Origin of the sequence: Desulfosporosinus fructosivorans (assembly GCF_004766045.1) — a bacterium.
GTDB lineage: Bacteria > Bacillota > Desulfitobacteriia > Desulfitobacteriales > Desulfitobacteriaceae > Desulfosporosinus > Desulfosporosinus fructosivorans.
This window is the reverse complement of the sequence record NZ_SPQQ01000002.1, coordinates 346,029-461,371: the sequence shown is the minus strand read 5'-3', so window position 1 is coordinate 461,371 and position 115,343 is coordinate 346,029. Positions and strand designations below refer to the sequence as shown.

At 41.7% G+C, this 115,343-nt stretch carries 95 protein-coding genes and 2 riboswitches (2 of these 97 cut by a window edge); of the genes, 84 read left to right on the top strand and 11 right to left on the bottom strand.

Annotated elements, in window-relative coordinates:
- Both E4K67_RS06360 and E4K67_RS06355 read right to left on the bottom strand, forming a co-directional pair.
- A protein-coding gene (locus tag E4K67_RS06360; protein ID WP_135545579.1) for a phosphatase PAP2 family protein crosses the window boundary here: on the bottom strand, window positions 1–221 show its start. 676 nt of this gene lie to the left of the window's left edge; the window shows 221 of its 897 coding nt (coding positions 1–221); the start codon lies at window positions 219–221; the stop codon falls past the left edge of the window.
- 4 nt (window positions 222–225) lie between these two features.
- Complete coding sequence (locus tag E4K67_RS06355; protein ID WP_243454347.1) at window positions 226–1,386, bottom strand: heparan-alpha-glucosaminide N-acetyltransferase domain-containing protein; 1,161 nt, start codon at window positions 1,384–1,386, stop codon at window positions 226–228.
- A 363-nt stretch (window positions 1,387–1,749) separates the two neighbouring features.
- Between E4K67_RS06355 and E4K67_RS06350 the strand changes: the two genes are divergently transcribed.
- From E4K67_RS06350 to E4K67_RS06260, 19 genes are all read left to right on the top strand, one after another.
- A complete protein-coding gene (locus tag E4K67_RS06350; protein ID WP_135545578.1) occupies window positions 1,750–3,816 on the top strand; it encodes a PocR ligand-binding domain-containing protein in 2,067 nt (688 codons plus the stop codon).
- A gap of 334 nt (window positions 3,817–4,150) precedes the next feature.
- A complete protein-coding gene (locus tag E4K67_RS06345) occupies window positions 4,151–4,759 on the top strand; it encodes a TetR/AcrR family transcriptional regulator (RefSeq protein ID WP_243454346.1) in 609 nt (202 codons plus the stop codon).
- Between the two features lie 18 nt (window positions 4,760–4,777).
- A complete protein-coding gene (locus E4K67_RS06340; RefSeq protein ID WP_135545576.1) occupies window positions 4,778–5,140 on the top strand; it encodes a response regulator in 363 nt (120 codons plus the stop codon).
- Between the two features lie 31 nt (window positions 5,141–5,171).
- A complete protein-coding gene (locus tag E4K67_RS06335; protein WP_135545575.1) occupies window positions 5,172–7,259 on the top strand; it encodes a chemotaxis protein CheA in 2,088 nt (695 codons plus the stop codon).
- Between the two features lie 104 nt (window positions 7,260–7,363).
- Window positions 7,364–10,030: a methyl-accepting chemotaxis protein gene (locus E4K67_RS06330; protein ID WP_135545574.1), complete on the top strand. Its 2,667-nt coding sequence runs from the start codon at window positions 7,364–7,366 to the stop codon at window positions 10,028–10,030.
- Window positions 10,031–10,105: 75 nt separating this feature from the next.
- Complete coding sequence (locus E4K67_RS06325) at window positions 10,106–10,597, top strand: chemotaxis protein CheW (protein WP_135545573.1); 492 nt, start codon at window positions 10,106–10,108, stop codon at window positions 10,595–10,597.
- Between the two features lie 25 nt (window positions 10,598–10,622).
- Window positions 10,623–12,347, top strand: coding sequence for a methyl-accepting chemotaxis protein (locus tag E4K67_RS06320; RefSeq protein ID WP_135545572.1), 1,725 nt, complete (start codon window positions 10,623–10,625; stop codon window positions 12,345–12,347).
- 89 nt (window positions 12,348–12,436) lie between these two features.
- The gene (locus E4K67_RS06315) at window positions 12,437–13,255 is read left to right on the top strand and encodes a CheR family methyltransferase (RefSeq protein WP_135545571.1); all 819 of its coding nucleotides are present in this window, start codon (window positions 12,437–12,439) and stop codon (window positions 13,253–13,255) included.
- Between the two features lie 2 nt (window positions 13,256–13,257).
- Window positions 13,258–14,283: a protein-glutamate methylesterase/protein-glutamine glutaminase gene (locus E4K67_RS06310; RefSeq protein WP_199242476.1), complete on the top strand. Its 1,026-nt coding sequence runs from the start codon at window positions 13,258–13,260 to the stop codon at window positions 14,281–14,283.
- Complete coding sequence (locus tag E4K67_RS06305) at window positions 14,276–14,746, top strand: chemotaxis protein CheD (RefSeq protein ID WP_135545569.1); 471 nt, start codon at window positions 14,276–14,278, stop codon at window positions 14,744–14,746. The genes E4K67_RS06310 and E4K67_RS06305 overlap by 8 nt, the downstream gene beginning before the upstream one ends.
- Before the next feature lie 14 nt (window positions 14,747–14,760).
- A complete protein-coding gene (locus E4K67_RS06300; protein ID WP_135545568.1) occupies window positions 14,761–17,163 on the top strand; it encodes a hybrid sensor histidine kinase/response regulator in 2,403 nt (800 codons plus the stop codon).
- Window positions 17,163–17,558 carry a response regulator gene (locus E4K67_RS06295; protein ID WP_135545567.1) on the top strand — a complete coding sequence of 132 codons (396 nt, stop codon included), beginning with the start codon at window positions 17,163–17,165 and terminating at the stop codon, window positions 17,556–17,558. The genes E4K67_RS06300 and E4K67_RS06295 overlap by 1 nt, the downstream gene beginning before the upstream one ends.
- Window positions 17,559–17,699: 141 nt before the next feature.
- Window positions 17,700–18,041 (top strand): MazG-like family protein, encoded by a 342-nt coding sequence (locus E4K67_RS06290; RefSeq protein ID WP_135545566.1) that lies wholly within the window; start codon window positions 17,700–17,702, stop codon window positions 18,039–18,041.
- A 62-nt stretch (window positions 18,042–18,103) separates the two neighbouring features.
- Window positions 18,104–20,002, top strand: a complete 1,899-nt coding sequence (gene abc-f / locus E4K67_RS06285; RefSeq protein WP_135545565.1) for a ribosomal protection-like ABC-F family protein — start codon at window positions 18,104–18,106, stop codon at window positions 20,000–20,002.
- A 114-nt stretch (window positions 20,003–20,116) separates the two neighbouring features.
- Window positions 20,117–20,205, top strand: a riboswitch (cyclic di-GMP riboswitch).
- A gap of 110 nt (window positions 20,206–20,315) precedes the next feature.
- Complete coding sequence (locus E4K67_RS06280) at window positions 20,316–22,346, top strand: methyl-accepting chemotaxis protein (protein ID WP_135545564.1); 2,031 nt, start codon at window positions 20,316–20,318, stop codon at window positions 22,344–22,346.
- 264 nt (window positions 22,347–22,610) lie between these two features.
- On the top strand, window positions 22,611–23,024 hold the full coding sequence (locus tag E4K67_RS06275; protein WP_135545563.1) for a DUF2089 domain-containing protein: 414 nt from the start codon (window positions 22,611–22,613) through the stop codon (window positions 23,022–23,024).
- 31 nt (window positions 23,025–23,055) lie between these two features.
- Complete coding sequence (locus tag E4K67_RS06270; protein ID WP_135545562.1) at window positions 23,056–23,505, top strand: SHOCT-like domain-containing protein; 450 nt, start codon at window positions 23,056–23,058, stop codon at window positions 23,503–23,505.
- Window positions 23,495–23,821 carry a hypothetical protein gene (locus tag E4K67_RS06265; RefSeq protein WP_135545561.1) on the top strand — a complete coding sequence of 109 codons (327 nt, stop codon included), beginning with the start codon at window positions 23,495–23,497 and terminating at the stop codon, window positions 23,819–23,821. Before E4K67_RS06270 ends, E4K67_RS06265 begins: the two co-directional genes overlap by 11 nt.
- A 14-nt stretch (window positions 23,822–23,835) precedes the next feature.
- Window positions 23,836–24,168: a phage holin family protein gene (locus tag E4K67_RS06260; protein ID WP_135545560.1), complete on the top strand. Its 333-nt coding sequence runs from the start codon at window positions 23,836–23,838 to the stop codon at window positions 24,166–24,168.
- Window positions 24,169–24,247: 79 nt separating this feature from the next.
- Here E4K67_RS06260 and E4K67_RS06255 read toward each other — a convergent pair whose 3' ends face one another.
- The gene (locus tag E4K67_RS06255) at window positions 24,248–24,460 is read right to left on the bottom strand and encodes a hypothetical protein (RefSeq protein ID WP_135545559.1); all 213 of its coding nucleotides are present in this window, start codon (window positions 24,458–24,460) and stop codon (window positions 24,248–24,250) included.
- A gap of 170 nt (window positions 24,461–24,630) precedes the next feature.
- Between E4K67_RS06255 and E4K67_RS06250 the strand changes: the two genes are divergently transcribed.
- From E4K67_RS06250 to E4K67_RS06240, 3 genes are all read left to right on the top strand, one after another.
- A complete protein-coding gene (locus E4K67_RS06250; RefSeq protein ID WP_135545558.1) occupies window positions 24,631–25,992 on the top strand; it encodes an ABC1 kinase family protein in 1,362 nt (453 codons plus the stop codon).
- A 139-nt stretch (window positions 25,993–26,131) separates the two neighbouring features.
- On the top strand, window positions 26,132–27,007 hold the full coding sequence (locus tag E4K67_RS06245) for an ABC transporter ATP-binding protein (RefSeq protein ID WP_135545557.1): 876 nt from the start codon (window positions 26,132–26,134) through the stop codon (window positions 27,005–27,007).
- Between the two features lie 50 nt (window positions 27,008–27,057).
- Window positions 27,058–27,864 (top strand): ABC transporter permease subunit, encoded by an 807-nt coding sequence (locus E4K67_RS06240; protein WP_135545556.1) that lies wholly within the window; start codon window positions 27,058–27,060, stop codon window positions 27,862–27,864.
- Window positions 27,865–28,189: 325 nt separating this feature from the next.
- On the opposite strand, the gene E4K67_RS06235 is transcribed toward E4K67_RS06240, so the two are convergent.
- Entirely contained in the window at window positions 28,190–29,194 is a 1,005-nt protein-coding gene (locus E4K67_RS06235) for an AI-2E family transporter (protein WP_135545555.1), read from the bottom strand.
- 261 nt (window positions 29,195–29,455) lie between these two features.
- Here E4K67_RS06235 and acs point away from each other — a divergent pair, with 261 nt between their 5' ends.
- The 6 genes from acs (at window position 29,456) to E4K67_RS06205 (ending at window position 37,911) form a co-directional block, all read left to right on the top strand.
- Window positions 29,456–31,777, top strand: a complete 2,322-nt coding sequence (gene acs / locus E4K67_RS06230; protein ID WP_135545554.1) for an acetate--CoA ligase — start codon at window positions 29,456–29,458, stop codon at window positions 31,775–31,777.
- Window positions 31,728–32,183 (top strand): hypothetical protein, encoded by a 456-nt coding sequence (locus tag E4K67_RS06225; RefSeq protein WP_135545553.1) that lies wholly within the window; start codon window positions 31,728–31,730, stop codon window positions 32,181–32,183. Before acs ends, E4K67_RS06225 begins: the two co-directional genes overlap by 50 nt.
- A 117-nt stretch (window positions 32,184–32,300) precedes the next feature.
- Complete coding sequence (ilvB, locus tag E4K67_RS06220) at window positions 32,301–33,998, top strand: biosynthetic-type acetolactate synthase large subunit (RefSeq protein ID WP_135545552.1); 1,698 nt, start codon at window positions 32,301–32,303, stop codon at window positions 33,996–33,998.
- Entirely contained in the window at window positions 33,995–34,492 is a 498-nt protein-coding gene (gene ilvN / locus E4K67_RS06215; protein ID WP_135545551.1) for an acetolactate synthase small subunit, read from the top strand. The genes ilvB and ilvN overlap by 4 nt, the downstream gene beginning before the upstream one ends.
- Window positions 34,493–34,594: 102 nt before the next feature.
- On the top strand, window positions 34,595–35,581 hold the full coding sequence (gene mch / locus E4K67_RS06210; RefSeq protein ID WP_135545550.1) for a methenyltetrahydromethanopterin cyclohydrolase: 987 nt from the start codon (window positions 34,595–34,597) through the stop codon (window positions 35,579–35,581).
- A gap of 335 nt (window positions 35,582–35,916) precedes the next feature.
- On the top strand, window positions 35,917–37,911 hold the full coding sequence (locus E4K67_RS06205) for a hybrid sensor histidine kinase/response regulator (protein WP_135545549.1): 1,995 nt from the start codon (window positions 35,917–35,919) through the stop codon (window positions 37,909–37,911).
- A 192-nt stretch (window positions 37,912–38,103) separates the two neighbouring features.
- Here the strand turns inward: E4K67_RS06205 and E4K67_RS06200 are convergent, their stop codons facing one another.
- Window positions 38,104–40,161 (bottom strand): N-acetylmuramoyl-L-alanine amidase, encoded by a 2,058-nt coding sequence (locus tag E4K67_RS06200; RefSeq protein ID WP_199242475.1) that lies wholly within the window; start codon window positions 40,159–40,161, stop codon window positions 38,104–38,106.
- Between the two features lie 133 nt (window positions 40,162–40,294).
- Between E4K67_RS06200 and E4K67_RS06195 the strand changes: the two genes are divergently transcribed.
- The 11 genes from E4K67_RS06195 to E4K67_RS06145 all read left to right on the top strand — a co-directional run bounded on the left by E4K67_RS06195 (window position 40,295) and on the right by E4K67_RS06145 (window position 50,653).
- Window positions 40,295–40,633, top strand: a complete 339-nt coding sequence (locus E4K67_RS06195; RefSeq protein ID WP_135545547.1) for a glutaredoxin domain-containing protein — start codon at window positions 40,295–40,297, stop codon at window positions 40,631–40,633.
- A gap of 101 nt (window positions 40,634–40,734) precedes the next feature.
- Complete coding sequence (locus E4K67_RS06190; RefSeq protein WP_135545546.1) at window positions 40,735–41,022, top strand: hypothetical protein; 288 nt, start codon at window positions 40,735–40,737, stop codon at window positions 41,020–41,022.
- 293 nt (window positions 41,023–41,315) lie between these two features.
- Entirely contained in the window at window positions 41,316–42,368 is a 1,053-nt protein-coding gene (locus E4K67_RS06185) for a class I fructose-bisphosphate aldolase (RefSeq protein WP_135545545.1), read from the top strand.
- Window positions 42,369–42,452: 84 nt separating this feature from the next.
- Window positions 42,453–43,493 (top strand): agmatine deiminase family protein, encoded by a 1,041-nt coding sequence (locus E4K67_RS06180; protein ID WP_135545544.1) that lies wholly within the window; start codon window positions 42,453–42,455, stop codon window positions 43,491–43,493.
- On the top strand, window positions 43,490–44,374 hold the full coding sequence (aguB, locus tag E4K67_RS06175; RefSeq protein WP_135545543.1) for an N-carbamoylputrescine amidase: 885 nt from the start codon (window positions 43,490–43,492) through the stop codon (window positions 44,372–44,374). The genes E4K67_RS06180 and aguB overlap by 4 nt, the downstream gene beginning before the upstream one ends.
- Window positions 44,375–44,703: 329 nt before the next feature.
- On the top strand, window positions 44,704–46,440 hold the full coding sequence (locus tag E4K67_RS06170; RefSeq protein WP_135545542.1) for a HAMP domain-containing methyl-accepting chemotaxis protein: 1,737 nt from the start codon (window positions 44,704–44,706) through the stop codon (window positions 46,438–46,440).
- Window positions 46,441–46,733: 293 nt separating this feature from the next.
- Window positions 46,734–47,204, top strand: a complete 471-nt coding sequence (locus E4K67_RS06165; protein ID WP_243454345.1) for a hypothetical protein — start codon at window positions 46,734–46,736, stop codon at window positions 47,202–47,204.
- A 156-nt stretch (window positions 47,205–47,360) separates the two neighbouring features.
- The gene (locus tag E4K67_RS06160) at window positions 47,361–47,846 is read left to right on the top strand and encodes a hypothetical protein (protein ID WP_243454344.1); all 486 of its coding nucleotides are present in this window, start codon (window positions 47,361–47,363) and stop codon (window positions 47,844–47,846) included.
- Window positions 47,847–48,440, top strand: coding sequence for an accessory gene regulator ArgB-like protein (locus E4K67_RS06155; RefSeq protein ID WP_135545540.1), 594 nt, complete (start codon window positions 47,847–47,849; stop codon window positions 48,438–48,440).
- Window positions 48,437–48,559, top strand: coding sequence for a cyclic lactone autoinducer peptide (locus tag E4K67_RS06150; protein ID WP_135545539.1), 123 nt, complete (start codon window positions 48,437–48,439; stop codon window positions 48,557–48,559). The genes E4K67_RS06155 and E4K67_RS06150 overlap by 4 nt, the downstream gene beginning before the upstream one ends.
- Window positions 48,560–48,841: 282 nt before the next feature.
- Entirely contained in the window at window positions 48,842–50,653 is a 1,812-nt protein-coding gene (locus E4K67_RS06145; protein WP_135545538.1) for a two-component system sensor histidine kinase NtrB, read from the top strand.
- 87 nt (window positions 50,654–50,740) lie between these two features.
- Here E4K67_RS06145 and E4K67_RS06140 read toward each other — a convergent pair whose 3' ends face one another.
- A complete protein-coding gene (locus tag E4K67_RS06140; protein WP_135545537.1) occupies window positions 50,741–53,986 on the bottom strand; it encodes a DEAD/DEAH box helicase in 3,246 nt (1,081 codons plus the stop codon).
- 238 nt (window positions 53,987–54,224) lie between these two features.
- Here E4K67_RS06140 and E4K67_RS06135 point away from each other — a divergent pair, with 238 nt between their 5' ends.
- From E4K67_RS06135 to E4K67_RS06045, 19 genes are all read left to right on the top strand, one after another.
- Complete coding sequence (locus E4K67_RS06135) at window positions 54,225–54,812, top strand: hypothetical protein (protein WP_135545536.1); 588 nt, start codon at window positions 54,225–54,227, stop codon at window positions 54,810–54,812.
- Between the two features lie 234 nt (window positions 54,813–55,046).
- On the top strand, window positions 55,047–56,441 hold the full coding sequence (locus tag E4K67_RS06130; RefSeq protein ID WP_135545535.1) for an aspartate kinase: 1,395 nt from the start codon (window positions 55,047–55,049) through the stop codon (window positions 56,439–56,441).
- Window positions 56,442–56,482: 41 nt separating this feature from the next.
- Window positions 56,483–56,950 carry a YbaK/EbsC family protein gene (locus E4K67_RS06125; RefSeq protein ID WP_135545534.1) on the top strand — a complete coding sequence of 156 codons (468 nt, stop codon included), beginning with the start codon at window positions 56,483–56,485 and terminating at the stop codon, window positions 56,948–56,950.
- Between the two features lie 200 nt (window positions 56,951–57,150).
- Window positions 57,151–58,134, top strand: a complete 984-nt coding sequence (locus tag E4K67_RS06120; RefSeq protein WP_135545533.1) for a DMT family transporter — start codon at window positions 57,151–57,153, stop codon at window positions 58,132–58,134.
- 25 nt (window positions 58,135–58,159) lie between these two features.
- Window positions 58,160–60,334: a DNA topoisomerase III gene (locus tag E4K67_RS06115; protein WP_135545532.1), complete on the top strand. Its 2,175-nt coding sequence runs from the start codon at window positions 58,160–58,162 to the stop codon at window positions 60,332–60,334.
- A gap of 446 nt (window positions 60,335–60,780) precedes the next feature.
- The gene (locus E4K67_RS06110; protein ID WP_135545531.1) at window positions 60,781–61,971 is read left to right on the top strand and encodes an ABC transporter substrate-binding protein; all 1,191 of its coding nucleotides are present in this window, start codon (window positions 60,781–60,783) and stop codon (window positions 61,969–61,971) included.
- A 148-nt stretch (window positions 61,972–62,119) separates the two neighbouring features.
- Window positions 62,120–63,001, top strand: a complete 882-nt coding sequence (locus E4K67_RS06105) for a branched-chain amino acid ABC transporter permease (RefSeq protein ID WP_135545530.1) — start codon at window positions 62,120–62,122, stop codon at window positions 62,999–63,001.
- Window positions 63,002–63,014: 13 nt separating this feature from the next.
- Window positions 63,015–63,983, top strand: a complete 969-nt coding sequence (locus E4K67_RS06100; RefSeq protein ID WP_135545529.1) for a branched-chain amino acid ABC transporter permease — start codon at window positions 63,015–63,017, stop codon at window positions 63,981–63,983.
- 2 nt (window positions 63,984–63,985) lie between these two features.
- Window positions 63,986–64,771 (top strand): ABC transporter ATP-binding protein, encoded by a 786-nt coding sequence (locus E4K67_RS06095; RefSeq protein WP_135545528.1) that lies wholly within the window; start codon window positions 63,986–63,988, stop codon window positions 64,769–64,771.
- Between the two features lie 15 nt (window positions 64,772–64,786).
- Window positions 64,787–65,524 carry an ABC transporter ATP-binding protein gene (locus E4K67_RS06090; protein WP_135545527.1) on the top strand — a complete coding sequence of 246 codons (738 nt, stop codon included), beginning with the start codon at window positions 64,787–64,789 and terminating at the stop codon, window positions 65,522–65,524.
- A 265-nt stretch (window positions 65,525–65,789) separates the two neighbouring features.
- Window positions 65,790–67,742 carry a PAS domain S-box protein gene (locus E4K67_RS06085; protein ID WP_135545526.1) on the top strand — a complete coding sequence of 651 codons (1,953 nt, stop codon included), beginning with the start codon at window positions 65,790–65,792 and terminating at the stop codon, window positions 67,740–67,742.
- Between the two features lie 263 nt (window positions 67,743–68,005).
- A complete protein-coding gene (locus E4K67_RS06080; RefSeq protein WP_135545525.1) occupies window positions 68,006–68,449 on the top strand; it encodes a response regulator in 444 nt (147 codons plus the stop codon).
- 113 nt (window positions 68,450–68,562) lie between these two features.
- On the top strand, window positions 68,563–70,560 hold the full coding sequence (locus E4K67_RS06075) for a methyl-accepting chemotaxis protein (protein WP_135545524.1): 1,998 nt from the start codon (window positions 68,563–68,565) through the stop codon (window positions 70,558–70,560).
- Window positions 70,561–70,768: 208 nt separating this feature from the next.
- Complete coding sequence (locus E4K67_RS06070; protein WP_135545523.1) at window positions 70,769–71,674, top strand: glycyl-radical enzyme activating protein; 906 nt, start codon at window positions 70,769–70,771, stop codon at window positions 71,672–71,674.
- A gap of 220 nt (window positions 71,675–71,894) precedes the next feature.
- Entirely contained in the window at window positions 71,895–74,252 is a 2,358-nt protein-coding gene (gene hypD, locus E4K67_RS06065; protein WP_135545522.1) for a trans-4-hydroxy-L-proline dehydratase, read from the top strand.
- Window positions 74,253–74,346: 94 nt separating this feature from the next.
- On the top strand, window positions 74,347–74,964 hold the full coding sequence (locus E4K67_RS06060) for a hypothetical protein (protein ID WP_243454377.1): 618 nt from the start codon (window positions 74,347–74,349) through the stop codon (window positions 74,962–74,964).
- A gap of 146 nt (window positions 74,965–75,110) precedes the next feature.
- Complete coding sequence (locus tag E4K67_RS06055) at window positions 75,111–76,178, top strand: DUF2157 domain-containing protein (protein ID WP_135545521.1); 1,068 nt, start codon at window positions 75,111–75,113, stop codon at window positions 76,176–76,178.
- Complete coding sequence (locus tag E4K67_RS06050) at window positions 76,175–76,687, top strand: GDYXXLXY domain-containing protein (protein ID WP_135545520.1); 513 nt, start codon at window positions 76,175–76,177, stop codon at window positions 76,685–76,687. The genes E4K67_RS06055 and E4K67_RS06050 overlap by 4 nt, the downstream gene beginning before the upstream one ends.
- A 219-nt stretch (window positions 76,688–76,906) precedes the next feature.
- Window positions 76,907–77,992, top strand: coding sequence for an HD-GYP domain-containing protein (locus E4K67_RS06045; protein ID WP_243454343.1), 1,086 nt, complete (start codon window positions 76,907–76,909; stop codon window positions 77,990–77,992).
- A gap of 122 nt (window positions 77,993–78,114) precedes the next feature.
- On the opposite strand, the gene E4K67_RS06040 is transcribed toward E4K67_RS06045, so the two are convergent.
- Window positions 78,115–79,254 (bottom strand): acyl-CoA dehydrogenase family protein, encoded by a 1,140-nt coding sequence (locus E4K67_RS06040; RefSeq protein ID WP_135545518.1) that lies wholly within the window; start codon window positions 79,252–79,254, stop codon window positions 78,115–78,117.
- 299 nt (window positions 79,255–79,553) lie between these two features.
- Between E4K67_RS06040 and E4K67_RS06035 the strand changes: the two genes are divergently transcribed.
- The 3 genes from E4K67_RS06035 to E4K67_RS06025 all read left to right on the top strand — a co-directional run bounded on the left by E4K67_RS06035 (window position 79,554) and on the right by E4K67_RS06025 (window position 83,839).
- A complete protein-coding gene (locus E4K67_RS06035; RefSeq protein WP_135545905.1) occupies window positions 79,554–80,705 on the top strand; it encodes a thiolase family protein in 1,152 nt (383 codons plus the stop codon).
- 312 nt (window positions 80,706–81,017) lie between these two features.
- The gene (locus E4K67_RS06030) at window positions 81,018–83,096 is read left to right on the top strand and encodes a sigma-54-dependent Fis family transcriptional regulator (RefSeq protein ID WP_135545517.1); all 2,079 of its coding nucleotides are present in this window, start codon (window positions 81,018–81,020) and stop codon (window positions 83,094–83,096) included.
- Window positions 83,097–83,242: 146 nt separating this feature from the next.
- Entirely contained in the window at window positions 83,243–83,839 is a 597-nt protein-coding gene (locus tag E4K67_RS06025; RefSeq protein ID WP_135545516.1) for a DUF2680 domain-containing protein, read from the top strand.
- A gap of 109 nt (window positions 83,840–83,948) precedes the next feature.
- Here the strand turns inward: E4K67_RS06025 and E4K67_RS06020 are convergent, their stop codons facing one another.
- The 3 genes from E4K67_RS06020 to E4K67_RS06010 form a co-directional block, all read right to left on the bottom strand.
- Window positions 83,949–84,260, bottom strand: a complete 312-nt coding sequence (locus E4K67_RS06020; RefSeq protein WP_135545515.1) for a zinc-ribbon domain containing protein — start codon at window positions 84,258–84,260, stop codon at window positions 83,949–83,951.
- A gap of 151 nt (window positions 84,261–84,411) precedes the next feature.
- A complete protein-coding gene (locus E4K67_RS06015; protein WP_135545514.1) occupies window positions 84,412–86,025 on the bottom strand; it encodes an ABC-F family ATP-binding cassette domain-containing protein in 1,614 nt (537 codons plus the stop codon).
- Window positions 86,026–86,382: 357 nt separating this feature from the next.
- Window positions 86,383–86,739 (bottom strand): carboxymuconolactone decarboxylase family protein, encoded by a 357-nt coding sequence (locus tag E4K67_RS06010; RefSeq protein ID WP_135545513.1) that lies wholly within the window; start codon window positions 86,737–86,739, stop codon window positions 86,383–86,385.
- Window positions 86,740–87,008: 269 nt separating this feature from the next.
- On the opposite strand from E4K67_RS06010, the gene E4K67_RS06005 reads away from it, so the two are divergent.
- Entirely contained in the window at window positions 87,009–87,239 is a 231-nt protein-coding gene (locus E4K67_RS06005; RefSeq protein ID WP_243454376.1) for a DUF2164 domain-containing protein, read from the top strand.
- Between the two features lie 12 nt (window positions 87,240–87,251).
- On the top strand, window positions 87,252–87,794 hold the full coding sequence (locus E4K67_RS06000) for a DNA-deoxyinosine glycosylase (RefSeq protein ID WP_199242474.1): 543 nt from the start codon (window positions 87,252–87,254) through the stop codon (window positions 87,792–87,794).
- Between the two features lie 53 nt (window positions 87,795–87,847).
- Here E4K67_RS06000 and E4K67_RS05995 read toward each other — a convergent pair whose 3' ends face one another.
- Window positions 87,848–89,200, bottom strand: coding sequence for an ATP-binding protein (locus tag E4K67_RS05995; protein WP_135545510.1), 1,353 nt, complete (start codon window positions 89,198–89,200; stop codon window positions 87,848–87,850).
- 286 nt (window positions 89,201–89,486) lie between these two features.
- On the opposite strand from E4K67_RS05995, the gene E4K67_RS05990 reads away from it, so the two are divergent.
- From E4K67_RS05990 to nifV, 21 genes are all read left to right on the top strand, one after another.
- Complete coding sequence (locus E4K67_RS05990; protein WP_243454342.1) at window positions 89,487–91,301, top strand: MutS family DNA mismatch repair protein; 1,815 nt, start codon at window positions 89,487–89,489, stop codon at window positions 91,299–91,301.
- 118 nt (window positions 91,302–91,419) lie between these two features.
- Window positions 91,420–91,710: a hypothetical protein gene (locus tag E4K67_RS05985; RefSeq protein WP_135545508.1), complete on the top strand. Its 291-nt coding sequence runs from the start codon at window positions 91,420–91,422 to the stop codon at window positions 91,708–91,710.
- A 99-nt stretch (window positions 91,711–91,809) separates the two neighbouring features.
- Window positions 91,810–92,298 (top strand): 2-thiouracil desulfurase family protein, encoded by a 489-nt coding sequence (locus E4K67_RS05980; RefSeq protein WP_135545507.1) that lies wholly within the window; start codon window positions 91,810–91,812, stop codon window positions 92,296–92,298.
- 266 nt (window positions 92,299–92,564) lie between these two features.
- Window positions 92,565–92,657, top strand: a riboswitch (cyclic di-GMP riboswitch).
- A 159-nt stretch (window positions 92,658–92,816) separates the two neighbouring features.
- Window positions 92,817–94,835 carry a methyl-accepting chemotaxis protein gene (locus tag E4K67_RS05975; RefSeq protein WP_135545506.1) on the top strand — a complete coding sequence of 673 codons (2,019 nt, stop codon included), beginning with the start codon at window positions 92,817–92,819 and terminating at the stop codon, window positions 94,833–94,835.
- 77 nt (window positions 94,836–94,912) lie between these two features.
- Window positions 94,913–96,304: an asparagine--tRNA ligase gene (gene asnS, locus E4K67_RS05970; RefSeq protein ID WP_135545505.1), complete on the top strand. Its 1,392-nt coding sequence runs from the start codon at window positions 94,913–94,915 to the stop codon at window positions 96,302–96,304.
- A 320-nt stretch (window positions 96,305–96,624) separates the two neighbouring features.
- Window positions 96,625–97,365 (top strand): GntR family transcriptional regulator, encoded by a 741-nt coding sequence (locus E4K67_RS05965; RefSeq protein ID WP_420841527.1) that lies wholly within the window; start codon window positions 96,625–96,627, stop codon window positions 97,363–97,365.
- 20 nt (window positions 97,366–97,385) lie between these two features.
- Complete coding sequence (locus E4K67_RS05960; RefSeq protein ID WP_135545504.1) at window positions 97,386–98,015, top strand: cobalamin B12-binding domain-containing protein; 630 nt, start codon at window positions 97,386–97,388, stop codon at window positions 98,013–98,015.
- A gap of 395 nt (window positions 98,016–98,410) precedes the next feature.
- A complete protein-coding gene (locus E4K67_RS05955; protein WP_135545503.1) occupies window positions 98,411–99,208 on the top strand; it encodes a dihydropteroate synthase in 798 nt (265 codons plus the stop codon).
- A gap of 64 nt (window positions 99,209–99,272) precedes the next feature.
- Complete coding sequence (locus E4K67_RS05950; protein ID WP_135545502.1) at window positions 99,273–100,445, top strand: uroporphyrinogen decarboxylase family protein; 1,173 nt, start codon at window positions 99,273–99,275, stop codon at window positions 100,443–100,445.
- Between the two features lie 19 nt (window positions 100,446–100,464).
- Window positions 100,465–100,635, top strand: a complete 171-nt coding sequence (locus E4K67_RS30075) for a hypothetical protein (RefSeq protein WP_199242473.1) — start codon at window positions 100,465–100,467, stop codon at window positions 100,633–100,635.
- A gap of 63 nt (window positions 100,636–100,698) precedes the next feature.
- A complete protein-coding gene (locus E4K67_RS05945) occupies window positions 100,699–101,325 on the top strand; it encodes a cobalamin B12-binding domain-containing protein (RefSeq protein WP_243454341.1) in 627 nt (208 codons plus the stop codon).
- 179 nt (window positions 101,326–101,504) lie between these two features.
- Window positions 101,505–102,734: a multidrug effflux MFS transporter gene (locus E4K67_RS05940; protein WP_135545501.1), complete on the top strand. Its 1,230-nt coding sequence runs from the start codon at window positions 101,505–101,507 to the stop codon at window positions 102,732–102,734.
- A gap of 83 nt (window positions 102,735–102,817) precedes the next feature.
- The gene (locus E4K67_RS05935; RefSeq protein ID WP_243454375.1) at window positions 102,818–103,483 is read left to right on the top strand and encodes a DUF1638 domain-containing protein; all 666 of its coding nucleotides are present in this window, start codon (window positions 102,818–102,820) and stop codon (window positions 103,481–103,483) included.
- 20 nt (window positions 103,484–103,503) lie between these two features.
- Window positions 103,504–105,345, top strand: a complete 1,842-nt coding sequence (locus tag E4K67_RS05930) for an ASKHA domain-containing protein (protein WP_135545499.1) — start codon at window positions 103,504–103,506, stop codon at window positions 105,343–105,345.
- A gap of 448 nt (window positions 105,346–105,793) precedes the next feature.
- Window positions 105,794–108,064 (top strand): DNA helicase PcrA, encoded by a 2,271-nt coding sequence (gene pcrA / locus E4K67_RS05925; protein WP_135545498.1) that lies wholly within the window; start codon window positions 105,794–105,796, stop codon window positions 108,062–108,064.
- A gap of 60 nt (window positions 108,065–108,124) precedes the next feature.
- On the top strand, window positions 108,125–109,057 hold the full coding sequence (locus E4K67_RS05920; protein ID WP_135545497.1) for a manganese-dependent inorganic pyrophosphatase: 933 nt from the start codon (window positions 108,125–108,127) through the stop codon (window positions 109,055–109,057).
- Window positions 109,058–109,125: 68 nt separating this feature from the next.
- Window positions 109,126–111,114 (top strand): NAD-dependent DNA ligase LigA, encoded by a 1,989-nt coding sequence (gene ligA, locus E4K67_RS05915; RefSeq protein WP_135545496.1) that lies wholly within the window; start codon window positions 109,126–109,128, stop codon window positions 111,112–111,114.
- Window positions 111,115–111,783: 669 nt separating this feature from the next.
- The gene (gatC, locus tag E4K67_RS05905) at window positions 111,784–112,074 is read left to right on the top strand and encodes an Asp-tRNA(Asn)/Glu-tRNA(Gln) amidotransferase subunit GatC (RefSeq protein WP_135545494.1); all 291 of its coding nucleotides are present in this window, start codon (window positions 111,784–111,786) and stop codon (window positions 112,072–112,074) included.
- A 16-nt stretch (window positions 112,075–112,090) separates the two neighbouring features.
- Window positions 112,091–113,581 (top strand): Asp-tRNA(Asn)/Glu-tRNA(Gln) amidotransferase subunit GatA, encoded by a 1,491-nt coding sequence (gene gatA, locus E4K67_RS05900; RefSeq protein WP_135545493.1) that lies wholly within the window; start codon window positions 112,091–112,093, stop codon window positions 113,579–113,581.
- Window positions 113,568–115,016 (top strand): Asp-tRNA(Asn)/Glu-tRNA(Gln) amidotransferase subunit GatB, encoded by a 1,449-nt coding sequence (gatB, locus tag E4K67_RS05895; protein ID WP_135545492.1) that lies wholly within the window; start codon window positions 113,568–113,570, stop codon window positions 115,014–115,016. The genes gatA and gatB overlap by 14 nt, the downstream gene beginning before the upstream one ends.
- A gap of 194 nt (window positions 115,017–115,210) precedes the next feature.
- Window positions 115,211–115,343, top strand: the 5' portion of a protein-coding gene (gene nifV / locus E4K67_RS05890) for a homocitrate synthase (RefSeq protein WP_135545491.1). It continues 1,004 nt past the right edge of the window; only the first 133 of its 1,137 coding nucleotides appear in the window; the start codon lies at window positions 115,211–115,213; its stop codon lies beyond the right edge, outside the window.

The window sequence follows — 115,343 nt, the reverse complement described above, 5'->3', positions numbered from 1 at the left end:
CCGAGCGGTATTCCAAGGCGGAGGAAACGTCTCCAAGAAATCGGCACACGATCATATTGGACTCCCCAACAGGTTACAGCTAGTAAAAAATAGGAGTAATGGGTAGAACGGTCCGGTGCAACAATTAAGGACACAATAATAGCAATTATGCAGAGTTGAAAAGAATATCGCTTGGGCCAGTCAATATATCCTATTGCTTTAAAGTACATAGAAGAGATCATTATTCTATCTCAATCCTTTCCATACCAAATAACCATGACAGAGGGGATATAGGATTATCAAACCAAAGGCCCAGACTGCAACTCCAAAGGATAGAGAATACCCATTAAAATTAGAAAGTAGTGCTGGAAGCGCAGCGTAAAGCCAAAGGTGAATATTGTAAAAGAAAAGTGGGACCTTACCAAAGTCTTCTAATACTCCGGCTAGTCTGGAGGCTTCTGGTAGCTTGTAAAATAGAAAAAGTAATATAAAAAATAGACCTAGATAAAGCAGATAATAGTCTGGACTTGGGGGGTATTTTGAAAGACCGAAAAAGCCCTGAAACGTGCCATCCGGAAGAAGGTAATCACCTAATCCAGCAAAACGCAAGAGCAAGAAAAGGGTTAAACAGCTAAAACCTGAGACTGCAAACCGTCCGGCTTCGTAGGCAATTCCCTGCGCCGCATAAGTATTTCCGTACAGCCAACCAAGGGTCATCGGTAATAGCCAAGGGATGACGGGGAAGTTATTATTCACTAAGGACTCTGGCGAAAAGGAAACAGGTAGAACTAGAATTGCTTGTCCAGCTTGTACTATAGACAGATGGGATGGATAGCTTAAGGTGATGGTGGGAAGAAATAATTGGCTCAATAAATAGAGGAATCCGGATATTCCGAAAAGGTTCCAAGGGGAAATATGCCGGCCTAGGGAAATGAAAAAGAAGCCGATACCAATCGTCGATAATACGCTCATCGAAAAAAAAGTCCCCCATGTAACACTGGAGAGTGATTTTGTTTGAAGGAGCATCTGAAGATTGAAGGCGGGAGAGGCGATGAACAGTTGAAGCGCTATTAGAAGCATACCTCTGCGCCATAAATGATGGTTGATATTGGAATTCGAAAGTCCTTTAAATTCACGTCTTTTGATGGATAGGGCTAATGCATAACCGGCAAGGAAGAGAAAACCAGGTGCGCAGATACTGGATAAGAGCATGACAATGAAGGCTAAAGAACTGAAGTCGCCAAGCGGGTTGAAGGTTACCGTACCATTCAGCAAAAGAGGTAACCCTTCATTATTGATACGACCGCTACTCCAAAAAAACAAGGCATGGTCTAGTGCCATAAAAACCATAATCAAACCTCGGGTTCGGTCTAAGAATGGAAGCCTGGCCATAAAGCCTAAACTCAACTTATAATCATCCCTTTTTTAAAGTTCTTGTCGTTCTAATCTATACTGTCCAAAATTGTAAAAAATTTGCATAGAAAAGCTCCACAATCCGCAAAAATACAGGATGTTAAGCTCATCATTTTTATTTATTTCCCCTGAAATCTATAACTAATAATCCCAGCTTGTTCTCCTAAACTGAGATAGTTTAATAACTGAAGATTATATTCTGACAGAATAGAGGGAATACGATGAATTTTGACGAATTGCGAAAACATAAGGAAAGTGAAAATATTGTTGAATTAGGTGAAAAAATCATTTTAGCTATACACATTGAATTATTTCAAAATATATGCCGAAAAATGACTAACAGAAAGAGTGATAGGTATGGAAGAAAAGCTCAATACCATAGAAAGCTCTGACCTTTCTCATTATAAGTTTTCGGAAATCTTCGATTTACAAGTTATTCAAAAACTTCAGGATCTGTTTTCTGCTGCGACTGGTGTCGCCTCACTCATAACGGACCCTGATGGAACTCCCCTAACTAACCCAAGTGGATTTAGCAGCTTATGCAGCGAAATTAGAAAAACAACGATAGGTCTGAGTAATTGCATGAAATCGGATTGCATTATAGGCAACTCCAAAATCGATGGGCCCACAATCCAACGTTGCTTAAGTGGAGGACTGATTGATGGAGGGGTAAGTATCATTTTCGATGGTAAGCATATTGCTAACTGGTTAGTCGGACAAATTTTGGATGAAGATTATGAACTAGAAGATTTGTTGTCTTACGCTGATTTAATTGGAATGAAACGTGACATATATATAAAGGAATTAATGAAGATCAAACGCATGTCGAATTTGCAATTTGAAAATGTCTGTAATTTTCTATTTTTGAATGCCCAACAACTCTCAAAGAGTGCAATGAAAAATATTTCGCTTACTCATGAAATCGGTCAAAGAATGATTAATGAGTTAGAAATCAATCAACTGAATAGTGAACTTGAAAAGAGAGTAGTGGAAAGAACCACACAACTTGAGGAGAGTAATTGTGAACTCGAAGAAACTAATGCTGTGCTCGAGGAAGAAGTTCATGAACGTCAAAAGGTTGAAGAAGAAATTTTGAAATTAAATGATGAACTTGAAACGAGGGTAGCGGAAAGAACGAAACAACTTGAGGAAAGTAATGGTGTGCTAGAAGAAACGAATGCTGTACTTGAGGAAGAAATTTATGAACGTCAAAAAGCAGAGGAAGAAATTATAAGTGCTAAAGAGCAAGCCGAAGCAGCAAACGCCGCGAAAAGTCAATTCCTCGCCAACATGTCCCATGAAATACGAACGCCTATGAATGGAATTATTGGGATGACAGATTTGTGCCTAATGACTGAATTAAAGGATGATCAAAGAGAATATTTGTCGATTGTGAAATCTTCAACTGTAGCTCTCTTAGGAGTGCTCAATGATATCTTGGATTATTCGAAAATCGAGGCAGGTATAATTAATTTAGTAAATCTGCCTTTCGATCTCCAAAAGATACTCAATGAAGTTATCGATTTGTTTAATATCAGCGCAATGCAAAAAGGTTTAAGGTTAAAATCAAATTTTGATCGAACAATTCCCAAGCTTATCATCGGTGATTTCGTTAGATTGCGACAAGTGCTCTCTAATTTACTGGGTAATGGAATTAAATTTACTGCGCAAGGTGAAATACATATCAAGGTTGATGTTGAACAGCAGGATGATCATATAATCAAATTGCGGTTTGTGATATCAGATACAGGAATTGGCATATCTAAAGACAAAATTGATAAGTTATTTAAACGATTTAGTCAAGTAGATGAATCTAATACCCGACAATTTGGAGGGACGGGACTTGGCTTGGCGATTTCCAAGAATTTGGTTGAAATGATGGGCGGAGAAATTGGAGTAGAGAGTCAAGAAGAGGTGGGAAGTAGCTTCTTTTTCTCAGCAGTCTTTGGACATCACGAAGAGTATTCGAAATCATCTAACATCATGGAAACTGATTTTTCGCACAACGATACTACACAGGAAGAAAAATCTGAACGGAAAAAGGTGTTAGTGGCAGAAGATGATCTTGTAAGTAGGAAGCTGGTAACTATCTTCTTAGAAAAGAATGGATTCGAGGTGATTGCAGTTGATAACGGAAAAGATGCTGTTTTAGCTTTTGAAAGGGAGAAATTCAACTTAATTTTGATGGATATTAATATGCCTTATTTGGACGGATACACAGCAACGTCCATCATTCGTTTGAAGGAGCAGGATCGAAGATACCACACGCCGATTATCGCGATGACAGCCTATGCTCTTAAGGGAGACCGAGAAAAATGTATAGATTCCGGGATGGATGATTATATAACGAAACCGATTGAGTTCAGTAAGGTTTTGGAGAAGATTGGAAAATATGTAAAAAGTGAGACCAAGGCACGAAACTGAGCTGGTTAGAGCCTGAAGAAACTATGAGTGTTGGAATGCGCTAGGGGGTGGATCACTTCAAATTGCCAATGGCAATTTGAAGTGATCCACCCCCTAAACCATCGGCTCTTGGAGAGTGGACGATTAATTGGGAATAATTAAAAGATAATAGTCAGAAAACAATAATGAAGGAAATGAATAATCAATGCACATTGATTTGTCGAATATAATAATAAAATATATAAAAAACAAGTTATATGTAGGAAAACAAAGCTGGTAAATTGAAGAGAAAACTCGTATTATGTAAATATAATAAAGGAGAGTAAATGATTACTCTCCAATGGAGGAAAGGTTATTGTCAAAATTATTACACACTAAAGAAAGTTTGATTTTATCGACGATTGAGGTTTTTAGTGAACAGGGTTTGCAGGGACTAACGACTCGGGAGGTGGCGAAAAGGCAGGGTATCTCTGAATCAGCTATCTTTAAGCATTATAAATCGAAGAACGAACTGATTTTAGCTGTACTCGAATATTTCTCTCAATATGACCAAGCGATTAGTGAATCATTAAGTATGAAAGAGTTTAAACCGATCGAGGCCATTACTTATTTTGTAGAGGCCTACGTCACGTATTATGAAAATTATCCAGAATTAACGGCAATTACCCTGTCCTATGAGGGACTAATGCATGAAGTTGAGCTCTGTGAGGTGGTCAAAAGAATTTTTGATAAAAGGGTCAATACTATTCAATCCTTAGTTGAGGATGCTAAACGTCAGAATGAAATCTCTAAGGATGTCGATACTGAAAGTTTGGCAGATCTTATTATAGGTTTAGAAAGTATTGTTGTCCTAAGATGGCGCCTATACAGTTGTAATTTTTCTTTAAAGGAACATACTTTAACGGCATTAAAAATGTTATTAGATGCTTTCAAAATAAAGCCTGGGACGAGTAGCCCCAGTTGATAGAGGAGTGTAGTTTAAGTGAAGAAATTGCTTATTGTGGATGATGCGGCTTTCATGCGACTTTCCATTCGAAGTATGCTGCTAAAACATGAAATAGAAATTGTTGGAGAAGCAGCAAACGGAGTTATAGCCGTTGCAATGTATAAAGAATTACGTCCCGATGTTGTCACGATGGATATTACGATGCCAGAGATGTCTGGGCTTGAAGCCCTCAAAGCTATCAGGGATTTCGACCCTCAGGCTAAAGTGATTATGGTATCAGCCATGGGACAGGAAGGGATGGTGAAAGAGGCCATAATTAGTGGTGCTAAAACATTCATCGTTAAACCATTTAAGGAAGAATTCTTTTACCAAACACTCGCTAAGGTATTAGGTATTTAAAGATGACTCCAAGTTAGAGGAGGTGAACGAATTGTCTGAGCAGTATGTCAACGAACCTATGCTGGATCTCTTCATTTTTGAGTCAATGCAATTGCTTGAGCAAATGGAACTTTTAATCATTGCTAATGAAAAGTCAAGTTCTTATGCACCAGAGGCCATCAACGAAATTTTTCGGATTATGCATACTATCAAGGGTTCCTCAGCAATGATGCTATTTAATAATATTACAACTCTGGCCCATTCTATGGAAGATTTGTTTTTTGTTCTACGCGAGGATAATCCTCAGAATGTAGACTTTTCGGAGTTATCAGATTTAATGCTTGAGGGCTTGGATTTTATCAAAGTGGAAATCTATAAAATTAGAACAGGAGAAGAAGCTAATGGCAATGCTTCGGCATTGATTAAGAGTCTGCAGATCTTTCACGCAACAATAAAAGGTCAGGATTCCAGCACTCTAGATCGTAAAAATGCGAATGTAACACCTTCTCATGGAAATGACACCATCAAGCAGCAACAATACTACATAAGTAAAGTGAGGACAGAGACGACTGCACTTAGGAACACATTTCAAGCTAACCTTCGTTTTGAACAAGATTGTGGCATGGAAAACCTGCGAGCGTTCGGGGTGGTTAACGATCTAGGAGATCTTGCCGAAGAATTTTATCATATACCGAAAGATCTCGATCATGAGGATAGTGCTAGAGTTATTTGTGAACAGGGCTTTACTCTTTTGCTAAAAACGGATCGCTCTTTGGAGGACATTCATAAAGTTCTGATTCAGACAATCTCTTTAAAGGACCTTCAATTAACCCAGGTAGAAAACAGTGAACTATTTAATGATCTCCCCATAGAACGAAGAATCTTACTGGAAGATAGCCCTATGAAAGTTTCTAAAACAAGCGATCGAGACCTTGTTGCCAACGAAAATGAAGTTCATGCTTCAGCATCTCAGCAAAGCATTATTAGTGTTAGTGTAGCAAAGTTAGATCAGCTCATGGATTTAGTGGGAGAAATGGTGATCGCTGAAGCTATGGTGACTCAAAATCCAGATCTCAATGGCCTGGAACTAAATAATTTTGCCAAGGCCGCCCGACAGCTAAGAAAAATCACCAGTGAACTACAGGATACTGTCATGTCTGTGAGGATGGTGCCCTTAGCGGGGACGTTCCAAAAGATGAACAGGACACTGCGTGATATGTGTAAAAAACTCAATAAGGAAGTTCAGCTTCAATTAATTGGACAAGAGACCGAGGTTGACAAGAATATCATTGAACATATTTCTGATCCCTTAATGCATCTTATTCGCAATTCAATCGATCATGGCATAGAAATGCCCTCTAAACGAGAAACCAAAGGCAAACCTCGTTTAGGAACGATTACTTTAGAAGCGAAAAATGCCGGAGGGGATGTTTTAATCATCATTCGCGATGATGGTGAAGGTTTTAATAAAGATAGGATTTTGGCCAAAGCACGTGAAAAAGGATTACTTCAAGTGTCAGAAGACGAAATCACGGATAAAGAAATCTATAACTTGGTCTTTCTACCTGGGTTTTCGACGAACGAGAACGTTACGGAATTTTCCGGGCGTGGTGTCGGAATGGATGTCGTTTTGAAAAATATTGAAGCCGTCGGAGGAGCAATAACGGCAGATAGTGTAGCTGGAAAGGGCACGACCATTACTCTCAAAATCCCACTCACTTTAGCTATCATCGATGGGATGAACATTAAGGTGGGGGATTCACGCTATACCATACCGACAACTGCAATTAAGGAGTCCTTTAGACCCAAACTGACAGATGTGATTGTCGACCCAGATAATAACGAAATGATGATGGTCAGGGGACAATGTTATCCCATTCTGCGTTTGCACGATATTTATCGTGTTCAGACAGAGGTAACCCATCTTACAGATGGAATCATCGTTATGGTGGAACAAGACGACAAAACACTTTGTATCTTTGCAGATGGGTTGATCGGTCAGCAGCAGGTTGTTGTGAAAGCCCTTCCAGAATATATTCGAAACACGAAAAAAGTTAGGGGTCTGGCTGGGTGTACCTTATTGGGCGATGGAAGTATAAGCCTCATTCTGGATATCGCAGGACTCATTGCTTTTGGATAATCTGCGTAACTTGATGAGACCGAGAAATAAGATGGCAGAGTATTTCTGAAACCGATTTGGAAAATTTGAGAAGTCTTTAAGATCACAATTGGAGGTTTTGGTAAATGAAATGGTTCATGGATCTGAAAATTTCAGCAAAATTGATAACCGGATTTATGATTGTCGCAATTATTACAGCAACTGTAGGTGTAGTAGGTATCATAAATATTAGAGCTATAGAAAAGTCGGATACGGAGCTTTATGAAAATATGACAGTGCCGATCTCAGAACTAGCAGATATTTCGACACAATTCCAACGCTCTAGGGTCAATGTCCGGGATATGATCTTAACGAGTGATCCACTCATGGTAAAAGAGCACTCAGACAAAATAGCTCAGAGACAGGCGGACATAGCTAAGGGTTTAGAGACCTATAATAAAACCTTAGTATCAGCCAGTATGAGAGGACTGTATGATGACCTAGTTAAGAAGAATGCTATATATGGACAACAGATAGCTAAGGTTAGCGAACTGGAAAAACAAGGTAAAGATGCAGAGGCTATAGCGTTAATGAGTGAAACTGGTTCCACTGGTATCGCTTCAAGAGAACTACAGGATGCACTTGCCAATATAATCACCGTAAAATTAGAGGATGCAAAAATAAAGTCCGCGGATAATACAAAAAGAGCAAATAGCACAACAGTTATCATGATGATTGTCATACTCGTCGGTATATTCATCGCAATAGGTCTAGGTGTGTTTCTGAGCTCAATTATCAGCAAACCGATCAAGCTCCTTACAGAAGTTGCGAATAAGTTAGCTTCTGGGGAGGTTGATGTCGATGACAGTGTAAAACGAAAAACTAAGGATGAAATAGGTTCATTGATGGGATCCTTTGAAAGAATGGTTGAAAATGTTCGCGATCAAGTCAATGTGACGGAGAAAATTGCAGCAGGAGATCTATCGGTTCTGGTTAATGTGAAGTCGGACAAAGACATCTTGGGTAAAAAGCTTGTAGAGATGCAGAACACGATCAAAGCATTGATGAATGAAACCGACCAGTTGGAAATAGCAACTCGGGAAGGTAAATTAAATACTCGAGCTAATGCTAGTGCTTTTTCGGGCGGGTGGGGCACTTTAGTTGGTGGTATCAATAACCTCATGGATACATTGGGTGGGCATATTGATTCAATGCCTAGTCCGGTGATGTTAATTGACAAGGACTTCACCATTCTTTATATGAACAAGAATGGTACAGACTTATTGTCAACCACTCAGAAGCAGATTGTTGGGACTAAATGTTATGACAGCTTCAAAACATCGGATTGCAAAACTGCAAATTGCGCCTGTGCTATGGCGATGCAGCAAGGACAAAGAATCAGCCGTGAAACAGATGCGCACCCCCTTGGAATGAATCTTGATATTATGTATACTGCCATTCCACTGAAGGATGATAAAAATCAAGTAATAGGGGCGATGGAACTCGTTGTAGACCAGACTGCTATTATGAATGCTGCCAGAGTCGCTGCAAAACAGGCGAGGTACCAAGATAAAGAGACTGTAAAACTTCTCGATAATATTGAGAATCTGGCCCAAGGAAAATTGCAGTGTAACTCTAAGATTGAAGCAACGGATGAAGACACGAAGGCAATTGGAGAAATGTTTAGCAATATCTATAAAAGTTTTGAAGAAAGTTTATATGCTATGTCTGCTTATGTTACCGAAACAGCAAAAGTACTTACGGAAATGTCCAAGGGCAATCTGGATTTAGAGATCAAAGGAGATTACAAAGGGGATTTTGTAGAAATTAAGAGCTCAGTGAACTTAATTATTGATTCTTTAAACGAAGTATTAGGTGATATGAATAACGCTTCGGGACAAGTTGCTGCTGGGTCAAGACAGGTTTCTGATTCTGCCCAAGCGCTTTCCCAGGGGTCCACAGAACAAGCGAGTGCTATCGAAGAGTTGACTGCCTCGATGGAGGAAATCTCGACTCAGACCAGACTAAATGCTACTAATGCCACTCAGGCTAATGAGCTAGCCCTAGCAGCCAAGGAAGGCGCCACCAAGGGTAATGAACATATGAAGGGTATGCTTAAAGCCATGGATGATATTAATGAAGGATCAACTAATATATTTAAGATTATTAAAGTCATCGATGAAATCGCTTTCCAGACGAATATCTTAGCCCTTAATGCCGCAGTCGAGGCTGCGAGAGCAGGACAGCATGGTAAAGGGTTTGCTGTTGTCGCGGAAGAAGTGCGTAATCTAGCGGCTAGAAGCGCAAACGCCGCCAAAGAGACGACCGGACTTATAGAGGGCTCCATGAAAAAGGTTGAAGGCGGTACAAAAATTGCGAACGAGACTGCCATTGCACTAAGCCAAATCGTCGAAGGAGTCACTAAAGTAACAAACCTCGTAGGAGAAATCGCGACTGCATCCAATGAACAAGCGTTAGGGATCAACCAAGCGAATCAAGGGATTTTACAAGTCTCGGATGTCGTTCAGACGAATTCAGCGACGGCGGAAGAAAGTGCCGCAGCGAGTGAGGAACTTTCGAGCCAAGCAGAACTGTTAAGAGAACAAGTCAGTCGGTTTAAACTTAAGAAAACCACGGGGTCGTCTTATAAAGGGTTTGAAAATCTGAATCCAGAGGTTTTAAGGATGATTGAAGATTTGACCCAAAAGAATAAGTCGAGCTTCAGTTCCATCCGCCATGGGTATGCTGAAGTTGCAGCAACGAGTAATAAGCCGAAAATCTCATTAAGTGATGGAGAGTATGGGAAATATTAGATAAATACTAGGGGGGCGCCGCAAGGCTTCCTAAGAATAAAGGGGCTATTTTTCAGAGAGGAAAGGAGAGGCAACATGGCAGACAATGGGGAACTAGAGAGCCAAGATCAAGTAGAAGATACTCAAAAGGGTAAGTTTTTCACCTTTTCTTTGGGGACAGAGTTTTACGGCATCGAGATTAAGTATGTGACCGAAATCATTGGTCTTCAGCCTATCACTGAAATTCCGGAAATGCCTGAATACATTAAGGGAATCATCAATTTGCGGGGTAAGATTATTCCTTTAATGGATGTGAGACTGAGATTTAAGAAGCCTTTTAGAGAATACAACGATCGGACGTGCATCGTGGTCATTGAAATTAGGGGAATCACGATAGGTCTTATTGTTGACAGTGTTTCTGAGGTGATCTCAATCCAGGATGAAGAAATCGTAGCCCCGCCTAACCTGAATAAAGACGGGAATAAATATATCAAAGGGATAGGTAAAGTTGGAAATGATGTGAAACTTCTTCTAGATTCTGATAAGCTTTTGAACGATGTGGACGTCGAAGAGTTCGGGAATATCTAAGCGAATAAGAGGGAGGTAAGGATCAATGAAGTGGTTTTATAACATGAAAATAAGCGCAAAACTAATTAGTTCATTCATACTAATAGCTATCTTAGCTGGTGTTGTTGGGGTTGTTGGAATCATCAGCTTGCAGAGTACTTCGAAGAATTTTGGTACCCTATTTGAGGTGTATGGTATAGCAACTGCAGATGTTGCGGAGATCGGGTTAGCCTTCCAAGAAGAACGGAGTGTAATTAGAGACGTGCTTTTCCACAATGCTGATTATCAGAAAAGCCTTGACACGTTGAAGGAAAAGGACGCTATTATCGACGCTGGGTTAGTAAAAATCGAAAAAAACATGCAGACTGCTCAGGGTCGTGAAGTCTATAATGTGCTGTCCGATAATTTGTTGAAATATAAGGACAACAAAAGTACGGTTTTTCAATTAGTCGCAACTAATCAGAAAGAGCAAGCAATCACGCTGTTTTACGGAGTGGGTTCAGCCCCGACTGTAGCAGTAGCGGATGCTATAAATACGCTATTTAAGTTAAAGATTGAAGGCGGTTTGAGCAAAACTACAGAATATGATTCGGCAGCCACTAATGCGATTCAAGTGATGATGGCTGTTTTGGTATTTGCTGTTTTGATCGCGATCGCTTTAGGAATATTTATTTCTAAAATCATCAGCAAGCCCATTGTTGAGCTTGTTAGCATTGCAGAGAAGATTGCAGATGGCGATCTAGATGTAGCAATTGAGGCTAAGACAAGAGACGAAATAGGTACGCTTTCTTCAGCCTTTAAGCGTATGGCGGATAATCTCAATGAGGTGATGACAAACTTCAACTCGGCATCTGAACAAGTGGCATCTGGATCTAGACAGGTATCTGCTTCGAGCATGGCTCTATCACAAGGTGCGACAGAACAGGCTAGTTCAATCGAAGAACTAACGGCCTCCATTGAAGAGATATCCACGCAAACCATGCTTAATGCCCAAAATGCTAGCCAAGCAAATGAGTTGGCTGAAGCAGCAAGAGAGAACGCCATTCAGGGTAATCAGCAGATGAAAGAAATGCTCCAAGCTATGGAGGAGATCAATGATGCTTCTGGAAATATCTTTAAGATAATTAAAGTGATTGATGAGATCGCTTTCCAGACAAACATTTTGGCTCTTAATGCCGCAGTAGAAGCTGCTAGGGCTGGTCAACATGGCAAAGGTTTTGCAGTAGTCGCCGAAGAAGTAAGAAATCTCGCGGCCCGTTCAGCCAATGCTGCTAAAGAAACAACGGCCTTGATTGAAGGCTCAACGAAGAAGGTGGAGGGCGGTACTAAGATAGCTAACGACACGGCCCTAGCTCTGAATAAAATTGTTGAAGGTGTTAGTAAAGCTACTAGCCTTGTAGCACAAATCGCAACTGCTTCCAATGAACAAGCCTTGGGACTTAATCAAGTGAATCAAGGAATTATTCAGGTTTCGAGCGTAGTTCAGACTAATTCAGCTACTTCCGAAGAAAGTGCTGCTGCAAGCGAGGAACTATCAAGTCAGGCAGAACTCCTAAGAGAACAGGTAAGAAAGTTCAAACTGAGGAAGACCACTGTGTCATCCTTCAGAGGATTAGATGATCTGAACCCAGAAGTCTTACAAATGCTTGAAGAGATGTCCCGAAGGAAAAAGGGCAATAAGAACTTTGACAACCAAGGGTATGCTGAGGCTGCGGCAGCAAGTAATAAACCCAAGATTTATTTAAGTGACAACGAATTTGGTAAGTATTAGTGCGAATAATGTTCTCATAAACGGGAGAGCCGAAGGGCTCTCCTAAAAAAAAAAAATGGAGAAATTATGGTAAAGAGGGAGGTGTACTTATGCTTAGGATTTCGGATAAAGAATTTGTGCAACTGGCTAATTACATTAAAGCTAATTACGGTATCTATTTAAAAAAAGAGAAGCAAACCTTAGTACTTGGAAGGCTTAGTAATGTTTTAACAGAAAATAATTTTACTAGTTTTAATGATTACTTTAATTATCTTATAGCGGATAAAACAGGGGATGCAATTGGCACACTTGTTGATAAAATAACGACCAATCATACCTTTTTTATGCGAGAGATTGATCACTTTAACTTTTTCAGAGACAAGATACTGCCCCATCTCGTCAATACATCGAAGGATAAAGACTTACGGATATGGAGTGCTGGTTGTTCAAGTGGGGAAGAACCGTATACTATAGCGATGATCATTGACGAGTTCCTTGGTGCGGATAAAAAATGGTGGGATGCAAAGGTTTTGGCTACAGACATTTCTAGTAAAGTCTTGGATATCGCCCTTAAAGGAGTCTATGACAATGAGGGAATTGCGACAATACCGCCCTTTTGGAAACTCAACTATTTCGAGAAATTAAATAATGATAGATCTGTCCTAGTTAATAAGATTAAGAATGAAGTTATATATAGGAAATTCAATCTTATGGATGGGGTTTTCCCCTTCAGGAAGAAATTTCAGGTAATTTTTTGCCGAAATGTGATGATTTATTTTGACAACCAAACAAAACTTGATTTAGTCAAGAAGTTTTATGATATAACTGAACCAGGGGGATATTTATTTATTGGACACTCAGAATCACTGAATCGAAACGAGACGGAGTATAAATACATCATGCCCGCCGTTTACCGAAAGGAATCTTAAGCATGAGAAAAATAAAAGTGCTGATTGTCGATGATTCTTTAATCTTTCGTGAAGTGTTAGCGAGAGGGATCGCTAGCGACCCGTACATCGAGGTCGTGGCCAAAGCTGTTGATCCCTTCGATGCCAGAGATAAAATCTTAGAATATTCGCCAGATGTGATGACCTGTGATATTGAAATGCCAAAAATGAATGGAATTGAATTTATTAAGAGGCTTTTACCCCAATATCCATTGCCCGTTGTCGTTGTCAGTTCTGTAAGTGAGTCCGTCTTTGAAGCGATGAAAGCTGGAGCTGTGGATTTCGTGACGAAGCCTAAGGTTCAGTCCGTTGAAGATGTTGAGGGGTTTATTCACGAATTAATCCAGAAAATAAAGATAGCGGCTAACGCCAAGATTCCGAAATTCGTAGGGCGGAGCATAGCTAATGTGGTTGAGGAAGGCACTTCAGTAGAAGGGCGGGTCATCGCCATAGGAGCCTCGACCGGAGGAACTGAGGCTATTTTCAATATTTTGAAAGTATTACCGTCTCGAATACCCGGTATTGTAGTTGCTCAACACATTCCTCCTATTTTTTCCAAGATGTTTGCCGATAGGCTCAATGACTTAACTCGGTTGAGGGTTAAGGAAGCTCAGACGGGGGACTATGTGGAACAAGGAAGTGTCCTGATCGCCCCAGGTGGACAGCATATGCGGCTCAAGAAGGTCGGGGAACGATATCGAGTGGAGTGTTTCGTGGGGGAAAAAGTGAATGGACACTGTCCTTCGATCGATGTCCTCTTTGAGTCCGTGGCTAAAGAAGTAGGAATGGGTGCGATAGGAGTCATACTCACAGGTATGGGATATGACGGGGCAAAAGGTTTACTTAGCATGAGAAGAAAGGGTGCCAGGACCTTAGGACAAGACGAGAAATCTTCCGTTGTCTATGGCATGCCCAAAGTTGCTTTTGAAATCGGGGCGGTGGAACGACAGATTCCACTGGAAACTCTGGCTGAAGCCCTTGTAACCCTCTTTAGGAGAGGAAATGGATAAAATTGTGGGTATTGGAGAATATGTCGTCTCAAATGCCCCCGACAGCTTTATCAAGACCTTTGCGCTCGCTTCTTGTGTCGCTGTAACAGCGTATAATCCATTACTTCATCTGGCAGGGATGATTCACATTGCTCTACCGAAACCCGCGGAGCTAGAGGAGGCCAAGCTCCGACCAGGCTACTATGCTACTTCGGGCATCCCCATCTTGATCCAAAAACTGTGCGGAGAATACGGATGTAAGCGTGAGGATCTACAAGTCAAGTTATTTGGTGGAGCCGTTTCATTAAGGTCGGATGACTATTTTCAGATTGGACTCAAAAATATTAAGGCAGTACGAGATACCCTCTTTGGTATGGAATTAAAGATAGTGGATGCTCAGATTGGTGGAACGATAATTCGAAGTATAGCAATGAACGTATTGACAGGGGGAATTGAGATTGTTGCACTTCCTATTAATTTTTAAGGCGGGTGCTGGGTATGACCATTAACAAAGAAAACACAGAGACTAGTAATTTTGAAATAATTTTTGAAACTAGTCCCATTGGGATGTTCTTATTAAATGAATATTCCTTAGTGAAAAAAATTAACAATGCTGCTTTAGAGTTTCTGAATCAAAATCGAAAGGATGCGTTGAATCAACGTTTCGGTAACGAGATTCATTGTCAAGGGAGCACTGAAGATATTCAGGGCTGTGGTTTCGGACTTCAATGTCAATCATGCAAGCTGCAATTGGCAATAAATTCAGTTCTTAAAACAGGACAAGCTATAACAGGGGTGGAATATGCTAAAGTATTGATTCATAACGGTGAGACAAGGAAGTATTGGTTTAGGGCTAGCGTTACCCCAATTATGATTAGTGAAAAATGCAATGTGGTCGTAGCGTTAGACAATATTACGGATAGTAAAGCAGTGGAGGATTCAACTAAAAAATCAGAGACAGAATTACTTCGAAGCGAGGAAAAACAACGAGTTCTGTATGAAAGATATCGTTCGTTGATTATGAATATGCCGGATAGCTTTACTTACAACAAAGTCATCTATGATGAAGATGGAACCCCAGTTGATTATGAGGTTCTTGAGATAAATGAAGCCTATGAAAAAACATTTAATGTGTCGCGCGCAGAAATTATTGGCAAAAGACATTCAGAACTTTTTTTTGGTGACGATCCTGAAATCTTTCGCCAAGGAATGGTAGAATACGGAGAGGTGGCATCAACAGGGGTAGGACTTATCTTGCCCGTATACTATTCTGAGTGGAGTGAACGCTGGTTTTCTATGAAACTATATAGTCCTGAGCCTAGTTTTTTCGTCTCTATTATTACTGATATGACTAAGCGCATACAGGTGGAAAATGAACTCCATCTAGCCAAGGAAAAGGCTGAGGCTGTCAATCGAGCGAAAAGTGAATTTCTGGCAAATATGAGTCATGAAATTCGAACCCCTATTAATGGCATTGTGGGGATGATTGATTTAACCTTATTAAAGGTAATAAACCAAGAACAGCGAGAAAACTTGGAGATTGCTAAAGCTTGCGCAGATTCTCTGTTGAAAATCATTAATGATATTTTAGATTTCTCTAAAATTGAAGCAGGGAAATTAGTGATCGAAAAGATAGGCTTTAACATGGGAGATCTTCTGGATTCAACAATAAAAACTCATTCGCCATTAGCGATGAAAAAGAAATTAGAATTAAAGTGCGATTTTTCTTCTTCCATTCCGCAAACAATGCAAGGGGATCCCAACAGGTTGAAGCAAATTTTAAATAATCTTTTAAATAATGCCTTAAAATTTACGGAACATGGGAGTGTCACTCTATCTGTTAAGGAACTGTCTATAATGGATGAAATGGTAGAGGTTATGTTTGCAATATGTGATTCGGGTATTGGTATATCTGAGCAAGACCAAGAAAAACTATTTAGAAATTTTAGTCAAGTAGATGGTTCTATCACTAGGAAATATGGCGGGACGGGTTTGGGCCTGGCGATTTCTAAGCAACTTGTGCAGATGATGGGAGGAACGATAACGGTCGAAAGCCAAAAGGGAAAGGGAAGTACGTTCAGCTTTAGCCTAAAGTTTTTGTTATCTGAAAAACTAAGCTATCCAACTCAAGATACCTTCACCCCCAACCATACCACGAAACCCTTAAGAATTCTTATTGTCGAAGATGATAAGGTGAATTTAATGGTCTTGACTTTAATGCTCAAAGAAAAAGGTCATTTCATTGAATCAGCTTCAAACGGGTTTGAAGCTTTGTCTTTACATGAGAAAAATGTATATGATGTAATTTTTATGGATATTCAGATGCCGATCATGGACGGGATAGAGGCAACCGCCAAAATTCGAGAACGTGAGGGGGAGCGGCGGCATACTCCGATCATTGCCTTGACAGCTTATGCGCTTGTCGGAGATCGAGAAAAATTCCTGTCCTATGGCTTGGATGAGTATATACCTAAACCCATTAAGATGTCTGAATTATCTCAGCTCTTAGAAGTGGTGGTGAACCGAGGTATTGCAGCAAAAAAAAGTGTCGATGAATCTGAGCAAGAGGTCAAGATTAGTGATTCTGGGAAAGTATTAAATTTAAGTTATGATGTGCCGCTGGGGGTTGATAGAGATGTAACTCTTCAAGAAATTTCCCAAGATATTGAAGAAATTAGTCGTCCCTTAACCTACGAAGATATGAATCTTATCGAAGAAATTGCTCATAAAATCAAAAATAACTGTAACCTGATTGAAGCGGATGAACTAAAAACGTTAGCTTTTAAAATTGAACTAGCTGCTAGGCGTGAAAACCAAGAGCAAGCAATTGACTACATCCTAAGCCTCAAAAAAGAATTTGAGATTTATTTGTTCTTAGACAATACGAAGGAGGAAAGATAATGAAAATTTTAATCGCGGAGGATGATCTCGCCAGTCGGAGGTTCTTGTCAAAATTTCTTAATCAATATGGTGAAGTGGATTTGGTGGTTGACGGACTTGAAGCACTGGACGCTTATTTAATGGCTATCAAAGAAAAAGCCCCGTATGATTTAATCTGTCTGGATATTATGATGCCCAAAGTGGATGGGGTTAAAGTATTAAAGGCTATCCGAGAATTTGAGACCAAGCAAGGGGTTGTATCTGAACAGCGGGTTAAGGTGATTATGACCACGGCTTTGGCAGAAACGGACTATGTCAATAAAGCGTTTGAAATTGGGTGTGAAGCTTACGCCGCTAAGCCAATTGATACTAATAAACTGCTCGAGGTCATTAGGAAACTTGGACTTATTGTATAGGTGATTTTCCAAATAGAGAGCAATGGATCGTTTGTCGAAGGTATATCGTAAGAAAGGCTAAGCTGGCGCTATGCCAAAAATGAGCAGGAATGTTATAATGACTAAACTTAGTAATGGGATGAGAATGTGGGAGGGTGCGTTATGACTTTAGATCCTATAATCAAGGAAGGGCTGCTCGTTTCCAAGACCGTGACACTTCCGCGCTTGAACCGCCTAAGTCCTTCCTTGGAAAGCACAGCACTGAAGATCATGGAAGAATCCGGAGAGTTAGCGCAGGCTATTGGCAAACTAAGGGGACTTAGTGGGGAACGACAACGCCTGGAAGAGGCAGAAGCCATGCAGATGGTAGCCAGAGAATTGGTCGACGTGGCTCAGACGGCTGTCACAATGATGTTTGTCCTTGAAGAGCAATATGGCATCGATTTAGAAGCCATCTTAAAAGAACATATAACAAAATTACGTCTTAAAGGATATTGTGATTAGTAATCGCTATTTGGAAGGTCACAGTAAACTCTACGTCTTGTCGTTAGGAGCGGACGATAAAAATGATCGAGTGCAGTATTAATAATTTAAGCAAATATTATGGAGCCCATAAAATATTCCAGGAGATTTCTTTCGACTTGAAAACAGGAGAAAGAATTGGGTTGATCGGTCAAAATGGGTGTGGCAAAACGACTATATTAAACACGATTATGGGGCTAGAGGATTACCAAGAGGGTAGTATTTCTATTCGCAAAGATGCAAGAGTTGGCTATCTTAATCAAATGCCTATTTTTGAGGCAAGGGCGACCGCTATGGAAGTTGTAGAGCTTGCCTTTGTGAGCGTATTCAAGCTTAAGCAGGAGATGAAGGCCCAAGAAGAAAGACTCAGCAATCTTCAAGGCGAGGCTTTAGATAAAGCAGTTCAAAGCTACGGGAGTTTGACAGAACAATATGAAACTCTTGGTGGGTATGACATAGAAACTAAAATCAGTAAAATCACAGAAGGTCTTCAAATTACTAACTTACTAAAAGGAATGCTGTTTGAGCAACTGAGTGGTGGAGAAAAAACAAGGGTCATGCTCGCGAAAATCCTTTTGGAACAACCGGATGTTTTATTACTGGATGAACCCTCCAATCATTTGGATTTAGAAGCTATTGAATGGTTAGAAGGATTTTTGAAAGATTACAAGGGTTCTGTTATTGTCGTATCTCACGATCGATATTTTTTAGACAGCGTTGTCACTAAGATCGTGGAGTTGGAATTTAACCGTGCTGTGCCCTACCTTGGCAATTACAGTTATTATATTGTAGAGAAGGAACGCCGCTTCTTAATAGACTATAAAATGTATCAAAATCAGCAAAGAAAGATCGATAATATGGAACGGCAAATTGAACGTTATCGTATTTGGGGGGTCATGAGAGACAGCGATAAAATGTTCAGGCGGGCTAAAGAATTAGAGAAGCGACTCGAAAAAATAGAAACGCTGGATCGACCTGTTTTTGAAAAGAGAAAAGTTCGCTTGGATGCACAGGCAATCAGTAGGACCGGAAAACTGGTCCTTGAAACAGAGGGGCTTGCTAAGCACTTCGATGATAATAGATTACTTCAAGGAGTTAAACTCACTATTTATTATCAAGATAGTGTGTGTATAGTAGGGAGTAATGGCAGTGGTAAAACAACGTTGTTGAAGATGATACTTAGAGAAATCGAACCAGATTCTGGTTCGATTAAAATAGGTTCACGAGTGAAAATAGGTTATCTACCTCAAAACGTGGTCTATGAAAATGAGGAACTGACGATTTTAGAGTACTTTACTCAGTTGCATGATTTGACCATGGGCGAAGCAAGAACTCAATTAGCGAAAGCCTTATTTATGAAGGAAGATGTTAATAAGAAAATCAAATCTTTGTCAGGAGGAGAAAAAAGTAGGTTGAAGCTTTGTTCACTGACGTTTGATAACGTGAATTTTATGATTCTGGATGAGCCAACCAATCATTTGGACATTGATTCTAGGGAAGTATTAGAAGAAACCTTAATTCAATTTGATGGGACACTACTCTTTGTTTCCCATGATCGTTATTTTATCAATAAAGTGGCGGATAAGATGATGGCAATTGAAAATAAAGGGGTAAAAGTCTATCTTGGCGATTACAGCTATTATCTAGAGGAATGCAAAAAAGGAACGGAAAGAATAAGTGTTTCATCACCCAGAATGCCCTCAAAAGAGATTGAAAAAAAGGTGGTCTCCCATCAACCGAAGAGAAAAAATCTAACTAAAAGACTAGAACTTCTTGAACAGGAGATCGACCAATATGAACATAAAATTAAACAAATTGATGAAGAGATGGTTGAATATGCCTTAGATGCCAGTCGCTTAAACGAGCTATTTCAAGAAAAGGAAGTTTTAGAGAAAACACTCGAAAAATGCTTAGAGCAATGGGAAGAATATCAAGAAGAATGAGTAGTTATATAGATTTAATGATGTGTTGAATTTTAGATATAAATAGTGTAAAATTATGTCTTCAGTTTATTCATAGAGTTTTTATCAGAGCCTTTAAATACGATGATTAAATAACAATGACAAAAGTAAACTTACTGAAAAGTAGGGGCACAAAGCCATGAGTCTAAGGTGTTTCATTACACTATGATAGTCAGGTTGCCAAACTAGAATATCGTGAAATACACGATTTTTAAGCTGTGGCTATATGCCACAGTTTTTTATTATACAAAATGTCGAATATTGTAAAAATGTACATAAAGGAGGAGTCTATATTATGAAAGTCAAAAACATTCAAACCAAGTTACTATTGATCCTGTTGCCCCTTTTTATCTTGGTTTTAAGCGTGCTAACCGGGGTTAGCTATTATCTTTCCAAGCAATCTTTGACACAGAGTGTTGATCAGACAGCCATGGCGGTGGGAACGGACTATAGTAATCGTGTTCAAGCCGATCTAAATGTAATGCTATCTCGACTGGAAGATTTGGGAAATCTCCAGGAAATTCGCACGGGTACTGACAAGGTGAAGATCGCTCAAGTCCTAGCGGAGGCCAAAACACGATTCGGCACTTTTGATGCAGTCGTTTTGATTGCACCTGATGGGTCTGGGCTTACCAATACAGGAGCATCTGCTCCCTACGGAGACCGCGACTATTTCAAGAAAGTTATAGAAACTAAGAAAGCAGTTGTATCAGACCCGCTGGTGTCTAAGTCGACTGGGAAGTTGGCAGTTGTCTTAGCAGTACCAGTTACGCATGACGATCAGTCGACTGGGGTATTGGTCGGAACATTTTCGGTGGAAAGATTGTCAGAACTGATAAAGAATGTTGAATTTCTAGAGACTGGCGACGGTCAAATCGCCGATGATTCAGGCGTGGTCATAGCTGACCCCAAACAACCCGAAGTCATTGGTAAACTCAACCTTCTCGAAAAGAACATTAATCCAGAACTTAAGTTATCACAAGCTGAACTGGACGACCATTTGATCAACCTGTTTAAAACGACAGTGGAGTCCGGGAAACAGTTAAGTGGGACATATTCCTTTGGTATTGTTCCAAGTGTCGCGGTATTCACGCCAATCGAGTTGCCAGGCAGTCAACGTTGGGTCATGATGGTGGAAGCGCCCGAAGCCGAGGCCAGCAGAGAAACTAACAGTTTGGCTCGAATGATGATAATAATTGCCATAGTGTGTTTAGTCATCACTGCCCTAGCAATTGTATTGATTGCCAAAAGGTTTACAAAACCTATCTTGTTGATTCGAGACGAATGCCTGCTCTTGGCCCATGGAGACTTCAGAGAGCGTGAGACACGGGATTTTTCTGAAGATGAGATTGGACAACTGGCTAATGGTTTCCAGGATATGAGGACAAATTTGCGTGAACTGGTCACTAAGGTTTACTCACAATCTGAGCAGTTAGCTGCTGCAAGTGAAGAGCTCACGGCCAGTGTTGAACAATCAGCTCAGGCCTCGATCATGGTAGCAACGTCAATCACCGAAGTGGCGACAAGTGCGGAAGAACAATTAAGCGCAGTGGATGAAGCCTCGGCCGCGGTAGAGCAGATGTCTGCCAGCATCCAACAGGTCTCGGCAACAACTAGTGAGGTTGCAGGGCAATCGGTACAGGCTACCGAAAAGGCCAATGAGGGGAACAGCTCGGTGACTAAAGCAGTACATCAAATGGCTCAGATCGAACAAACTGTTACAACCTCCGCCAAAGCGGTCGCTGAATTGGGTGAACGTTCGAAGGAAATTGGGCAGATTGTTGTGACCATCTCAAGTATTGCTGAGCAAACCAATTTATTGGCCCTCAACGCGGCTATTGAGGCGGCAAGGGCAGGTGAACAAGGGCGCGGATTTGCTGTTGTGGCTGAAGAAGTGCGCAAATTGGCAGAGCAGTCACAGGAAGCGACCAAAGAAATCTCCGCCCTGATTGCTGAAATTCAGGGAGACACCGATCAAGCTGTTCTGGCCATGGGAAATGGCACCCGAGAAGTTAGGCTGGGAGCAGAAGTGGTTAACGCAGCTGGTCAAGCTTTTCAAGAAATCGCAGGATTAGTAACCCAAGTATCTGATCAGGTCAAAGAAATATCTTTGACTATAGATCAGATGGCTAGTGGTAGCCAACAATTTGTAGGTTCCATGAACCGGATTGATAGCTTGAGCAAAAAGGTGACTGGAGAAGCTCAGACAGTATCGGCGGCTACTGAGGAACAATCGGCGTCTATGGAAGAAATCGCTTCCTCGAGCCAGAGCCTTGCTATGTTGGCCCAGAATCTGCAGGAAGCCGTAAGCAAGTTTCGGGTTTAGAGAAGTAAAGAAACCTTGTAGCTACGCTCGCAATTATAGGAAACATGAGAACCATCCCCTTGCTTACCAAGTTTCGATAACTACCAGCTAAGAAAAGGCAGGAAGCGTCATAATCGCTTCCTGCCTTTTGAAGTATTAGTAAATAGCTAATAATATTCAGCATAACATTAAATATATTAAATAATATATTGACATTATTAATACATACGTTTATTATATTAATCAATATAAGCGTATTAGCAACTGAATGTAGAGGTGATGGTCTTGGATTATAAGATGCCCCATCGGTGTCCGGTTTGCGATCAGGAAATGAAGATTAGTAAGTTAACTTGTACCTTCTGTCCGACCAAAATCGAAGGGGAATTCAGCTCGTGTAAGTTTTGTCGGCTACCAAAAGAACAGTTAATCTTTATGGAGGCATTTATTAAATGTCGTGGGAATATCAAAGAGGTGGAAAAAGAGTTGGGTATCTCTTATCCGACGGTTCGAAGTCGCTTAGATAGTGTGATTGAGGCGCTTGGATACGGAGTGGAGAAGGAAAGAAATCCCGAAGTTGAAAGGGAAAACACCAATGAGGAAAGCCAGCGTAGGCAAAGGATTCTGGAAGCACTTGAACGTGGGGAAATTTCAGTACAGGAAGCGACACTTCAAATGAGAAAACAGTTAGATATAGATTGAGAAAACATAGACTTGAAGGGAGATAGAACAAATGAGCAGTGAAAAAATGAAGATTCTTGAAATGATTCAAGAAGGTAAGCTGACTGCGGCTGAAGGGATGGATCTGTTGAAGGCCATCGAGGAAGGCAACTCGCCTAAGGCGGGAACTCAGATCACGGAAAATGGGTTGGGAAAAAAAGAGAGGCTCGCAACTGGGGAACGCTTTTTGCGAGTTCGAGTGGTTGGAGAAAAATCGCTAAAGGTCAACGTGAATGTTCCTTTGAGTCTGATACATTCCGCGTCTAAATTAATTGTTTATGCAATGAGCTTTGTTCCCGCGGAAAAACGGGCTGAGCTAGAGCAAAAGGGTCTTGATTTGCAAGCGTTGGATGTTGAGGGACTCGCCCGGATTCTTGAAGAAAACCTAGATGGCAACATCGTGGACGTGGAAGTTTCCGATCCTGAAGAGGGACGAATTAAGGTGGAAGTGTGTGTGGAATAAATCAGCAAGGCTGTTAATGGTCCGGGTCAAAGTGAAGAAACGCAGGGGCTTTTCGTTTCTGGTACCTATCTGGGTTATCGATGAATTCATGGAAGCCTTTACGAATTTGGCTTGGGTCGGGGAGAAGGTCATTGGGTGTGTTCCGCTTCCCCGAGATGAAAACGTTCGAAAGAATCTGAGCTGGGTTAAGTCAATTCCCCCGAGCGGTGTTATTGCCTCAACACACAGAATTATCAAAGATTTAAGTCAACACAAAGGCCTGGACCTTGTTGATGTGGAAACTGAAGAGGTTCAAGTCAAGATAAGGATCAAATGATTGGGGAGTAGAGGATGAAACGACACATCTACCGAGTTTTAGTGAGCACACTGGCATTTTTTTTGGCGGCACAATTTTTACCGATTGTGGCGGCAACCCCTCTTCACTTCTTATGGGCAGGAATAGTCCTCGGTCTTGTCAATTTGATGATTCGCCCAGTACTGATTATCTTGACCATTCCACTTAATCTAATAACATTAGGGGTTTTCACTCTTATTATCAATACCTGGATGATCATGCTTACCAGTGGTCTATTGCCGGGATTTTACGTGCCAGGCTTTGGAGTTGCCTTTCTTGTAGGGCTTATGGTGTCCATTGCGAACTGGGGTTTCAAGGAGATGCGGTGATTAGGTAGCACTACTTGGTTTATGTGATAGGATTAAGTATTAAGCGGGCGAAGAGCGGGGGCAATCCCCGCTCTTTCGATTACCGTACTTTTCTGAAAGGCATTCGTGGTGCGAACTGAACCCGGTTTGTTAGATCGTCAAAAGAGTTAATTCCCTTTTTGGCTAGAAAACGTTGCATCCCCATCGGCAGGGGTTTGGTTTGGTTAAGAAATCCCGTGTCTCCCACTCCTAGACTGCTACCTGCTCCAGCTGTTCCGCCTTGATTTGAGAACGGATTTTTTCCTAAGAACATATTTTCGCCCCCTTTACCATACCAATATATGTAAACTATTCAGAGCGCGTGTTTGCATTCCAATAATTTTCAGGTAATTAAGCCTGATAAGAACCCTAAAAATTGCAGTCACGTTATGCTTAAAGTTTCATAATTATATAACAGCCTACTAGGAAACGGAGAGCATTCAGATGTTTGAGATACCTGCAAGACATTTTGCTCGATATTTTGAGATCCTTTCTGTACTCATACGACATGGATTTGGTTCAATGTTTATCTCGGGGAATTTGCTGTCGATGCAGGAGGAAAACTTAAGCATTGTAGGAGCACACCTTAGAATTGCCTTAGCGGAACTTGGCCCTGCTTTCATAAAGATGGGCCAACTTGCCAGTACTCGGTCAGATTTTCTTCCGCAACCTATTGTTCAAGAATTAGCGAAGCTCCAAGACCAAGTTCGTCCGCTTGCTTTTAAGGAGATACGCCGAGTGGTTGAAGAATCTTTACAGACCAGACTGGAATCAGTTTATCGAGAATTTGACCCTGTCCCTCTTGCGGCAGCTTCGATTGGACAAGTGCATTACGCAATTCTGCATAATGGAGAAAGGGTGGCAGTGAAAGTTCAACGTCCGCAGCTGCGGGAGATTGTTAAAACGGATTTAGAAATTTTTGAAATCCTTGTCAGCCAAGTGGAACAGAGAACGCAGTGGGGAAAGCGATACCCTATTCGTATGCTGCTTAAGGAGTTTTCCGATACGATCAAAGGGGAGTTGGATTTTCTCAATGAAGGAAAAAATGCAGAAAAACTGGCAAAAATAGGTAAGCGAAATTCCCATATTCTGATTCCGAAGATTTACTGGGAATTATCACACCCCTCCGTTTTAACCATGGAGTATATTTCGGGAACGCCTTTGCATCAAATTATTGATTCTCAGGAGACGTCTTATAATATTCACAAGATCGCGGATCGGTTAAGTAAAGCGCTTCTTCAACAGATCCTTCTGGAGGGATGTTTTCATGGTGACCCACATCCCGGTAATGTTTTTATCTTACCTGGGGAAAAAATTGCCTTACTTGATTTCGGAATTACAGGACATCTAACTCGTACTATGAGGGAGCAGATTTTGTCCCTAACTTCTGCACTTATCCGAGGTGATAATGTTCTGATTTTAGAGACAATCTCGAAAATGGGGATAGTACCGGAGCATGTTGACAGATTGGCCTTGCAAGCAGATATTTCTGCCTTACGTCACAAACATTTGAAAGTACCCTCGAGGGAATTTGCAATGGGTGAATCGATTCAGGACTTTTTCAATATCATCTTTCATCATGGAATTCATATTCCTTCTGAATTTATCCTCGTAGGGAAATCCTTGCTGACCCTTGAGGGGGCTCTAAACGCCCTAGATCCGACTATAAGGCTAGTTGAACAAGCCAAACCTTTTAGTAGAAGGTTTATCTGGGGGAAGTTTGGATTAAAGAATCTCTGGGAAAGAATTTGGAGTGGCAGGGAGACAGACACAACTAAATTACCAATAAAATACAATAGAATATAGATTGGCCGTTTGAAGTCTCTCACTATTTCTTCGCTAGAAAACCGTTGGACTAAAAGGTTTCTCGAACTTGTAGGAATATCTAAAACTGAATAGCCGTAGGTTTATCTTAAAGAGGTCTTGCTAAGGAAGTAGGGAGGACATGATCGAGGTTAAAGAACTGAGCAAAGTTTATCACGAAGGACGAGGAATCAAGAACATTAGCTTTCGGGTCGAGCCTGGAACAGCGTTTGGATTCCTTGGTCCGAATGGAGCTGGGAAGACCACGACAATCCGCCTTTTGATGGGATTCTTAAAGCCGGATTCAGGACTAGTAACAATCAACGAACATGATTGTTGGAGAGAAAAGACGGAAGTGAAGAAGATTGTTAGTTACCTTCCGGGGGAACTTCACTTTATTGAAAACTTGACAGGTGCGGACTTTTTAAATCTCATTGCAGGAATGCATAGAGAAAAAATTCATATAAAGAAGAATCGAGATTATTTCATAAGTGCTCTCGAATTGGATTTAGAAATACTCATTCGGAAGATGTCAAAAGGGATGAAACAGAAATTGGGGATAATTTCTGCATTGATGTTGGATGCAGGTGTGCTGATCCTTGATGAACCGACATCCGGCTTGGATCCTTTAATGCAAAAAGTGTTTATTGATTTAATCCTAGAGGAAAAGAAAAAAGGTAAGACTATATTTATGTCTTCCCACCAATTTGTAGAGATTGAACGTACCTGTGAGCAGGCTGGGATTATTCGCGAAGGTAAGCTTTTATCCGTTCAAAGTATATCTCAGCTAAGAGAAGCTGAATATCAAACCTTCGAAGTCGAAGTTGAGAGCAAGAAAGACGCTGAGCTTTTAACGCAGAGTCATTTAAATCTAACTGCGATTCAGGCGGGATGCTACGTCATCCGTGTAGGTGGTGAACTCGATAACTTATGGCTAGCGCTCTCTCAAGTTCGTGTCAAACGTTTTAGGCAACGATCTCTAGAGTTAGAAGAGGCTTTTATGGATTTTTACCGATAGTCGCGAAGTTCGAGAGAAAGCTATAGTTATAGGCTTAAGGTGGGGTGAATATGAATAGGGCATTGTTTCGGGCAACGTTTAAACAGCATCGCAAGAAAGTAGCTGTCATTTCAATGGGGATTATTCTTTATGAAGGACTCTTAACCTGGGTTTACCCTGTGATTGCTAAAAATCCGGCGGTTACGGAGATCGCAGGGTCTATCCCATCTGCGGTAAAAACCGTTTTTGGGGTCCCTGAAAATGCCAGAACAGATACATTTGAGTCTTTTATATCGGGACAGTTTTATGCGAGGATCTGGGTAATGTTGATGGCCTTATATGGAATTCAAATTGCGAATGCTTTACTTGCCAAAATGGTGGATGATGGATCTTTAGCTTTTCTTTTGTCCACACCGGTCTCTCGGAGTGAGATTCTTTCAACTCAAACGGGAGTTATGGTCAGTACAAATGCTATTCTCGTCGCGGCTATGATCGGTGGAGTATATTTGGGCACATTTTGTTCAGGGATTAAAGTCGAACATGCGCGTTATATAGACCTAGGACTCTTAGGACTTTCTTTTTTCTCGCTGATAGAATTTTATAGTCTCTTTTTCTCAGCTTGGTTTGTTGAGGAAGAACGGGCTGTAACCTACGCGATGGGGTTAACGCTGGCCTTTTACGGTATGGATATTGTTGGAGGACTGAGCGATAGATTATCCTGGCTAAAAAACCTCTCACTGTTCCAATGGTTTCAGCCGCAAGAGGTACTAGAGGGAACAACAGACCCATTGTGGCCTATTATTGGGTTTAGTGTCACTTCAGCGGGTCTTTGGTATTTGACAAAAAAGGTGTTTGAGACTAAAGATCTTGCGATTTAGTAGGCCTGTAAGTCGCATAGGATAACAGGGAGGTTTCAATTCCAGCCAACATTCAAATAGAAATAAAGTAGAAAATTCCTTTTCCCACTTTATTTCTATGTGAATGTTGGAGCTATTTATCCAGCTTTTAAGCATTCCTGTAACAAAACTTGTTTTCCAGTTTGTTACAGACCCTTTTTGTTCGAGAATTGCCGTTATTTTCGAGGATTATACACCATTTCGTAGGTGTATAATCCTCTTTTGGGGGATAGCGCACCACCACTCAGAAAATTTCCAAGTTTTGTTACGCCTCCTCCGTACTCTTCAGGAAACTGGGCGGAAATGATCACTGAGATTTTACATCTATAAGATCCAGAAAGAATAGAAACAACGGTATTCCGAATAACAAACCCCATACTCCCATAAAATGTTCTGCCATGATCAAAATGATAAAGGTAAAAAACACTGGAAGTTTCGTTTTCATAGACATAAGTTTTGGATTTAGGAAATAGGCTTCGAGTGCATGCAACACAACAATCATGCCCAGGATATAGAGCACTTTTATTACTCCACCTAACTTAAAAGCGATGATTGATAGCGGGATTAATGAAATGAGAACCCCCGCTACGGGTATTAAGCCAAGAATGAAAATCATAAAACCTAAACCGATCACTTGATGAAATCCCATCATACTTAAAACGAAGGCTGACACAATGGAGTTAATAAATGATATTAGAATTTGAGTTTCCATTACTTTTGCAAAAGAATTAACGAAATTCCTGCCTAATTTCTTATAATAAGTATAAATAAAGCTAACTTTACTGTCCTCGAACCTATTTAGAAATTTAATTGTCTTATCTTTTTCTAAGATTAGAAATAGACTTAATATCAAAGCAAGAAAGATATTTAAACTGAATCTCCATATATTTGTAACTGATTGAATTAGGTAAGTGCCAGCTTCTGTTATGTAAGATTGAATATTAGTACTAATTGCTTCTCGAATCTGTGGATTTATTGCGTCTTCATAACTATTAATATCAAAATTGCTTAACTGGACTCCGATAAACATTAATTGTTTAGTTAAAATAGGTATATATCTATAAATAAAAAAGACAATCGCCGAAGCTAAGATAATAAAGATAGTAAAGGTGATCCCCGTCCTATTTACGGGAATTAACTTAATAATTTTATGAAAGAGGTAATTCTGAATCCCATACAAAATAAATGAAAACATAAAAGTTAATAGGAGCAAATTCATCATTGGTTTGATGCTGATAATTATGCCAAGCAAAAGCAGTAAAGATAGCATTTTTCTAAACAAATTACTTTGTAAGAAATTTTTAAATTCCATTAAAATATTGAGCCTCCTGAATATTTACTAAAATGACTTTAAATTTTCGCTTATATCTATAATATCATGTTATATCGACAGTATCAAAGAGGTAAGCTCTTTATAGTCTTATTATGTCTCTTGGCAATGGTTATAAAACTATGGACTATCACCAGTTCTGTAATAAGTTCAATAAATAATTAGAAAAATATAAAAAAATGTATTAACATTGCCTCCATTTTGTTGTATTATATAACATACAACAAAATGGAGGTGTAATATATGAAAGAGAAACAACACGAAGGATTGCTGGAGGAAAAACGGTTGTTTTTCCCTCCTGAAGGGTTTTGTTCAAAAGCCGTAATTCAAAACCCTGAAATCCACGAACTAGGGCAGAATCGGACGAAGTTTTGGGACGAACAGGGAAAACGCTTGGACTGGTTTAAACCCTGGGACACAGTTCTAGAATGGAATCATCCATTTGCAAAGTGGTATGTTGGTGGCAAACTAAATGCGGCTTATAATTGCCTAGACAGACATTTGGAGGGGGCGCGTCGGAATAAAGCGGCGCTGATTTTTGAAGGAGAACTGGGAGATCGTAGAGTCTTAACCTATCAGGATCTTTATCGTGAGGTTGCCCAGTTCGCAAATGTGCTTAAGTCCTATGGGGTAGTAAAGGGAGACCGGGTGACAATTTATATGCCTCTGATCCCTGAGACTGTTATCGCGATGCTCGCTTGTGCTAGGATAGGAGCTGTGCACTGTGTTGTATTTGGTGGGTTTAGTGCAGAAGCTTTGAAGGACAGGATTCATGACTCTCGGTCAACGATTGTAGTGACTGCGGATGGGAGCTATCGACGAGGAAATAGTATTCCGTTGAAGGCTAATGTGGATAAGGCACTGCCTGTAACTTGTATAAACAATTGTGTAGAAACTATTATCGTCGTCAAGCGGACGGGTCAGCCTGTGGATATGCAAGATGAACGAGATGTGTGGTATCACGAGGTCATGAAGAATGTCTCGAGCGTCTGCCCAGCCGAACCCATGGATGCGAATGATATGCTTTTCATTCTTTACACGAGTGGAACCACCGGAAAACCCAAAGGGGTTGTTCATAGTGTAGGTGGTTATATGGTTGGGGTGTCAACAACCCATGAATGGGTATTTGACCTCAAAGAAGAAGATGTTTATTGGTGTACTGCTGATGTTGGTTGGATAACTGGACATAGTTATTTGGTGTACGGGCCATTAACAAATGGTTCAACGGTGGTTATGTATGAAGGCGCACCGGATTATCCAGAAAAGGATCGGTATTGGGAAATCATCGAGAAATATAGGGTAACAATTTTATATACTGCCCCCACTGCAATTCGGACGTTTATGAAATGGGGGGAAAGCTATCCAAGAGGCAGGGATCTTTCGAGTTTGCGGCTCTTGGGTTCGGTCGGAGAACCGATTAACCCAGAAGCTTGGATGTGGTATTACAAATATATTGGAGGAGAGCGTTGCCCTATTGTCGATACCTGGTGGCAAACGGAAACTGGTATGATTATGATGGCACCAGTTCCAGGGATTACGCCTCTAAAGCCAGGATCGTGTACGATCCCGTTCCCAGGTGTCCATATAGAAATAGTGGACCCTGAGGGCAATCTTGTTCCGAAAGGGGAGGGTGGGTATTTAGTGGTTCGTGAACCATGGCCGGCGATGCTTAAGACGGTTTATGGGGATGACAAACGATATGAGGATACTTATTGGAGTCAATTCGGGGGTGCCTATTCTACAGGGGACGAAGCAAAATGGGATGAAGATGGTTATTTCTGGGTGATTGGACGGGTTGATGATGTTATCAATGTCTCGGGGCATCGGATTGGAACGGCGGAAGTAGAAGGTGCTTTAGTTGATCATCCATCGGTTGCTGAAGCAGCTTGCGTAGGTAAGACTCACGAAGTAAAGGGCCAAGCGGTGTTCGCTTTTGTTAGCTTAAAAGAAGGAATTGTCATCCGCGATGAGCTGATTGATGAACTAAAAGCGCATGTTGTCCTAAAAATTGGTTCCCTTGCACGACCCGATGACATTTTTTTAACGGCTGAATTACCGAAGACTCGAAGCGGAAAGATTATGAGGCGTCTTCTAAAGGATATCGCCGATGGTCGGGAAATGGGCGATACCAGCACCCTTGCAGATGTTGCGGTTATAAATTTTCTGAAAAAGAATATTGACGCTCAGAAGAATCAAGCAGCGTTTAAGGCCGCGTTAAAGGTAGGGAGGAACAAGGTTATAATTCCTGACACTGCCGCGTTTAATCGCTGTATGGATGAGTCCAATGAAGGGTACAGTTATACGATATGGTTCGCTACACCAGCTCAAGATGGATCGCGTCATCCAAATACTCATTTTTATTGCTTTCAGTGGGTAGAAAGACTGAAGTTGGTGCCCCAAGTCGCCTTAGCTATCACAAATATCATGATAAACAATAAGGCTGCCGTCGAAGCAATCTTCGCGCACGGGACCCCGGATTTTAGCCATGCAGTGATCAATGAGGGAAGTATTACGGATGACTTGTCAGAGGAAGGACAGATCTGCTTTTTTGGTTCAGTGGGCTAGATTCTTAATGTGTCTTAAATGCCGCAATTTAGTTTTTACCACTACTGCCGAACAACCAAACAAGCATAGAAACACAGGTGTAGGAAGGACGTTTCTTCCTGCACCTGTGTCTTTTTTTCGGGCTATTTCTCCTGAAATTATAGGCTTACGGGTTTCCACTGCAGTGGGTGGAGAAAGTCGATTTGAAGTACTAGGTCATGAGTGCTTATGTGAACGTCGTCTTACATTTGATCTTTCGTTTGATGTTGCCAAAAAGATGACCATTTATGCTATAATTATGACTAAAAACTATCCGTTATATTTTATGGGGTTAATCGTTGACTTTTCTTTTAGCAAACTAGTGTTAGACAATCGAGTGAAGTGGTGGACTATTGGTACGGGAAAGTGTTACAAAAAGGATCTATAGCGCTTATTAACACTCACCTGAAATTAATCAAAGGGGATTTTGAGAAAGCTATTGATATGGTCGTGATAATATATTAGGTGAAGAAGCAACTATATGAAGTGCGGGAGGTTCAATCATTTGGAAATGACTGGAGCAGAGGCAATTATAGAATCCCTGAAAAACGAAAAAGTGGATGTGGTTTTTGGCTATCCGGGCGGGGCAGTCTTAACACTTTATGATGCTTTGTACAAAGCGGATTTCAACCATATTCTAACGAAGCATGAACAAGGAGCAGTACATGCGGCCGACGGTTATGCCCGAGCGACAGGAAAGGTTGGGGTTGTAATTGCTACTTCCGGTCCAGGGGCAACTAATCTCGTAACAGGTATTGCTACTGCCTATATGGATTCAATCCCTTTGGTGGCTATTACGGGGCAAGTTGCAGTTCCACTGATCGGAAGGGATTCCTTTCAGGAGGCAGATATTCGTGGGATTACAACCCCTATAACAAAACACAACTATTTGGTGAAGAAGATAGAGGATTTACCTGGAGTTCTTAAAGAAGCCTTTTATATTGCTCGCACAGGTAGGCCTGGGCCCGTGGTAGTTGATATAGCAAAAGATGTCTTTGTGGCAACTTTAGATTATCAATACCCCAAAGAGGTTAAGTTGCGTGGGTATCATCCATTGTATGAAGGAGATTCCGAGACGATTGATAAGGTCTTCGAGGAATTAAAGTTAGCCCATACTCCTCTTATTTTTGTAGGCGGCGGTGTTAATCTATCTAATTCTTCCGCAGAATTAAAGAGTTTGATAGAACAGACAGGGTTTCCTGTGATTTCAACTTTGATGGGTTTGGGATGTATACCGTTTGATCATCCCCAGTTCTTAGGTATGGTTGGGATGCATGGGTCTTATGCCGCTAATATGGCGACGACGGAATGTGATTTGATGCTTGGCATCGGAGTTCGTTTTGATGATAGAGTCACTGGACTCTTGAGCGAATTTGCTCCTAAGGCTAAGATTATTCACTTTGATATCGATCCGGCAGAAATTAACAAAAACGTGTTGGCCCATCTGCGTGTTCTCGGAGACATAAAATGGTCAATTCCTGCTCTATCTCAGCGGGTGAAGGAAATCTCCGACGAGTTAAGAGAACAAGTGTGTCCTTGGACAGAGAAAGTCAGTTTCTGGCAACGAGAAAAGCCTTTAACTTACAAGCCGGATACAGATCTTGTTATGCCCCAAGCGGTCGTTGAGAAAGTTAGTCAGTTGACACAAGGGGATGCTGTGATTGTTACCGATGTGGGACAACATCAGATGTGGGCTGCGCAATACTACGGATTTAAAAATCCGCGCTCGTTGCTCACTTCAGGGGGGCTAGGGACGATGGGCTATGGTCTTCCCGCTGCTCTAGGAGCCCAATGTGGGTTACCTGATCGTACGGTGGTTCTGTTTGTCGGTGATGGTGGATTTATGATGAATTGCCAGGAGCTAGCGATGGCAGCCGATTATAATTTTCCAGTAAAAGTACTGATCTTTAATAATCAGTCTTTAGGTATGGTCGCTCAATGGCAAAGAATGTTTTACGGGGGACGTTATTCCCACACAAGTCTCAAAGGACACACAGATTTTGTGAAATTGGCAGAAGCGATGGGTGTGACTGGTTTAAGAGTGACTAAACCAGAGGAACTTGGCATTGTCCTTGAAGAAGCGTTGGCTACGCCTGGCCCTGTGGTAGTGGATATTCGGATCCCGGAAACAATGGATGTCTTGCCTATGGTTCCATCGGGCGCCCGATTGGATCAGATGATTTTTGGGGAGGTAGACGCATGAAACATACACTCGCTGTTTTAGTCGAAAATAAACCGGGCGTTTTAACCCATATTTCTGGACTAATTAGTCGTCGAGCCTTTAATATTGAAAGTATTGCAGCCGGTTATACGGAGGAACCCGATACAACAAGGATTACGATTGTGGTGGAGGGAGATGAGATCGAGCAGGAACAGGTTGTCAATCAATTGTCAAAATTAGTAGATGTCATCAAAATTAGTGACCTTACAGCGGTAGAGTCGATTCAACGTGAGCTAGCATTGATCAAAGTGAAAGCAAGTGTTAATACACGGTCAGATATTATTAATATTGTCGAGATTTTTAGAGCAAGCATTGTAGATGTTAACCGAGAGACGATGGTTATTGAGCTTTCAGGTGACGAAACTAAGATAGATGCCCTATGCCAGGTACTAGAGGATGATCATGGAATCATTGAAATTGTACGTACAGGTAAGATCGCTCTCTCTCGGGGACCAATTCCGGCAAAAGACCAGTGATACAAAAGGCAAATGTTATGGAAAGCTAGTCAAAGACGCATAGATCGTATAATTGTAAAAAATGAATACAAATTTCAGAGACACTTGGAGATGAGGAAACGCATGCTATTGCCGCTTAGCCGAATACCAGAACTAAGTCCGAATCGTCAAGCATTTCCCTTGATTAAAGAATTTCTCAATAGAAGTGAACTGCTTCAGATTAAGGTTCACAAACAAAATGGGGTAACAGTGATCGACTGCGGTGTTAATGTCGAGGGCAGTTGGGATGCTGGAATTTTATTTGCTGCTGTTTGCCTTGGAGGGCTGGCCCAAGTAAAACTACAATGGATGGATTTTGACGGGTTGCGCTGGCCGTCGGTTGAAGTAGTCACGGATCACCCTGTGCGGGCATGCATGGCATCACAATATGCTGGGTGGCCTATTAAACTTGGCAGGGGGGTGACTATGGGTTCCGGTCCAGCATGCGCTATTGTTCATAAGGGTAGTCTGTTTAGGATGTTGGGGTATGAAGATCATTCTGAGACAGCGATTATTTGCTTAGAAGGTAGGGAACTGCCATCGGACGAAGTAATTCAGCATATTTTACAGGAGTGTCACTGCGATCCCAGGAATCTTTATATCTTAGTAGCGCCAACTGCATCTCTGGTGGGTTCCGTACAGGTAGCTGCACGAGCCTTAGAAACTGCCCTATTTAAAATTAGGCGGTTGGGCTATGACTTAGGAAATATTATTTCTGGTTGGGGTGTTTGCCCTATTCCACCTGTAGCGCGTGATACTCGAAGTGCTTTAGGACGGACCAATGATGCGATTTTTTATGGTTCATCGGTTCTCTGTAACCTTCGTGATGACGATGAAACGTTGGAACATCTGGTAAAACAAGTTCCGTCCTGTTTTACTAGAGGGTATGGAAATGCTTACATGGAAGCACAAACAACATCTAACAATTTTTTCAATATAGACCCAGATCAATTTACTCCAGCAGAAATATGGTTGTGTAATTTAAACAGTGGCAGATCTTTTCATGCTGGATCCTTACGTCCAGATATTTTACGGAGATCATTTGAGCTAGAGACAAACTCATGCATATAGGTGCTTGAGACTAGATGACCTCTTTGGCAAATATAACAATCCCCACGGAACTTCGGATTACGCGAAGTTCCCTTTTTATTGCATTTTTCGGCTATATTAGTATTATTCGATAAATAATCATGTCTATTTCGACAAAAATTGCGCAATAGTTGTGACATAATTAAAATGTATTAAATTTCTAAAATAAATATTATTAATTAATACAAGCAGATGTATTTGGCAAAACGGTTCGATTAGTGATTACTTGCTTTTACATGAGGAGTATCCATCACCACAACCTGGGAAAAAAATTTTAGAAAACTAGTATTTGACTACTAGGTTACGGAGGGTTGATTGTGAAGAGTATCAGCGAGGACAGTTTGGGCAGGGAACAGGTTTCTTTTTATCAGGATGAGAAGAGTATTCGGGTTATGTTTGAAAACTTGATTGATGCCTTTGCCTACCATAAAATGCTGTATAACTCCGAAGGTAAACCGGTTGACTATGTCTTTTTGGAAGTAAATAGTGCTTTTGAAAAGCTAACAGGTTTAAAGAGAGAAACGATTATCGGTAGAACTGTCCTTGAGTTCTATCCGAACACGGAAAGTTATTGGATTGAAACATATGGTCGGGTTGCCATGACAGGAGTCTCAGAGAAACTTGAAGACTATTCAGAGGAACTCGGCGCTTGGATTGAGGTTAATGTTTGTTCACCAAAGAAAGACCATTTTGCAACAATATTGCATGCTAGCACAGAACGTAAGTTACAAGAACTGGAACTTCGTAAATCTAAGGAACGATTGAGTCTGATTATTGAGCACTCTCAGTCCGCATTCTATAGAACGAATACTGTCACTAACAGGTATGATTATATGAGCCCAGTGATCGAAAAACTATCGGGGTATACTCCTCTGGAATTAATGGACAAGCCCATAGAGTGGCTTTTAGAAAGAATCCACCCGATGGATTTGCCCATTGTGACACAAGGACTGTACGAAGTATCGTCACGAAGTAATGTCTCGGTCGTAATCGAATACCGCATCTTGTGTAAAGACGGTCAATATCGCTGGTTTAGCGACCGTTGTAGTACAATTCAAGAAGATGATGATTTGGATCCCCAGTATCGTTATGGAGTTGTAGAAGATATCACCAAACGCAAAAGATTAGAGGAAGAACTTCTAAAAGCAAAAGTCCAAGCCGAATCAGCAGATTCAGCGAAAAGTATGTTCTTGGCCAATATGTCTCATGAAATTAGGACCCCTATCACTGAAATAATGGGGATGATTCAACTCACGCAGATGACAACGAAACTCAGTGAGAGTCAACAGGAATATCTGAGCCTGTCTAAGATTGCTTGCGATTCCCTTTTGGTCATTATTAATGATATTCTAGATTACTCAAAGATTGAAGCAGGAGTTATGAAACTAAATATTGCGGGTTTCAGTACCAGAAGCATGATCAATGAGGTGGTAAGTTTGTTTCAGCTTTCGTCGAAGAAAAAGGGTTTAATTATGGAGGTCTTGGTTGGAGAGGATGTCCCTGACAATCTTTTAGGTGATCCTTTTAGGTTGAGACAAATCATTTCGAATCTGCTTGGAAACGCTGTCAAATGCACAAAAGAGGGAAGAATCGATCTTTATATTAAAAAGATTGAGGATCTTCATAACAATAGAGTCAAACTAGAATACATCGTCAAAGATACGGGTATCGGTATCTCTCCTGAAAATATGGAGTTGCTATTCAATAGCTTCAGTCAAGTAGGTCGTCTGTCAAAAGGCCAATACGGTGGAACTGGTCTGGGACTTGCCATATGTAAACGGTTAGTGGAGATGATGTCCGGCGAAATATGGGTAGATAGCATAGAAGGCGAGGGCAGTAATTTTCATTTCACCTGTATTCTGGACAGACAGGATTGTGAGGACGGTTCCGCATTAGAACCTGTCGCGAAACCCCTGGACTATAGCAAAGAAACGTCTCAAAGTCTCTTACTCGTAGAGGATAACGCTGTAATCAGGCGGTTTGTAGAAGAATTAGCTAAGAAAAAAGGTTGGCAGGTTACCGTGTCCGAAAACGGAAAGGAAGCTGTGAATTGCATTCGGCAGAGGAAGTTTGATGGTATTCTGATGGATATTCAGATGCCTGTCATGGATGGTTTCATGACTACCGAAATCATTCGACAAATGGAAAAAGATACTGGTTGTAGGAGAACACCGATTATAGCTATGACTGCTTATGCCCTAAAGGGAGATAAGGAAAAGTGCTTGGAGGCAGGGATGGACGATTATCTAACTAAACCGTTGGTCGTGGATGAATTTTATGCAGTCGTTTCACGCTGGACCAATGCCAATTAACTCTTCTTTATTGAATTAATCAATGACCAAGGAGATAAAGAATATATGCGGTAAAATAATATTGAGATTTGATTATAATAAAAAGCCGGCTATTGCCGGCTTTTTATCTTATTATAAGCTCCCTCTTCAAGTGGTGGTACCCGGTACTCTGCATCGGTCTCGATCTTTAAATTAATTGAGCGAGTTTACATACTAATCTTGGGATAGGGGGCTTTTATAATACTTATAGATGCCTTGGAAGATGGCACTGGCTACATTTTTTTGAAATGTTTCGTTTTGTAACCTAGCTTCTTCATAAGGACTCGAAATAAAGGCGGTCTCTAGCAAAATGGCAGGCATTGTGGCATTTCGTAAAACATAAAAGCCAGCTTGTTTGACTCCGCGGTTATTTGTTCCTAGTGTGTCGATGGCAGCAGATTGGATACTGTTGGCAAGGAGTAAACTCTCTGCTTTTTTAGAACAATCATCGGAATAATAAGTTTCAGTGCCTTGAGCAGTAGGGCTAGAACTACTGCCGTTATTATGGATGCTAATAAATAAGTCGGGTTTTGTTTCATTGGCTATGTTCACCCGGGCTTGAAGGTCCTCTAATTCAGAATAATGCGCTGCCGGAGTAATATCTTTATCTCGTGTTAAGATTGTCTTTGCGCCTGCTTGTTTTAACATATCATTTAAGGCAAGTGCTATAGCCAAGGTGTTATTTTTTTCATAAGTATGATTTGGGCCAATTGCCCCTGTATCTGGTCCCCCATGACCGGGGTCAATTAAAATTGTTTTGCCCGCTAAAGAGTTAGCAGGGATCCCTTGAAAAGGATCAACGAGAACTTCCTTGGCTGGATCATAAGTGGTAGGAACAGTAGGAGGTGTAGTAGTGGGAGGTGTAGTAGTAGGAGGTGTAGTAGTATCGTCGCCCCTAGAAGGAGTCTCTGGTTTTTTAATTTCCGAGGGAAGGGTGGGAAATTGTTTAAGATTATCCTTATATTTCGAAGAAGTTTTCCCCTCAATAATGTTTTGGGAGTTAGAACTAATAATTGCTGTTCCGCCAAGGATATAGACTGTACCATTCACACTTAAGTCAAGGTTGGTCGTTGAATTGATGTTATACGTTGTGGCAGGGCTAACATAGTCCGCAGAAATCCATCCAGTTTTGGATTGATAGGTAGTTTTGTACCATTGGCCTTGCTTTTCGCTAAGATCAACAGTAGTGCCATTTGGGATGGTAAGCAGTGCAGTTCCTGTTGCTGAAGGAGAATCTCTTAGATTTAAGCCACCTGAGGCAGTGACGATTCCTTTTTCAAGGTCATTGTTGCTGGTACCTTCATCGGTATTCTTAGTTGGAGGCTCAATTTTCATATGTTCTCGCAAGAGGCTGTAGACTGAGGGCGGAATATCTTCCTTTTCAGTTAGTAGAAGGGGGGCCTTGAATTTAGAAGCAAGCACAGTACCTGCGACGGCATCCGGAAAAGTGATGCCGGATGCTAAGAAAATATCATCCGATATATATGTAGCTTTCATAAATGATGTGACTTTGGCATTAGTTTCGTATCGGTCTAGACCGGCCAAACGGGTTTCGACAGTTAATTTATTCTTAGTCAAGTTAGCAGAAGGGATGACAGCTTCCCCACCGATCACAATTAAATGCTTAGGTTTATTCTCTGTATAATATTGAATGACGGAATTAGGAAGAGTTGTTGATGTAAGAACTATGGGGATCTGTTTAATTCCTGCGAAGGTAGCGGCAGATAATGCATCGGGGAAATCATCTCCGTTAGCAAGGATGAGTGAATCGCTCGATAAATGATTGGCAAGAAGAATAGATGTTTCATAACGATCCGCTCCGCCGATTCGTTCGTAAGGTAAAGATAGTTCCTCAAGCTCTTTTTCGATAGAAGGTTGTAAACAAGCGGTTCCGCCAAGGAGAATAATCTTATTAGGTTTCAAGCGATTTAGTTCGGTGAGAACACGTACGTCAATTGAGTCTCCTTTAGTCAGTAAAATCGGAGCATTTAAGCTGACTGCAAAAGGAGTTGAAGCTATAGCATCGGGGTAATCGGAGTATTCGCATAAAATAACTGTTTGAGCTGAGTCCCATCCTTTATGAGATATCTTAAGAGCCGTTTCGACCCTGTCTTGTCCGGATATACGCTCTGCTGGGAAAACCAATGGGCTAGCGGGCGTTACTAAAGGCGTGCTTAATAGTACCGCAAGTGATGTAATTAGCGTATAAATTATTTTTTTCACATGGTTCATCCTTTCGTATCGAGATATGAAGATTATACCATAAATCTGTATGGTTTTTGGTATAATTTATACTCTAAAGTAGTTATGATATGATAAAATTGTCGAGATAGATATTTTGGTGCGAATAAGGAGATGAATAGAGATGAAGAAAGTCATTATGTTTACCAATAATACCTGACCCTATTGCACAATGGCGAAAGAGTTTCTCTCGCAAAACAAAATTTCTTATGAAGAAAAAAACATTAGCAGTGATAATCAAGCAAGATCTGAGCTACAAAGACGTAACATTAGTGGGGTTCCTGCTTTTTTAATTGGTGAAGATGTTGTCGTGGGCTTAGATAAAGAAAAGCTCCTAAAGTTAGTGGATCACCCTGTGATAGAATGCGAGAAATGTTCGAAGAAGATGCGGGTGCCAATAAAGAAAGGTACAATCCAGGTTACTTGCCCGAAGTGCGCCCATTATTTTAACGTCCAGACCTAAGTAAAAAGAGGGACTTCGTTCGTGCGAAGTCTCAATGTTCAACTTTAGTTGAACGATTTCACTAAAGCACTCAACAAACGTAGAATGAAGGTGGTTAATTAATGTTTAAAATTACTGAGGATTGCGTTGAAAAAAAAGCCATGTCGGAATACTTTTCCTCTGAGGCAAAAAAGGGTACGGCGGAATTCGAAGAGCTGATCAAAAAGTTTGAAGCGGAACCACAGTATATATTTCGAATGAGAGATCAAGACCTCGAAGTCTACTATATCGGCTACTCGGATGACTGTACTAGACCAAGGGGCTTTGATCCGTTAGATATGTATGGAGAGTATTATGGGTGTATGGACATCCAATACCTCAATGCCAAAGGTGAATATGAAAGACTCTAGTTTAGACGCTAGATATATTTGGACTTCTGGAAAAGACTATTTACTAAACAATTAAATAAGATTTCAAGTCAGATTTTGATGTTTTTTTGTACTAGTCAGAAAGTATAATTTTCAATTATTTTAAGCATAAGTGCACGACGAAGGCTACCACCAGCACCTGAAGGCTTGGTGCTTGCCTTCGTTTTCTTTAGATTATAATTGTTTAAATTATTTATAATTTTGTAAAAATTTATACTACAAGTACATGTTTTGTATTAGAATATAGAGATAAAGGAATGAAAGGATGAGGGTAAATGTATCGTAAGATTGTTTCTATTTTAGGGGATGAGGCTAAGGATTTGTTAGAACACAAATGTATGACTATTCCTAAAGAACTCATTCATCTACCAGGTTCGGATTTTATTGACAGGGTATTTGGGATGACTGACCGATCAAATAGTGTTTTGAGGAATTTGGCTGCGCTTTTTAATCATGGACGTCTAGCTGGAACTGGTTACCTTTCGATATTACCCGTTGATCAAGGCGTGGAACACTCTGGAGCAGCGTCTTTTGCACCTAACCCGATTTACTTCGATCCTGAGAATATTGTCAAACTTGCAATAGAAGGTGGGTGTAACGCAGTTACATCAACTCTTGGGGTGTTAGGAGCGGTATCACGTAAATATGTTCATAAAATCCCGTTTATTCTAAAAATTAATCATAATGAACTGCTGACCTATCCAAATACATTTGACCAAAAGTTATTTGCATCGGTTGAACAGGGCTTCCAAATGGGAGCCGTGGGAATCGGTGCTACGATATATTATGGTTCGCAGCAGTCAGGGCGACAAATTGAAGAAATCAGCGCAGCCTTTAGACGTGCCCATGAGTTGGGTATGTTTACAGTGCTTTGGTGCTATTTGCGCAATGATGGTTTCAAAAAGGACAAGGTTAGCTACGATGCTTCGGCGGATTTGACGGGGCAGGCTAACCATTTAGGAGTTACAATAGAAGCCGACATTATAAAACAGAAACAGGCGACCAATAACGGTGGGTATGTTGCTTTAGGATTTGGTCAAACAAGTAGGCTCGTCTACGATAAATTGACGTCCGACCATCTGATCGATCTAACACGCTATCAAGTTGCAAACTGCTACATGGGGAGAGCGGGTCTGATTAATTCTGGAGGTGCTTCGGGAGAAAATGACTTACAACAAGCGGTGAAAACTGCTGTTATCAATAAAAGAGCAGGCGGGATGGGTTTGATCTCTGGCAGGAAATCATTTCAGAAACCCATGAGAGAAGGCGTCGAATTGCTTAATGCGATTCAAGATGTCTACCTAGAGAAAGGTATTGATATAGCTTAACGAACAAAGCAACTTTATCTTCTTAAGATGATGAAGTAGAATAAGAGAATAGCTTCTAAACAACTAAGAAGATGAGGGAATGCAATGTATCCAACAAACCTAAACTACACTATGCCGGCAGAATGGGTCAAACACTCGCGTACCTATATTTCTTGGCCGGTTCAGTCATCGATGTGTTATCCAGAGGATTATGAAACGGTTTGTCTTGGCTATACCGAAATTATCCAGGCTATTGCTGAATTTGAACCGGTGACGGTTATAGCAAATACCACTAACTCGGAAAAGCTCTCTCGAATATTTCAGAATGAGCGGGTTGAATTTATTTATATCGATCATAATGACGCCTGGTTACGGGATAATGGACCGACGTTTCTAATCAAAGATACGGGGGAGCTAGCGGGGGTCAATTGGCAGTTTAATGCCTGGGGTGGTAAGTATGCGCCGTGGAATTTAGATGATCTGGTTGCTCCTCAAATTCTTAACTCTGTCGGAGTAAAATGCTTTGATGCGCCCCTAGTGATGGAAGGAGGTTCCCTCCATGTCGATGGAGAGGGGACGCTTCTGACCACGGAGCAGTGTCTCCTAAATCCTAATCGAAACCCGGAACTAACGAAAGAACAGATTGAAGCGGAATTGAAGAAATTCCTGAATGTACAGAAAATTATCTGGCTCAAAAAAGGGTTAGATGGGGATGAGACAGACGGTCATATCGACAATATCGCCTGCTTTGTGGCACCTGGTAAAATCCTGATTCAGGTTTGTGACGATCCTGAGGACGAAAATTACCAGATCACTCAAGACAACTTAAAGTTACTAGAGTCGGAAACCGATGCCCTAGGGCGGAAATTCGAACTAATTCCCATCCAACAGCCTCCAAAATTGTGCGATGTAGAGACTGGTACGCGATACACCTTGAGTTACCTGAACTTCTATTTCGTCAATGGGGGAATCATCTTGCCTGTTTTCGGGGGTGAAGCTGCTGAAACCGACGGCTTAGCTGTGCAGATGTTGGGCAAACTCTTCCCAGAAAGACGGATTCGTACAGTCAATGGCATGGCGATTATCCGGGAAGGCGGCAATGTGCATTGTACAACTCAGCAGATGCCGGAGGGTGGTGACGTATGAGAAACGTAATAGTGGCGGCTACGCAGATGTCTTGTTCTAAAAGTATCGATGAAAATATTGAAAAAGCAGACGGGTTAGTTAGGGAAGCTGCAAAAAAGGGTGCTCAAATTATATTGCTTCAAGAGTTGTTTGAAACCCCCTATTTCTGTCAAAAGGAAAAATCCGACTACTATGTCTATGCGACGGAATTGGAACAGAATAAAGCCGTTCAGCATTTTAAACAAGTAGCTAAAGAGCTACAGGTAGTTCTGCCAATTAGCTTCTATGAGAAAAAAAACCAAGCCCGCTACAATTCTCTAGCAGTCATTGATGCCAGTGGAGATGTGTTAGGGAAATATCGCAAGAGTCATATACCGGATGGGCCAGGTTATGAAGAAAAATTCTACTTTAACCCTGGTGACACGGGATTTAAGGTCTGGAATACCCAATACGCAAAAATCGGGGTTGGGGTCTGTTGGGATCAATGGTACCCAGAGGGGGCGCGATGTATGGCCTTAATGGGTGCTGAATTGCTTTTCTATCCGACGGCTATCGGTTCTGAGCCCCAAGACGGGTCCATAGATTCTAAGGATCATTGGCAGACTTGTATGCTCGGGCATGCCGCTGCAAACCTGATGCCAGTGGTTGCCTCAAACCGAATCGGGGTTGAGGACGACGAAGATTCCGGGATAACCTTCTATGGATCTTCCTTCATTGCTGGACCACAAGGAAACAAGGTGGCAGAGGCTAGCCGGACAGAGGAAACCGTTTTGGTGGCTGAATTTAATCTGGAACAACTTGAGACGCAAAGGCTAGAGTGGGGGATTTTTCGGGATCGCCGACCTGACTTATACAGACTAATCTCCTCGTATGATGGTGAGATAACTATCAAGGGTGACTGAATGAAAATAACCATCACAGAAATCTTCTGCAAATATCCACTGTACAAAAGGGTTCATCCTAAAAAGAGAGTCTTTCACACGTCCGTGTGAAAGACTCTCTTTTTAGGATGAGCGTATTTGAATTAACCAACACGTTCTCTCTAATTTCTGGGACCTAGTTCGAAAAATAGCCGATCAAAATAATTAGGGAATATAATTAGTAAGGAGAAGAAATTTAGACAGAACACACTATCGTAACAGAATAAAAAGGATTGATAGAATGTATGTCGAATCATTGACAATGATAATAAATTGAAAGTATAAGTTAGAAGATTTAAGGAGTTGCAAAAATGAGTAAACTAAGTACTTCGAAGTCCGCGATAAACTACGGGATACGCATTAAACTACAATTGGGTTTCTTAGCAGTCTTGCTCTTAACAATGCTTGTGGGTGGAGTGGGCTATTATGGAGTCTATAAGATCAACCAGGGTGCAGAAGAACTTGGAGGACATTGGTTGAAAGCAACGATTGCCTTAGCGCAAGTTGTAGAGGATACTGAAGATACTCGGCGCACCCTATTGTTGGGATTTACAATGCGTGCTGATCCGACAGAATACCAAAACAGCAAAACAAGTTTTAATAGTTATAAGATTAAGTGGGAGAATGACTTTACCACATATGAAAAATATGTATCTACATCGGAGGGAAAAGCAAGAAACGCAGCGATGCGAAAATCATTTGATGCCTATATGGTTGATGCTGATCAGGTTTGGAAATTGGTAGAAGAAAAAAGTGAGGTTGAAGCTCGATCAGTGTTAACTGAAAAAAGTAAATTAAGCTTTGAACAGCTTCTTAAAGATATGGAAGATCAGATGGCCTTCATGGCTGTTGGGGGAAATCAAGCAGTACTTGATGCTGATGCTACTAATAAATCTGTTTTGAGACTTCTGATTATTTTCGTGGCCCTAGCCTTAATCGGGGGAACTGTTTTAGCTATTATGTTGGCCCGACATATTAGCAAGCCTCTTGCAGTGGTAACCAAGGTAGCTCAGGCTGTTGCAGAAGGGGATTTGAATGTTCAAATGCCGAAAATAAAAAATAGAGACGAGATCGGCGTTTTAGCCAGTGCTGTCGCGGAGATGGTAAATTCGCTTCGCGCAGTCATTAGCGAAGTTTTAGTCCAGTCCGAGAGTGTGGCGGCGACCAGCCAAGAATTGTCGGCTGCTGCTGAGGAAGCGACTGCTAGTAGTGAACAAGTGTCCGATACGCTAGCCCAACTTGCGAGCGGGGCATCGGATCAAGCCATCTCCGTCGGAGATACAAGTGGTGTCATTGAACAGCTTGCGGCAAGTGCACAACAGGTTGCAGAGAATGCAGAGGCGGTTAGTCAAAGTAGTGGTAAGGCTGCTCGGGCTGCAGAGATGGGGGCTGTACAGGCAGAAAACGCTGTGCAAAAAATTGAACAAATTCGAGAAGTGTCAGCCCAAACAGCTGATGCCGTTTTTCAATTGGGAGATCAGTCCAAACAGATTGGGCAAATCGTGGATGTGATCAAAGGAATAGCCGACCAAACGAATCTGCTAGCCTTAAATGCTGCCATTGAGGCTGCTCGCGCGGGTGAACAGGGGCGAGGCTTCGCGGTTGTTGCCGAAGAGGTGAGGAAATTGGCAGAGCAATCCTCGATATCGGCAACGCAGATCGCAACCTTAATCGATAATATTCAACGCGAGACGGAACGTACTGTCGAACTGATGGAGAAAGGGAAGGTGGGAGTTGCCGCAGGAGTTGAAGCGGTTAATTTAGCAGGAAATTCCTTCAGGACAATTGTAGACGAGGTCAACTCGGTCGTTAATCAAATTCAGCTCGTCACTGCTGCTTCGCAGCAAATGGCCATCGGGACCACCCACGCCGTTAAATCCGTGGAGAGCATTGGAGTAATTGCGGAGCAAACTGCAGCCAGTGCCGAAGAGGTTTCCGCTGCGTCTGAAGAACAAGCTGCTACGATGATATCGGTCAGTCAATCCGCAGAAGCTTTGGCAAAGCTGGGGGAAAGCCTCATGAGTGCCGTTGCCAAATTTAAGGTGTAGCGTTTATTATCTTTATTAAGACCAAACTGGAATGAATGAGCCATAATCTCCTATTTTGTGGGGATTATGGCTCATTTTAGATTGTCGAAATATTAACCAGAAAAGTTTATTTTTCAGAAGACAAAATTCGTGCCAATTCATCAGTTTCTTGTGAGATAATAGAAGAAAAAGGAAAAATTAAGTTCTACTAGGAGTTTATCCAATAATTCTCTTTATCAGAATTAATTCTGATAAAGAATCCTGAATGTAAGTTGAGTTGCTTGAGAAGGTGGTGAGTACTTATCAAGATTCCATTGATTGCTTTGCTCTTACAAGGTATACCAGAACAAATTGCAGTTGTAACATTAGCTTGTGTAATTGCCAAATTACCTTTGAAGTTGAATAAAGTTCTACTGATTGGGGTCGTTCTAGCTTTTTGTGCGTATGGAATAAGACTGCTTCCTATTCCTTTTGGGATTCATACTATTATACTAATTATATTGTTAGCTATATTTTTGGCTGGCTTAGGGGAGAAAGATATCGGTCGATCTTTTTTTATAAGTTTAGTAACAATTTTAGCTTTAGCAATACTCGAATATAGTTGTATGTCATTGTTAATGGTTTTATTTGGATTTGCATCAGAAGCCCTATTCAATAACTTAGTTCTAAGGATTTTGGTTGGAGAGCCACAAGTACTTCTTTTATTTGTCGCTTCTTTGCTTCTAAAAAGATATTTTGCCAAAGAAGAATGCTGGAAGTTTGAACCAGAGGTAATGCAAGATTAATTAACATATAAGGCGCTGAGGGTTATTAGGAAATAAAGTCCTCTCCAAGCCAGTAAAATTATTTTTTTGTACGACAAGATTCGAGCAAATCTTCTCTTGCAATATGTAATAATTGAATAAGTAGAAGAGGTCGGGTGTTAGGGTACTTAGGTCAGTTTGTTTGGTAAGTTTGGAGAGGTTGTGAGATCTATTAAGATTCCATTCATTGTGTTGCTCTTTCAAGGAATACCAGAACAAACCGCAGTCGCAACATTAGCTTTTGTAATTGCAAAAATACCTTTGAAGTGGAATAAATTATTATTAATTGGGGTTATTTTAGCTGTTTGTGCTTATGTTGTGAGACTGTTTCCCATTCCTTTTGGGATCCATATTATTTTATTAATCATTTTATTATTGATAGCTTTGATTAAGTTAGGCAACGGTGACTTCAGTTTATCTCTTCTTGCAAGTTTATTGAGTTTCTTAGCATTGGTAATATTTGAGTTTGTTTGTCTATCATTGCTTATGCCTGTTTTTGGTTTAACATCTGAAAGTCTATTCACTGACTCGTTTATAAGGATTGCGATAGCAGAACCCCAAGTCCTACTATTATTTATTACAGCTTTTTTGTTAAAAAAATTCTACAATAAAGAGGTTGAATAAATGAGCTTTTCTGAAAATATTAGTCTTAAACTCACTGAAGTAATAACAAATGAATTGGACTATAGCGAAGGTAAAAAAGAAATCATAGCCTATGCCATCGAGACAACATTGCTTTTTGTAGTAGGCTCATTTTTAATCGTTCTTTTAGGATATGCTTTTAAGGCTTTAATACCAGCTGTTATTGCGGCCGTTTTTGGGGGCTTATTGCGCAGAGTATCGGGAGGAGCTCATTTTAGTTCCCCTTTAAAATGTTTGATCATTGGTGCTATTATTTATAGTGCTATTGGAGTTGTAACTAAGAAACTCGTTGAGTATGACTTTACTAATCAGTATGTTTTACTAATTATTTTACTTTTTTCTTTTTTACTAGTAATACTCTTAGCCCCAGTAGACAGTGAAGCAAAACCAATCCATTCCAGCAGCCTGAAATTTAAACTCAAGATTTCATCAATAGTTTTTGTAATTGTTTCATTCTTAGTCATTTCTTTCGTTGACAATAAATTAATAAGCGTTAGTGCAGTTTTGGGTGTGTTTTACCAAAGCCTAACCCTACTGCCTATTTTTAATAGAAAAGGAGGTGAGTATAGATTATGAAAAGGCACTTATTTACCGCAATCGCATCAATACTAATGCTCCTAGCAAGTGCGACCTCAGTTTTTGCATGTGGCATATGGACGTACCAGCCCAAAACTCCGAAAGCCTTGCAAAGATAATTAGAAGTTAGTCCACCTAAAACACATTTGGGCAAACAATTTAAAAGCTGGGATATCCCAGCTTTAAATTGTTATTGTTATGGATTTGTTTTAGCTTTTAAGACGTTCATGAGAATCAATTTCAGGTGACTTAAAATAAGATTAAGCTTTCAAAGTCAAAGTAGTGAACTATACCCGCTAGGGTGTTTGCTAGACTAGACTAATAACGTTGATGCATGAAGGCTTGCGTAAGTGCAAGTCAACTTTCTTTTATTATATTTCAATTAGTCGGAGGAAAGCTTGATGGTCTTTAATATTAAAAATTTCTTAAGTAAACAATCTATTATTCAATTAACACTATTTAAAGTCATCAGTAGTATACTTGGGTTTTTAATTATCTTCATAATTCTCTACGGACAAAACTTTTGGGAGAAACAAGCTCTACAGTTTAATTTCAATTTATTGCTCAGTGGCTCAAATCTACAATCCAAAATACAATCTCAGATTTCTAATATAGAAGAATTGAAACAAAATAAAAATTTAACAAAGAACCAAAGACTGTTATTGATACAGAATATTATACAACCTATCATAAATGAAAATAAAAATGATATTATTGGTTATTATGATCTTGAATTGGGTTTAACATTAAAGAATAACAATTACTCTAATATTCCATTTGATGAAATTAAGTCTTTCAATAGCTCATCCATCGAATTTAATAAAATATCAAATGTTAATAATGTCGTTAATATTAATTTGCCAATTTATGATAAAGACAAATTAGTAGGCTATGTATTAGCTAATGCTAAGATTGCTGATTATGTCTCAGAATCATTTAATGAATTGAGTCAAATCATCATCTTAGCATTAAGCCTATCAGTCATAATTATATTCTTAATTAGAAAACATATTAAACAGATAGAATATTATCTAGATAAATTTTGCAGGATTATCATTATTAATAGTGAAGAGCGTGAGCAGGAACAAGAGCAGATTTTAATTAAATTGCCGGAATTAAAACCTGTATTAGATAAGATTGCTGGTTTTACGAATGATTTAAAGCGAATTAATAATGAATTGGAATTATCAAAACTTAAAATGATTAAAATCATGGAAGGGATTTCTGACGGTTTTTTTGCATTAAATCGAGGTTGGGAGTTTACCTTTGCTAACAATGAAACACAGAAAATTATTAGCGAGGATAAGCTTGAACTAATAGGAAAACGAATATGGGAGGTATTCCCTCAGGTTATTAGTACATTAACTTATGAGAAAATGCAGGAAGCGATGGTTCAAGACGAAGCTGTTCATTGGGAAGCTGACGGGTTTACGATGATTGATCAATCCTATGAATACCACGCTTATCCATTTAATGAGGGGTTGTCAGTTTTTTTTAGGAATAATACGGAGTCCAAAAAGCAACAATATGAGTTTGCCCGTTTGGAAAGACTTAACCTTATTGGTCAGCTAGCAGCTGGGATTAGTCATGAGATTAGAAATCCTCTGACTACGATTAGGGGTTTCTTACAATTGTTAGGGGCAAAATCCAATTATGTTCAGGATAAAGAGTATATGGATTTAATGATATCTGAGATTGACCGTGCTAATTTGATCATCACAGATTTTTTGTCATTAGCTAAATCAAACATTGAGAATATTTTGCCCCATGATATTAATGATGTAGTCAATAAAGTATTTCCAATGCTCCAAGCAGATGCCTTCAATAGCAACAAAGAAGTCGCGACAGATTTAGAAATAGTACCTAATGTCCTGATCGACGAAAATGAAGTTAAGCAACTTATTCTAAATTTAGTTCGCAATGGACTGGATGTTACGCCTGAGCATGGCAGTGTCCTAATATGTACATATTTAAAAGGAGATAGAGTTGTCTTAGCTATCAAAGACCAAGGGAATGGAATACCTAAAGAGATACAAGAAAATGTAGGTATTCCATTTTTTACGACAAAAGAAACTGGGACTGGACTTGGTCTGGCAATCTCTATGGGGATTGCACAAAGGCATAATGCGGTGTTTGAGTTTGAAACAGGACATAATGGCACGACCTTTTATACGCTTTTTCCTACGTTTGATCACAAGAGTTACCCAATCTGAATCAAAATAATCCCTTATATAGATAGATTTAATCTATATAAAAGTATCTGTAGATTAAATCTGGGGATTACCGTTTGGAAGCATGCCTTAATTCAAATCAAACAGCTCTCTCAATTCTTGTTCCGATAATTTGGAGAGCATAGTTTCTCCAGGTTGAATGACGCTATCGATGAGCGTCTTTTTTTTGGCTTGCAAGGCGTTGATTTTTTCTTCAACTGTTCCTTGAGTAATAAGTTTGATCACCTGTACGGCGCTTTTTTGGCCGATGCGGTGTGCTCGGTCTGTGGCCTGATCTTCCACGGCGGGGTTCCACCATGGGTCGTAGTGAATGACCATATCGGCTCCGGTTAGATTTAAGCCTGTGCCACCCGCTCTTAACGAAATCAGAAAGACCTTTCCAGTGCCAGCATTAAAGGCGTTGGCCATTCTTAGACGGTCTGCAGCTTTTGTCAAACCAGAAAGATAGAAATACTCAATACCCTCCGAGGTTAGATGACGTTGGATGATGTCCAGCATCGTCGTAAACTGAGAGAATAGTAGAACCCGGTGACCGCTATCGATTGCATCTTGAAGGATTTCTTGCAAAAGTAGCATTTTCCCGCTCTCCCCAGTGTAGTTTTCCAAGAACATGGCCGGGTGACAGCAGATTTGTCTAAGTCTCGTCAGAGCTGCGAGGATTTTCATGTGACTTCTGTTATACCCTACAGTTACAATTTCTTGGGCAATTTTCCCTTTCGCCTCCTGTAAATAGGCTAAGTATAATTTTTTCTGCTCTTCTGTCAAGGGTGCACTCATTAGAGTTTCAATCTTGTCGGGTAGTTCTTTAAGCACATCTTTCTTCAGTCTTCTTAAAATAAAGGGGTTGGCATGTCGACTTAATTCTGCAAGTGGTTTAGGGTCTTCTCCTTTAATAATCGGTATTTCGTATTTCTTGCGAAACTCCTGGTGGGATAGGAGATAGCCAGGCATGATGAAATTAAAAAGGGACCAAAGTTCGGAGAGCGAGTTTTCAATTGGGGTTCCTGTCAGGGCAAAATAACCCTTGGCGTGAATCTGCTGGACAGATTTTGCATTGAGGGTTTGAGGATTTTTGGTGTGTTGAGCCTCGTCTAAAAAACAGTAGGAAAACTTAAACTCAGCAAATTTATCAATGTCCCGCCTCAGTATGGGGTAGGAAGTGACCACTAGGTCCCATTGCTCTTTCATATCGGATAAAAGTATATGCCGTTCCTGGGGGGTCCCTTCCACAACTAGAACTTGTAGGGTAGGAGTGAATTTCTTGGCTTCCTCCTGCCAGTTATAGATTAATGACGTGGGGGCGATGACCAACGCGGGACCATGGGAATTGGGTTTTTCTGATAAAATAAAGGAGAGGACCTGAATGGTCTTACCCAACCCCATATCATCAGCAAGAATCCCTCCAAGGCCATACGAAGCCAGTGTTTTTAGCCATTTAAAGCCAGTTTTCTGGTAGTCTCTCAACACAGACTGCAACTCTGCGGGGATTTCGAACTCCCCGTCTTGAGGTTCGAGGATGCTTTGGACCAATTGTTTGAAGGCTTTATTGCGATGTACTCCCGGTAAATCAGCCTGACGCAAAAAGCTGTCAATGTACATAGCTCGGTATTTAGGCAAATTAAGCAGTTTGTTGTTGAGATCTTTAGCGTCAAGGTCCAAGTAATCTAAAAGTTCAGCAACAGAAGTTAACTCTGCCTGGTTTAAATCAAGGAATGAGCCATCCCGGAGGCGGTGGTACTTCTTCTTTAATTGGAGTGAGTGAAAAATGTCCGACAATTCTTCTTGTTCAATATCACTATATTGAAAAGAAACTTCTAAGATGTTCAGGGTTTCGTCTAAACGTACTTGGCCAGAGAATGTAGTAGAGGTTCGGACTTTGACTTTGAACTGATCGGAGTAATATAGTTCGGCAAGGAGTCGCAGTTGAGGAAGCCAGGTCACTGTGAATTCAAAGATTTGATCGTCGTCTTCAAGGTGGATTTGGCCTTTGGAAACAATAAAATCGGCTTGTTCAAGTATGTTTAAGATTTTTCGCTCTTCTTCTACAGAGCGTATGAGGATCACAGTGCTATCGGCTGAGTTATTAGTGGTTTCCCGAGTAGAGGCAAAGGGGTTAATGATAGTGTCACCGTAATGGAATTCTAAACGGGCAGTGATTCCCATATCCTTTGCGCGATCAAAATATATATTTGCTTGTAAGGTCTCCTGGCTAAATTTTCCTTCTAGGGTGGGGTCAATAGACACCTGACCCAGTTTCCCGAGTAAGGGCAGAGCCTCAGAAGCAAATAACTCCTTTTGTGCTGATGGAATGAGAAGATTGGTCGAAGATCCTTTGTGGAGTGCCCTTAGAATTGGTGGAAGAAGATTTTTCTGGGCAGAAGAAGCCCGATAAATGTTTTCCTGGTAGGAGTAGTAACTGCCATCGGGTGTAAGTTGGAGAGGTATTTCGTCACTTTCTAGTGCCAAAGTAAGATCTTGATCTTGAGCCTGTAGAGTGAACTCCATCGGGAGCTCACGCCTGACGATTTGAGTAGGAAGTAAAGGGGCGGAGCCGATGCACCAAAGAAACACTTTGTCTCCTAAGGCGTCCAGAAATTTCGTCAAGTAATACCCACTCAGTGGCAGGGACTTTTGGCTTAGGAGGCTGGTTGTATAGAAGGGCCCTTGCATATCCATTAAGGCTGTATGTTGCTCCACCATTTCCTGGAGCATGGCGATGAGCGCTCGATCTTCTTCCTTAAAGGATTGGCGCGATGGTTCAAACGTAAATTGTTTGCCGAATTCAAGAGATCGCCCCGTTGTGGTAGAGGAAATGAATTGTTCAATGTCCTTGACTACGTAGAGTCGCTGTAGTCCCAGTTTAAGCTGTATTTGGGCAGAAACACGTCGACCCGGAATGATTTGAAGTTCTACGACGAGGGTCACCTCTTCTTGGGGTATTTCTTGGTGATGATTAGAAAACACCTCTAAGAGATCCTCCACAACGCGGTTAGGGATTACGGGATCAGGCCAAGCAGTGGGTAACTTCTGCTGAGCTGCTTTTAATACGGCGATGACATGCTTGCAGGCTCCAGGAAAGTCTGTGAAGGTTGGGCAAGAGCAGCGGTAGGAGCGTACAGAACTGTCATTTTCAAAAGCTACCTGAACGGCATAGCGCAAACCTCCTATGACATTAGCGTTTACTAAGCCTTTATCAGGGGCGAAAACGAAATTTCTGACCCTTCCTGCCGTGTAATAGGAAAAGCCCTTCTTATAAACTAGATTATTATCGGCGAGATCTTGAATTATTTGCTCAGAAATGTTAAAGCGAAGCATGAAATACTCCTTTTGTTGGCATTATTCTTTGAAGGATATCTATTAAGAATATCATAGTTGAGGGTGCCTAGTCTATTTCACTACTTGCGAGGCTCAAATATAGTTAATGCTTGAAGCGTTCTAATATTGTATTAATATAGAATTGCAGGAAAACTGTGCATATATGTAGAAGTGATACTATATGGTAAAGAAAAGTTAAAGAAACATAATTGAAATACTTAACAGGGGGGGATGTTGCGTGCTTATTACCTGTGATAACAACATGCAAATGGGCTATATTTATTTGATGCCTAATGAGACGACCGCTGAGTACACCCTCGAGAAAAGTGATATCGGACTATATTATGATGTAAATAGTCTTAGCATCCCACGAATTAAATGGCTTGGCATGGGTCAAAGTTTAAGCAATATGCGTTTGGCGACTAAGACGTATAGAGAAGCTGTCGATAATGCCTTTCATTGTGAATACTGGAATGATCTAGATAATGCCGGATATATGATGGGAATCGAATTGTATTTGACAGAAGAAGTGCTGTTGCCTTTAGTAGCACATCAAGCTTTCAAACTTTACGATATACGCTGGCGTAACAGTGATTTCAGAGTACTTACTTTGGACGCGTATCATGATGTTCTCAATAAAGATAATATAATTTATCCCTTAACCTTAGAAAAGGATGCTTTTGTCGTAATAGCCATTGATCCATTATCCCAAGTAGGTAAGATTATGGCCCTGATTTCTGCGCGGGATGACTTATATCCGATCGATTATTTGCAAAAACCACTGTTCATGTTAGCTAATTCAAGTCGATCTTTCGGCAGAGAGTAGTCTTAATAGAAATAATCATCATCATATCTTGGCTATATATCTAGTTTTCGAGACCCCCACTTCTATAAAGTGGGGGTCTCGAAAACTTCAGGTAGGGTCCTGTTTTCTTGCTCCCAGAGACAAAGGTTTCTGGTGGAAGTACATTAAATTCCATGGAAATGAAGGAATTTGATGAACTTTAACGAATAATAGTGTCTAGAGGAAAAATGGTAGAAGAGGGGTAGAAATTTAATTATGCTTACTGTCGAAAAAATTGGTGGAACGTCAATGTATCAATTTCATAATGTCCTTAACGACATTATAGGATACCCAAGCTCAGAGAGATTTCATTATGGGAGAGTCTTTGTTGTCTCTGCCTATGCAGGGGTAACCAATATGCTCCTTGAAGATAAAAAAACGAAAGCTCCAGGAATCTATCAACATTTTATTAAGGGTGAAGATTATACAACTTCCATTGATCACTTATTAAGTGAGGCCCTAAAAATTAATGAATCGTTTATTGATATTGGCTTGGATGGAAACGTATGTCGTGACTTTCTTATTGAACGAATCATGCAAACAAAGGCTTATCTAAATAGCATGGAAGATATCATTGCTTCTGGGTATGTCGGGCGGGATAGTATATTTTCTGCAGCTCGAGAGTTGCTGGCATCCATAGGTGAGGCACATTCCGCCTTTAATACTGTAAACATACTTCGTAACAATGGTATTCTCTCTGAGTTAGTGGATCTAACAGGATTTCGCGATTCTAAACAACTTTCAATCAGCGAACGTATTGAAAAATCGTTCAGATACGTAAATCCTCAGGAGGCTATACTTGTTGCTACCGGGTATACAAAAGGGATCGAAGGAATCATGAGGGAATATCAACGAGGATACTCAGATATAACCTTTTCGAAAATTGCCACCCATCTTGAAGCAGATGAAGCAATAATCCACAAAGAATATCATTTATCATCTGCTGATCCGAAAGTCGTGGGTGTAGATAAAGCGATTGTAGTGGGTAGGACAAACTACGATGTTGCTGACCAACTCGCGGACATTGGAATGGAAGCGATTCACCCGAACGCATCGAAACCGTTAGAAATGGCGGGAATAAATCTCCGCATCAAGAACACCTTTGAACCAGATCACCCTGGAACGGTGATCTCCAACGATTATATTGGTCCCCAAGCGAAAATAGAAATCATTGCAGGTTCCGATAAAATTGTGGTCTTGGAAATTCATGATTCATCAATGGTCGGAGAAATAGGTTTTGATTTAGAGATTATGAACAAGTTTATGAGTCATAATATTAGTTACATCATGAAAGCTACGAACGCAAATAGTATCTCGCTTGTGATCTGGGAATCGGATCTTAATGACGACTTAGTGCCTGAGCTGGAGGCAGAATATCAGACAGTTACACTTCAGGAGGCGGCGATCGTCTGTGTGATTGGTTCCAATATTGCTATGCCAAAGATTTTAGCAAGAGCGGCGAATGCTCTCGCTAAAAATAATATCAACATTAAATGCGTGTCCCAGTCTTTGCGCCAAGTAAATATGCAATTTGTTATTGATAGAAAAATGTATAAAAAGGCCATAATAGCCTTGAACGAAGATTTATGTCTAGCCGATATTAACCAGTGAACTCGTTAAATTCTATGTTATAAGTAGGAGGCAGCCTAAGTATGTCAGTAGAATCTGTTGAAGCATTTTTAAAGCAAGCAAGAAAAGATATTGAAATATTAACGTTTGGGGATACCAGCACGGTTGCCAAAGCTGCAGAGGCTTTGGGCGTAACTCATGGAGAGATAGCCAAGTCATTGTTGTTTAAAGTTAAAGATGACTTTGTTATGATCCTCATGGCTGGGGATAAACGTCTAGATAACCGGAAGTTTAAAGATCTCTTTAAGGCTAAAGCTAAGATGCCTGAAGCAAAAGAGGTTGTGGAGGTAACAGGACATCCCGTTGGTGGGGTATGTCCATTTGGCTTACAACAATCCATACCTATTTATCTCGATTACTCCTTGCAATCTTACATTCATGTTTTTCCAGCAGCGGGTGCACCGAATACGGCAATAAAGCTAAATATTGACGACCTATTTGAACTGACTCAGGGACAGTGGGTGGACCTCATTCAATCCGAAATTGCCTGAGATCGCTGACGACAAAAATTAATGCTGATCCTCATATATGACGATTGCATTGATTTTGAAACTAAAGAGGACCAAATGCTGGTTCTCTTTTTCTGTGCTTGTTCTAGAGAGTTCACAGAAACTCTATTTGACCATTTCCTAAATAAGGGCTATTATTTATCAATATGTAAGAAGAAAAAAGCATTACGGAAGGGACGAATATGAACTTAGATTTTCGAAAAAATGAACGTGGCTTTAGATACTACTTAAAGAACAGATATTGGGTTATTGGCATTGCGTTATTTTGCGCTGTACTATGGGGGAGCGCTTTTCCGGTCTTGAAAGTAAGCTATGCCGAGCTTGGGATAGCACCCGATGATCGTTACGCCATCATTGTCCTCGCCGGAATCCGATTCTTTATTTCTTCATTGCTCATTTTTGCTTTAATTGTTGTAGGAATTCGTCAGTCTCCAAAGGTTAAAATTGCAATGCTCCCTCAGCTTTTTCTACTGGGCTTATTGCAAATTAGTTTGATGTACTTCTTTTTCTACAATGGTCTGGCTCATACCTCGGGGATGAAAGGGGCTGTTTTATCCTCGGCTGCTATCTTTTTTGTGGTTGTTCTTGCCCACTTCGTTTATGTTGATGATCGTCTGGATTGGCGTAAGATCTTAGGCTTGATTGCAGGCTTTGCCGGGATTATCTTGATTAATTCTGGACAGAACTTCACCTTTGATTTTTCTTGGCAGGGCGAAGGCTTTATGATTTTATCCGGCATAGTTAGTGCTTTTGGAACAATTTTAGCAAAACGGATTTCCAAAGAGGTTCATCCCTTTGTTCTGACGGCGTGGCAAATGCTTTTAGGATCGGTAATTCTGATCGCTGTGGGGTTACCTAGCTTAAAACCTCATTCTATGGTCTTTACGAACAAAGCCTTAGTGCTTCTAGTTTATTCGGCCTTTCTCTCCGCAACCGCCTTTTCTCTCTGGTATGCCATTTTGAAATATAATAAAGCGGGTGAAATAAGCGTCTACAAATTTATGACCCCAGTCTCTGGAGCCATGTTGTCTGCCTTGTTCATTCCAGGTGAACGCTTGACTCTAAATATGTTTATGGCCTTAGCGCTAGTGGCCTTCGGGGTGATCATAGTGAACTACAAGAGGAAGATTCTTAAAGAGGCTCTTTTGCGTGAGGGTCCTTACTGAGACTACATAAGGTGGGAAGTATGACATGGGAAAAACACTAGTATTGACAGAAAAACCCTCCGTTGGTCGTGAGGTGGCGAAGATTCTGAATTGCAATCAAAAAAGTAACGGTTGCTTCGTAGGGCCTCGCTATATTGTGGTTTGGGCACTCGGGCACTTGGTGACGCTCGCAGACCCAGAATCGTATGATGAAAAATATAAAACTTGGAAGATGGAAGACCTGCCAATGCTACCCGCTAAAATGGACTTAGTGGTGATGAAAGAAACCTCGAAACAATTTGGAGTGGTTAAAAATCTAATGAAGAGTCCAGAGATTGATGATCTCATCATTGCGACGGATGCCGGGCGAGAAGGTGAACTGGTCGCTCGTTGGATCATGAAAAAAGCGGGCTGGCGAAAACCTGTCAAACGGTTGTGGATCTCTTCTCTAACTGAGCGTGCTATAAAGGAAGGGTTTAACAATTTAAAACCTGGTAGGGAGTATGAAACGCTATATGCCGCAGCAGAATGTCGTGCAGAAGCAGACTGGTTAATCGGTCTTAATGTCACTAGAGCTTTAACGTGTAAATATAATGCCCAACTTTCGGCTGGAAGAGTTCAAACCCCTACCCTGGCAATGGTTGTAGAACGGGAAAATGAAATCAAACAGTTTGTTCCCAAAGACTATTGGTCGATTAATGTCTTAGCGACTGGAGTTACCCTTCGCTGGCAGGACAAATTTGGTCAAACTCGACTATTCGATAAATTGAAAGCAGATCATTTGGCGGCTAAGGTGACTGGACAGACTGGGGAAGTGTTAGAGGTCAAAAAAGAGGGGAAGAAGGAACTGCCGCCACTTGCTTATGATCTCACCGAGTTACAGCGAGATGCTAATCGAAAATATGGCTTCTCCGCCAAAACAACGTCCTCGGTCATGCAGCAGCTTTACGAAAACCATAAAATAGTGACCTATCCTCGCACCGATTCTCGTCATATTAGTGAAGACATCGTGGCGACGTTGCCAGAACGTCTCAAAAGCATTGCCTTGGGTCCTTATGTTGATTTGGCGCGAAGCATCTTGAGGAATAAACTTATCATTACGAAACGGTTTGTTGATGGTTCAAAAGTATCGGACCACCACGCCATCATTCCAACGGAGCAACCTCCTACGTTATCTAGGCTTAGCTCGGAAGAATTAAAAATTTACGATTTAATCGTCAAACGCTTTATCGCTGTACTCTCTCCTGCGTTTGAATATGAACAAACGAAGGTCGTGGTGGGTATAAAAGGAGAAATTTTTACTGCGCAGGGTAAAGTCGTGAAGCTTAAAGGATGGCGGAAGATTTATGAGGGGTATGGCAGTTTAGATGGTGACTCTGAAGACGGAGAAGCCGAACAAACTCTCCCAGAATTTCGTAAGGGGGAGATACTGAAAAACCTGTCTGTTAAATTAGCGACGGGTAAAACAAAACCACCTGCTAGACATACGGAGGCCACCTTGCTTTCGGCGATGGAACATCCCGGGAAATTGATTGATGATCAAAAGCTACGGGAAGTGATGGATCAAAGCCATGGACTGGGAACACCAGCAACGCGTGCAGAAATTATTGAAAAGCTTTTTAACTCTTTCTACATGAATCGACAGGGCAAAGAAATCATCCCTACATCTAAAGGGATTCAACTGATCAGTTTGGTTCCACCTGAACTGAAATCGCCGGAACTAACCGCCAAATGGGAACAACAATTGACAGAGATTAGCAAGGGTCGGATACCAAGTCAAACTTTTCTGACTGGAATCAGGGGATATGCCACTCAACTCGTATCAACGGTAACTGGCAGTGCTCAAACCTTTAAACATGATAATTTGACAAGAAATAAGTGCCCGGAATGCGGAAAGTTCCTTCTTCAAGTAAAAGGGAAGAAAGGTGAGATGTACGTCTGCCAAGATCGTGAGTGCGGGTACCGCAAGGGGATATCTCAAACGTCGAATGCAAGGTGTCCTGAATGCCACAAGAAAATGGAGGTCAAGGGGGATGGAGACAATAAAATGTTCTCCTGCGTGTGTGGGCATCGCGAGAAACTTTCGGCCTTTACGAAACGAAGAGAGACTGAAAAGGGTAATATAAATAAAAGAGAAGTTGGATCATTTCTCCAAAATCAAAATGATCGTGGCTTAGTCAATACTGCGCTAGCAGATGCGTTGGCTAAATTCAAGAAATAAACTAAAAAACACCTTTTGGGGTGTTTTTTTAGTTTATTTTACCTGTTCTCCTTAGATTAATTCAATCTTATTGAATGTTGATCAAGTACGAAGTGATGCTGTAAATGGAAACAAAATGTGAAGTATAATAATAATGTATTCATGCATTAGTATTAAGGTAATAAATTCATGGATGAAGTATAATTTAAATAAGATTTTTGGCGTTCTCATACTATAAGGAAAGGAGATACAATAGGTGAAATAATGGACGTGTCATGGGGATCCATTATTTTGGAGAGTCCTTTGATTCCCCTGAGTTTCTGAATAATATTCAAAGCTTGGAAGAGGATCAAATGTCAGAAAATAAAGTAATAAATTCTGAATATTGTTGCAGGGATTTTTAATATTCTGTCAAATAATAAGATGTATCCAGAATATTATATCCACAATCAGAAGGAGGAAAAAAGATGTTTCGCAAAAAGACAAAATCCCTAGTTGCCCTGAGTTTGCTTTTGTCCGCTTTAATCGTCGTAAGCGGGTGCGGTAACAAGCCTGCACCAACAACCACTCCCAGCGCAACAGACAGCAAAGAACCTATTAAAATTGGTTTCTTGGGTGCCAAGACTGGGGATGTGGCTATCTATGGCCTGAACACACTGAAGGGTCTGAATATGGCCATTGCCGAACTTAACAAAGACGGTGTTCTTGGACGTCAAGTCCAACTGGTAGAAGAAGACAATGCTGGGCAAAAGGATCAAGCGATCAACATCACTAATAAGCTCATTAGCCAGGACAAGGTTGTTGCTATCATCGGCGATCCTACAACAGGTATTACCCGTGTGGCTGGCTCAATTGCCAACACTAAGAAGACTGTTATCATTTCAGCAGGTGCTACAGGTACGAATGTTGTGGAAATCGGACCCTATGTTTTCCGGGACACCCTGTTGGACACGATTGCTGCTCCTGCAACCATGAAGTACGTAATCCAAGAAAAGAACTGGAAAAATGTTGCCTTAATCACGTCAAAGAACAATGATTATAGCGTATCTTTGTCTAAAATCTTTTCTGACGCTATTGTTGCCAATGGTGGTAAAGTTGCCATTGAAGAATTCATTCAGGACAAAGACACTGACTTTAGCGGTCAAATCACCAAGATTAAAGCGGTAAACCCCGATGTCATTGTCTTTTCTGGCTATTATACTGAGGGTGCCCTGATCATGAAGAAAGCTCGTGAAGTTGGAATCAAGGCTGTTATGGTCGGAGGCGATGGTCTTCAAGGAGACGATCTGATGAAAATCGGTGGAGATGCTGTTGAAGGCTCAATCTCTTATGCTGGTTTCTCTCCAGAGCAACCAACTCCAAATACTGAAAAGTTCATTAACGCTTACAAGGCAAAATATAACAATGAATTACCTGACCTCTTTGCTGCCCAAGGATATGATGCTTTGATGCTAGTTGCCAAAGCTATCAAAGATGCCACGAGCGCAGAGCCCGAGAAATTTAAGGATACCCTAGCTGCCACAAAGAATTACGATGGCGTTTCAGGTACCATCAGTTTCCAAGCTTCCCGTGAGCCTATTAAGACCCCAGTTTACCTACTGGAAGTTAAAGGTGGCAAGTTCGCTCTTCTGAAGAAAGTCCCTATCGAAATGAAGTAATCAAGGCTTTAGGTGGTTAGTTCAGCTCAGCTCAGTAATCATTCAGGTTAGTAGCAGCACGAGGTCCCTGGGGATCAGTGCTGCTACTAGTTATTCAAAGAAATATAAGCTTTCACGTATTACGTTGCTTAGTTTAAGGAGGCGGCCAATGTTTAACAATATAATGCAGCAACTGGTCAATGGGCTCGCCCTTGGTAGCATTTATGCACTCATCGCCTTAGGCTATACCATGGTGTACGGTATTATCGGCATGATTAATTTCGCCTATGGCGAGATATTTATGTTTGGCGCATATGCCGGCCTAGTTTTAGCACTAACTAATTATGTCAATGTTTATGTGGCGTTACTAGGTGCGACACTTATAACCATGGTGCTTGGAGTTGTTATTGAGCGAGTTGCTTATAAACCGCTACGCCGCTCATCAAGACTTTCGGCCTTGATTAGTGCGATCGGGGTATCCATCTTTCTCTCTTCCTTCATGGTTAAAGTAAAGGGTCCAAATACTAGGGGGTTTCCAAAACTTTTTGAAAATCGTATTTTCGAAATCGGGAATTTCCAGATTACAATTTATCAAATCGTTATTATCGGAGTCGCTGGTCTCTTGATGTTAGGGTTACACCTTTTTGTTACCTATAGTAAAACTGGTCGAGCCATGCGCGCTTGCTCTCAGGACCAGGATGCAGCAAAGCTCATGGGGGTCAATGTTGACCGAGTTATTTCTATAACCTTTGCCATTGGTTCTGGGTTAGCAGGAGCCGCAGGGGTTTTATCTGGTATTTATTTTAACGCTGTTCAGCCTTATATGGGACTTTTGGCGGGCCTTAAAGCCTTCGCTGCAGCAGTCCTGGGGGGGATTGGAAGCATACCCGGGGCCATGATCGGGGGGCTAATGATCGGCTTGGCTGAGATATTGGGAATCACTGTGAATTTATCCGAGTACAAGGATGCCTTCGCCTTCACCATACTTATCTTGGTGCTTCTATTCAAACCGTCCGGAATCATGGGACGTAAAGCCAATAAGAAGGTGTAAGGAGGGAATGGCAATGAAGAAATTATTAAACAATTGGCTTGTTCAAGTTTTGCTGTTCCTTAGCATGCTAGGCTTGACTGCGTACGGAGCACAAATCATTAACGACATTATGCCACCCTATATTCTAATGATTGGGTTGTTCATTGGTATAAATCTGATCATGGCTCTGGGCTTAAACCTGATTACGGGGGTAACGGGTCAGCTTACCCTAGGTCATGCCGCATTCATGAGTATCGGGGCTTATGCTTCGGCAATTGCGACTGTGAATTATGACTTACCCTTCTTACTTGGAGTATTCATTGGTGGCCTCGTAGCGGGTCTCGTTGGTATCATAATTGGATTTCCAACCCTGCGTCTGACTGGGGATTATCTGGCTATTGCTACTCTGGGTTTTGCAGAAATTGTTCGAGTCCAGTTCACCAATATGAAAATTACCAATGGTGCCATTGGATTCCTAGGGATTGAGGGGGCAACGACCTTCCCAATCGTTATGACCATCGCGGTTCTGACAATATGCGCTATGGTATGGTTAGAAAACTCCCGTAATGGCCGGGCAATGCTTGCCATTCGGGAAGATGAGGTTGCTTCCTCAGCAGTAGGGATTAACACCACATTGTATAAGATTCAGGCCTTCGCCATTGGCGCCTTCTGTGCTGGAGTGGGGGGAGCTCTGTTTGCGCATACAACCACTTTTATTCAACCGACGGATTTTGGCTTTCTTAAGTCCATTGATATTTTGAGTATTGTCGTTCTGGGTGGACTAGGGAGTATTCCTGGCACGATTATTGGCGCGATAGTCCTTACTGCGGCTCCAGAAATCTTGAGGCCACTGTCCAACTATCGGATGATGGTTTACGGCGCACTACTGGTCGTGATCATGATCTTCCGTCCCTATGGTTTGTTGGGCGGAGTTAACTTAAGGCAGGCCGTTCGCCGTGCAATCATGTGGCCCAAGAAAAAACAGGCCGGACGGGGGGAATAAAGGTGAGTTTATTATCTTTACACAATGTTACCATCCGCTTTGGCGGTCTAACTGCGGTTGATACTCTAAACCTAGAAGTACAGCAGGGCGAAATACTCGCCTTGATTGGTCCTAATGGAGCGGGTAAAAGTACGGTGTTTAACCTAATTACAAGTATATATCAACCTACAGAGGGTAAGATATCCTTCGATGACAAGCCTTTAGGTGGGATCCCTACCCATAAGATTGCGGATATGGGGATTACCAGAACCTTTCAGACTATCCGGCTGTTTAGTGAACTTTCTGTTTTGGACAATGTTAAAATTGGTGGCCACTGTCGAGGAAAAGCAGGCTTATTTCATGCCTTAACTCGGTTGCCAAGTATGAAACGGGAAGAAGTGGAATTAGAAGAAAAATCAATTAAAGCGCTGGAATTTCTGGATTTGGCATCGAAACGGGATGAAATGGCCAAGAATCTCTCTTATGGTGAACAGAGGCGATTGGAAATTGCTAGGGCGTTAGTGTCCAAGCCAAAAATCCTTTTGCTAGATGAGCCAGCTGCAGGGATGAACCCTCAGGAAAAAGTAGTCTTAATGGAAATGATTCGCAGAATTCGCGATACGGGGATAACGATATTTCTGGTAGAACACGATATGAAGCTAGTCATGAATATTTCTGAGAGAATTGCCGTGCTCGATTATGGTAAAAAGATTGCGGAGGGTAATCCTCTGGAGGTTCGCAGTAACAAAGCTGTTATCGAAGCATACTTGGGCTCCGGTCAATTTAAAAGTAGAAGAATCCGGCGCTAGAGAGGAGACCAAGACATGTTGAAGTTAGAAAATGTTGATGTAAGCTACGGCTCAATTAAGGCTTTACATGGTATTTCCCTAGAAGTAAAAGCAGGGGAGATTGTTGCCTTAATCGGTGCCAACGGAGCTGGAAAGAGTACAACCCTTCGCACAATCTCAGGACTTTTAAAACCGGCTAATAAAGACAGTAAGGTTATATTTAAAGAAGAGTATATTTTTGGAATTCGAGAGGGAAGCCGAAAATACGAATGTATGGCTCCTTACAAGATTGTGGAGATGGGCCTGTCCCATGTACCGGAAGGGCGCCATGTGTTTCCTCTGATGACTGTTTACGAAAACCTTTTAATGGGTGCTCATAGTCATAAGGGGAAGCCAGGACAGTCAGACTTCGACCGAGTGTATCATCACTTCCCGAGGCTTAAGGAGAGAATCAAACAGGTGGCGGGTACCTTATCTGGGGGTGAACAACAAATGGTCGCCATGGGCAGAGCCCTGATGGCTAGTCCGAGTCTACTAATTCTCGATGAACCGAGCATGGGCTTGGCCCCGATGTTAGTCGAGGAGATATTCCACATTATTGAAGATATTAATGTTGCAGGAACAACCATTCTCTTGGTAGAGCAAAACGCTCACCTTGCCCTGGAAATTTCCAACCGGGCCTATGTCCTAGAGACCGGAACGATCGTTCTGGAAGGCCCGGCTCAAGAATTAGCTAAAAATGAAGCCATTCGTAGATCGTATCTCGGAGAATAGGTTTTATGAACCGGAAATGATGTTAGCTCCCTTGCTGTTTGAGCGAGGGGGCTAATTTCTTTAGTAATTGTTTCCTTGAGATTTTTTATCAGCAACTTATAACAGTCGGATTATCCACATTGGATAAGGTAATTAAAAAATATTGATATTGAATACAATAACGATTCAATTGTATATTTGAAAATATTAAAGGAAATTACAATTAAAAGGTCGAAATATAAGATAATATGTAGCGATTTATTCTAGAATAAGAGGGGTTGTTCATATGACTAGAATAATTGATAAAAAAGAATATTGTAAGGGGCAGAAGTACGAGCAATTTTTTTTCGAGAGTCCAGCTGTTATGATTAGTTTCAACTCTGATAACGGTGATATTGTCGATATAAATCAAGCCGCTATTGATTATTATGGGTATTCTACTGATGAGTTCCTGAGTATGAAGATTAGCGACATTAACATAGCGGAGCAATCATTTATCTTTGAGTGTATAAGGGATATTAAGATGTGGGGCAAGAGGATTTTTCATTTTAAACATCGACTTAGAAACGGTGAAGTTCGTGATGTAGAAGTCTTTTCTGGAGTAATCACTTTTGAAGGTCAGAATCTTATCAATTCAATCATTGTTGATGTGACGCTTAAATTGCGGATTGAAAAAGATCTTGAGATAAGCCGTGAGCGTTTAGCGCAAGTTATCGAGGCAACTAGAGCAGGTATATGGGAATATAACATAATTGATAAAACAAATTATATCGATAAACAGTGGAAGGCAATTATTGGCTATGAAGATCAAGAGTTGTCCAGTGTATCAGAAGAATGCCAAAGCCGTTTGCATCCTGAAGATATACCGAGAATTAATCATGCAATTCAACAGTGTGAGGAACACAAGAGCAGTCACTATGATGTCGAACATCGTTTGCGTCACAAAGATGGTACATACCGTTGGGTCAAAGCAACCGGGATTGTTATTTACAATGAAAAAAAAGAACCTATACGGACAGTTGGAGCCATTATTGATATTACCAGGATAAAAGAAACAGAAGAGCGAATTTTAGAAAGTGAGAATAAACTAAAAGACTTTGCTCAAGCTATCCCCGATGTTAGTGCTATCGTCGATGAAGATGGCCGCTATATCGAGGTGTTTGGCATTAATGCTGATAAAAGTATGAAGGGGCAGACATTTCATCAGAGATTTCCCAAGGAGCTTGCAGATTCAATGCTTGAAGATATTAGACAAGCCATATTGACAGGGGAAACTCGGAGTATGATTCGCGAACTGGATATGGGATCTGTGAAACGCTATTTCGAAGGGCGAACAGCTCCGATGAACTATCGGCTTAACGGAAAGAGGACTGCTGCTTTGGTTGTTTCTGATATAACTGAACGGCTTCAAGTAGATCAAATGCTTAAGTTCACGTATGAGTTACAGCGCAAAAGCGATTTCATAAATGATATTCTTAGTGGCAATCTGGCATACAATGATATAACAATCACTATGGATAAAGATTTTAAGATGGATTTAAGCCTGCCATTATACTGTTGTTTGATTCGAATCGATGAAGCCAATGAAATCTTAAAGTTGAACTACCCACAGAATCAAAAAAATAAGATTATCCATGCAATCAGTACTAGAACTAGTTATATTGTATGGGATAACAAGGACAGGATCGGGGTATTGTGTGAAACAGGAGATACCCATGACACATGGGAACAAAGTATGAAGGTTGCATCAGAAATTAAGAAAATTATTTCTGACTTTAACCCCGATCTCGTAGTTTCAATCGGAATAAGTGATACTCATAGCGGTTCAGGCAGTATAGAGAAGAGTTATCAGGAAGCATGGAATACTTTGATTTCTGCTCAATGTCAAGATCAAGATGACGGACGAATCTACCACTATCGGGATATGGGGATTTTCCAAATTCTCGCGTCTATCTATGGCAAAGAGTATACTTCGGATTTTGTTCAGAAAATGATAGGCCCTCTTGTCGCTTATGACTCTAAAAAAGGAACAGATTTTCTAATTACATTAGAAGAGGTGCTAAAAAATAGTAATCTAAAGGATTCAGCTAATAAATTATTTATCCATCAAAAAACACTGGTGTTTCGCAAACAACGCATTGAAAAGATTCTGGGAGTATCCCTTGATAACTTTGATACAAGGTTATCAATTTCGGCAGCAATAAAATTGCATAAACTGAACAATATTAAACGATCTTGATAGTAAACTTCGCTAGGTGAAAATTGGATTGGCGGATATTCTGATGATATGAGAAATCTAGGTCAAACGAGCGTGGTTGTCTCTTGGAGACAATAAGACGCTCGTTTTTTGTCGAAATGTTAGCCTTTAAAGAGAATAGAAAGTTCTACTTGATAGATCTATAATTAAATAAGAATGATAAAAATTAGACACCGATTACTTTAAGAAAGTCAATTATAATTATTTAGGATGGTGAAAGTTTTATAGATACCAAAACAATTTTTATGGTCAAAATACTGATTATTGAAGATAATCAGGCAAATATTTCGATGATTGAAAAACTGTTAAGATCTTCTGGTTATTTTAATATTATGAGTACGAGCGATTTTGGAGAAACACTAAAAGTATTCAAAGAGTATAAACCGGATTTGATTTTACTTGATTTACAGATGACAAATATTGATGGATTCAAAGTTATAGAACAATTAAACGAAGTCAAAGAAGATGAATACCTGTCCCTAGTCGTTATTACTGCGAATAATGAGCAAGCAAACCGGCTTAGAGCACTAACTATGGGGGCGAAAGATTTTATTGCTAAACCGTTTGACTATACGGAAGTTCTAATGCGAATAAGAATTACGTTGGAAGTTCGCTTTCTACACGCTGAGATTAAGGAAAATAAACGTTTGTTAGAGAACAAAGTTCAAGTGGGAAGAAAGGAAGTTTAAGAAATACTCTTGTTGAATTCAACTAGGCTCATTTGGTGTGGGGAATTTAATGAAGGGAGATGAAAAAAAAGAGAAATCGCATGGGAAAAAAACGAAAAAGGTGGGCTAATTGGATGAGAAGTATCAAAATGAAAATCTTAATTAGTATTGGACTCATTTTAATAGTAGTTTGTGGTGGGTTAGGTGTAATCTCATACAGAACAGCTTCTAATGCCATAAAGACACAAGTTGATGATGCACTTGAGCATTTAGCGAAACAAGGTGGCAATGTTGTTACCGAAAGAATAAATGCTGTATTCGGGAGTTTAGAAGTGATGGCTAATACCGATAAAATATTAGCCATGGATAATACATGGGATAGCAAGTCGCTAATTCTTCAAAATGAGGCAGTAAGAAGTGGCCACATTTCAATGCTTATTGCACAGTTGGATGGAACAGCACAACTCACCACTGGAAATAAAGTTAATATCATGGATAGAGACTATTTCAAAAAGGCTCTCGCTGGAGAAAGAGCTTTATCCGAACCAATCGTAAGTAGAGATGACGGTTCAATTGTCATCGTTTATGCAGTCCCCATCAAAAAGGATGGGAAAACTATTGGAGTTTTAGCGGCTTTAAAGGATGGTAATGATTTAAGCACTATTACTAACAATATTAAATTTGGGGAATCAGGAAAAGCCTTTATGATTAATAAAAAGGGCATTAAGGTAGCACACTACAATGTCGAACTTGTGAAGAGCGAGGATAATGATTTAGAAAATCTCAGTAAGGACTCAACACTCGAATCGTTGGTCGAATTAGAAAAGCAAATGATCGAAGGGAAAACTGGAGCTGGTGAATATGAATATAAGGGAGAAAGTAAATTCTTAGGCTACGCACCTGTTGAAGGGACACAATGGTCATTGGCGGTAGCTGCTCCGAAGGTAGAAGTATTGTCCGGACTAAAAACTATGGGTTTGTCGATACTTATAGCCTCTATAATATTCTTATTTCTGGGCCTTGGAATCGGATACTTAACAGCTCGTTATATTTCAAATCCTATAGTTCTCGCCTCTGAGCATCTTAGAAATGTCGCGACAGGAGATTTTGCACGCGATATTCCAAGGGGATTAATAGAAAAGAAGGATGAGATTGGGATACTTGCTAGAGCAATTGAAACAATGCAGATGTCGGTTAAAGACGTAATTCAGGGGGTTATCACGGAATCGCAGAATGTTGCAAAGGCCGTGATGACTACGGAGAAAACTATCACTGAGTTAACCTCCCAGATAGAAGAGGTGTCCGCCACCACAGAGCAGCTTTCAGCTGGTATGGAAGAAACCGCTGCTTCGAGTGAAGAAATGAGTGCAACGGCAACGGAAATAGAACGAGCAGTGGAGTCGATCGCCGATAAAGCCCATCAAGGAGCTGTATCGGCTGGCGAGATTAGTAGAAGGGCAAGTGGACTGAAGCAAAGTGCTGTCTCTTCCCAGTTGAGTGCTCAGGATGTTTATTTAAGCACGCAAGAAAAAATGATAAAGGCAATTCATGATTCTAAATCCGTCGATCAGATCAGCGTCCTTTCTGATGCCATATTACAAATCACATCTCAAACCAATCTTCTTGCATTAAATGCGGCCATTGAGGCGGCACGTGCAGGAGAGGCTGGAAGGGGTTTCGCCGTTGTGGCTGAAGAGATTCGAAAATTGGCTGAGAGCTCCAAAGATGCTGCAAATGAAATACAGAATATCACTAAGATTGTTGTAACTTCTGTTGCAAATCTATCAGAAAACTCGGCGAGTGTTTTGGATTTTATTGACAAGCAGGTCCTTAAAGACTATGAATTGATGGTTGAAGCCGGCGAGAAATACCACTCGGACGCTGAGTTTGTGGATGAATTGGTGAATGATTTCAGTTCAACTGCGGAGGAACTCACTGCTTCGATTCAACAGATGGCTAGAGTTATCGAGGAGATTGCAATAGCTGCCAATGAAGGAGCTGAGGCTTCAACCAACATTGCGCAAAAAAATGCAATAATGGTAGAGGAATCAGATATGGTCATAAAGCAGGCCAATATATCGAAAGAGAGTTCAGATAATCTTAACAAAATGGTCTTGAAATTTAAGGTTTAATATACGGCTCCCTTGCTGCTTAGGCTTGGGAGCCATTATAATTCTAAAATAGGTATGAAGATCTACCTTCCGATAGCGTTAATATTTATTGATGAGAAGAGGAACTAATCGGTCTGCGGAGAATTAGCAATTATAGTATATTATTAACTAGAACGTTAATCCATTTTCTGTAAATATCAGCTAGGCTGAAGTAGGAGTGAGAGGGAATTTGGTAAAGGGCAAAATCTTTAACATTATGAAGTATTCGATCCATGATGGGCCAGGTATCCGGACAACTGTATTTTTTAAAGGCTGTCCCCTGAACTGCCAGTGGTGTCATAACCCAGAAAGTCAAGGGTTTGGCCAGGAGTTAATGTACAGGCCAGACCGTTGCGTCAGTTGTGGACAATGTCTAGAGGTATGCCCGAGCGGTGCCACCATTTCTATTGAGGGAAAACTGGGGTACCTACGAGATAGATGTATTGCTTGCGGTGCATGCTGCACGGCTTGTCATGCGGGAGTCAGAGAGCTTGTTGCTAAGACGATGTCCGAGAGCGAGGTTATGGCTGAGATAGAGAAAGACGTCATCTTCTATGACGAATCGGGAGGGGGCGTGACATTTTCGGGTGGAGAGGCATTGATGCAGCCCGAATTTCTACTGGAAATTCTTAAAAGTTGCCGTAAGAGGGAAATTCACACTGCCGTGGAAACATGTGGATTTGTCAGCCTAGACTCCTTGCAAACGATCAGCAAATACGTGGATTTATTCCTGTATGATATAAAACTGATGGATAGTAGGAAACACCAAGAGGTGACTGGTGTTCCTAATGAACTAATATTAAGCAATTTACGTTGGCTGGCAGAGCACCATCCGAAGGTCATTGTGCGGGTAGCGATCATTCCAGAGGTTAATGATGATGAAGAAGCTCTCCGACAAATCGGAGAGTTTGTGGCGTCTTTAAAATGGGTGACAGAGATTCATTGTTTACCCTACCATAAAGCGGGGCTGGATAAATATCAGAGGCTGGGTCTTGAGTATCGCCTGTCAGAGCTAGAATCCCCTGACAATGAGCGAATGGGCGAGATTGCATGTAAGCTCGAGCAGTTTGGAATCTCGGTAATAATGGGAGGATAACTTTCGCAACATTGATATACTCTTTAGACTGCTGTCACGTACAAAAGCTGATAAGGTTAATGTAAGAAATATAACTTTTGACAATTTCTTATACGAGAACAAACTAAAAATAAGGAAAACGAGCCATTTTTATTGTATAATTAGATTGTAAGATAAGATTAAAAGCAAATTAAGAATAAGGATAAGTAATGTTATTCAGAAAGCTAAGGAGTGAAACTGAATGAACGAGAGAGTAACAATGCTCAGGCAACGAAGCCTAGAGACCGAAGCATATATTTCCGCTGAAAGAGCGGAGTTACTGACGGAATTTTACCGTGGGGCTGGGAACTTTTCCATTCCTGTTAAGCGTGCTTTGGCGTTTAAGTATTTGTTGGAGAAAAAGAAGATTTGTATTAACGAGGGTGAGTTGATTGTAGGGGAGAGAGGTCCAGCACCGAAAGCTACCTATACATACCCCGAACTTTGTTGCCATAGTTTAGAGGATTTGGATATTTTAGATTCTCGGCAAAAGATCTCGTTCAAAGTTAGCCCAGAGGTGCGCAGTGTTTATGAAGAACGTATTATTCCGTACTGGGAAGGTAAGTCGATGCGAGACCTCATCTTCACGGAGATGTCCGAGCAATGGAAAACGGCTTATGATGCTGGTATCTTTACGGAGTTTATGGAGCAGAGGGCTCCTGGGCATACGGTGCTTGATAATAAAATTTACCGTCTGGGTTGCCTGGATTTCATCGCCGAGATTGATGCCCATTTGGAAAGACTTGACTTTTTGAACGATGTTGATGCGTACTACAAGCAACAAGAACTGAAAGCGATGAGAATCAGTGCCGAAGCTATCGTCCAGTTTGCCAAACGGTACGCGGAAAAAGCTATCGAATTATCCCATACAGAAACAGATGCACTGAGGAAGACGGAGCTAGAGAATATCGCTGAGGTCTGTTCGTATGTTCCGGCGCATGCCCCACGGAATTTCCAAGAAGCATTGCAAGCGTACTGGTTTGTGCATTTAGGTGTAATTACAGAACTGAATACCTGGGATGCATTTAGTCCGGGACGACTGGATCAACATTTGTATCCTTTCTATAAAAAGGGTGTGGCTGAGGGAACGCTGAGTGATGAACAGGCTAGAGAACTTTTGCAGTGTTTTTGGGTAAAGTTTAACAATCAACCAGCTCCGCCGAAAGTAGGGGTAACCGCGGCGGAAAGCGGCACGTATACGGATTTTGCCAATATTAACAGCGGCGGGCTGAAAGCGGATGGGTCGGATGGCGTCAATGAGGTCACCTATTTGGTCTTAGACGTGATCGATGAAATGCGACTCTTGCAGCCAAGCAGTAATATTCAATTGAGTAAGAAAAACCCAGATCGTTTTTTGAAGCGGGCAGCCCGGATTATTCGGAAAGGTTGGGGTCAACCCTCGGTGTTTAATGCTGATACCGTGGTCGAGGAACTTCTGCGCCAGGGCAAATCAATCGAGGATGCACGACAAGGAGGGACGAGCGGGTGTGTGGAGACAGGGGCTTTTGGCAAGGAAAGTTATATTTTAACTGGGTATTTCAACCTGCCCAAAATCCTAGAGTTGGTCCTGCATAATGGCTTGGACCCCAGAACGGGGCAGCAATTGGGCGTGAAAACTGGGGATCCTCAGACGTTTGATTCCTTTGAAGCGCTATTTGACGCTTTTAAGAAGCAACTTCATTATTTTATGGATATTAAAGTTGAAGGAAGCAATATCATTGAGCGGCTTTATGCGAGTTATATGCCGTCACCCTTTCTTTCACTGCTGATTGATGATTGTGTTGCGAAGGGTAAAGACTATAATGATGGTGGCGCTAGGTATAACACAAACTATGTGCAAGGGGTTGGCTTAGGGAGTCTAACCGATATGTTAGCTGGCCTAAAATATCACGTCTTTGACCAAAAGGATCTAACTATAGTGCAGTTACTCAGGGCTTTAGAGGATAACTTTTCTGGGCATGAAGCGGTGCGTCAGCAACTTATGAACAAGACGCCACATTTTGGGAATGATCAAGATTATGCCGACGAAGTCATGGTTGATATTTTTAATGCCTACTACGATGAAGTGAATGGCAGGCCAAATACCAAGGGTGGAGTCTACAGAATCAATATGTTGCCAACGACCTGCCACGTTTATTTCGGTTCTGTCATAGGTGCGACGCCTGAAGGACGCAAGGCTTGGGAACCGCTTTCGGAAGGTATTTCTCCTGTTCAAGGAGCGGATCGTTTAGGGCCCACAGCAGTCATTAAATCTGCTTCTAAATTGGATCATGCACGGACTGGGGGAACGCTATTGAATCTGAAGTTTACCCCTCAGGTACTAGAGGGGGACGATGGGCTTAATAAACTGGCGCACTTGGTGCGGTCATATTTTAGAATGGGTGGTCACCATATTCAGTTTAACGTTGTCAGTGCCAAGACGCTCAGGGCTGCTCAGGCTGAACCAGAAAAATATCGAGATCTGATTGTGCGAGTTGCTGGGTATAGTGACTATTTCTGCGATCTAAGTGAGGCCTTGCAGGAAGAGATCATTGGGCGGACGGAGCATTCGGTGTTCTAGGCCGTTTCTAATCTTGATAATATACTGTTGCAATTATGCATGGCGTATCTGTAATAGTTAGAATAACGAAGAGAAAGAGGGTATTATATTGACGGTGACGGGAATGGGGAGAATGTCATTTCAACCTCCAACCGATTACTACTGCGAGGCGTTGGCACCGATCGATGAGCAGATCTGTGCACTCATTGCTAAGCGTAAAGAGCTTTCCGAAAATAATCCAGGATTTCCGAATCTCGAGTTGATAACAGCATGGTGCCAACAATATGAATTGAACGAAGCAATGACGCAGAGCCTTTTTGGATCCATGCACAATGAAAATCACTTTTCAGACCATTTCCAAGTGGAACCCACTGGGTTTCTCAAGTTCATAACCATCTTGAAATATGTGGAACTTGACAATGTATTGTATTCTGTCACGCACATGAAACAATATAGCAACGCCAGTGTGATTTATGTCGAAACTGAAGTGAATAACTCTGAACCATATGTCAGGCTTGGACATGCTCACGTTGAATTGTTTATTTCTCCTGACTATCAAAGCCGACCACATCAAGGTAGCGGGCATGACAAAGGGATGCAGTATTCTTTTGTCGTTTCACCGCCGTTGCCTGAGGATGTAACAGGTCTTGAGTTTCGCCTTAGTATCAAACCATACCATATTCCAGAGAAGCAAACAGTCGTTCTTACGGAATCTACTGTGATCATCAAATAAGAAGAAGTTTAACTAAATACAGACGGAGTTGAACTTCCCAGCGGTAGAATTGATGTATAAGCCTTTCAAGTGGAGAAATAACTGTCAGGCAGAAGGCCTCAGTATTCTTAGTCTGCTCTGGCCAAGTTAATGGAGGGAAAAACAATTTGAAAAGGCAAATTAGTAAATCTAACTATTCCTTAGTAAGTTCAGAGCTCGACCACTTTGAAAGTTCCGGTCTTATCACCGGAGAGCAAAAGACTGGGATCTTGGAGAGTTATGAAGTTAAGGGTGGTCTCAACTTCATTCGAGTTGTTGTGACGATTGGTGCGCTCTTGGTGGGTCTCGGAATCTTGAGTTTTATTGCCAGCAACTGGGATGGGATCGGCCATTTAGTCAAACTCCTGATTATCTTCGGAGTTTTCGGCGGGGTAAACGTTGCAGGTTACATGGTCTCCGAGAATAATCCCAAGACAGGTCGAAGTTTTATTTACTTAGGGACTCTCGTTTATGGAGCAGGTATCTTTTTGATTGGACAGATGTATAACTTTGGAGGAGAATTCCCCACCGCGTTTCTACTCTGGTCTTTGGGAGTGCTTCCAATGGCGTTTCTGTTAAAAGATCAGTATTTGATGCTGTTTGCGAACGTTCTGTTTATGGTCTATCTGTTTGGGTCGTATGATAGAGGCTTCCCTTATGCAGGGTGGGCCGGGGTACCAGTAGTGTATCTGGCCTATAACTACTTTGGAAAATCTAGACTCCTCTTGTTCTTCGCCAATCTTACGGCCTTAACGTTTGTCTTTGAAATAACCATAAGATATGAGGTCGAGGGTTTATATGTTGCACTACTCTTTTTTGTGATAGGACTTGTGATGTACGTGGTGAAACACACCTTAGAACCTGATATTTTTAGGATTCAGGGCAATATTTTATTTGGAGTTACCGGTGTGATTTTGACTATTCCTGATATTTGGGACATAGTCGTTAGTGCTCAGTCGACGCGTTTGGTAAGTATTCTCTTTGCTCTGGCTTTTGTTGCGCTATTGTTTTTCTTAATCAGAAAGGGTAGCATCATTAGCCTTATCTTTGTGTGTATTACAATCTTCAGGTATTATACGGACACAGTTGCATTCTTACCAAAATCACTGTTCTTTATCGTTGGTGGGCTGTTGTTACTAGGCTTTGGTTTCTACTTTGAACGAATGATTAAAACAAAGGGGGGGACACTCGCATGACTAAGAGAAAAACGTTCTTACTAGCTGTGGCGATTCCCTTGCTGATCCTCCTAGCAATGACTATTAAGCCTCAAGCGACTGTTGTCTTCGGGCAGGAAATCATTCTGGAAACGAAGGCCTATGACCCGACGGATGTGTTTAGGGGAGACTATGTTGCTATCAATTTTGCCATTTCAGATGTTCCGAAGTCAAAGGTAGATCTTCCTATCGATAAGATTAATAACAAGAATCTTTATGTAAGTCTTAGACAAGAGGGTAAGTATTATGTGGTTGATCAGGTGAGTGAAACAAAACCAAAGCAGGGGGTCTATCTTAAAGGGAAGTTTCAAGAAATATATAATGAGTTTAACGGGGCAGGTGGTTACAGAGTCGATTACAGTCTGGACAAGTATTTCCTTGAACAAGGAAGTGGCAAGGAGCTCGAGCAGGAATCCTTTAAGGGGGGACTTGATGGAACTGTGAAGGTCCTCGGGGGGTATGGAGTTCTTACGGGAATAGCCTCACGCTAGTAGGTTCGTCTAATCCAGAAAATCAACTTGCTTTAAGATAGAGGCAGGTGTTATTTTCTGGGTTAATTAGATGAATATTCGTCTAAGGGAAAGAATGATGACGGGTATTTCACGACGATGTATGTTATATTAGCTATTAAGACCAATTCACTAGAATGGAATTATTTAGAGTGTATTGATGAATATTATTCGCGTTTGTTTAAGGAGGAAATTTTGGTTTTGATAACGACATATTTAGAACCTTTATCAATTACCACATTTAATATCGGCCAACCCTCGTCATATGACTTGTTTAATAGACAGGGAATACTTCTGTTAACCAAAGGTAAGCCGATCACCACTAACATTCAAGAACTTCTACAAAGACGTCAGATTTATACTTTAAAATATGATTTGAATAAATCACAAGACCCAAATATAACGCACAAATTTTCTGAGTCGGAATATCAGGATATCGTTGTCGATGTCCGGGAAGCTTTTGAGAATGCAGGTCTTATAAGTAGTGAACGTTTACACAAGACTTTCTTAGTGGTTGATAAGATTATCAACGAGTTAGAGGGAACTAAACGAGTTTATCTAGATCTAAACAAATTCCGAAAATTCGATAACAATACATACATTCATTCTGTAAATGTAGCAATTTTGGCTACTCTTATTGGATTACAAATGAATTTTACAGGACAAGCCCTAAGAGATTTAACCCTAGGGGCTATGTTTCATGATATAGGTAAAAGTGCTATACCCATTGAAGTTCTTAATAAAACATCAAAACTAACGGATGAGGAACTTGAGATTATTAAAAAACATCCGATACTTGGTGAAGAGATGCTTAGAAAGAGCAACATAACGGGCGAGGTGCTCACTATTGTCCGCCATCATCATGAACGTTGTAACGGCAAGGGTTATCCGGATGCTGTAAGGCAATCAGAAATCGGTCTGAATGCACAAATAGTTGCTATTACAGATGTTTTTGATGCTCTTGTTGATGATCGCCCCTATAGAAAAGGCTTACCTCCATATCACGCTTTAGAAATTATTATTGCCGAATCAAATGAACAATTTAATAAAGAAATTGTCAATATTTTTATACAGTGTTTAATACTCTATCCGGAAGGCTCTATCGTTACCTTAAATACTGCCGAAGTCGGAATAGTAATTGGGATTCACCAAACTTACCCAAGTCGCCCACTCGTTAAAATCTTATTCGATAAGGATGGTAATTATTTACATGACGATTATTTCTGTGATTTATCACAGGATTTAACGAAGTTTATAAAGTCGGTAGATTTCAGGTCTGTCCCATAGTAGTACTAAGATTATTGATAGAGAAAAAAGATTTATAAGAGAGGCTAATTTGTGTTATAGTCACAATTCAGCCTCTCTTTAAATTTAAAAGTATGACTCAATCAATAGAAAAATTATGTGTGCTAAAAGAGTCGTTTAGCGATAGTAATTTTCTCGATTTCCTTAGCTCCTTCGTAAATCTCCAGAATCTTAGCATCTCTATAGAAACGTTGAATGTCATACTCGTCCATATAGCCGTAACCACCGTGCATTTGAAGGGCTTTGTCTGTCACCCAGACTGCTGTTTCCCCAGAATAGTACTTCGCCATGGCGTTGAGGGATGCATCCAACTGTCCGTTGTCCGCTTTCCAGGCGGCTTTGTAGGTTATGGTCCGAGCTAACTCCACTCGGGTCGCCATCTCTGCAAGTTGAAACTGGATGCCCTGGTTCGCAGCAAGGGGAACACCAAAGGTTTTTCGTTCCTTTACATATTTTAGTGCCAAATCTAGGGCTCCTTGGGCTAAACCAACCGCTTGGGAAGCAACCATGATGCGCGTCATGTCAAAAAAATGCATGAGTTGGGGGAAACCATGGCCTTCCTGACCAATTAGGTTTGCTTGCGGAACTCTCACGTCTTCAAAGCTCAGTGAACCCGTATCCGAAGCCCGGATACCCATTTTCCCCTCGAGTTTATAACGGGTGAGACCTGGGCTGGTTGCTTCCACGAGGATAAGGCTATGCCGCAGAGTTTTTTTGGGTGCATCTGGATTAGTCACGCATAAAACTACCATATAATCGCATATCGTGCCATTTGTGATGAACGTTTTACTGCCGTTAATCACATAGTCCGTCCCGTCTTTGATGGCTCGGGTCGTAGTTCCGGCCACATCGCTCCCGGCATTGGGTTCAGTATATGCTCCGGCGAAGATTGCCTGTCCGAGTGGAAGTAAGGGGAGATACTTTTTCTTTTGTTCTTCACTGCCAAAGTTGAGGATATTCTCCGAACCAAAAGTAGCTGCCGTTGCGACTAAGCCTAGACCTAAATCTACCCGAGACAGCTGCTCTGTGATTAAGGCTGTCTCTAACCAACCCCCTCCGGGACCTCCGTATTCTTCAGGAATGACTACTCCGACCAAACCTGCAGCACAAGCCTTTTGCCAGATTTCCCGCGGATATTTTTCCTCCCGGTCGCATTCTTTGGCGATTGGTGAAAACTCTTTGATAGCAAACTTGTAAGCCATACTTTGAAAGGCTATTTGTTCCTCAGATAATTCAAAATTCAATGATTTTGCCTCCTCTTATAATCTAAGATTCTCATAATTAGGTCGATAGCAATGTGTATTTGCAATTTTGATGCCAATCAAAAAGGTCTAACTACAACGTCCTTCAGCGTCGTTTGGTGTGTAAAGTGTCCACTGTGTTGTCAACTGTCCGTCATTCAGGACATATATATTGGAGAGGAGTCGGGGTAGGGCTTGATGATAGAGTGGCATAGAATTTGCAATACATTAATGGAGAAATAACGGCTGAAAATACAGAATCATTATCTGCTTTGAGGTCGATAGGAAAAGGGTGGATAAAAATGAGAGATGCTGTAATAGTTGAAGCGGTGAGAACCCCAGTAGGGCGGAGGAATGGATTCTTAAGCGGTCTACGCTCCGAGGACTTAGCGGGCCTAGTTTTGAGAGAGGTGGTCAAGCGGGCGGGAGTGGACCCTGCCTTAGTCGAGGATGTACTAATGGGGTGTGTTTCCCAAGTGGGTGAGCAGGGATTTTGTATCGGACGGCAGGCTGCGTTGATTGCGGATTATCCGCAACACGTTCCGGGATTAACGATTGATCGTCAGTGTGGATCTAGTCAGCAGGCAATTCATTTTGCCGCCCAAGCAATTTTAGCGGGGGACATGGATGTTGTCGTGGCCGCAGGGGTAGAAAACATGTCCCGGGTTCCAATGGGCTCAAACGTCCAAGGGACGGAGTTGTCGAAGGAGCTAACCTCCCGCTATGAGATTATCAATCAAGGGCTCTCGACGGAGCGAATCGCGGAGAAGTGGGGCCTCAGCCGGCAACAGCTGGATGAATTCTCCCTGGAAAGTCATGAAAAGGCAATTAAGTCCCAAGATGAAGGGCGTTTTGAGCGGGAGATTATGCCAGTGAGCATACTCCTTCCGAATGGTAACCAGGCGATAATAAAGATGGACGAGGGCCCACGAAGGGGTACTAGTCTAGAAAAACTCGCCAATCTAAAGTCGCCTTTCCAAGAAAACGGTCGGGTAACGGCAGGCAATGCAAGCCAGATCTCGGATGGTGCGGCAGCAGTGTTGGTAATGTCCCGAGAGAAGGCGGAAGAACTGGGGCTTAAACCTCGTTTCCGAATTGTGGCTCGAAGCGTCATAGGCTCAGATCCTACTCTCATGCTCGCCGGGCCTATTCCAGCCACAGCCAAGGTGCTGGACAAAGCGGGTCTCAACCTTGCGGACATAGACATCTTTGAAGTGAATGAAGCTTTTGCCGCTGTCCCAATGGCTTGGTTGAAAGAAACGGGAGTCGATCCTAGGAAACTCAATCCTAATGGTGGGGCCATTGCTCTTGGTCATCCACTGGGTGCCAGTGGAGCTCGCCTGATGACAACTATGATGAATGAACTGGAACGGACTGGTGGGCGCTTTGGCCTCCAAACTATGTGTGAGGGGCATGGCATGGCTAATGCTACAATTATCGAACGGCTAGACTGAAATATGTATCAATGAAAGCAAACTTAAAATTGGTTTGAAGAAAAGAGAATGTTTTGTGGAGATGAATCAGGTAGCATTATAGAGTCGATTGAAATGGCGTGATGTGAGCAGAGTTGAGAGCGTTGCTCCTATAAATTTGGTCCAATTTAAATGGATAATGAATTAGGGTGCCTCGGATGACGAGGGGCCCTAATTCTAGTGGTTGAAAGTTCTGAAAATTAAAGGAATTGCTGTTGGATAGGAAGAATAGAACGAGAGAGATCATTGATAAAAGTCATGAAGATGGATGTTATTTAGGCGAGGTGTGTGAGTGTGCTAATAAGGGATATGATGACACGGGATGTTCCGCTTCTCCAGCCTAAGGATAGTCTAGGCCAAGGGGTAGCGCTTTTACGCTGGACAAAGTTGGATGCTTTACCAGTGGTAGATTTAGAAGGATTGCTTATTGGAATCTTTACCAAAGCAAACGTGCTGGATGCTTTTCTGGCTGGAGCAGAACTGTCAGACACGATTCTGAGACATTTTACAAGTCAGGTTGTAACCGTTGCAGATAACACCCCTTTCAGGGAGATAGAGCTGCGGGCGAAACAGAGCTCGGTTGGAACAGGCGTAGTCGTAAATAAAGAGGGGAAAGTACTTGGTATTTTTACCAAAGTGGATATGATTATGGCGCTCTTTCAAGAGGCGGAACATTTAGCCATCGAACTCAATACTGTGTACGAGGCCATGCCTAATGGGCTCATCTTCGTGGATCAAAATAACTGCATCCAGCAGATGAATCCCTCGAGCGAGAGAATACTTGGTTTGAAGCAGGAGGCACTCAAAGGGTGTTTGTATGACAGCGTCTTTCCAGGTTTGGATCTTGCCGTGGTGCTTAATCAGTCGCAACACCTCGTCGGAATTAAAACTCAAATGAATAAGGTGACCGTTCTTTGCAATATCAGCCCGGTGGGCGAGGCGGCGGGTGCCGTGATCGTTTTTCAGGCTTTCACTGATTTAGATCGAGTTGCCCTAGAACTAGATGCTACTAAACGGTTGTATGAAACTTTACTCACGGTAACCAACATTGCCTACGAAGCAATCTTTGTTGTGGACATCCAGGGGAAAATAACTCTGGTCAATGAGGCAGCGTGTCGCTTTTTTGGCAAGAAGGAAAAAGAACTTTTGCAGCGGCCTGTAGATCAAGTGATCGAAAATACGCGCATTCTCCGGACATTAAAAACGGGAATGGCCGAAACCAATGAAATCCAAGTCATTAATGGCCGAGCGTATATCGTCTCTCGTCTACCGATCGTGCGGCAAGGCAAGATTATTGGGGCGGTCGGAAAAATCGTCTTTCAGAAGCTGGAAGAAGCAAAAGAGGTGGCTGAGAGACTTGCTCAAATGGATAGTGAACTGAAGTTTTACAAGGAAAAGGCTGGAGCAGCTAGACTAGCTGTCACTTTTGACCAAATCGTCACGGTGAGCCAAACTATGCGCCGCTTAAAGCAAGAGGCGGAGATGTCTGCTCAGGGGAATTCTACGATTATGTTGACAGGAGAAAGTGGCACTGGTAAGGAACTATTTGCCGAAGCGATCCACCAAGCAAGTCCTCGACGAAAAAGCCACTACGTTAGGGTCAATTGTGCTGCTGTTCCAGAAAATCTTCTGGAGTCCGAATTCTTTGGGTATGTGAGCGGAGCATTCACTGGGGCCCAAAGAGGAGGCAAAGCCGGTAAATTTGCCATCGCCGACGGAGGAACCCTTTTTTTGGATGAGATCGGGGATATGTCATCTAAATTGCAGAGCAAGCTTCTAAGAGTGCTGGAGGACAAGACCTTTGAGCCACTAGGGAGTAATGAATTAGTAAAAGTAGACGTGCGGATCATTGCAGCTACTAATAAGGACCTTATCCAGAAGGTGGAGTGCGGGGATTTCCGTAGTGACCTATACTACCGTCTCAATGTGATCCATTTCCATATCATCCCTATGTGGGAGAGGGTGGAAGATATTATTCCCCTTGTTCATGTATTCTTAGAAAGACTAAATCGAGATTTCGGCAAACGGATTACTGGAGTTTCCCCCGCTGTGAGCGAAATTCTGCTCAGTCATCGTTGGCCCGGAAACGTGCGGGAACTGAAAAATGTGATTGAGAGAGCGGTCAATTTTGCATCTGGTAATGTACTAGAACAGGACGATTTGCCCTTTTACCTAAGGGAGCAGAAACTAGAATTCTCTGTACCGTCGATGAAGAGGTGGAACCTAGAAAATGCTCATGAGCACTTGGATAGAGATACATTGCAAAAGGCTTTACTGAAGATGAAGGGCAACAAGTCGGAGGTCGCTAAGCTCTTGGGAATTTCACGATCCTGGCTTTATGAAAAAATGCGCCGATATGATATTAATCTCTAGAAAAGAGCAAGGTAATTCTTATATAAAAGTCCACAACTTCTTAAAATCCATTTCACAATTTGAACATAATTGGAGGATATGCTAACACTGTATCGGTCAGGAAAATCGAAAGCTTTGATCGATAACGAATTATAAGGAGGAATTGTATGAATAAGAAACTCGCAGCGGGTGCATTAAGTGTTGTGTTATTGATTGGGGGAGCAACGGCGGCTTTTGGCGCTACAGATCCAGATAAGCTCGCTGAAATCAAAACTATGACACAGCAGATGTTCGGACTTCAGAAGCAAATTGTCGACAAAGAAGTGGAAGCTGGGCTTCGAACAGCCGAACAGGCAGACAAAATGAAGAATTTTATTGATCAACGTCAACAAGCTAGCGACCAAGCTTTAGCGGAGGGTAAGGTTTTCAACCAGGGAATGAGAGGTAAGGGCATGCGCGGCGATGTCACGAAGTTCAATAACGCTGAACCTATGACTTCTGACCAGATTAAAGCTTGGAGTGAGCAGGCGCAAGCTCGCTTAACTGCTCAGGTTGAGGCTATGAAGAAGAACAGTAAATTGACTTCTGACCAGATCAAAACCTGGAGTGACGCAGAACAAGCACAGTTAAAGGTTCAGGCAGAGGCTATGGCGAACGGAACCTTTATACCCGGAGGTATGGGTAAGGGGATGCGTGGAGGTGCTAAGGGTAGTACTATTGCGCCAACAGCACCTACCACCAGTACTCCAACAGATACACAGTAAGATATGTAGGGGCAATTCATCCATTGCCCCTACCATGATAATTTAAGGCATTAAATATAAAAGAACCCTCTCAGGCTATTAAGCTCAAGAGGGTTCTACTATTTACGATTTACCAGTTGCTACGTGTGCGGGGTTGATAGCACTCGCGGCAATATACAGGCTTGTCGCCAGATGGTTGGAAAGGAACTGTAGTTTCTTTACCACAAGTAGCGCAAACAGCTGGGAACATTTCGCGTTGTTGACGAGCATAGCCGCCACCGCCGCCTTGGTTTCTGGTTTGTTCTTTTTTAGCTGCACGGCACTCAGGGCAACGTCCAGGTTCGTTAGTGAACCCTTTTTCAGCATAGAACTCTTGTTCAGAAGCTGAAAATTCGAAATCCCGACCACAGTCTTTGCAACTCAATACTTTGTCATTAAACATTTATGAAAAACCTCCACTAAATATATTACCCGTGCTACATGGTAAGTTAACCAACTACTTTTGGAGTCATAGGCAATAGAGAAGGTTTGCTTAAATCCACTAGTTTTAACAGGCGTTTTTAAGTATAACTAAAAAATGGAAAGAAGTCAAATTAACTATACAGTTTCTCTAGCAAGACTTTGACGTCTTCATTTTCTAGATATTCATCAAACGTCATCGTGCGATCAAGTAGACCTTTGGGTGTAATTTCAATGATGCGGTTAGCAATAGTTTGGACAAACTGGTGATCTTGGGATACGAACAGTACATTTCCATCAAGGCTCGTTAAGGAGTTATTGAGAGCAGTAATTGATTCCATATCCAAGTGGTTAGTAGGTTCATCCAATATTTGAACATTTGCCCCACTGAGCATCATGCGGGAAAGCATACAGCGTACTTTTTCTCCACCAGAAAGAACGCTGGCTTGCTTCAATGATTCTTCTCCAGAGAAAAGCATTCTTCCCAAGAATCCCCGTACGAAAGACTCTTCAGGGTCTTTGGAAAATTGTCTCAGCCAATCTACTACGTTCAAATTGGTCTCGAAATAGGAGGAGTTATCTAGCGGGAGATAGGCTTGAGTCGTTGTAATTCCCCAGATAAATTCCCCTTCATCGGGGACAATTTCACCCATTAAAACCTTAAACAAAGTTGTTTTTGCATTGCCGTTGGGACCTACAAAGGCAATTTTATCGCCTTTGTTAACAATAAACGAGATGTTGTCGAGTACCTTTTCGCCATTTACAATTACAGTTAAGTCCTTGACAGTCAAGATATTGTTGCCCGCTTCTCTGTCCGGGGTGAACGAGATATAAGGGTATTTACGTGATGATGGCTTAATATCATCTAAGGTCAATTTGTCTAATTGTTTCTTACGGGAGGTTGCTTGCTTAGCTTTAGAAGCATTGGAGCTAAACCGTTGAATAAACTTCTGGAGATCCTCAATCTTATCTTCTTTTTTCTTATTTGACTCTCTCATCAATCGCAGGGCTAATTGGCTTGATTCATACCAGAAATCATAGTTTCCAACGAATAGTTGGATCTTACCAAAATCGATATCAGCAATGTGCGTGCACACTTTGTTCAAAAAATGTCGGTCATGAGAGACAACAATGACCGTATTTTCATAATTATAGAGGAAATTTTCCAACCAAGCGATTGAATTCAAGTCTAAGTTGTTGGTAGGCTCGTCGAGCAATAGGATATGGGGGTTTCCAAATAAAGCTTGGGCAAGTAGTACCCGAACTTTTTCATCCCCGCTTAGGTCCTTCATTTTACTACTTTGCAGGTCCTTGCCAATTCCTAATCCCATCAATAATTCAGAGGCTTCAGCCTCTGCTTGCCAGCCATTGAGTTCAGCAAAATCGCCTTCTAATATAGAAGCATTAATTCCGTCCTCTTCGGAAAAGTCCGGTTTTGCATAGAGCGCATCTTTCGCTTCCATAATTTCATATAGTTTGGTATGCCCCATCATGACGGTGTTTAACACTTCGGACTCTTCAAATTCAAAGTGATCTTGTTTTAATACGCCAATTCGTTCGCCAGGCGTTAAGTTAACCTCGCCACTGGTAGAGTCGATTTCTCCGGATAGTATTTTCAAAAACGTCGATTTTCCGGCGCCATTTGCTCCAATCAACCCATAACAGTTTCCAGGAAGAAATTTTACATTAACATCTTCAAATAATGCCCTTTTGCCGAATCTTAAAGTAATCCCACTTGTACTTATCATTATTAATCGTTCCTTTGTAATATATTTTATACTTGTTCAGAAAGTATAACTGACAGCTATACGCTTTCTGGGAGCATAAGTTGCAACTAAGGTACCCACGTCGCGAAGGCTTGGTAGCAGTGTAGTTTTCTTTTCCAAGATTACATTATATCACTTTAATACCAGAAGATATAGGTGATCGGATGCAAAACCTATCAATAACAGCAGTTGTCAAAAAAAATTGTGAATTTAGGACATTAAAAGTGCGCTGAATTATAGGGAATGGGCAATAAAGAAAGCCCTCTACCTAAGTTTTCGGCAGGGACTTTAAGTCGGGGTGTTGAGTATAGAAGCGCGTGTTACCTCATAATCGGTAATTCAGTGTATAGAATCGTCGCCGGATTCTTCTAAGATCTTTCTCAAGATCAAAATACCAGACATTGTTTTAGGAAATCCTGCGCTGGGTGCTACCAAGAGAATAGAATGTTCAATTTCCTCCTTAGTGCACCCGCTACTTAAGGCTTTTAATATATGCGTTCTTAAAGCCCTAGGGTATTGGCACTCTGTAGACAGTGCTACTTTAATTAGCCAACATGTCTTTTCATCTAAAGGGCCGCCTTCTTTATGGACTAACTGACCGTATTTCTCATAAGCCTTATAAATACTCTCGTGATGTTCAGTAAAATACTTTAAGTTAATCTCCGTACTGTCTATGTTGTCAAAATAATCGTCCATGAAATTTTCTCCTTTATGCAATTTTTTATATTATTCTCCAAGATCCTAAAACCTATTCAGCTAGGTCATGCTTTCTGGAAGGGTCCTTCTCGCTATTCATGGTTAGCTATCCAGGATAGCGCTCTAATATAAACGGTCTGGTCGATTCCTTGGGCTAGGACATCGAATAGTTTCGACTTGACTTATTTTTAGGGTATAATATTGCTATAGAGAGTTGAGAGAATTTGTATATTTCTATACAAGTAAAAGGGGAGATTCCGTTGATAAAAATGGAAATAGAACTTAAAAAAGAAGTTAGAGCTGTTCTCGTTGAAAGTTTAAAGGGCTATTATTGGAATGAGAGAGATGAAGAAATTACGAATTTAGGTGCCGAGCTAATGCTTGATTTTATTGTAAAAGAAATAGGTCCCTATATTTACAATAAGGGGATAGAAGATTCTTATGAGTATATGAATGAAAGAATCGAGGACTTGCTTGGACTCCAGAAACGTCAAAGGTAGGAGGGGATCTGGTTGAATCTACTGACTTCATTTCAGCCCATCATTGATGAGCGATCACGTATTCTAATTCTTGGCTCCATACCCGGGGTGGAATCCCTGAATTCACAGCAGTATTATGCTAATCCCAGAAACCAATTTTGGAAAATACTCTATGAGCTTTTCGATTCACAAGCCAGCTTGGACTACGCAGAAAAAGTGTCCTTTATTATGAGTAAGCAAATTGGAGTATGGGATGTCATCGAAAATTGTTATCGAGAAGGTAGTCTGGATTCTAAGATTAGGGATGAGAAAGTGAACGACTTTAGTGGTCTGTTCAAAGAATATCCTAACATAGAAACAGTACTATTTAATGGAAGTAAGGCGTACGAAACCTATAAAAGATTTATAGGTTTTGATGTGTCATCGAATCTAACGTTCCATAAGCTGACCTCCTCCAGTCCGGCGAATACTAAGCGCTATGAGGAGAAACTAAGGGAATGGAGCGTCATCGGAGATATCTTGAAGGACCAATCCCACAGGAGTATAATGTCGTATGGAGATCCTCCGTCAAATTAATGCGTCCAATCAACCGAGTACAAAATGGGTATATAATAGAAGGTTCCCAATAATTATTGGGAACCTTCTATTATATACTGTCCCTCGATCCAATCAACAAACTGTCTTGCCGTCCGCGCAGAACGCCCATTATACCAAAGCGCCCATTGCAGTGCCTCTCTTTGTAGACGTTCTTTGTCGATCGTTAAATGTCTACTTGCAGCAATCCCTTCGACTATTTTTAGATATCGATTTTGATCCGGTGAAGAGAACACTACACTAATGCCAAAACGATCCGCGAGGGAGAGTTTTTCCTGCATGCTGTCCCCGGCATGCACTTCCTCATTATGGTTACCCGACTGCAAACCAGCTCTCTCACTGAAATATTCTTTTACTAGGTGTCTTCGGTTGGAAGTGGCATAAATTACGATGTTTGGTGTTTTACTTTCCAGACCACCCTCGAGCACTGCCTTTAAAGAAGTATAGTTCTCCTCATTATCCCCAAAAACCAGATCATCAACGAAGATGATGAACTTTTGCGTTCTATTCATTAAATGCCGAATAATAAGGGGGAAGTCAGCTAGATAAGCCTTGGGGATTTCTACCATTCGCAATCCCTGGTTATGATACTCATTCAGTATGGCTTTGACGGTCGATGATTTGCCGGTACCTCTATCTCCGTATAGAAGAACATTGTTAGAGGGACAGCCCGCTAAAAACTGAAGTGTATTTTCAATCACTTTTGAGCGTTCACTTTGATAATCCACCAGTTCGTTTAAGGTGATTGCGTCCGGACGATCTATCCCCTTTAGATAGCCTTGACCTTCTGTTTTCTCCCAAACAAAGGCAATATAGTGAGCGTATATACCGCAACCGTAGGTTGTGTGGAAATTTCGAAGATCTTCGATACATTCATCCCACTGCTGGCATGAGTTAAACCTATCCTTCATTCGTTGGATATGATCAAGGCTGTCTGTGGTAGGCTCACTTTCTATTACCCATTCCGGAAGCCTTTCAATTACTTGTTTAGCGCTATTGTCGATGAACAACGCGCTTATCTCAGCTTTGATCATTGAAGGGTCAAGGCTTGAAACAAGTTGAAGATTTCTTAAATCATGGGAAACAGCTTTCTCTAGAACACGGTCAGAATCTCTAAACTTCATAGCCGGTAGCTTAAATGAAAATGGATTTTCATCAAACGTTATTTGGTTTATAATATAGTCTTTTAATGAAAGAGTATTACTTTTCCCTAGTTCAAAGTAAAAGTCATTGAACCGATTGACTATTTTTCGAAGTTCTACGTCTTCTTTGTTAAGGCAAATAAGCAGTGCTTTCAGCTTACTTATTACCTTGTCCTTTAACAGCCCCCTGTAAATAGAAAGTGAATCCAGAGCTAGTAACATGGACAATGATTTGCTGTGTTCCATTAATAATCCCTCCAGTGATCAAGTATAGCATTTGAATAATTATTAGGGAAGAAGAAAGCGAGATAATACAGTAAATAGGGTAATCCACTCCGAACCAGAATAGTCAATTCCAAGATGTGGTAATGATTGTTCGGGTGATGTATAATACTAAATATGAGTAAAAAAATATCTGTAGTTTCCATAGGGTACCTTTATGACAGGAAATAATGGTATGAGTGAATCAATCAAGAGGGAAATATTTCAAGATTAATGATTTCCTTGGCTGATGTATTTGGGGGATAAGCAATTGTTAGAGTCAAAACAAAAGTATGAGAAACGCAGGACGTATTATGCTCGACGGTTAGAGAAATTGATCCAAAGGATTAATCGCTTAAGTAATGTAAGACTAACCCTGTTCTTTGCGGGGGGCGCGTTGGCAGTTTTTCTTTATATGACCCAAAACTCTTCTATGGGCCTTAGTATTCTGCTTTTTACAATGGTCTCTTTTGCTGGGCTCGTCGTTTGGCATCAGAGATTACGGACCAAGCAAAAGTATATTCAAGTGCTATATGAAAGCTATGACCAAGCATTGAAGCGTTTAACGAGTGAATGGAAAGAATTTCCAGATACCGGAGAAGACTTCAGAGACCCTGCACACCCATATTCAGAAGATCTTGACCTTTTTGGAACTAGTTCACTTTTTCAGTGGATTAATACTGCAAAGACCTTTAGGGGAAGAGAGAAGCTAAAAGAGTGGTTGACTGAGCTTCCGGTAGAAGCCAGTTCTATTCAGATTAAACAAGAAGCAATTAAGGAGTTAGCGATGAACTTTGCCTGGCGGCATCGTTTTATGTCGGACGCTGGGACTCTAAAGCGTACCTTAGATTCTCCAACAAGGATTATAGAGTGGGCGAAGACGTATGACCCATTCTATCTACGTCCTGGGGTTGTCATTCTATCTCGGGCACTCCCGATGATCACGCTGACATTCTTACTGCTATATTTTCTGACTGATATGGTTCCTTTTTGGTATCCACTAGCGGGTTTTTTAATTCAGACGATCATACTCTTTCTGGGAAAGGAAAGGGGCAAAGCGCTTGAATCGGTATATGCCTACAAAGAAAGTCTTAAAATGTATGGGAAAATGTTGCAACGGTTTGAAAAGCGCCGCTTTAAAGCGGATTATTTGCTTGGTTTGAAGAAGGGATTATATGACCGCGATGGGAAGAAGGCCTTCGAACAAATAAGAAAACTTTCTGGTTTAGCTGAGCTCATATCTAATCGGGGCAATTCAATGTTTTTAGTTATTAATATTTTCACCCTCTGGGATATTCAATGCATGATCGCCTTAGAATCATGGAAAGAAAAGTCCGGACGTTCTCTAGGGCGCTGGGTGGATACAGTAGCTGAGCTAGAGGGATTAGCAAGTCTAGCAATTATACACTTTGATCATCAAGAGTGGGCATTGCCTGAGATTGTCTCGGAAAATCCGGGGATTGTTGCAGCTAGTCTAGGACATCCGCTCTTGCTTAATTCGACGTGTAACGATGTATCGATTGAGAAGAGCTCCGGCATCTTATTAATTACGGGTTCGAACATGTCTGGAAAGAGTACCTTACTCCGCACGGTGGGTATCAATATGGTATTGGCCTATGCAGGTGCATCAGTGTGTGCAGACAGGTTCAGTTGTTCGATGATGCGTATTTATACCTGTATGCGTGTGAGTGATAACCTCGGAGAAAATATCTCTTCGTTCTATGCGGAATTACTGCGCATAAAACAAATTGTCAGCGCGTCCAAAACAGAAGGAAAGATTTTCTTCCTATTAGATGAGATTTTCAAAGGGACTAATTCACAAGATCGACATGCTGGGGCCAAGGTCTTAATTCGACAATTGGGCAAGGTCGGGGCCATGGGCATGGTATCGACTCATGATTTGGAGCTAGGAGACCTAGAGCGTGAAAGCGAGCGGAGAGTCAGAAACTATCATTTCCGGGAGTTTTATAAAAACGATGAAATCCATTTTGACTACAAACTACGGCCAGGGGTCTCAACCACCCGCAATGCCATGTATCTAATCAAAATGGCTGGTATTGATGTGGATGAAACGTTCGAGGACTAAATAAATGGGATATGTTAAAGATTCGAAAATAGGACTTGAACGAGCTGATTATCTCCATTATAATTGAAACAAGCTAGTTGACGTTGGCATTTTGTGTATTGCTTTAGGGGGTAAAACAGTGAGCGAAATGAAGGAAATCCTTGAGCGACTGATTGAGATGGGTCAGGACATAAAAGGCATAAAGACAGATGTGGCAGAGCTTAAGACCAGGATAGGGAACCTGGAGATCACCGTGGATCAAATTAGGGTACGACAAGATGTTATTCTTGAACAAACGGCAGGGTTGCTAGAGTATAGAACAGAAACAAAGGGCATTTTGCTAGATATTCAAGATAGTCTACTGGCAACATCACACATTCTAGGCGAACATGAAATTACTATTCGTAATTTGCGTCGGAGATTAGTATAGGTTGACATATTGGCTTTGTTGCCCTCTCCATGATTGTGGAGAGGGCGTTTTGCTAGCTGGGATAGTGACGTTGTTAATGTAAGAGAGTGGGTGGGTCTTATGATTATTGTAAGTGCGTGTTTGCTTGGGCTAAATACGAAATATGATGGCACGACGAACGCCCAGGCATTGATTCAAAAATACAGCTCTTCAGGGAAGTTCATCCCAGTATGCCCAGAACAATTAGGGGGCTTGCCTACACCGCGATCACCGATGGAGATTGTCAATGGGACTGGAAAGGATGTACTTCTTGGTCGGTGTGCGGTACAGGGGGAGCAGGGAGAAGTAGTGACCTCGAAATTTGTCCTAGGGGCAAAAGAAGTGTTTAAAATTGTGGAGATGGTTAAGGTCACGGCAGCTATTCTCAAGGAGCGTAGTCCTTCCTGCGGGGTAAATCATATTTATGATGGTAGCTTTTCACATCATTTAAGGGCTGGACAGGGGGTAACAGCAGCAATTTTAAAAGAGCATAATGTCCCGGTTTATTCAGAAGTGGAGCTTTCTGAGGAGAGGATACTAAAGCTGTTAAGAGATGATGAAGGACATTGAAAAAGGGATGATGCTTGGATAATAAGCATCATCCCTTTCATATACATTCAACGCTAACTTGAGAAGTCCCTAAGAATAGAAAGATACAACTGGATTATGTCATATAACCGACATTAATAATGTCATGAGTCCGCCAAAAGAATTTGATTTATAAGGTGTATAATGTTGTATCATAAAAAAACTATGTTTTATATGCGAATCACCCAAGAGTATCTTTACACGTATTCGATTGTTCTTTAGGCTCTGGAATTATATCTTAATAATTTAAAAATATACGGCAAACCTATCGAAAGGTAGAGACGCAAAGCCACGGGTCTAAAGATAGTAGTTCATACTATCACGATAGCCGGGTTGCAGAAAGGTACATTTTAGATGTCTATCTGCTGAAAATTCAGGAGGTAGGCATTTTTTTATTGAAGGGAATTGGGGTTCACTGTAGCCTTTTTTAGGCTTAGACTGTTGTAATCAAAAGAGAATAATAATAATTTCAGTATATTTTGAGTGGAGGAATTCATAACATGTCTAATGAAACTAAACGATCCATGTCAATCAAAACTAGAATTACCTTAATTGCGGGTGTGTTGATTATTTTCGTGGTGGCAGCCTTATCTGGAGCAAGTCTTTGGAATGCCCAAAAACTACTCAATACGAGTGAACTTCAAACTGAGCAACTAGTGGTACAGGGAATCCAGGATGAATTCGTCAATCGCTTAGATCGCGCGAGGTCTTCCGTACTATCGATAAGTATGAATCCGGACGTGGCAAAGGCTTTCGCCGAACGAGATCAGGCCGCCCTTGCCCGTCAGGTTCAGCCTGTTTTTGACGAAATCAAGAAGGAAGGCTTCAGCCAACTTCAATTTCATCTGGCACCTGCTGTTTCGTTTTATCGGGCACATTCACCTAAAAAATTTGGAGATGATCTTTCCAAAATTCGTCCTACGGTAATAGCTGCCAACCAAGAGCACAAGACCGTGGAAGGCCTAGAAGAGGGCGTTGAAGGATATGGGTTTCGTGTGGTGGTGCCGGTTAAGTATCAAGATCAGTGGGTAGGGAGTGCAGAATATGGAATGGATTTTGGTGCAGACTTTTTAAAAGCGTTACAGAAAAAGAATTCGGGAGATTACTTTATCTATCTTCTCGATCCTTCTACTTCAATGGTCAAAAATGTGAAGGAAAATGGAGGGCTATTAGCAGGTACAGGTACAGATAATTATCCAGTACCTGAAGGCTCGGTGAAAGACCTCGTTAATGCACAATCTCAGTTTTCCGTTAGTGGAGATGGACAGTCCAATGTCTTGCTCATTCCCTTTAAAGACTACCGTGGTGATGTAAAGGGTTATATCAAGGCAGTGCTATCGAGAAAAGGGGTTGTACAAGAGTTAAATTCTTTAAAACGTTGGGTCTTAATGGTTGGATTACTGGTTCTTGTTATCGGTGTGATTGCAGGATATTTTGTCTCTCTTTCCTTTACACGGCCGCTAATTCAGTTAGCGGAAGATGCGGAGGTTCTAGCTACAGGTGATTTAAGAATTGAAATTAAGACAAATTGGTATGGAGAGTTAGAAACTTTAGCCCTTGCCATGAAAAGGATGCTTGAAAACACCAAGCAAACATGTTCATCGATTAACCAAGCGGTGGGGCAGGTAGAGGCTTCGGTGAGAGAAATTTCGTCAGCAACAGATCAAACATCTCAAGGAGCAGATCAAGTAGCTGCCAGTGTTAGCCAAGTAGCCGCTGGTGCCCAGAAAATTGCTCAGCGAACGAGTGAAATGGGTGGGCAAAGTGAAGGAATCAATCAAAGCGCCCAAACTCTGGCTACTAATATGGAACGCATCGCTAGCACAACCTCTGACGTAACTGCACGGACACTGCGCGGAGAAGAAATGATGAAGGATTTGGCGGATAAAATGCGAATATTTGCGGCAAAGGTTGAGGAGATTCAGTCTGGGAGCCATATTTTAAAAGAACAGACAGGACAAATCCGCGGAATCACGCAGATCATTACGGGGATTTCTGATCAGACGAATCTCCTTGCCCTAAATGCGGCAATCGAGGCTGCACGCGCTGGGGAGGCTGGACGAGGCTTTGCTGTGGTGGCTGAAGAAGTCCGTAAATTGGCTGAAGGCTCCAGGCAAAGTGCCTCCCAGATTGAGGGATTGATCGATCAAGTGACTTTAAATGTTGAAAACTCCGCCCGAGCTACAGAAGAAGCGGTGTATATGATCGAACAACAATCAGGGATTGGGGATCGGGCACAGGTGCAATTTATAGAGATTTCGGAGGGGACACAAGCTGTCTCTCAACTATTAGGAGTAATGGAAGGGGAGGTTAAGCAAGTCGTTCAGATGGGGCAGGCAATTACGCGGTCAGTATGTGAAATTGCCGACATGTCCCAAGAAGATGCGGCCGCAGCAGAGGAAATCGCCGCCTCAACAGAGGAAATGAGTGCTACTGTTAGTACGATTCGTGATAGTGGGCAGCAGTTAATTTTATTGATGGAGGAAATGAAAGCACAAAGTAATCGTTTTGTGATTTGAAGTTCAGATTCCGATCAAGTATAATATATTGTCAGAGAATTTCAACACCCTCAAGGGGCATTCTGAGGAGGATTATAATGCAAACGGTAACAGTTAAGGAAATCTTCAGAGAGACAGACCAGTTTCTCAATCAAAAGGTAGAGCTGTCTGGATGGGTTCGTACGCTACGCTCATCCAAAGCATTTGGCTTTATTGAAATCAATGATGGTAGTTTTTTTGAAAACATCCAAGTGGTTTTTGAAGAAAGTCTTGCCAACTTTGCGGAAATTGGAAAGCTTACGATTAGTTCCGCTATACGTATTCAAGGAACCCTTGTTCCTTCCCCTGGAGCGAAGCAACCGTTTGAATTGAAAGCGGAACTTATCGATATTCTCTCAGTATCCGCAGCGGATTATCCTCTCCAAAAGAAGCGGCATACCTTTGAGTACTTACGAACGATTGCGCATTTGCGTCCAAGAACGAATACTTTTGCGGCCGTATTTCGAGTGCGTTCTGTCGTCGCCTTTGCAATACACAAATTCTTTCAAGAAAAGGGCTATGTTTATGTGCACACGCCAATTATTACTGGGAGTGACGCAGAGGGCGCAGGAGAAATGTTTAGAGTGACTGCCCTCGATATGGCTAAACTTCCACAGGACGAAGCGAGTAACGTTGATTTCTCCAAAGATTTCTTTGCTCGAGAAACGAGCCTGACGGTTAGCGGGCAGCTCAATGTTGAGACTTACTGTATGGCCTTTCGCAACGTTTATACGTTTGGACCTACATTTCGTGCAGAAAATTCTAATACGGCGAGGCATGCTGCCGAATTTTGGATGATCGAACCAGAGATCGCGTTCGCGGATCTTAATGACGATATGAACTTGGCCGAAGAAATGATGAAATACATCATTCAATATGCCATGGACAATGCCCCTGAGGAGATGGCGTTCTTTAATTACTTTGTAGATAAGACGTTGTTCGATCGACTGGAAAATATCCTTGGCTCAGAGTTTGGCCATATTACCTATACTGAAGCGGTAGAACTCCTAGAGAAGGAGAACTCTAAATTTGAGTATCCTGTTCATTGGGGCACTGATCTACAAACCGAACATGAACGCTATCTAACAGAAAAAGTTTTTAAAAAGCCAGTTTTCGTTTCAGATTATCCGAAAGGAATTAAGGCGTTCTATATGCGGCTCAATGAGGATAATAAGACTGTAGCAGCCATGGATCTGCTGGTACCTGGGGTCGGAGAAATAATTGGTGGAAGCCAACGAGAAGAACGTCTTGAGGTATTAAAAAATAGAATGAGGGAATCCGGGCTGAATGAAGAGGATTACGGGTGGTACCTCGATATTCGAAAGTATGGCGGCGTGAAACATGCAGGGTATGGACTTGGTTTTGAACGTGTAATTATGTATTTGACAGGAATGTCTAATATCCGAGATGTGATTTCGTTCCCGAGGACAGCGAATTCTTGCGAGTTTTAAGCTACCTAAGTTGAGTCTGATATCAGACAGATGTACTTTAAGGTGCATCTGTTTCATTTTATCCCAATCTTGAGACTCTCACTTCTACAAGTAGGTGGGCCCCCGTATTCCGCTATGGTGGGGGTAGAGTCCCCCACCATAGCACGATGTCCAACTTAAGTTAAAATGAGTTCACGATTAAACCATATCCTGGGAGATACGGCTGTAAGATCCCCCGTGTTGACACCATTATGAGGGCATGCTAGAATTAGCAAAAGTTTGAATGTATAGACAATTATAATTATAATCAGGAATAGGTGTTTTTGGTGATTCTAGAAGAAATGATTGATAAGAGTTCAGTTATTCCAATCTACTATCAACTATTTAAGTTGATTGAGGAACAAATACGTAGGGGGGATCTCAAACCGGGCGAATCTTTACCTACTGAGCATGAAATCTCTCTGCGTTTTGAAATCAGCCGAATGACAGTTCGAAGGGCAATCGCAGAATTGGTGTCGGCAGGCATGGTTTATGCCCAGCAGGGGAGAGGGACTTTTGTAGCTACGCCAAAATTAGATAATATTGTTTTCGAGCTCAATGATTTTAACCAAGAAATCAAACAGAGAGGTTTGAACTATAAAACAACGCTCTTAGAAGCTAAGATTATCAGAGCCAATGCGGAGCTTCGAGAAAAGTTTCAAGTGGGCGAAGATCACAAGCGATTCTTATATTTTCGGACAGTGTTCTCCGCTGAGGATGAACGTCTTTCCTATGAAGTGAAATATACTATTTATAGTAAGAGTAAACCTATCTTGGAATCGGAACTGAAAGATCCAAGTTTACCCGGTCTGATTAGTGCGCATACGGAACACGTGCCAATGAGCGCGAAAAAAGTTCTCCAAGTTGCGATATGTACCGAAGCAGAAGCGGTAATTCTCGGCATAGCACCTAATTCGCCTGTGTTTTTAATAGAGCAGACGATTTATGACCAGGACCTTAAACCGGTGGGTTGGAGTAAAGCAGTCTACCGGGGAGACCGGTATAAATTGACGAGCTATGATGGATGGTATAAAAAAGATTAAGCTAATTGGGGGTTCTTAATTTGGAAGATGAACTACAAATAGCTATGGCGGACCTTGATGAAGAAAAAACTCTTATGTTGGTTGAGGAGAGGATCCAAGCGGGTTACACTTCGATGGAGATCATCGAGAGTTGCCGTTTAGGAGTAGAAATCGTTGGGGAAAAATACAGTGATAGCCATTATTATCTCTCTGATCTTATTATGTCCGAAGAGATTCTCAAAGGAGTTATGCGGGTATTAGAACCTTATATCCCTGTAAATAGTTCTGAAAATGGTCAGACAATCGTGATGGGAACCATCGAAGGGGACATTCATGACCTCGGTAAGAATATTATCATATACTTATTGAGATCATCAGGTTTTCAGGTGCATGATTTAGGTGTTGATGTAAAGCCAGAACAATTCATTCAAGCTGTAAGCGAAACTAAAGCAACGATTTTAGGGATTAGTGTTTTGATATCCTTTTGCGTTGGTTCTATTAAGAATGTGGTTGACCTTCTAGTTGATGCAGGTTTGAGAGATAAAGTGAAAGTTGTGATAGGTGGGTATCCTGTTAATCGGCAGGTCAAAGAATTCACAGGTGCTGACTTTTATGCGAACGATGTGACGGAAGCACTGAAGATTTATCGCGAAATATTAGATATAAAATAACTAGAGTTTCGACCGAATAAATCAAATAGTTTGAAGATTATACATTGACGCTAAAATTCAATTATGATAATATTTAAACAAATCACATTACCTAAACAAATTATAACATTTTTTTTGCCAAAAAATTTGTATAGACATCTATACGATTTTTAATTTAAGCCAGATAGGGCAAGAAGGCATCGCATCACATGGGCATTGAAAATCTAGTCGAGAGTAACCTATTACAATGCTGAAAAAATTCAGTTTCATATGTAGGTCTATTATTTGAGGATTAACGAATGATTTTCCGAATGGAAAATCATTCGTAAGATAACCTAGGGAGGTGAGGCTTGGGACTTTATGAAACGTTGTTTTACAGAGGAAAAGAAAGATAGACTCATGGAGGAGTGCTAAAGATGTTGATTATTGGCGAGAAGTTAAATAGTTCAATTTCTAGTGTTCGTCAGTTTATAAATGATAGAGATACCGCTGCTATTCAAGATCTAGCACTAAGACAAGTGGCTGCCGGAGCTGACTACTTAGATTTGAATACTGCACAAGGGGACGAAGTCGTCAACATGGAGTGGCTTGTACGCACAGTTCAAGAGGTCACGGATACACCAATATGCATCGACAGCACGTCAGCTACCGCCATTAAAAAGGGCCTAGAAACGATTAGCGGGGATAGAAGTAAGGTTTTAGTAAACTCTGTTTCTTTGGAGAAAAATCGTATTGAAGAGGTACTTCCTTTAGTTCTCGAATACCAATGTTCAGTTATCGGACTGACCTTAGATGATAATGGGATTCCAAAAACTGCTGAAGAAAGAATGGTGCTTTCTGAAAGTCTCGTCGAGATATTAAGCAAACAGAATTATGATTTAACGAAGTTATATATCGATCCGCTGGTCCTCCCTCAGGCGGTAAGTCACACAAATGCAACCATGTTTTTCCAATGCCTTAATGATATTAAACGTATATTGAAGGTGAAAACGGTCTCGGGCTTAAGTAACATATCATTCAATTCTCCGAAACGAAAGATCTTAAATCGCCATTTTTTAACCCTTTGTATGGCGTTTGATATGGACGCTGCTATTCTCGATCCCCTAGATAAAAAAATTATGACTTCAGTCATCGCGAATGATTTCCTCTTGGGTAAGGATCGCTTTGGTAAAAAATTCTTAAAGGCCTTTCGTGGGGAATTATTAGAAGAATAACGTGTGTTGGCGTTTAAATTTGTATTCAAACATTTTTGAGAAGTTTGGAAGGGGAAAAATAAGTATGAATGAAACGGAAATGCTTTATCAGAAGAAATTAAATCGGTATATGACGGCCCTAGATTGTGGCAAACCCGATGTAGTTCCTGTTTTGTTTGGTATCGGAGAATGGGTTGTTAAGTATAAAGGGACTACGCTCCAAGAGATTTACTATGATCTCGATAAAAGTAATAGCATTGTCGATGAAATGTTACCAGGTTTAGATTTCGATGTGTTCAAAGGCGGTCCGTCATTATGGTGGCCTCCGATGTTTGATGCAATGGGTTCTAAATTATATAAATTTCCGGGTATTGGCGTGGACGAAAATTCTACCTTCCAATTTAATGAGCAAGAGTATATGAAAGCAGACGATTACGATGAATTTATAGCCAGTCCTACGGAGTGGCTTGTAAATCACTTTCTACCGAATATTAGTACTGAATTAGAGAATCCAGGGTCTTACAGAGCCACAGTGGCTCTCATTAAAGGAGCTGCAGCTTTTGCCATCTCGGGTGGCATGATGGGGGCAGCCTGGGAAAAATGGACCATGGAGCATGGGGTCGTTGGACAAGGGACAGGATTTACCAAAGCACCATTTGACACTTTAGGGGATGCTTTACGAGGGATGAAAGGAGTGCTCTTGGATCTTCGTCGACGACCAGAGAAAGTCCTAGCCGCCTGCGAAGCCATTACCCCTCATAATGTCAATTGTGGTCTTGCAGGTGCAGGTGCCGATACACGTTTTCCTTGTTTTGCCCCTCTTCACCGTGGAGCCTATCCCTTCCTAAATCCTCACCAATGGGATAACTTCTATTGGCCCTCCCTGAAAGCGACGATCGAAGGATTGTGGGCAAAAGGAAAGAGAATGTTATTCTACGCTGAAGGAGACTGGACCCCATATCTTGAGAAGATTGCAGAGTTGCCCGATAAAAGTATCGTTTTCCAGATTGACACCACAGATGCCAAAAAGGCTAAAGAGATTCTGGGTGGCAGATTTTGTCTTCAAGGTGGTGTGCCTACGACTTTGTTAACGTATGGTACCCCAGAAAAAGTCAAGGAGCATGTTAAGAGAACCATCGATGAATTAGCCGGTGATGGAGGATTTATTCTTGATGTTGGTGGAGTTGTTATGGGAGACGCTAAGCAGGAAAATGTGATAGCCATGATCGAAGCGGCAAGACAATACGGCGTTTATTAAAAGAATGGAGGGGTATTCAATGTCTGAACAAGATAAATTATTAAATCCAAATCCAGGTGTTTGTGTACCGTGGGAAGTCAAAATGGAAGAATTCGGCGAGTTCCCTGGCAACGAAGCAATCGCTAAAAAAGAATGGGAAAAGCTAGACGATTTTGCGTACAATTTCATTTGGTTTTGGGCGCAGCGCTAGTCTTTCGAGTATAACGTCTATTGAGCTTTAGACTTCAGAAATAACGTTACAAGGAGTGGAATAATGATGCTAGCAGATTCTTTATCGAAGGCGATTGCCGAATTAGAAGAAGAACAAGTGGCGGAAATGGTTAAGGCGCGTTTAGAGAGCGGAGTTTCTCCATTGGAAATTGTAAATTCGCTACAGCAAGGTATGGCTGAGGCTGGTAACCGGTTTGAGACAGGTGAGTATTTCTTAGGGGAATTGATCATGTGTGGCGAAATTATGCAGGACTCTATGGCTGTTTTAGAGCCTCTCCTGATCGGAAGCAACGCTGAATTCAAGGGTACCATTGTGATTGGTACGGTCAAAGGAGATATCCATGACTTGGGTAAGAACATTGTCGTGATGCTCCTTAAAGGGTCTGGTTATAATGTCATCGACTTGGGAGTGGATGTAGCGAAGGAAAAATTTGTTGAGGCTATTAAGGACTCAAATGCTCCAATGGTAGGGATGAGTGTCCTTTTGACGGGTTGCCAGGAATCCATGAAAGAAGCGATTGATGCGATTCGAGCGGCTGGATTGACTACCAAGGTTTTGATCGGCGGGAACTATATCGACGATGTTGTCAGGGACTATGTTGGGGCGGATTACAGTGCGCAGGCTGCAACCGATGGCGTTAAGATTGCGAATGATATTTTTGCTTTGTAGGAGCGGCGCTTTAAGAAGTGGTAGCTGTAGAACGTTGAAATATGACGCATGTTGTATAGAGGCCTTTTAGGCCTCTATATTTTAGTTTGTTATAACCTTTATTCGTTCTTTCATTTTAGTCAGTTAGAAGATAAACTTGAGAAAAGGAAAATATAATAGAATGGAGACTGTAAAAACGAATGAACACCGAGATGGATCAAAAGGAAGGAAATCTGAGAACCCAAAAATATTTGGGAGAAAAGGGCCTTATCGTCTTAATAGCCTTCTTAAGCGCGTTTATCCCTTTATCAACCGATCTTTATCTGCCAGCCCTTCCGCGGATGGCAGAGAATTTTAATGCTGCTCCAAGTTTAATCAACCTAACGTTAATCCTGTTTTTTATTTTCTATGCGGCGGGCTCCCTGTTCTGGGGACCACTTAGCGATAAGTATGGCCGAAAACGAATTCTGTTAATAGGGTTAGTTATTTACACAGTGGCGAGTGCCCTGTGCGTCTTTTCCGGTAATGTTTACCAATTGATAGCATTTAGGATTATACAGGCGATTGCCAGTGGAGCGGCGACCTCAGTCGCCCAAGCAATCGTGAAGGATAGTTATTCTGGGAGAAAACGCTTATCGATTTTAGCCATAGTTACCTCAATGACCATGGTTGCCCCAATTGTGGCTCCGGTTATCGGCGCTCTGATATTGGGGTTTACATCATGGCGTGGGGTATTTGTGATCTTGGCGCTGATCGGTCTGTTGATCACCTTTGCAGTGATTGCCATGGAAGAAACCATCGACCAGCGGTCTACAGGAAGTATCCTTGAATCCTTTGGGAGATTAGGGGTTGTTGCTAAAAATCCAGGATTTATATCCCTTTTACTTACGTTTTCCTTAATGGCAATTCCGATGATGTCGTTCATTTCAGCGTCGTCCTATATCTATGTCAATCAATTTGGTTTAAGTGAACAGGTTTACAGTTATTTTTTTGCCGCTAATGCTTTCTTTATGGTCATTGGGCCTTTGCTTTATATGAGAGTTGTGAGACTGATTAAACCAATCTCACTGATCACTGCCAGCTATGTTATCGCTTGTTTGAGTGGGATATTAATTTGTACGATTGGAATTCAGAGCCCATGGTTGTTTGCTCTATCCTTATTACCTGCGACACTAACAGGTAGCATTACCCGTCCTCCTAGCGCTAACCTAATGCTGGAGCAGCAAAAGGGAGATACTGGAGCAGTAGTATCTCTGATGTCCTTTACCTTTACTCTCTTTGGCAGCCTTGGTATGATACTCATTTCTTTTGATTGGGCAAATCTGGTAAGGGTCATGGGGCTCATGTATGTGGTTTTCGCCTTTGCGAGTTTAGTTCTCTGGGTCAAGATCTCCAAGAAATCGTTTGTTCAGAAGGTATCATTAAAATAAAGAGGATTGAAGTAAGTGCAGAGGACTGCATGTTCCAAAACAATAGATTTTGGATAAGAAACGAGGTGCTTTTCTTGAAAACAGTGGCCATTGCCTGCCAAACGATTGAAGACGAACTTAAGGCTATCTACAATACCTTGCCTGACCCTTTCCCGATCGTGTGGGTAGAATCTGGACTGCACAATTTTCCAGCTCAGTTGAAGGAAAGGATACAGCAAGAAATCGATAAAATTAGTGGAGTGGAGAATATTCTGCTCCTGTTTGGTTATTGTGGTAACAGCATCGAGGGTCTCGTTGCTGCACAGGCCAGATTAGTGGTGCCTAAGGTTGAGGACTGTATATCCCTGCTGCTGGGAGGAAATCAGATTCGTCAAGCTCTCAGCCGGAAGACCCCAGCCTTTTATTTGACGGATGGTTGGCTTCGGTATGAGAAAAACATCTACTGGGAGTATGAGCAGAGTTTGAAAAAATATGGCGAGGCTAGGTCCTTACGTATTTTTCGAGCCATGTTTGCACATTATTCCACTCTCAATTTCATTGATACAGGGAGTTATGATTTAGAGTCTGTGATGAGTAGAACGGCCGAGTTTGCTGCGAAATTAGACCTTAAGCAGGGGATTGTTCCGGGTACTTTGAAACTAATCACTAAGGCGCTTTGTGAAGAATGGGATGAAGATTTCCTCATAGTCCCACCAGGTGTACCCATACACATTAACTACGGTGTGGTTTCTGAAACAAGTCAGCGCTAGAAAGGAGGGGATAAGCGTAGATGATTAACATTACTTTTTTACCATCGGAACAAGTTATCCAGGTTCCAGCTGGGACTTCGATCCTACAGGCAGCGATGTCTGCTGGTGTGCATGTCTTAAGTACTTGTGGTGGTAAGGGAACCTGTGGTAAATGTAAAGTCCTAACTTCAACAGAAATTAGACAAATTAAAGAAATTACTGAGACAGAAAAGAAATTTCTAAGTGCTTCTGAATTGGCGACCGGTTGGGTTTTGGCATGCCAGCATCTCTTAACACAGGACATGATTGTGAGGATACAAGAACAGAAAGATGTTTATCAACGTAAGACTGACTTCTCTGGAGTACAGCAGCTAAATGCTGCGCCGAGGATTCAGAAGCTACCTTTAAAATTGCCTAAGCCAAGTATAGAGGATCAGACTCCAGATTGGGATCGGCTCATGGCTGCCTTGCCAGGAGTGGGGTGTCAGTTCAACCGCACTGTGGCGGCTTCATTGCCAAGGGTATTTCGACTGGGGGATTTTCAGGTCACTGCGGTGTTGGATGGGGATAAATTGTTAGCTGTGGAGCCGGGTGATACATCCGAGCGCTGTTTTGGAGTAGCAATCGATGTTGGAACGACAACCGTTGTTGCATATCTAATGGACCTGAACAATGGAAGGGTTGTCACCAGTGGTGCAGCGACAAATCCTCAACAAGTCTTCGGCGCGGATGTGATTTCAAGGATTACTCACGCAGCGAGTGGTCCAAATCAATTACGAGAGTTGCAAGAAAAGGTGATCGGTGGACTGAATAAAACTATTGCTCAATTGTGCCAAGAACGTGAGATCGCTAAGGACGAAATCTATCAGGCTGTTGTAGTGGGCAACACGACGATGGCCCACTTATTCCTGGGAATAGATCCGACTTATTTGGCCCCAGCGCCCTTTATTCCGGTCTATCGGGAATCCGTCGAGGTCGAGGCCAACGAGATTGGACTGGATATTTTAGAAACTGGAACAGTGGTTATGCTCCCCAATGTGGCCGGTTACGTCGGTTCGGACACGGTGGGAGTTATGTTGGCTGCAGAGGTGGATCGTTTACCGGGGGTTAGCCTTATCGTAGATATCGGAACGAACGGAGAAATTATCCTGAGCGGCAAGGATCGGATACTCACCTGTTCGGCAGCGGCGGGACCTGCCTTTGAGGGTGCCGAGATTAAATTCGGCATGCGGGCGGCAGAGGGGGCGATCGAAGGGGTACGCATCACAGAGGATGTCCAATTGGACGTCATCGCTGGGGGCAAGGTGCGGGGTATATGTGGTTCTGGCCTGATTGATGCGATTGCTGAGATGTCCAAGGTCGGGGTTATTGGATCTACTGGACGGTTCGCAAGTGGACCTGCTCAACTAGAAAAGCTACCAACATTGGTACGCGAGAGATTGCGCAAAACAGAGCGGGCAAGCGAGTTTGTGCTTGTATGGAGTAAGGATTCGGCTTCGAACGAGGATATCGTGCTTTCTCAAAAGGATATCCGAGAAATGCAACTCGCAAAAGGAGCAATTATGGCGGGAATCATGATTCTCGTACGGGAAATGGGAATCACTTCCCAAGAGATTGATAGGGTACTTTTAGCTGGAGCGTTTGGCAATTATATTAGGAAGGAAAGTGCCGTTGAAATTGGCCTACTTCCGTCCTTACCGCTGGGAAAAATCACGACAATAGGGAATGCCGCAGGTGATGGGGCAAAAATGGCTTTGCTATCAACTGAAGAGAGAGCACGGGCAGAAACACTTGCCAAACGGGCGGAGCATATCGAGCTTTCCACTAAGAAAGAATTCCAAGCAGAATTTATTAAGGGACTCGATTTTAAAAAAGTGAAATAACCTAAAATAATAATCAATAGCTACTTGCCTTCGAGTTTTTATAATCACTGTATAATAGAGCAGATGAGGTTAATGGAGAATAGTCGGTTCTCCATTAACTTTATTTATGTTACAATAAATAAAGTTTCAAGAAAGTAGTGTTATTGTACCTTCGAATTTAGCCTTATTCGCTATTAAATCATCTATTATCACTGTTTTCCTTATATATGTCGGAGTAATGCTGAAAACGAGGAGGTCCTACTATACAATCTAGTGGTCATCTTATGAAATTTTGATTATAAACTGTGTAATTGGCCAAGTAACAAAGTTTGTCCTATAGTGTCCGTTAACTCTAGGTATAACTAATAATTATCGCGATATCTCAAGGGAAAGAGACTAGCGGCAAATCAAGCAACAGTCGGACGTACTGTATGTTATAATATGTACAAGAATTGAGGTGGAGTGGTTAATGTATCGGTTGGACGATTTGAATCCAGTACAAAGAGAAGCAGCTGAGCATAGAGAAGGGCCGCTTCTAATTCTCGCGGGTGCTGGATCGGGAAAGACCCGTGTTCTCACCTATAGAATTGCTCACTTAATTGCTCAAGGGATAGAACCCAGTGCGATCTTAGCAATCACGTTTACGAATAAAGCGGCCAAAGAGATGCGTGAGCGAGTGACCACACTGGTAGGTAATGAGGGATATGGGTTATGGGTTACCACATTTCACTCAGCCTGTGTTCGTATTCTGAGACGTGAAATAGATAATATGTCGGGGTATAACCGGAACTTTGTTATATACGATACTGGAGACCAACAGTCTCTATTGAAATCCTGCTTGAAGGAATACAATCTAGATGAAAAGAAATTCCCAGTGCGCAGTGTTGCGGCGGTCATCAGCGATGCTAAAAACAACCTGTTAGATCCAGAGGGGTTTTCACAGGCGGCTAGCGATTATTTCCAACATAAAGTCGTTGATATATATCGTTCTTATCAGAAACGACTCAAGAACAATAATGCGTTAGATTTTGATGATATCATTATGCTGACAGTGCGGCTGTTTCAGCAAAATAACCAAGTCTTTCGCTATTATCAAGATAAATTCCGTTACATTATGGTTGATGAGTATCAAGATACGAATCATGCCCAATATATGCTAATCAAACTCTTAGCGAGCGAGTATCGCAACCTCTGCGTGGTGGGAGATGATGATCAATCGGTCTATGGATGGCGCGGGGCGGATATCAAGAATATTCTTGACTTTGAACGCGATTATCCGGAAGCGAAAGTCATTAAACTCGAGCAAAATTACCGCTCAACGCAAAAGATTCTTAATGCAGCTAATGCAGTGGTCAAAAATAACGAAACTCGTAAAGAAAAGTCGCTTTGGACCGATAATGCCGAGGGACAATCTTTAGTGTGTTATATCGGCAATGATGAGCGAGATGAAGCGGGCTATGTCGTAGAGCGCATTCAACGTTTACATGAGCTCGAAGGACGGCCTTATAATGACTGTGCTATTCTTTACCGAACAAATGCTCAGTCGCGGGCGCTTGAGGAGCGTTTAATGAAGGCTGCTACGCCCTATCGCATCTTCTCAGGGTTGAAATTCTACCAGCGCATGGAAATCAAAGACATCTTAGCTTATTTAAGAGTCTTGTCTAACCCCGCTGATCAAGTGAGTTTTGCCCGTGTACTCGGCGTACCTAAACGCGGACTAGGAGATAGTGCGCTGGAGAAGATCTTAGAATATGCAAATGAACAGGGAATGCCCGTGCTGGAAGCGATTCTTGAAGCTGAGTATATTCCGGAATTGCCAACACGAGCCAAAAAACCTTTGATTGGTTTTGCCCAATTGATGCAAGGCTTAGTGGCGTATTCTAAGGAAGCGTCGGTTACGGATTTGGTAGAAGCAATTTTAAATAAGACGGGGTACAAGGCACTTCTTCAAGCAGAGGATACCCCTGAAGCGGAGACTCGTCTGGAAAACTTGTTGGAGTTTCTTTCCGTCACGGCAGAGTATGATGCTAAGGCGGCCCAGGCCGCGCAAAATGCGTTAAATGACGGAGGAGATGAGGAAGAGGTCAACCCAGGCTTAAATGGCTTCTTACAACAGGTTTCATTGGTCGCTGATATCGATGAACTGGACCAGTCAGAAGAAGCTGTGGCTCTAATGACCATGCACAGTGCGAAGGGGTTGGAGTTCCCGGTAGTGTTTGTAGTGGGCATGGAGGATGGGATTTTCCCCAGTAGTCGTTCACTTATGGACCCGATCGAATTAGAAGAAGAACGGCGACTCTGTTATGTCGCCATCACCCGAGCGAGGGAGAAACTATATCTCTGCAATGCTGAAATGCGAATGCTTTACGGCAAAACACAGTACAACCGGCCTTCATGTTTCTTGGCGGAGATCCCAGCAGCTTTAATGACGGATATTGACCCTCTAGATCCACCAAAACGTCGTTCAAACGCTAAGCCTAAATCGTCGTGGTCGCAGGATAAGAAAGCAGATCGTACGATTCCCTTGGGTTCAGGTTCATGGGAAAAAGGTTTCGGAAGTACTCTTGTTAGTAAAGGAGGTGAGGCACATCATTTAGGAGACAAAGTGGAACATGCTACATTTGGTCGAGGAGTTATTGTCTCAATCAAGGGGGAAGGCGACCAGGCGGAGCTGACGATTGTTTTCGACGGTGGAATCAAAAAACTTATGGCTGAATATGCCAAGTTAACGAAGCTGTAACATTTTTTGTCTATTGTACATTTCAAAAATTTCGTAAAAAAGAAAGGTTTAGGTGTAACTATGTCAGATAAAATTTATGTTGTTGGTCATAAAAGCCCAGATACGGATTCAGTGTGTTCAGCGATCGCTTTAGCTAATTTGAAGGCTCTTACAGGGACTGAAAATGTTGTTCCTTGCTCTGCTGGAAAACTCAATAAAGAGACAGAATTCGTACTTAACTATTTTGGAGTTGCGGTTCCTGAAGTATTGGAGTCTGTAGAACCTAAACAAAAATTGATTCTCGTCGACCACAATGAATATGGACAAGCGGTTGCTGGTGCAGATCAAGCTCAGCTTGTGCAAATTGTTGACCATCACAAAGTGGGCGGATTTCAAACATCAGAACCTCTTTATGTTCGTATTGAGCCTGTAGGTTCCACATGTACCATCGTTGCACAAATGTACAAAGAACTAGGCATCACTCCAGATAAAGGGATCGCTGGAATTTTACTCTCAGCTCTTCTTTCCGATACCGTAATTTTTAAGTCTCCTACTTGTACTCCACTTGACAAGGAGATCGCCGCTTATCTTGCACCTATTGCAGGCGTTGAACCTATGGCATATGGTATCGAGATGTTTAAATCAGCTTCCAACATCGCAGATCGTACTCCACAAAGCATGATCGAAGAAGACCTTAAGGCCTTTACGATGGGTGCTCATAAAATTGGAGTTGGACAAGTCAGTCTAATGGGTATGGATGGTTTTGAAGCTGTTCGGGCAAACTTAACAGCAGCGATTGAAGCACATCGTGTCGCTCAAGATATGCGGTATCTTTGCTTAATGATAACAGATATTTTAACAGACACAACAGAGCTGATTGTTAAAGGGGACAACCCAGAAGAAGTAGCTAAGGCTTTCGGCAAAGAAATTGTTAATGGCAGTGTTGATCTACCAGGCGTTCTTTCCCGTAAAAAGCAAGTTGTACCACAAATGACAACCTATTTCCAAGCTTAATTTTCGTACCTAGGTAACGGAAAATGAGTTAACAAGTAGTATCATAGGCGGGGATCGGAGGAATTTCAGTGCAGGATGAATTTGAACTTGTAACAACGCTTCGTAAGGAACTCGAAGACGCTAATAAGCAGTATTATGTGCTTGATCAGCCACGCATCACGGATGCTGAATATGATGCTTTTATGCGCGAGCTTCTGGACTTGGAAGCCAAGCATCCTAACTGGGTTACTCCGGATTCTCCGACTCAACGCGTTGGAGGAGAGGTAGCCAAAGAGTACACTAAAGTGCGGCATTTGGAGCCTCTTCTTAGTTTGGACAATGCGTTTGCTCCGGGTGATTTGCAAGAGTTTGACCGACGCGTACGCAAGGTTGCCCCCACGGTGGAGTACGTTGTAGAACTTAAAATTGATGGTTTAACTGTCGCCTTAACCTATGAGGATGGGCTTATTATGCGTGGAGCCACTCGTGGAGATGGTGAAGTTGGAGAAGATATTACCGTCAATGTCAAAACCATGGGTTCTATTCCTTTGCGCTTGGATAAGACGGTTCCAAAGCTAAGTGTTCGAGGAGAAGGGTATATGCCCAAAGCTTCGTTTGCACGTTTAAATCAAGAACGAGAAGAAGAAGGGCAGCCTACGTTTGCTAATCCACGCAATGCAGCAGCCGGGTCATTGCGTCAACTGAACTCTAAAATCACAGCAGAGCGCAAACTCGACTACTTTGCCTATCAAGTTTTATCAGCGAAAGAATTAGGTCTTCATAACCAAACAGAGGTGCTCACTTATTTACATCGGCAGGGTTTTGTCGTAAATCCTGAGTATAAGGTATTTAGCGATATCGAAGAGGTTATAACTTATTGTGAAGAAATGGCATCAGAGCGTCATCGTTTCCCGTATGATATTGACGGTCTAGTGATTAAAGTGAATGAATTTGACCTTCAACAGGAACTTGGGTTTACCGCCAAAAGTCCCCGCTGGGCGATTTCTTATAAATTTCCGGCGGAGCAGGTTGAAACGGTCATCGAAGATATTGTCATCCGTGTTGGGCGTACCGGAGTATTGACGCCTACGGCGGTTCTAAAAGCAGTTTCCGTGGCAGGTTCTACAGTGAGTCGTGCCACACTTCATAATCTTGATAACATTCGTGAAAAGGATATTCGGATTGGGGATCATGTGCTTTTACATAAAGCGGGGGACGTGATTCCAGAGGTTATCAGAGTTATACCTGAAAAACGCATGGGTGAGGAACGGCTATTTGAAATGCCGGATCTCTGCCCAGAATGTCAGAGTCCCGTCACGCAAGACGAAGGGGAAGTCGCATATCGTTGTCATAGTATAACCTGTCCAGCAAGGCAACGTGAGGGGATTATCCACTTTGTTTCGCGCGATGCCATGGCAATCGATGGGTTAGGACCTGCGGTTGTTCAACAACTCCTAGATGCAGGCTTGATCAAGGATGCGGCTGATCTCTATTCTTTGAATTTTGATGATTTGACGCCTGTGGATCGGATGGGCAAAAAATCGGCAGAGAATTTACTTAAGGCGATCGAAGACAGCAAAGAGCGAGGCTTGGCTCCATTGATCTTTGCCTTGGGAATTCGCAATACTGGCGCAAAATCTGGAAAAACATTAGCACAAGCCTTTGGCTCTATGGATAAGTTGCTCAGTGCGACAGTGGAAGAACTACAAGAGATCCCTGACGTAGGACCGACCATGGCTGAAAGCCTAGTGCAGTTTTTTGCGCTAGAGAGTACAGAACAATTCCTGACTAAATTGCGTGAAGCTGGTGTGAACATGACCGCGGGAACCTCGATTAAACCGCAGATATTCGCAGGTAAGAGCATCGTCGTAACCGGCTCTCTAGAGCGCTGGGAACGACGGCAGATCGAAGATCTTATCGAAGGATATGGCGGAAAAGCGGCAAGCAGCGTCAGTAAAAAAACGGCTTTTGTCGTTGCCGGGGAGAAAGCAGGCTCAAAGCTACTAAAAGCGCAGGGTCTGGGAGTTCTGGTTATAACGGAAGAGGAATTTGAACAATTGATTAATGAGCCTCTTTGAAAGTGTGTCAGAGGGACGGGCCTTTTAACACAATTCACGTAGGTAGTAGGGATGGTTCTTGAAAATGCATTTGTAAGCATGAAAGAAGCTTCCTTATTTGCAGTAAAAAGCCGATTTCTCCCTAAAAGAGAAACCGGCTTTTTACTATTAAGAATTCTTCTTAGATTGATGAGTTTGCAACTTGATTAGCTCATCTAACTTTTGTAATAGCGCTTTATCAATGACTTCTTTACGTTTAAAAAACCGTATAGCACTTACCATTAGGTAAATAACGAATACAAAAAATATAAAGAAAAAGAGCATAGGAAATAATAAGGTTAATATAACAGTGTAATCAAATTGTATTGGGTTGCCTCCCATAACATTCACCCCTGAGTTAAAGTATATCATCTTTTACCATGATCGTATGCGTGATCCGTCGAAGATTTGATTACTTTGGATAAAATTAATAAAGATTTGATAATAACTCCTGCAAATCATCATAGCCCCCCGATAGCTCGTGAAAAAGGCCCCTAATGGCTATTTTAGGTATACTCCCGATGTATAAGTCCAAGAAGTTTCCTTAAAAGACCCGCCTAGTGTTGTTTTTTTCATATATATTGCCTCGTTCTGCCATTTTTGTTATGATAGAGGTTAAAGCAACAAACTATCCAAGGGAAGGTGAATTAGATGACGATTTCACGTGAAAACGTTGAATATGTGGCAGCATTGGCGCGTTTAGAGTTAACTGAACCGGAGATTCAAGAGTATACCGAACAACTTAACTCTATTTTAGACTATGCGGCCATGTTGGAGCGCTTAGACACAGCGGATGTGGTGCCTACTGCTCATGCTGTTCCATTACACAATGTTATGCGCGAAGATCAAGTGAGCGCCTCGATTAATCATGAGAAGGCCCTGAAAAATGCCCCGGATGGGGAAGAGGGTTTCTTTAGGGTGCCGAGAATAAGTTTGACTTAGAAAGGAGGGTGCAGAAATGGCAACAGGGGATATAGGGAAATCAGTCAGTGAACTGCATGAGCTTCTCGTACATAAAGACGTCAGTTCTACAGAATTGACGAAAGCTTATATAGAGCGTATTAAGACGGTTGATCCAGAATTGAAAGCCTACTTAACAGTCGTAGAAGATCGGGCAATAGCTCAGGCTGCTGAAATTGACCGAAAGATTGCCCAAAACGAGGTCCTCGGTGCTTTAGAGGGAATTCCGATGGCTTTGAAGGACAACATGTGCACAGAAGGGGTTCGTACAAGCTGTGCTTCAAAGATGTTGGAGAGTTTTATTCCACCCTATAATGCGACTGTGACAGACCGTCTTCAGGCTGCGGGAACAATCCTGCTCGGCAAAGTTAATATGGATGAGTTTGCAATGGGTTCTTCTACGGAAAATTCATATTTTGCCAAAACTTGCAATCCTTGGAACTTAGAGTATGTTCCTGGAGGATCTTCCGGGGGGGCCGCAGTAGCCGTAGCTGCGGACGAGGCTGCTTTTTCCTTGGGTTCTGACACGGGGGGATCCATCCGACAACCGGCAGCATTTTGTGGGGTGGTTGGAATGAAGCCAACTTACGGCGCAGTTTCGCGGTTTGGCCTTATTGCGTTTGCGTCCTCACTCGATCAAATTGGTCCGTTTACTAAAACCGTGCGAGACAATGCCTTGGTGTTGAATGCTATCGCTGGATATGATCCTATGGATTCGACATCAGTTGTTTATGAGAAGCCAGATTATACTAAGTTCCTGGTTAATAACGTTAAAGGTTTGAGAATTGGAATTCCGCGTGAGTATTACGGTGAGGGGATTGATCCAGACGTTGCCAAAGGGATTCGAGCAGGCATTCAAACTTTGATTGATTTAGGTGCAGAAGTATCTGAGTGTTCACTACCCCATACCGAGTACGCGATACCAGCTTATTACTTGATTGCCACGGCTGAGGCGAGCTCTAATCTTGCACGCTATGATGGAGTACGCTATGGGTACAGGGCTGAGGCAGAAGATGTATTAGGTATGTTTAAATCAACTAGAGCAGAAGGATTTGGACCAGAAGTGAAACGAAGAATTATGCTCGGAACCTATGCTTTGAGTTCTGGGTATTATGACGCATATTATCTAAAAGCGCAAAAGGTCAGAACGCTAATCAAACAGGATTTTGACAAGGCGTTTGAGAAGTTTGATGTGCTCCTCTCCCCGACAGCTCCGACTCCAGCCTTTAAATTTGGGGAAAAATCCGCTAATCCTTTAGCTATGTACTTATCGGACATAACGACCGTACCCATAAATTTGGCTGGAATTCCGGCAATTTCTATTCCAGCGGGATTCGTAGGTGGAATGCCAATCGGCATGCAGTTCATGGGTAAAGCGTTTGATGAAGGGACCTTGTATCGAGTAGCCTATACCTTTGAACAAAACACGAATTATCACACGTTAAAACCGAGTTTGTCTAAGGAGGTGCTGGCTTGTGGTAGTCGCTGAAAAATACGAAATGGTCTGTGGACTGGAGGTACATGTTGAACTCCAAACTAAGACCAAGATTTTCTGTGGATGTACAACGGAGTTTGGGGGAGAGCAAAACACGCACGTTTGCCCAGTGTGCCTCGGTATGCCTGGCGCGCTCCCAGTCCTTAACCGTGAAGTGGTAAATTATGCGATTAAGGCTGGATTGGCGTTGGACTGTGAGATCGCTGAGTTTTCAAAATTTGACCGTAAGAACTACTTCTACCCGGATTTGTCTAAGAATTACCAGACCTCTCAATTCGACTTGCCGATTTGCGGCAAGGGTGGGTTGGAGATTGAAGTCGATGGGGAAAAAAAGTGGATAGGGATCACGCGGGCCCACATGGAGGAAGATGCGGGTAAGCTCGTGCATAGCGGAGAGACGATCTCAACGTCTAACGAATCTTCAGTTGATTATAATCGAGCAGGAGTGCCGCTTCTAGAAATCGTTTCAGAGCCTGATATGAGCTCGATTCCAGAAGTACTTGCCTATCTCGAAAAATTAGTCCAGATTCTAGAGTATACAGAGGTGTCGGACTGCCGTTTGGAACAAGGCTCGGTTCGCTTTGATGTGAATGTTTCGCTCAGACCCTTCGGAACGGAAACCTTGGGAACTCGTACCGAAACGAAGAACTTGAATTCCTTTAGCTCTGTTCGGCGGTGCATGGAGTATGAAGTGGCTCGTCAAACCCGAGTGTTAAATGCGGGTGAAAACGTGGTACAGGAAACACGCACTTGGGATGAGGGGCAAGGGGTCACGCTAACACTCCGTTCTAAAGAGGAAGCCCATGATTATCGCTACTTTCCTGAACCCGATCTCCCTCCCCTGGTTATTGACCGAGATTGGGTAGAAAGAATTCGTAAAACCCTCCCAGAACTTCCCGCCGCACGACGTGCTCGACTGCAGGCATTAGGACTGTCAGCTTATGATGCTGGGGTTATAACTCAAGGAAAAGCTATGGCAGACTTCTTCGATGAAGCCTTAACCTACTATGGAGATGCTAAGACCTTAGCGAACTGGGTCATGGGCGATGTTACTCGTCTGCTAAACACTAACCAGTGTAATGTGTCCGATTCTCCGATTTCTGCTCAACAATTAGCGGAGCTACTCGAACTTATCAATAAAGGAACCCTGAGCGGAAAGATCGCTAAGACTGTCCTTGAAGAAATGTATAGTACGGGTAAGGACGCTGGGCTTATTGTCAAGGAGAAAGGACTCGCTCAGATCAGTGACGAGGGGGCACTTCTCGGGATTATCGACGGCGTAATTGCTGCCAATCCCCAATCGGTAGAGGACTACCGAGCTGGAAAAGATAAAGCGATTGGTTTCCTCGTTGGTCAAATCATGAAGGCTACCAAGGGGCAGGCTAACCCGGGGCTTGTAAATCAGCTGCTCAAGGATAAATTAGCCTAAAGATAGGGGGCTTCTCATCAAGAGGAGCCCCTATCTTATTTTAGTAACACAACCTGTAAAAAGTATACAGTATAAAGAAATGGATATCCTTCAATCGCGGGGGGTATTATGCTAGTATAAAGATAAGGGAAATCTAGCTGTATACTCGGCTAAATAGCTTAATTCCAGTTTAAGAAGAAGGGTGAGTCTGACTAATGAGTAGACATTTAGTAATTGTGGATACCACGTTACGCGACGGGGAACAAACGGCAGGAGTTGTGTTCTCAAATCAGGAAAAATTGCGCATCGCTCGATTGCTTGATGAGCTTGGCGTTCAGCAGATTGAAG

Bases quoted from the DNA above. Each gene is read 5' to 3' on its own strand.
- E4K67_RS06350 (WP_135545578.1), top strand. From the start codon at position 1,750: ATGGAAGAAAAGCTCAATACCATAGAAAGCTCTGACCTTTCTCATTAT.
- E4K67_RS06330 (WP_135545574.1), top strand. From the start codon at position 7,364: ATGAAATGGTTCATGGATCTGAAAATTTCAGCAAAATTGATAACCGGA.
- E4K67_RS06325 (WP_135545573.1), top strand. From the start codon at position 10,106: ATGGCAGACAATGGGGAACTAGAGAGCCAAGATCAAGTAGAAGATACT.
- E4K67_RS06320 (WP_135545572.1), top strand. From the start codon at position 10,623: ATGAAGTGGTTTTATAACATGAAAATAAGCGCAAAACTAATTAGTTCA.
- E4K67_RS06315 (WP_135545571.1), top strand. From the start codon at position 12,437: ATGCTTAGGATTTCGGATAAAGAATTTGTGCAACTGGCTAATTACATT.
- E4K67_RS06310 (WP_199242476.1), top strand. From the start codon at position 13,258: ATGAGAAAAATAAAAGTGCTGATTGTCGATGATTCTTTAATCTTTCGT.
- E4K67_RS06305 (WP_135545569.1), top strand. From the start codon at position 14,276: ATGGATAAAATTGTGGGTATTGGAGAATATGTCGTCTCAAATGCCCCC.
- E4K67_RS06300 (WP_135545568.1), top strand. From the start codon at position 14,761: ATGACCATTAACAAAGAAAACACAGAGACTAGTAATTTTGAAATAATT.
- E4K67_RS06295 (WP_135545567.1), top strand. From the start codon at position 17,163: ATGAAAATTTTAATCGCGGAGGATGATCTCGCCAGTCGGAGGTTCTTG.
- E4K67_RS06290 (WP_135545566.1), top strand. From the start codon at position 17,700: ATGACTTTAGATCCTATAATCAAGGAAGGGCTGCTCGTTTCCAAGACC.
- abc-f (WP_135545565.1), top strand. From the start codon at position 18,104: ATGATCGAGTGCAGTATTAATAATTTAAGCAAATATTATGGAGCCCAT.
- E4K67_RS06280 (WP_135545564.1), top strand. From the start codon at position 20,316: ATGAAAGTCAAAAACATTCAAACCAAGTTACTATTGATCCTGTTGCCC.
- E4K67_RS06270 (WP_135545562.1), top strand. From the start codon at position 23,056: ATGAGCAGTGAAAAAATGAAGATTCTTGAAATGATTCAAGAAGGTAAG.
- E4K67_RS06260 (WP_135545560.1), top strand. From the start codon at position 23,836: ATGAAACGACACATCTACCGAGTTTTAGTGAGCACACTGGCATTTTTT.
- E4K67_RS06255 (WP_135545559.1), bottom strand. From the start codon at position 24,460: ATGTTCTTAGGAAAAAATCCGTTCTCAAATCAAGGCGGAACAGCTGGA.
- E4K67_RS06250 (WP_135545558.1), top strand. From the start codon at position 24,631: ATGTTTGAGATACCTGCAAGACATTTTGCTCGATATTTTGAGATCCTT.
- E4K67_RS06245 (WP_135545557.1), top strand. From the start codon at position 26,132: ATGATCGAGGTTAAAGAACTGAGCAAAGTTTATCACGAAGGACGAGGA.
- E4K67_RS06240 (WP_135545556.1), top strand. From the start codon at position 27,058: ATGAATAGGGCATTGTTTCGGGCAACGTTTAAACAGCATCGCAAGAAA.
- E4K67_RS06235 (WP_135545555.1), bottom strand. From the start codon at position 29,194: ATGGAATTTAAAAATTTCTTACAAAGTAATTTGTTTAGAAAAATGCTA.
- acs (WP_135545554.1), top strand. From the start codon at position 29,456: ATGAAAGAGAAACAACACGAAGGATTGCTGGAGGAAAAACGGTTGTTT.
- E4K67_RS06225 (WP_135545553.1), top strand. From the start codon at position 31,728: ATGACTTGTCAGAGGAAGGACAGATCTGCTTTTTTGGTTCAGTGGGCT.
- ilvN (WP_135545551.1), top strand. From the start codon at position 33,995: ATGAAACATACACTCGCTGTTTTAGTCGAAAATAAACCGGGCGTTTTA.
- mch (WP_135545550.1), top strand. From the start codon at position 34,595: ATGCTATTGCCGCTTAGCCGAATACCAGAACTAAGTCCGAATCGTCAA.
- E4K67_RS06200 (WP_199242475.1), bottom strand. From the start codon at position 40,161: ATGAACCATGTGAAAAAAATAATTTATACGCTAATTACATCACTTGCG.
- E4K67_RS06190 (WP_135545546.1), top strand. From the start codon at position 40,735: ATGTTTAAAATTACTGAGGATTGCGTTGAAAAAAAAGCCATGTCGGAA.
- E4K67_RS06185 (WP_135545545.1), top strand. From the start codon at position 41,316: ATGTATCGTAAGATTGTTTCTATTTTAGGGGATGAGGCTAAGGATTTG.
- E4K67_RS06180 (WP_135545544.1), top strand. From the start codon at position 42,453: ATGTATCCAACAAACCTAAACTACACTATGCCGGCAGAATGGGTCAAA.
- aguB (WP_135545543.1), top strand. From the start codon at position 43,490: ATGAGAAACGTAATAGTGGCGGCTACGCAGATGTCTTGTTCTAAAAGT.
- E4K67_RS06170 (WP_135545542.1), top strand. From the start codon at position 44,704: ATGAGTAAACTAAGTACTTCGAAGTCCGCGATAAACTACGGGATACGC.
- E4K67_RS06155 (WP_135545540.1), top strand. From the start codon at position 47,847: ATGAGCTTTTCTGAAAATATTAGTCTTAAACTCACTGAAGTAATAACA.
- E4K67_RS06150 (WP_135545539.1), top strand. From the start codon at position 48,437: ATGAAAAGGCACTTATTTACCGCAATCGCATCAATACTAATGCTCCTA.
- E4K67_RS06145 (WP_135545538.1), top strand. From the start codon at position 48,842: ATGGTCTTTAATATTAAAAATTTCTTAAGTAAACAATCTATTATTCAA.
- E4K67_RS06140 (WP_135545537.1), bottom strand. From the start codon at position 53,986: ATGCTTCGCTTTAACATTTCTGAGCAAATAATTCAAGATCTCGCCGAT.
- E4K67_RS06130 (WP_135545535.1), top strand. From the start codon at position 55,047: ATGCTTACTGTCGAAAAAATTGGTGGAACGTCAATGTATCAATTTCAT.
- E4K67_RS06125 (WP_135545534.1), top strand. From the start codon at position 56,483: ATGTCAGTAGAATCTGTTGAAGCATTTTTAAAGCAAGCAAGAAAAGAT.
- E4K67_RS06120 (WP_135545533.1), top strand. From the start codon at position 57,151: ATGAACTTAGATTTTCGAAAAAATGAACGTGGCTTTAGATACTACTTA.
- E4K67_RS06115 (WP_135545532.1), top strand. From the start codon at position 58,160: ATGGGAAAAACACTAGTATTGACAGAAAAACCCTCCGTTGGTCGTGAG.
- E4K67_RS06110 (WP_135545531.1), top strand. From the start codon at position 60,781: ATGTTTCGCAAAAAGACAAAATCCCTAGTTGCCCTGAGTTTGCTTTTG.
- E4K67_RS06105 (WP_135545530.1), top strand. From the start codon at position 62,120: ATGTTTAACAATATAATGCAGCAACTGGTCAATGGGCTCGCCCTTGGT.
- E4K67_RS06100 (WP_135545529.1), top strand. From the start codon at position 63,015: ATGAAGAAATTATTAAACAATTGGCTTGTTCAAGTTTTGCTGTTCCTT.
- E4K67_RS06090 (WP_135545527.1), top strand. From the start codon at position 64,787: ATGTTGAAGTTAGAAAATGTTGATGTAAGCTACGGCTCAATTAAGGCT.
- E4K67_RS06085 (WP_135545526.1), top strand. From the start codon at position 65,790: ATGACTAGAATAATTGATAAAAAAGAATATTGTAAGGGGCAGAAGTAC.
- E4K67_RS06080 (WP_135545525.1), top strand. From the start codon at position 68,006: ATGGTCAAAATACTGATTATTGAAGATAATCAGGCAAATATTTCGATG.
- E4K67_RS06075 (WP_135545524.1), top strand. From the start codon at position 68,563: ATGAGAAGTATCAAAATGAAAATCTTAATTAGTATTGGACTCATTTTA.
- hypD (WP_135545522.1), top strand. From the start codon at position 71,895: ATGAACGAGAGAGTAACAATGCTCAGGCAACGAAGCCTAGAGACCGAA.
- E4K67_RS06050 (WP_135545520.1), top strand. From the start codon at position 76,175: ATGACTAAGAGAAAAACGTTCTTACTAGCTGTGGCGATTCCCTTGCTG.
- E4K67_RS06035 (WP_135545905.1), top strand. From the start codon at position 79,554: ATGAGAGATGCTGTAATAGTTGAAGCGGTGAGAACCCCAGTAGGGCGG.
- E4K67_RS06025 (WP_135545516.1), top strand. From the start codon at position 83,243: ATGAATAAGAAACTCGCAGCGGGTGCATTAAGTGTTGTGTTATTGATT.
- E4K67_RS06020 (WP_135545515.1), bottom strand. From the start codon at position 84,260: ATGTTTAATGACAAAGTATTGAGTTGCAAAGACTGTGGTCGGGATTTC.
- E4K67_RS06015 (WP_135545514.1), bottom strand. From the start codon at position 86,025: ATGATAAGTACAAGTGGGATTACTTTAAGATTCGGCAAAAGGGCATTA.
- E4K67_RS06010 (WP_135545513.1), bottom strand. From the start codon at position 86,739: ATGGACGATTATTTTGACAACATAGACAGTACGGAGATTAACTTAAAG.
- E4K67_RS06005 (WP_243454376.1), top strand. From the start codon at position 87,009: ATGGAAATAGAACTTAAAAAAGAAGTTAGAGCTGTTCTCGTTGAAAGT.
- E4K67_RS05995 (WP_135545510.1), bottom strand. From the start codon at position 89,200: ATGGAACACAGCAAATCATTGTCCATGTTACTAGCTCTGGATTCACTT.
- E4K67_RS05980 (WP_135545507.1), top strand. From the start codon at position 91,810: ATGATTATTGTAAGTGCGTGTTTGCTTGGGCTAAATACGAAATATGAT.
- E4K67_RS05975 (WP_135545506.1), top strand. From the start codon at position 92,817: ATGTCTAATGAAACTAAACGATCCATGTCAATCAAAACTAGAATTACC.
- asnS (WP_135545505.1), top strand. From the start codon at position 94,913: ATGCAAACGGTAACAGTTAAGGAAATCTTCAGAGAGACAGACCAGTTT.
- E4K67_RS05965 (WP_420841527.1), top strand. From the start codon at position 96,625: ATGATTGATAAGAGTTCAGTTATTCCAATCTACTATCAACTATTTAAG.
- E4K67_RS05955 (WP_135545503.1), top strand. From the start codon at position 98,411: ATGTTGATTATTGGCGAGAAGTTAAATAGTTCAATTTCTAGTGTTCGT.
- E4K67_RS05950 (WP_135545502.1), top strand. From the start codon at position 99,273: ATGAATGAAACGGAAATGCTTTATCAGAAGAAATTAAATCGGTATATG.
- E4K67_RS30075 (WP_199242473.1), top strand. From the start codon at position 100,465: ATGTCTGAACAAGATAAATTATTAAATCCAAATCCAGGTGTTTGTGTA.
- E4K67_RS05945 (WP_243454341.1), top strand. From the start codon at position 100,699: ATGATGCTAGCAGATTCTTTATCGAAGGCGATTGCCGAATTAGAAGAA.
- E4K67_RS05940 (WP_135545501.1), top strand. From the start codon at position 101,505: ATGAACACCGAGATGGATCAAAAGGAAGGAAATCTGAGAACCCAAAAA.
- E4K67_RS05930 (WP_135545499.1), top strand. From the start codon at position 103,504: ATGATTAACATTACTTTTTTACCATCGGAACAAGTTATCCAGGTTCCA.
- pcrA (WP_135545498.1), top strand. From the start codon at position 105,794: ATGTATCGGTTGGACGATTTGAATCCAGTACAAAGAGAAGCAGCTGAG.
- E4K67_RS05920 (WP_135545497.1), top strand. From the start codon at position 108,125: ATGTCAGATAAAATTTATGTTGTTGGTCATAAAAGCCCAGATACGGAT.
- gatC (WP_135545494.1), top strand. From the start codon at position 111,784: ATGACGATTTCACGTGAAAACGTTGAATATGTGGCAGCATTGGCGCGT.
- gatA (WP_135545493.1), top strand. From the start codon at position 112,091: ATGGCAACAGGGGATATAGGGAAATCAGTCAGTGAACTGCATGAGCTT.